At 51.1% G+C, this 115,343-nt stretch carries 97 protein-coding genes (2 of these 97 cut by a window edge); 59 read left to right on the top strand and 38 right to left on the bottom strand.

Features of this window, described 5'->3' with window-relative positions; all coding sequences use genetic code 11:
- A protein-coding gene (locus LC431_RS00745) for an ABC transporter permease (protein ID WP_013576952.1) crosses the window boundary here: on the top strand, positions 1–269 show its 3' end. 502 nt of this gene lie to the left of the window's left edge; the window shows 269 of its 771 coding nt (coding positions 503–771); the start codon falls outside the window, past its left edge; the stop codon is at positions 267–269.
- 143 nt (positions 270–412) lie between these two features.
- Here the strand turns inward: LC431_RS00745 and panD are convergent, their stop codons facing one another.
- The 3 genes from panD to panB all read right to left on the bottom strand — a co-directional run bounded on the left by panD (position 413) and on the right by panB (position 2,565).
- Positions 413–793, bottom strand: a complete 381-nt coding sequence (panD, locus tag LC431_RS00740; RefSeq protein ID WP_013576951.1) for an aspartate 1-decarboxylase — start codon at positions 791–793, stop codon at positions 413–415.
- A gap of 108 nt (positions 794–901) precedes the next feature.
- Positions 902–1,756, bottom strand: coding sequence for a pantoate--beta-alanine ligase (panC, locus tag LC431_RS00735; RefSeq protein WP_112150944.1), 855 nt, complete (start codon positions 1,754–1,756; stop codon positions 902–904).
- A gap of 14 nt (positions 1,757–1,770) precedes the next feature.
- A complete protein-coding gene (gene panB, locus LC431_RS00730; RefSeq protein WP_013576949.1) occupies positions 1,771–2,565 on the bottom strand; it encodes a 3-methyl-2-oxobutanoate hydroxymethyltransferase in 795 nt (264 codons plus the stop codon).
- Positions 2,566–2,723: 158 nt separating this feature from the next.
- Between panB and qseB the strand changes: the two genes are divergently transcribed.
- Complete coding sequence (gene qseB, locus LC431_RS00725) at positions 2,724–3,410, top strand: quorum sensing response regulator transcription factor QseB (RefSeq protein WP_112150943.1); 687 nt, start codon at positions 2,724–2,726, stop codon at positions 3,408–3,410.
- A gap of 23 nt (positions 3,411–3,433) precedes the next feature.
- Entirely contained in the window at positions 3,434–4,792 is a 1,359-nt protein-coding gene (gene qseC, locus LC431_RS00720) for a quorum sensing histidine kinase QseC (protein WP_173362117.1), read from the top strand.
- A gap of 5 nt (positions 4,793–4,797) precedes the next feature.
- On the opposite strand, the gene folK is transcribed toward qseC, so the two are convergent.
- From folK to thpR, 6 genes are all read right to left on the bottom strand, one after another.
- Complete coding sequence (folK, locus tag LC431_RS00715; RefSeq protein WP_013576946.1) at positions 4,798–5,277, bottom strand: 2-amino-4-hydroxy-6-hydroxymethyldihydropteridine diphosphokinase; 480 nt, start codon at positions 5,275–5,277, stop codon at positions 4,798–4,800.
- Positions 5,274–6,599 carry a polynucleotide adenylyltransferase PcnB gene (gene pcnB, locus LC431_RS00710; protein WP_037033568.1) on the bottom strand — a complete coding sequence of 442 codons (1,326 nt, stop codon included), beginning with the start codon at positions 6,597–6,599 and terminating at the stop codon, positions 5,274–5,276. Before pcnB ends, folK begins: the two co-directional genes overlap by 4 nt.
- Before the next feature lie 513 nt (positions 6,600–7,112).
- Positions 7,113–7,988: a tRNA glutamyl-Q(34) synthetase GluQRS gene (gene gluQRS, locus LC431_RS00705; protein WP_112197467.1), complete on the bottom strand. Its 876-nt coding sequence runs from the start codon at positions 7,986–7,988 to the stop codon at positions 7,113–7,115.
- 62 nt (positions 7,989–8,050) lie between these two features.
- Positions 8,051–8,506: an RNA polymerase-binding protein DksA gene (gene dksA / locus LC431_RS00700; protein ID WP_013576943.1), complete on the bottom strand. Its 456-nt coding sequence runs from the start codon at positions 8,504–8,506 to the stop codon at positions 8,051–8,053.
- Between the two features lie 230 nt (positions 8,507–8,736).
- Positions 8,737–9,471 (bottom strand): DNA/RNA nuclease SfsA, encoded by a 735-nt coding sequence (sfsA, locus tag LC431_RS00695; protein WP_013576942.1) that lies wholly within the window; start codon positions 9,469–9,471, stop codon positions 8,737–8,739.
- A gap of 48 nt (positions 9,472–9,519) precedes the next feature.
- Entirely contained in the window at positions 9,520–10,062 is a 543-nt protein-coding gene (thpR, locus tag LC431_RS00690) for an RNA 2',3'-cyclic phosphodiesterase (RefSeq protein WP_223509136.1), read from the bottom strand.
- 96 nt (positions 10,063–10,158) lie between these two features.
- Here thpR and hrpB point away from each other — a divergent pair, with 96 nt between their 5' ends.
- From hrpB to fhuB, 6 genes are all read left to right on the top strand, one after another.
- On the top strand, positions 10,159–12,603 hold the full coding sequence (gene hrpB, locus LC431_RS00685) for an ATP-dependent helicase HrpB (RefSeq protein WP_013576940.1): 2,445 nt from the start codon (positions 10,159–10,161) through the stop codon (positions 12,601–12,603).
- Between the two features lie 190 nt (positions 12,604–12,793).
- On the top strand, positions 12,794–15,427 hold the full coding sequence (gene mrcB / locus LC431_RS00680; RefSeq protein ID WP_112197469.1) for a bifunctional glycosyl transferase/transpeptidase: 2,634 nt from the start codon (positions 12,794–12,796) through the stop codon (positions 15,425–15,427).
- A gap of 296 nt (positions 15,428–15,723) precedes the next feature.
- Positions 15,724–17,946 (top strand): ferrichrome porin FhuA, encoded by a 2,223-nt coding sequence (gene fhuA / locus LC431_RS00675; RefSeq protein ID WP_126125134.1) that lies wholly within the window; start codon positions 15,724–15,726, stop codon positions 17,944–17,946.
- A 95-nt stretch (positions 17,947–18,041) separates the two neighbouring features.
- Positions 18,042–18,854: a Fe3+-hydroxamate ABC transporter ATP-binding protein FhuC gene (gene fhuC / locus LC431_RS00670; RefSeq protein WP_112150937.1), complete on the top strand. Its 813-nt coding sequence runs from the start codon at positions 18,042–18,044 to the stop codon at positions 18,852–18,854.
- A 1-nt stretch (position 18,855) separates the two neighbouring features.
- Positions 18,856–19,758 carry a Fe(3+)-hydroxamate ABC transporter substrate-binding protein FhuD gene (gene fhuD / locus LC431_RS00665; protein ID WP_037033375.1) on the top strand — a complete coding sequence of 301 codons (903 nt, stop codon included), beginning with the start codon at positions 18,856–18,858 and terminating at the stop codon, positions 19,756–19,758.
- Positions 19,755–21,743: a Fe(3+)-hydroxamate ABC transporter permease FhuB gene (fhuB, locus tag LC431_RS00660; RefSeq protein ID WP_223509134.1), complete on the top strand. Its 1,989-nt coding sequence runs from the start codon at positions 19,755–19,757 to the stop codon at positions 21,741–21,743. The genes fhuD and fhuB overlap by 4 nt, the downstream gene beginning before the upstream one ends.
- Positions 21,744–21,790: 47 nt before the next feature.
- On the opposite strand, the gene LC431_RS00655 is transcribed toward fhuB, so the two are convergent.
- Positions 21,791–24,406, bottom strand: a complete 2,616-nt coding sequence (locus tag LC431_RS00655) for an autotransporter outer membrane beta-barrel domain-containing protein (RefSeq protein WP_223509132.1) — start codon at positions 24,404–24,406, stop codon at positions 21,791–21,793.
- Between the two features lie 325 nt (positions 24,407–24,731).
- The gene (gene hemL, locus LC431_RS00650) at positions 24,732–26,012 is read right to left on the bottom strand and encodes a glutamate-1-semialdehyde 2,1-aminomutase (RefSeq protein ID WP_112150934.1); all 1,281 of its coding nucleotides are present in this window, start codon (positions 26,010–26,012) and stop codon (positions 24,732–24,734) included.
- A gap of 186 nt (positions 26,013–26,198) precedes the next feature.
- On the opposite strand from hemL, the gene clcA reads away from it, so the two are divergent.
- Entirely contained in the window at positions 26,199–27,662 is a 1,464-nt protein-coding gene (clcA, locus tag LC431_RS00645) for a H(+)/Cl(-) exchange transporter ClcA (RefSeq protein ID WP_013576933.1), read from the top strand.
- A gap of 88 nt (positions 27,663–27,750) precedes the next feature.
- Positions 27,751–28,110: an iron-sulfur cluster insertion protein ErpA gene (gene erpA, locus LC431_RS00640; RefSeq protein ID WP_013576932.1), complete on the top strand. Its 360-nt coding sequence runs from the start codon at positions 27,751–27,753 to the stop codon at positions 28,108–28,110.
- 107 nt (positions 28,111–28,217) lie between these two features.
- Here erpA and LC431_RS00635 read toward each other — a convergent pair whose 3' ends face one another.
- From LC431_RS00635 to mtnN, 3 genes are all read right to left on the bottom strand, one after another.
- Complete coding sequence (locus LC431_RS00635) at positions 28,218–28,463, bottom strand: hypothetical protein (RefSeq protein WP_223509131.1); 246 nt, start codon at positions 28,461–28,463, stop codon at positions 28,218–28,220.
- Positions 28,464–28,788: 325 nt separating this feature from the next.
- On the bottom strand, positions 28,789–29,601 hold the full coding sequence (btuF, locus tag LC431_RS00630; protein WP_223509130.1) for a vitamin B12 ABC transporter substrate-binding protein BtuF: 813 nt from the start codon (positions 29,599–29,601) through the stop codon (positions 28,789–28,791).
- Complete coding sequence (gene mtnN / locus LC431_RS00625; RefSeq protein ID WP_013576929.1) at positions 29,601–30,305, bottom strand: 5'-methylthioadenosine/S-adenosylhomocysteine nucleosidase; 705 nt, start codon at positions 30,303–30,305, stop codon at positions 29,601–29,603. The genes btuF and mtnN overlap by 1 nt, the downstream gene beginning before the upstream one ends.
- Positions 30,306–30,488: 183 nt before the next feature.
- Between mtnN and dgt the strand changes: the two genes are divergently transcribed.
- From dgt to gudD, 6 genes are all read left to right on the top strand, one after another.
- Positions 30,489–32,003 (top strand): dGTPase, encoded by a 1,515-nt coding sequence (gene dgt, locus LC431_RS00620; RefSeq protein ID WP_013576928.1) that lies wholly within the window; start codon positions 30,489–30,491, stop codon positions 32,001–32,003.
- Positions 32,004–32,210: 207 nt separating this feature from the next.
- A complete protein-coding gene (degP, locus tag LC431_RS00615) occupies positions 32,211–33,662 on the top strand; it encodes a serine endoprotease DegP (RefSeq protein ID WP_013576927.1) in 1,452 nt (483 codons plus the stop codon).
- A 237-nt stretch (positions 33,663–33,899) separates the two neighbouring features.
- Positions 33,900–35,060, top strand: a complete 1,161-nt coding sequence (locus LC431_RS00610) for a CdaR family transcriptional regulator (protein WP_013576926.1) — start codon at positions 33,900–33,902, stop codon at positions 35,058–35,060.
- Between the two features lie 226 nt (positions 35,061–35,286).
- The gene (locus LC431_RS00605) at positions 35,287–36,660 is read left to right on the top strand and encodes an MFS transporter (protein WP_013576925.1); all 1,374 of its coding nucleotides are present in this window, start codon (positions 35,287–35,289) and stop codon (positions 36,658–36,660) included.
- Complete coding sequence (locus tag LC431_RS00600; RefSeq protein ID WP_013576924.1) at positions 36,657–38,000, top strand: enolase C-terminal domain-like protein; 1,344 nt, start codon at positions 36,657–36,659, stop codon at positions 37,998–38,000. Before LC431_RS00605 ends, LC431_RS00600 begins: the two co-directional genes overlap by 4 nt.
- Positions 38,001–38,028: 28 nt before the next feature.
- Positions 38,029–39,366 carry a glucarate dehydratase gene (gene gudD, locus LC431_RS00595; protein ID WP_013576923.1) on the top strand — a complete coding sequence of 446 codons (1,338 nt, stop codon included), beginning with the start codon at positions 38,029–38,031 and terminating at the stop codon, positions 39,364–39,366.
- A gap of 61 nt (positions 39,367–39,427) precedes the next feature.
- Here the strand turns inward: gudD and LC431_RS00590 are convergent, their stop codons facing one another.
- Positions 39,428–40,246, bottom strand: coding sequence for a shikimate 5-dehydrogenase (locus LC431_RS00590; protein ID WP_223509129.1), 819 nt, complete (start codon positions 40,244–40,246; stop codon positions 39,428–39,430).
- A 137-nt stretch (positions 40,247–40,383) separates the two neighbouring features.
- Here LC431_RS00590 and alkB point away from each other — a divergent pair, with 137 nt between their 5' ends.
- Both alkB and LC431_RS00580 read left to right on the top strand, forming a co-directional pair.
- Positions 40,384–41,037: a DNA oxidative demethylase AlkB gene (gene alkB, locus LC431_RS00585; RefSeq protein WP_037033358.1), complete on the top strand. Its 654-nt coding sequence runs from the start codon at positions 40,384–40,386 to the stop codon at positions 41,035–41,037.
- Between the two features lie 109 nt (positions 41,038–41,146).
- Complete coding sequence (locus LC431_RS00580; RefSeq protein ID WP_013576920.1) at positions 41,147–41,626, top strand: cold-shock protein; 480 nt, start codon at positions 41,147–41,149, stop codon at positions 41,624–41,626.
- Positions 41,627–41,682: 56 nt separating this feature from the next.
- Here LC431_RS00580 and LC431_RS00575 read toward each other — a convergent pair whose 3' ends face one another.
- The 7 genes from LC431_RS00575 to LC431_RS00545 form a co-directional block, all read right to left on the bottom strand.
- Positions 41,683–42,651, bottom strand: coding sequence for a spore coat protein U domain-containing protein (locus LC431_RS00575; protein WP_013576919.1), 969 nt, complete (start codon positions 42,649–42,651; stop codon positions 41,683–41,685).
- Positions 42,648–45,095 carry a fimbria/pilus outer membrane usher protein gene (locus LC431_RS00570; RefSeq protein WP_223509128.1) on the bottom strand — a complete coding sequence of 816 codons (2,448 nt, stop codon included), beginning with the start codon at positions 45,093–45,095 and terminating at the stop codon, positions 42,648–42,650. The genes LC431_RS00575 and LC431_RS00570 overlap by 4 nt, the downstream gene beginning before the upstream one ends.
- Before the next feature lie 18 nt (positions 45,096–45,113).
- The gene (locus LC431_RS00565; RefSeq protein WP_112150930.1) at positions 45,114–45,911 is read right to left on the bottom strand and encodes a molecular chaperone; all 798 of its coding nucleotides are present in this window, start codon (positions 45,909–45,911) and stop codon (positions 45,114–45,116) included.
- A 19-nt stretch (positions 45,912–45,930) separates the two neighbouring features.
- Entirely contained in the window at positions 45,931–46,476 is a 546-nt protein-coding gene (locus LC431_RS00560) for a spore coat U domain-containing protein (RefSeq protein WP_112151094.1), read from the bottom strand.
- Between the two features lie 8 nt (positions 46,477–46,484).
- Entirely contained in the window at positions 46,485–47,003 is a 519-nt protein-coding gene (locus tag LC431_RS00555) for a spore coat U domain-containing protein (RefSeq protein WP_112150929.1), read from the bottom strand.
- 62 nt (positions 47,004–47,065) lie between these two features.
- Positions 47,066–47,611, bottom strand: a complete 546-nt coding sequence (locus tag LC431_RS00550; protein WP_013576914.1) for a spore coat protein U domain-containing protein — start codon at positions 47,609–47,611, stop codon at positions 47,066–47,068.
- 414 nt (positions 47,612–48,025) lie between these two features.
- Positions 48,026–49,522, bottom strand: a complete 1,497-nt coding sequence (locus tag LC431_RS00545) for an MFS transporter (protein ID WP_015690393.1) — start codon at positions 49,520–49,522, stop codon at positions 48,026–48,028.
- Positions 49,523–49,639: 117 nt separating this feature from the next.
- On the opposite strand from LC431_RS00545, the gene LC431_RS00540 reads away from it, so the two are divergent.
- Positions 49,640–50,536, top strand: coding sequence for a LysR substrate-binding domain-containing protein (locus LC431_RS00540; RefSeq protein ID WP_112150928.1), 897 nt, complete (start codon positions 49,640–49,642; stop codon positions 50,534–50,536).
- A 62-nt stretch (positions 50,537–50,598) separates the two neighbouring features.
- On the opposite strand, the gene LC431_RS00535 is transcribed toward LC431_RS00540, so the two are convergent.
- Positions 50,599–52,668 carry a glycosyl hydrolase family 18 protein gene (locus tag LC431_RS00535; protein ID WP_223509127.1) on the bottom strand — a complete coding sequence of 690 codons (2,070 nt, stop codon included), beginning with the start codon at positions 52,666–52,668 and terminating at the stop codon, positions 50,599–50,601.
- A 447-nt stretch (positions 52,669–53,115) separates the two neighbouring features.
- Here LC431_RS00535 and LC431_RS00530 point away from each other — a divergent pair, with 447 nt between their 5' ends.
- The 5 genes from LC431_RS00530 (at position 53,116) to LC431_RS00510 (ending at position 57,817) form a co-directional block, all read left to right on the top strand.
- Positions 53,116–53,562 carry a transcriptional regulator gene (locus LC431_RS00530; RefSeq protein WP_223509126.1) on the top strand — a complete coding sequence of 149 codons (447 nt, stop codon included), beginning with the start codon at positions 53,116–53,118 and terminating at the stop codon, positions 53,560–53,562.
- A 22-nt stretch (positions 53,563–53,584) separates the two neighbouring features.
- Positions 53,585–54,127 (top strand): glycoside hydrolase family 108 protein, encoded by a 543-nt coding sequence (locus tag LC431_RS00525; protein ID WP_015690389.1) that lies wholly within the window; start codon positions 53,585–53,587, stop codon positions 54,125–54,127.
- Positions 54,128–54,269: 142 nt separating this feature from the next.
- Positions 54,270–55,211, top strand: coding sequence for a LysR family transcriptional regulator (locus LC431_RS00520; RefSeq protein ID WP_013576908.1), 942 nt, complete (start codon positions 54,270–54,272; stop codon positions 55,209–55,211).
- A 198-nt stretch (positions 55,212–55,409) separates the two neighbouring features.
- Positions 55,410–55,742: a phage holin family protein gene (locus LC431_RS00515; RefSeq protein WP_015690388.1), complete on the top strand. Its 333-nt coding sequence runs from the start codon at positions 55,410–55,412 to the stop codon at positions 55,740–55,742.
- Positions 55,743–56,032: 290 nt separating this feature from the next.
- A complete protein-coding gene (locus tag LC431_RS00510; protein WP_013576906.1) occupies positions 56,033–57,817 on the top strand; it encodes a chitinase in 1,785 nt (594 codons plus the stop codon).
- A gap of 88 nt (positions 57,818–57,905) precedes the next feature.
- Here LC431_RS00510 and LC431_RS00505 read toward each other — a convergent pair whose 3' ends face one another.
- The 4 genes from LC431_RS00505 to LC431_RS00490 all read right to left on the bottom strand — a co-directional run bounded on the left by LC431_RS00505 (position 57,906) and on the right by LC431_RS00490 (position 61,549).
- Positions 57,906–59,048 carry an aminotransferase class I/II-fold pyridoxal phosphate-dependent enzyme gene (locus LC431_RS00505; protein ID WP_112197483.1) on the bottom strand — a complete coding sequence of 381 codons (1,143 nt, stop codon included), beginning with the start codon at positions 59,046–59,048 and terminating at the stop codon, positions 57,906–57,908.
- A 44-nt stretch (positions 59,049–59,092) separates the two neighbouring features.
- Positions 59,093–59,917: an amino acid ABC transporter permease gene (locus tag LC431_RS00500; protein ID WP_037033345.1), complete on the bottom strand. Its 825-nt coding sequence runs from the start codon at positions 59,915–59,917 to the stop codon at positions 59,093–59,095.
- Positions 59,917–60,735 (bottom strand): transporter substrate-binding domain-containing protein, encoded by an 819-nt coding sequence (locus tag LC431_RS00495; RefSeq protein WP_126125126.1) that lies wholly within the window; start codon positions 60,733–60,735, stop codon positions 59,917–59,919. Before LC431_RS00495 ends, LC431_RS00500 begins: the two co-directional genes overlap by 1 nt.
- A gap of 154 nt (positions 60,736–60,889) precedes the next feature.
- Positions 60,890–61,549 carry a DUF1345 domain-containing protein gene (locus tag LC431_RS00490; RefSeq protein WP_013576902.1) on the bottom strand — a complete coding sequence of 220 codons (660 nt, stop codon included), beginning with the start codon at positions 61,547–61,549 and terminating at the stop codon, positions 60,890–60,892.
- A 155-nt stretch (positions 61,550–61,704) separates the two neighbouring features.
- On the opposite strand from LC431_RS00490, the gene LC431_RS00485 reads away from it, so the two are divergent.
- Positions 61,705–62,997 (top strand): hypothetical protein, encoded by a 1,293-nt coding sequence (locus LC431_RS00485; protein WP_013576901.1) that lies wholly within the window; start codon positions 61,705–61,707, stop codon positions 62,995–62,997.
- The gene (locus LC431_RS00480) at positions 62,994–63,632 is read left to right on the top strand and encodes a LysE family translocator (protein WP_013576900.1); all 639 of its coding nucleotides are present in this window, start codon (positions 62,994–62,996) and stop codon (positions 63,630–63,632) included. Before LC431_RS00485 ends, LC431_RS00480 begins: the two co-directional genes overlap by 4 nt.
- Here LC431_RS00480 and LC431_RS00475 read toward each other — a convergent pair.
- Positions 63,619–64,425 (bottom strand): AraC family transcriptional regulator, encoded by an 807-nt coding sequence (locus LC431_RS00475; protein ID WP_013576899.1) that lies wholly within the window; start codon positions 64,423–64,425, stop codon positions 63,619–63,621. The genes LC431_RS00480 and LC431_RS00475 overlap by 14 nt on opposite strands.
- A 607-nt stretch (positions 64,426–65,032) precedes the next feature.
- On the opposite strand from LC431_RS00475, the gene LC431_RS00470 reads away from it, so the two are divergent.
- Complete coding sequence (locus tag LC431_RS00470; protein ID WP_015690381.1) at positions 65,033–66,394, top strand: APC family permease; 1,362 nt, start codon at positions 65,033–65,035, stop codon at positions 66,392–66,394.
- A 50-nt stretch (positions 66,395–66,444) separates the two neighbouring features.
- Here the strand turns inward: LC431_RS00470 and LC431_RS00465 are convergent, their stop codons facing one another.
- Both LC431_RS00465 and LC431_RS00460 read right to left on the bottom strand, forming a co-directional pair.
- Entirely contained in the window at positions 66,445–66,768 is a 324-nt protein-coding gene (locus tag LC431_RS00465; protein ID WP_013576897.1) for an AzlD domain-containing protein, read from the bottom strand.
- Positions 66,765–67,433 carry an AzlC family ABC transporter permease gene (locus LC431_RS00460; RefSeq protein WP_013576896.1) on the bottom strand — a complete coding sequence of 223 codons (669 nt, stop codon included), beginning with the start codon at positions 67,431–67,433 and terminating at the stop codon, positions 66,765–66,767. The genes LC431_RS00465 and LC431_RS00460 overlap by 4 nt, the downstream gene beginning before the upstream one ends.
- A 98-nt stretch (positions 67,434–67,531) precedes the next feature.
- Between LC431_RS00460 and LC431_RS00455 the strand changes: the two genes are divergently transcribed.
- From LC431_RS00455 to LC431_RS00445, 3 genes are all read left to right on the top strand, one after another.
- Positions 67,532–68,080, top strand: coding sequence for a helix-turn-helix domain-containing protein (locus LC431_RS00455; protein ID WP_013576895.1), 549 nt, complete (start codon positions 67,532–67,534; stop codon positions 68,078–68,080).
- A 130-nt stretch (positions 68,081–68,210) separates the two neighbouring features.
- Complete coding sequence (locus tag LC431_RS00450; RefSeq protein ID WP_015690380.1) at positions 68,211–68,867, top strand: hypothetical protein; 657 nt, start codon at positions 68,211–68,213, stop codon at positions 68,865–68,867.
- A gap of 349 nt (positions 68,868–69,216) precedes the next feature.
- Entirely contained in the window at positions 69,217–69,471 is a 255-nt protein-coding gene (locus LC431_RS00445; RefSeq protein ID WP_223509125.1) for a hypothetical protein, read from the top strand.
- Positions 69,472–69,535: 64 nt separating this feature from the next.
- Here LC431_RS00445 and LC431_RS00440 read toward each other — a convergent pair whose 3' ends face one another.
- The 3 genes from LC431_RS00440 to LC431_RS00430 are packed head-to-tail and all read right to left on the bottom strand — an operon-like array spanning position 69,536 to position 74,648.
- Positions 69,536–70,501: an acyltransferase gene (locus LC431_RS00440; protein ID WP_013576891.1), complete on the bottom strand. Its 966-nt coding sequence runs from the start codon at positions 70,499–70,501 to the stop codon at positions 69,536–69,538.
- Positions 70,498–73,563, bottom strand: coding sequence for an efflux RND transporter permease subunit (locus LC431_RS00435; protein WP_223509124.1), 3,066 nt, complete (start codon positions 73,561–73,563; stop codon positions 70,498–70,500). Before LC431_RS00435 ends, LC431_RS00440 begins: the two co-directional genes overlap by 4 nt.
- Complete coding sequence (locus tag LC431_RS00430; RefSeq protein ID WP_013576889.1) at positions 73,563–74,648, bottom strand: efflux RND transporter periplasmic adaptor subunit; 1,086 nt, start codon at positions 74,646–74,648, stop codon at positions 73,563–73,565. The genes LC431_RS00435 and LC431_RS00430 overlap by 1 nt, the downstream gene beginning before the upstream one ends.
- Positions 74,649–74,938: 290 nt before the next feature.
- On the opposite strand from LC431_RS00430, the gene LC431_RS00425 reads away from it, so the two are divergent.
- The 23 genes from LC431_RS00425 to LC431_RS00315 all read left to right on the top strand — a co-directional run bounded on the left by LC431_RS00425 (position 74,939) and on the right by LC431_RS00315 (position 104,403).
- A complete protein-coding gene (locus LC431_RS00425) occupies positions 74,939–77,650 on the top strand; it encodes a cation-transporting P-type ATPase (RefSeq protein ID WP_223509123.1) in 2,712 nt (903 codons plus the stop codon).
- 1,110 nt (positions 77,651–78,760) lie between these two features.
- Complete coding sequence (locus tag LC431_RS00420; RefSeq protein ID WP_223509121.1) at positions 78,761–79,234, top strand: helix-turn-helix transcriptional regulator; 474 nt, start codon at positions 78,761–78,763, stop codon at positions 79,232–79,234.
- Positions 79,235–79,308: 74 nt separating this feature from the next.
- Entirely contained in the window at positions 79,309–79,995 is a 687-nt protein-coding gene (locus LC431_RS00415) for an EAL domain-containing protein (protein WP_037033328.1), read from the top strand.
- A 288-nt stretch (positions 79,996–80,283) separates the two neighbouring features.
- Complete coding sequence (locus LC431_RS00410; protein WP_013576884.1) at positions 80,284–80,499, top strand: hypothetical protein; 216 nt, start codon at positions 80,284–80,286, stop codon at positions 80,497–80,499.
- Between the two features lie 74 nt (positions 80,500–80,573).
- Positions 80,574–81,230, top strand: coding sequence for a YjbF family lipoprotein (locus LC431_RS00405; RefSeq protein ID WP_119262073.1), 657 nt, complete (start codon positions 80,574–80,576; stop codon positions 81,228–81,230).
- Positions 81,227–81,970, top strand: coding sequence for a capsule biosynthesis GfcC family protein (locus tag LC431_RS00400; RefSeq protein WP_112150916.1), 744 nt, complete (start codon positions 81,227–81,229; stop codon positions 81,968–81,970). The genes LC431_RS00405 and LC431_RS00400 overlap by 4 nt, the downstream gene beginning before the upstream one ends.
- Positions 81,970–84,060 carry a YjbH domain-containing protein gene (locus tag LC431_RS00395; RefSeq protein ID WP_200227231.1) on the top strand — a complete coding sequence of 697 codons (2,091 nt, stop codon included), beginning with the start codon at positions 81,970–81,972 and terminating at the stop codon, positions 84,058–84,060. The genes LC431_RS00400 and LC431_RS00395 overlap by 1 nt, the downstream gene beginning before the upstream one ends.
- Positions 84,061–84,230: 170 nt before the next feature.
- Positions 84,231–85,661 (top strand): undecaprenyl-phosphate galactose phosphotransferase WbaP, encoded by a 1,431-nt coding sequence (wbaP, locus tag LC431_RS00390; RefSeq protein ID WP_223509119.1) that lies wholly within the window; start codon positions 84,231–84,233, stop codon positions 85,659–85,661.
- Positions 85,662–85,758: 97 nt separating this feature from the next.
- A complete protein-coding gene (locus tag LC431_RS00385) occupies positions 85,759–86,892 on the top strand; it encodes a polysaccharide export protein (protein ID WP_112150915.1) in 1,134 nt (377 codons plus the stop codon).
- Positions 86,893–86,894: 2 nt separating this feature from the next.
- Positions 86,895–87,329, top strand: a complete 435-nt coding sequence (locus LC431_RS00380) for a protein tyrosine phosphatase (protein WP_112150914.1) — start codon at positions 86,895–86,897, stop codon at positions 87,327–87,329.
- Between the two features lie 18 nt (positions 87,330–87,347).
- Positions 87,348–89,519 carry a polysaccharide biosynthesis tyrosine autokinase gene (locus tag LC431_RS00375; protein WP_112150913.1) on the top strand — a complete coding sequence of 724 codons (2,172 nt, stop codon included), beginning with the start codon at positions 87,348–87,350 and terminating at the stop codon, positions 89,517–89,519.
- Positions 89,520–89,610: 91 nt separating this feature from the next.
- Entirely contained in the window at positions 89,611–90,768 is a 1,158-nt protein-coding gene (locus LC431_RS00370; protein ID WP_223509117.1) for a glycosyltransferase, read from the top strand.
- Positions 90,769–90,783: 15 nt separating this feature from the next.
- Positions 90,784–91,773 carry a glycosyltransferase family 1 protein gene (locus tag LC431_RS00365; protein ID WP_223509115.1) on the top strand — a complete coding sequence of 330 codons (990 nt, stop codon included), beginning with the start codon at positions 90,784–90,786 and terminating at the stop codon, positions 91,771–91,773.
- Between the two features lie 156 nt (positions 91,774–91,929).
- Positions 91,930–93,126 (top strand): O-antigen ligase family protein, encoded by a 1,197-nt coding sequence (locus LC431_RS00360; RefSeq protein WP_112197490.1) that lies wholly within the window; start codon positions 91,930–91,932, stop codon positions 93,124–93,126.
- A gap of 80 nt (positions 93,127–93,206) precedes the next feature.
- Positions 93,207–94,232 carry a cellulase family glycosylhydrolase gene (locus LC431_RS00355; protein ID WP_112150909.1) on the top strand — a complete coding sequence of 342 codons (1,026 nt, stop codon included), beginning with the start codon at positions 93,207–93,209 and terminating at the stop codon, positions 94,230–94,232.
- A 48-nt stretch (positions 94,233–94,280) separates the two neighbouring features.
- Positions 94,281–95,519 carry a glycosyltransferase gene (locus tag LC431_RS00350; protein WP_223509113.1) on the top strand — a complete coding sequence of 413 codons (1,239 nt, stop codon included), beginning with the start codon at positions 94,281–94,283 and terminating at the stop codon, positions 95,517–95,519.
- A 4-nt stretch (positions 95,520–95,523) separates the two neighbouring features.
- The gene (locus LC431_RS00345; RefSeq protein WP_223509111.1) at positions 95,524–96,540 is read left to right on the top strand and encodes a polysaccharide pyruvyl transferase family protein; all 1,017 of its coding nucleotides are present in this window, start codon (positions 95,524–95,526) and stop codon (positions 96,538–96,540) included.
- Positions 96,541–96,558: 18 nt separating this feature from the next.
- Positions 96,559–98,022 (top strand): lipopolysaccharide biosynthesis protein, encoded by a 1,464-nt coding sequence (locus LC431_RS00340; RefSeq protein ID WP_037033313.1) that lies wholly within the window; start codon positions 96,559–96,561, stop codon positions 98,020–98,022.
- Between the two features lie 8 nt (positions 98,023–98,030).
- Positions 98,031–99,020, top strand: coding sequence for a glycosyltransferase family 2 protein (locus tag LC431_RS00335; protein ID WP_112197494.1), 990 nt, complete (start codon positions 98,031–98,033; stop codon positions 99,018–99,020).
- A 118-nt stretch (positions 99,021–99,138) separates the two neighbouring features.
- On the top strand, positions 99,139–100,560 hold the full coding sequence (locus LC431_RS00330; RefSeq protein ID WP_015690363.1) for a mannose-1-phosphate guanylyltransferase/mannose-6-phosphate isomerase: 1,422 nt from the start codon (positions 99,139–99,141) through the stop codon (positions 100,558–100,560).
- Positions 100,561–100,574: 14 nt separating this feature from the next.
- Positions 100,575–101,954: a phosphomannomutase CpsG gene (gene cpsG / locus LC431_RS00325; protein ID WP_121019733.1), complete on the top strand. Its 1,380-nt coding sequence runs from the start codon at positions 100,575–100,577 to the stop codon at positions 101,952–101,954.
- Between the two features lie 85 nt (positions 101,955–102,039).
- On the top strand, positions 102,040–103,194 hold the full coding sequence (locus LC431_RS00320; protein ID WP_223509109.1) for a glycosyltransferase family 4 protein: 1,155 nt from the start codon (positions 102,040–102,042) through the stop codon (positions 103,192–103,194).
- 138 nt (positions 103,195–103,332) lie between these two features.
- Positions 103,333–104,403 (top strand): GDP-mannose 4,6-dehydratase, encoded by a 1,071-nt coding sequence (locus LC431_RS00315; protein WP_015690360.1) that lies wholly within the window; start codon positions 103,333–103,335, stop codon positions 104,401–104,403.
- Positions 104,404–104,490: 87 nt separating this feature from the next.
- On the opposite strand, the gene LC431_RS00310 is transcribed toward LC431_RS00315, so the two are convergent.
- A complete protein-coding gene (locus LC431_RS00310; protein WP_037033306.1) occupies positions 104,491–105,504 on the bottom strand; it encodes a substrate-binding domain-containing protein in 1,014 nt (337 codons plus the stop codon).
- A 9-nt stretch (positions 105,505–105,513) separates the two neighbouring features.
- Positions 105,514–107,121 carry a methyl-accepting chemotaxis protein gene (locus LC431_RS00305; protein ID WP_013576863.1) on the bottom strand — a complete coding sequence of 536 codons (1,608 nt, stop codon included), beginning with the start codon at positions 107,119–107,121 and terminating at the stop codon, positions 105,514–105,516.
- Between the two features lie 543 nt (positions 107,122–107,664).
- On the opposite strand from LC431_RS00305, the gene LC431_RS00300 reads away from it, so the two are divergent.
- Positions 107,665–108,969, top strand: a complete 1,305-nt coding sequence (locus LC431_RS00300) for an Nramp family divalent metal transporter (protein ID WP_013576862.1) — start codon at positions 107,665–107,667, stop codon at positions 108,967–108,969.
- Between the two features lie 11 nt (positions 108,970–108,980).
- Here the strand turns inward: LC431_RS00300 and LC431_RS00295 are convergent, their stop codons facing one another.
- From LC431_RS00295 to LC431_RS00285, 3 genes are read right to left on the bottom strand one after another with little or no spacing between them, the layout of a single operon-like run.
- Entirely contained in the window at positions 108,981–109,943 is a 963-nt protein-coding gene (locus tag LC431_RS00295) for a YbhN family protein (RefSeq protein ID WP_015690358.1), read from the bottom strand.
- Positions 109,943–111,190, bottom strand: coding sequence for a cardiolipin synthase ClsB (gene clsB / locus LC431_RS00290; RefSeq protein ID WP_015690357.1), 1,248 nt, complete (start codon positions 111,188–111,190; stop codon positions 109,943–109,945). Before clsB ends, LC431_RS00295 begins: the two co-directional genes overlap by 1 nt.
- Entirely contained in the window at positions 111,187–111,948 is a 762-nt protein-coding gene (locus LC431_RS00285) for an endonuclease/exonuclease/phosphatase family protein (RefSeq protein WP_013576859.1), read from the bottom strand. Before LC431_RS00285 ends, clsB begins: the two co-directional genes overlap by 4 nt.
- A gap of 285 nt (positions 111,949–112,233) precedes the next feature.
- Between LC431_RS00285 and rbsK the strand changes: the two genes are divergently transcribed.
- The 4 genes from rbsK to LC431_RS00265 all read left to right on the top strand — a co-directional run.
- Positions 112,234–113,448: a ribokinase gene (rbsK, locus tag LC431_RS00280; protein WP_013576858.1), complete on the top strand. Its 1,215-nt coding sequence runs from the start codon at positions 112,234–112,236 to the stop codon at positions 113,446–113,448.
- 94 nt (positions 113,449–113,542) lie between these two features.
- The gene (locus LC431_RS00275) at positions 113,543–114,472 is read left to right on the top strand and encodes a dihydrodipicolinate synthase family protein (RefSeq protein ID WP_223509107.1); all 930 of its coding nucleotides are present in this window, start codon (positions 113,543–113,545) and stop codon (positions 114,470–114,472) included.
- A 168-nt stretch (positions 114,473–114,640) separates the two neighbouring features.
- Positions 114,641–115,138, top strand: coding sequence for a YhcH/YjgK/YiaL family protein (locus tag LC431_RS00270; protein WP_041673240.1), 498 nt, complete (start codon positions 114,641–114,643; stop codon positions 115,136–115,138).
- A 15-nt stretch (positions 115,139–115,153) separates the two neighbouring features.
- On the top strand, positions 115,154–115,343 hold the start of the coding sequence (locus LC431_RS00265) for an MFS transporter (RefSeq protein ID WP_173362116.1). Its footprint extends 1,124 nt past the window's final position; the window shows 190 of its 1,314 coding nt (coding positions 1–190); its start codon is at positions 115,154–115,156; the stop codon falls past the right edge of the window.

Raw genomic sequence — 115,343 nt, 5'->3', positions numbered from 1 at the left:
ACGATATCAGCCTGATCCCGACCTTTGTGCTGACCCCGCTGACTTATCTGGGTGGCGTGTTTTACTCGCTTTCCCTGTTGCCGCCAATCTGGCAGGCGATCTCTAAGCTGAACCCGATCGTCTACATGATCAGCGGTTTCCGCTACGGTTTCCTGGGGATTTCAGACGTGCCGCTGGTGTTTACCATGAGCGTGCTGGTGGCATTTATCGCGGTGTTTTATTGGCTGGCGTGGTACTTGATCGAGCGCGGGCGTGGTCTGAGAAGTTGATTTTTCTGTGCTCCCTCCCCTGCGAAGGGGAGGGCTGGGGTGGGGTATCAAGGTCAAAAACTAAATTCAAAGTGTGCTTTAACTCATTGCTTTGTATTTAAAACCCCCTCCCATCCTCCCCCTTCGCAGGGGAAGGCGTTTTATCAAGCCACCTGAACAGGCACGGCTTTGGCGGTGCGTTTCAGTTGGTTTTCACCTTCGAAATAGGCCACTTTCGGTTTGTGCTGGCGGGCTTGTTCATCTGACATCTGCACGTAAGAACAGATGATCAGCAGATCGCCGACACAGGCACAACGCGCTGCCGCGCCGTTGACTGAAATAATACGCGAACCGCGTTCTGCCGCGATGGCGTATGTCGAGAAACGCTGACCGTTATCAACGTTATAAATATCAATTGCTTCGTATTCCAGAATGCCTGAGGCATCGAGAAAGTCCTGATCGATGGCGCAGGAGCCTTCGTAATGCAAATCTGCCTGAGTCACGTGAACCCGGTGCAGTTTGCCTTGCAGCATTGTACGTACCATTGCGTGTGTACCTTCGTGCGTAAATAGTCTGGGAACCCGCCGGTCTGACATAGCCAAATACTGATGTTTTCCGGCGGCCAACATAGTTGCCGATTTGACCTGCGCTGTCTACTGCGTCAGATCAACCTCCTGATTATCAATCAGTCTGGCTTTGCCCAGCCAGGCCGCCATCAGGATCACCGCAGATGTGCTGTCGACGGACAACTCCTGCAAGGTTTTCGCATCACGGATAAACAGTTCGTCCGGCGTGAAACCCGCTTCGCGAAGCTGCTGCGCGGTTTCCTGCAACATTTCATCGACATGGCGCTCGCCCTGGCTCAGCCGTTCAGCCAGCGCATTCATGATTTTGTTAAGCTGGGGCGCGAGTTTACGTTCCTCGGCAGTCAGATAGCCGTTGCGTGAACTCAGTGCCAGACCGTCTTTAGCGCGCACAATTGGCACGCCCACTATCTCAATATCGTAGCCCATGTCTTCCACCATGGTGCGCAGCAGCGCCAGTTGCTGGAAGTCTTTTTGCCCGAAACAGGCCACCTGCGGCTGCACCAGATTGAACAGTTTGCTGACGATGGTGGAGACGCCACGGAAATGCCCCGGGCGGCTCGCGCCTTCCAGAATGGTGGAAATCACCGGCACATCAACCTGTGTTTGGGTTGCCAGACCTTTCGGATAGACTTCTGCCGGTGACGGTGCAAATACCAGATCCACGCCGCGTTTGTTCAGCTTCTCGCAGTCTTCCTGCAAGGTGCGCGGATAACGCTCGAGGTCATCCGGGCGCTCGAACTGCATCGGGTTGACGAAAATACTCACCACGACCACATCGCCGCGGGCTTTGGCTTCTTCCACCAGCGTCATATGGCCTTCGTGCAGATTGCCCATGGTCGGCACCAGCGCGATACGTTTGTTATTCTTACGAAAATCCCGGATTTCGCGACGCAGCAGCGCCACGCTGTCAATTATCAACACCAGCCTTCTCCCGATTATTTAAAGGAATGTTCTTCACCCGGATACACGCCTTGCGCGACCTGATCAACATACAAACGCACCGCGCCACGAATATCGCCCGCTTCGCTGAGGAAGTCTTTGGCGAATTTTGGCGTATGGCCGCCGGTAATGCCGAATGCGTCGTGCATCACCAGAATCTGGCCGTCGGTCACATTGCCTGCGCCGATGCCGATAACCGGAATACTGAGTTCTTCGGTGACGCGGCGTGCCAGATCGACCGGCACACATTCCAGCACCAGCAGTTGCGCACCCGCTTCTTCGAGCATCATCGCATCTTTGATCAGCTGATTGGCGGCGACTTCATCGCGACCCTGAACTTTGTAGCCGCCGAAAATATTCACCGACTGTGGCGTCAGCCCCAGATGGCCACACACCGGCACTGCGCGTTCGGTCAGCATTCTGACCGTATCACACAGCCAGCTTCCGCCTTCGAGTTTGACCATATTGCCGCCCGCGCGCATCAGCACGGCGGCGCTTTCAAACGCCTGCTCCGGCGTGGCGTAACTCATGAACGGCAGGTCAGCGAGCAATAACGCGTGAGGTGCGCCGCGACGCACACAACGCGTATGGTAAGCAATTTCTTCTACCGTCACTGGCAGGGTGGAATCCTGACCCTGAACGACCATGCCCAGAGAATCGCCAATCAGCATGACGCTGATCCCTTGTTCCGCAAACAGCTGCGCAAAACTGGCGTCATACGCGGTAATGGTCGCAAATTTATGTTTTTCCTGCTTCCATTGGCGAAGCTGGCTCAGCGTGGTTGGTTTCATGAACACGTTCCTTTGAATAATTCATCGGATGAATACGATGCCAGTATTCTACTGTATGAGCCGAAAGTCAGACAGCTTGTTTGATAACGGGCAGGATGATCTGTGTCTTAAGAAGTGATTAAGAAGCCTCGGCTATAATGGCAAAAACGGAGGGAACCATGCGAATTCTATTGATTGAAGACGACAAGATGATTGGCGACGGCATCAAAGCCGGGCTGGCGAAACTGGGTTTTACGCTCGACTGGTTTACCGACGGGCTGACCGGCAAGGCCGCGCTTGACAGTGCGCCGTACGATGCCGTGATCCTCGATTTAAGCCTGCCGGGTATGGATGGTATGCAGCTTTTGCGTGAATGGCGAAAGGCTGGCCGGGATACGCCAGTGCTTATCCTCACCGCGCGCGATGCGCTGGAGCAGCGCGTCGGCGGGTTGCAGGCCGGTGCCGATGATTATCTGTGTAAGCCGTTTGCGCTGGTGGAAGTCGCAGCACGGTTGCAGGCGCTGATCCGCCGTCGCCACGGCGTGATAACGCCGAAGGTCACCCATGGCGCAGTGGAATTTGATCCCGCAGCCCGCAGTGTGACGCTCAGCGGAGAAGCCGTGACGCTGACCCCGCGTGAAGTGACTGTGCTGGAGTTGTTTCTTCGCAACAAAGGTCGTGTGCTGGCGCGTACGCTTATTCAGGAAAAGCTCTACAGCTGGGAAGATGAGGTCAGCAGTAACGCGGTGGAAGTCCATATTCACCATCTGCGCAGTAAACTTGGCAAAGGCTTTATTCGCACCGTGCATGGCGTGGGGTACACGCTCGGGGATGAGATAAAACCGGGTGAAGGAGGGGAATCGTGAGGCGGCTGAAGAAACTGCAAAAGCTGAACAATCTGAGTCTGCGCCTGCGCCTTATCCTGCTTTTTTCCCTGCTGGCGCTGCTGACCTGGCTGATTGCCAGCGGTGTGGCGTGGCATCAGACCCGCAAACATATCAACGAAGTTTTCGATACCCAGCAGATGCTGTTCGCCAAACGTCTGGCTGCCACCGGCTTAGGCGACCGGCTCAATCTGCAAAAAGACACTGAGCTGCCGGACACTAAAAAAATGGTCCGCAAGGGCTCACGCGGCCATACCGATGACGACGCGCTGACGTTTGCCATCTTCAATCGTCACGGGCAGATGCTGCTCAATGATGGCGAGAACGGCAAACGCATCCGTTTTGACGGTGACACGCAGGGGTTTAACGATGTTGAGCTGAGAGGGGACAGCGATGTCTGGCGTATGGTCTGGCTGACTTCGCCGGACGGACAATATCGCGTCGCGGTCGGGCAGGAACAGGATTACCGCAATGATATGGCCTGGAGCCTGGTGAGTGGCCAGCTGACGCCGTGGCTAGCTTCGTTGCCCATTTTGTTACTGGCGCTGATTGTGATGGTGACGCTTGAATTGCGGCCGCTGCGCCGCGTGGCGGAAGGCTTGCGTCAGCGCTCGCCGGAAGATGCCGCGCCCATCGAGACTCATCAGTTACCCGGCGAGGTGTTGCCGCTGGCAAATGCGCTCAATTCTCTGTTTGACCGTACGAGTGAGATGCTGGTGCGTGAACGGCGGTTTACGTCTGATGCCGCTCACGAGCTGCGCAGTCCGCTGGCGGCTTTACGTGTGCAAACCGAAGTCGTACAGCTTTCCGGCGATGACGCTGAAATGCGCGACCATGCGCTGGAAAATCTGACGATCAGTATCGATCGCGCTACGCGGCTGGTGGATCAACTGCTGACACTTTCTCGGCTGGAAAGTTTTTCCACGCCTGAAGAGCTGGAACGTATCGACTGGCCTTCGCTGGTCACTCAAAGTCTGGCGGAACAGGATTACCGCGCGCACGGCAAAGGTATCGAATTACGTTTTGAACAGCAGGGCGTTCCGCCTGAAATGCGTGGTCAGTCGCTGCTGCTTTCGCTGATGGTGCGCAATCTGCTGGATAACGCGATCCGTTATTCGCCAGCCGGAACCTGCGTGACGGTGCGACTGAAACCGTGGGGAATGACGGTTGAAGATCAGGGGCCGGGCATCAGCAATGAACATCTGGCAAGGCTCGGTGAGCGTTTTTACCGGCCACCAGGACAGGAACAAACGGGCAGCGGATTGGGGATTTCGATCGTACAAAGGATCGCGCAGTTACATCATCTGAACGTGGTTTATCAAAATAGAGCAGAAGGTGGGTTGGAAGTGCGGGTAAGTCGCTGAGCGACTTACCATTTGGTCAGACCGTTAAGCGGCACGCGGGCGAGCAGAGTTTGCAAGGTTTCGCCGTCAGGGAACACCAGTTCTGGTGCCAGATCGGCCAGCGGATACAGCATGAATTCGCGGTTTTTCATGTCGTAATGCGGCACCGTTAAACGCTCGGTGTTGATCACCTGATCGCCATAAATCAGCATATCAAGATCTAACGTCCGCGGCCCCCAGCGTTCGGCTTTGCGGACGCGTCCCTGATTTTGCTCGATCCCTTGTGTGCAATCGAGCAACTCTTCCGGCGGCAGCAGCGTATCGAGCGCCACCACAGCATTCAGATAATCAGGTTGATCCTGTGGCCCCAGCGGTTTACTGCGGTAAAACGGGGATGCGGCCACAAAGCGGGTGCGCGGCAAATGTGCCAGCGCCTCCAGCGCACAGTTTACCTGGTCAAGCGGACGGGCAAGATTACTGCCCAGAGCCAGGTAAACGCGGATCATTGACCGCCATCCTTGCGCGGCGCCCGTTTACGCGGACGGCGGGTACGTGCACGGCGTGCCGGTACAGCGTCGTCACCCAACGTACCGAGCATGCTTTTCTGCGATGCCGGTGTCGCTTCCTGGAACTCGCCCCACCACTGCGCCAGACTCTGCAATTCGCGGTGCTGTTCGACTTCAGCGCGCAGTACCAGTAAATCATACGCCGCGCGGAACTTAGGATGCTCCATCAGCTTGTGCGCACGTTTGCCCTGACGACGTGACAGGCGCAGTTGCAGCGCCCAGATATCACGTACCAGCGTGGTAATACGTTTTGGAATGGCCAGCGTACGGCATTGCTCGTCGAGCACATCGTTCATTGCCAGCGCGAAGGCGTCGTAATAGGTCAGACCGCCTTCCTGCGCCAGCTTCTGTGCATGCTCGATCACCGGATACCACAGCATAGCGGCGAACAGGAACGCCGGATTGACGCGCTGATCGTTATGCAGACGGTGGTCGGTATTTTTCAGCACCTGAATCAGAATGTGTTCCATCGGGCTGTCGCCTTGCTCAGTAAACTGGCGGGCAATCAGCGGAAACAACGGCTGGAACAGCTGGTATTCACAAAGCTTTTTATACGTCTCGTAACCGTAACCGGCCTGCAACAGCTTCAGGGATTCTTCGAACAGACGCGCTGGCGGGATTTCCTGTAACAGCGTTGCCAGACGTGGGATCGGTTCGGCCGTTTCCGGGCTGATTTTCATGTCCAGTTTGGCTGCGAAACGAACTGCGCGCAGCATACGCACCGGATCTTCACGATAACGGGTTTCAGGATCACCGATCAGACGGATGATGCCGTTTTCCAGGTCGCGCAGACCACCGGTGTAATCACGTACGGTGAAGTCCGCGACGCCGTAATACAGGCTGTTAATGGTGAAGTCACGGCGCTGGGCGTCGTCTTCAATGGTGCCGAAAATGTTGTCGCGCAGCAGCATGCCGTTCACAGCCTGCTGGGATACGTTTTTATCTTCGGTTTCTTCGTGCTGTTCATGGTGACCGCGGAACGTCGCCACTTCGATGATTTCCGGCCCAAACATCACGTGAGCCAGACGAAAACGACGACCAACCAGACGGCAGTTACGGAACAGCTTGCGTACCTGATCCGGCGTTGCGTTGGTGGTGATGTCGAAATCTTTTGGTTTTTTATCCAGCAGCAAATCACGCACACCGCCGCCGACCAGGAAGGCTTCAAAGCCAGACTTGTTCAGGCGGTACAAGACTTTCAGGGCGTTTTCGCTGATATCACGACGAGAAATATTGTGCTCATCGCGGGGAATAATGGTCATCGCACGGGTTTCACCGGCGTAATCGAATGAGGGGCGCGGTTTCTGTACATGTTCGACAGAAGGGCGCGGAGCGCGCTGTACGTTGCGGTCGGCGCGCGGCTCGTTATTACGATCACCACGGTTATCGCTGCGTTCACCACGCGGCGGATAAGATGAAGAAGAGCGGCGGCTGTTGTTATTGCGGCGTTCGCCTCTGTTCGCGTTGTCTTCCCGACGGCCGCGATTTTCACGACGTTCAGGATTGTTTGCCTTCACATTGCCTTCGGCCACAGGAGACGGATCACGACGGGAATTCTCCTCGCGATTAGGTTCTCCATGAAGCGCGGCTTCGTCATGAACAGCCTTTTCTTCACGAACGACTTTATCTTCACGAACTAGCACCTTACGGCAAAAATTGGCTACTCGGGTAAAAATGGTACACCTCGATAGTGACTGAAAAAATTGACGTGACGCAAAAACAGCGGCTAATCATAGCTCACGACAGGCGCTTTGAGAATGCCGAAGTCACATCTGCTACGCATTAGCGCTCTGACGTGGTATCGCTGATGGTGTCCAGTGCGTTGTCGCCCAGCGTAATAATAAAGGCAAAGTGTAATCCTGCCAGTTTTCCGGCAACGTTTGCCCTAAAAATTTCAGCGCCTTAATGATAACCGGTCGCGGATCGCCTGCGGGCAGTGCCGGCGCGTGATTCTGCTTGGAAAGCTTGTTGCCTTCTTCATTGACGGCCAGTGGCAAATGCAGATATCCCGGCTGCGGATAACTCAGATGCCGGTACAGCGAAATCTGGCGCACGGTCGGTTCAATCAGATCCGCGCCGCGCACAATGTGATTCACGCCCTGAAAATGGTCATCGATCACTACTGCCAGATTATAGGCAAACAGCCCGTCGCGGCGACGGATAATAAAATCTTCTTCGGCCAGTTTAGGACTGGCCTGTAAATGCCCCTGAAAATCATCGTCAAAACCGTACACCGGCAACGTCTGATGCAGACGTATGGCCGCATTTTTCGGGCTGAGTTGCAGGCTGCGGCAGTGGCCGTCATAGGTGCCACCGATTTGCGCAATACGCTGGCGGGTACAGGTGCAGTAATAACTTTTTTGCTGCTGATACAGCCAGTCCAGCACGTCGCGGTAAGCGCCGTGACGTTTTGACTGCCAGAGCACATCGCCATCCCATTCCAGCCCGTAACGCTCCAGCGTTCTCAGGATACGGTCAGCAGAACCGGGGATTTCACGCGGCGGATCGATATCGTCAATGCGCACTAACCAGATGCCATTTTGTGAGCGGGCGTGCAGATAACTGCCGAGAGCGGCGATCAGGGAACCAAAATGAAGGTCACCGGAAGGTGAGGGGGCGAAACGGCCTGTGTAGTGTTGTTCTTGCGGCATACGAATGGGGACAGCGTTAAAAGGGAACGCGGTGCATGACGCACCGCGTGGAACCCGGGGACTTAGCCAGCCATCTGCTTTTCGCGGATTTCTGCCAGAGTCTTACAGTCGATACACAAATCAGCGGTAGGACGGGCTTCAAGACGGCGGATGCCAATCTCAACACCACAGGAATCGCAATAGCCGAAATCCTCGTCTTCCACTTTTTTCAGTGTTTTTTCAATCTTTTTGATCAGCTTACGTTCACGGTCACGGTTACGCAGTTCGAGGCTGAATTCTTCTTCCTGAGCGGCACGGTCTACCGGATCAGGGAAGTTTGCGGCTTCATCCTGCATGTGTGAAACGGTACGATCGACTTCATCCCTGAGCTGATTGCGCCATGCTTCAAGAATCTTTTTGAAGTGAGCCAGCTGAGCGTCGTTCATATACTCTTCGCCCGGCTTCTCTTGATACGGCTGCACCCCAGCGATAGCGAGAATGCTCAAGGACGACGTCTTACGGGTTTGGCCTTCTTGCATGATGCTTCTCCTACATAACACGCACTATGTTCATCCACTTTTCCCGTTCCGGCATAGCCGCAACGTACAGGCTTCGAACATTTCGATCCCCAACGGGGGAAAAAATCAGGCCGCTATAAATAACAGAAGGCAACGAGGTTGGCAATTATTCATCGCAGGTGCTTGACAAGCCTGTGAGGAAAAGCGTATTCGCGACCTGTTTTTTATGCCGCCGACAGGTTATTACAGGGTTATCCGAACTCTTTATGTTCACTGGCTGATATTGCCAGCAGCGGTAACCTTTTTGTGAGGCGCATACCCTCAGCAGAAAGTTCAGCACTGTAGCACATCACTTCGACACCCTTGTTTTGGACATACTTCAGTAAATCGGTATAACGCGGATCAATATGGTGTGCAGCGGATACGCTTTCAATACCTGAATGTAAAACAGCGAAGAAAAGTACCGCCCGCTGCCCCTGCTCTGCCATCGACTGTAACTCGCGTAAATGCTTCTGACCGCGCAGTGTGACTGCGTCGGGGAAGAATCCCAACCCCTCCTGCAGCAACGTGACAGACTTCACTTCAATATAGCAGTCCGGTTGATTTTCTGCCTGTAACATCAAGTCTATACGGCTGTTTTCGGCGCCGTATTTTACTTCTGTTGTTAATTTACTGTAACCGGATAATTCCGGTATTTGCTGTTCATTGATTGCCTCACGGACCAGTTGATTGGCCCGCAGCGTATTGACGCAAATCCAGTGTTTTTGTTGGGTTTCGGTCAGTTCCCAGCTGTGTGGATATTTACGTTTGAGATTGTCCGAGGTGGAATACCAGACGGTGTCGCCGGGAGTCGCGCAACCGGTCATCGCGCCGGTGTTGGCGCAGTGCAAGGTCAGTTCCGTGCCGTCCGGCGTAATCACGTCAGCGAGAAACCGTTTGTAACGTTTGATCAGCGTAGCCGATTGAAGCGCAGGCTCGAAGTGCATGAAAGTTTCCGTGTGAAATGTTCTTGTTAAAAAGAGGGCTAAAAGAGATCAGGTTGCCTGCGTATCGCCCAGCGGCCAGGTTTGCAGACAGTGATAACGGGTGCGCCCCCGCTCAAACAGGGATTCGTACAAACTGAATTCTGTGGCGTCCAGTTGCCAGCCAGGTGTGGCCGGAGGAACCGCGACCGAACGGGTCGCATTGCGGTACAGCGACACATGCGGATGAAACGGCAGTGTACTCTGATGACAACCGTTGCGCGCAGCGTGAGATCGCAATACGGACGCCAGTTGCAACAAGGCATTGGGCGCGCGTTTTGTGCCAATCCATACCACGCCGGAGCCCGGCCAGTGGCCAATATCATCCAGTACTACGCTGAATTTCTGTCCCTGAATGCGCCCGGCGACGCGGGTCAGCGCGGCCTCTTTGAGGGCGCTGACTTCACCGAGAAACGCCAGCGTAATATGCAGATTAGCGGCTGTGACGGGGCGGCCAGTGTCCGCCGGGAAGTGGTCCGCGCGCCACTTAATCACCTGCTTTTGCATTTTTGCGGGCAGCGATAAGGCGAAAAACAGGCGGCGTTCGGCAGACATAGAGATTCCTGTGAAGACAAATCACGGCAACATGCCGGATGTGGGGCTAAATGCTACAATGCCCGCCGTTTAAAGTTAACTCTCATGGAGCATTCATTGTCTTCTTTGCCGGTCAGCGCCGTACTCGAACCGCTTTTAGCTGCACTGCAACAGGCTCAGCAGGTGCTGTTGCTTGCGCCAACCGGTGCCGGTAAATCCACCTGGCTGCCGTTGCAGTTGCTGAAACAGGCCAACCTGTCGGGTAAGATCCTGCTGCTTGAGCCGCGCCGTCTGGCGGCGAAAAATGTCGCTTTCCGTCTGGCGCAGCAACTGAATGAAACGCCGGGGCAGACAGTGGGGTATCGCATGCGTGCAGAAAGCAAAACCAGCGCGGCGACCCGTCTTGAAGTGGTGACCGAAGGCATTCTGACCCGCATGGTACAGGCTGATCCCGAACTGACCGGCGTGTCGATGGTGATCCTCGATGAATTCCATGAGCGCAGTTTGCAGGCCGATCTGGCGCTGGCATTGTTGCTCGATGTGCAGAATGCGCTGCGCGATGATTTAAAAATTCTGATTATGTCGGCCACGCTCGACAACCTGCGCCTGTCTTCTTTACTGCCGGATGCGCCAGTGATTGAATCCGCAGGCCGCAGTTTTCCGGTCGACAGGCAGTATCTTTCTCTCGCGACACACGAACGGCTGGATGAAGGCGTGGCGCGGGTAGTCAGCCGTCTGATGAGTGAAAATCACGGCTCGATGCTGCTGTTTTTACCCGGTGTGGCGGAAATCACCCGTGTACAGAATTTGCTGACCGGCAGACTGACGGACGACGTCGATCTCTGCCCGTTGTACGGTGCGCTGTCGCTGGAACAACAGCAAAAAGCCATTCAGCCCTCACCGGCCGGACGCCGCAAAGTGGTGCTGGCGACGAATATTGCTGAAACCAGTCTGACCATCGAAGGTATCCGTCTGGTGGTCGACAGTGGTCTGGAGCGCAGCGCGCAGTTTGACCCGCGCAGCGGCCTGACGCGGCTGGTAACACAACGTATCAGCCAGGCGTCGATGACCCAACGTGCGGGCCGTGCAGGTCGTCTGGAGCCGGGCTTGTGCTGGCATCTTTTCAGCAAAGAGCAGGCGGAACGCGCCAGTGCTCAGGCGGAAGCCGAAATTCTGCAAAGTGACCTGAGCAGTTTCTGGCTCGAGTTGTTGCAGTGGGGCTGTCAGGATCCGGCGCAACTTCAGTGGCTGGATATGCCGCCCCCCGCTTCGCTGTCTGCCGCAAAAAATCTTTTACAGCGGCTTGGCGCAACCGATGCGCAGGGTAAACTCACCACTGCCGGACAACGCATGGCCCGGCTTGGCTGTGAGCCGCGGCTGGCGGCGATGCTGATTTCTGCCACAGCACAAAGTCCCGATGCGCTGGCAACGTCGGCGCTGCTGGCGGCAATGCTTGAAGAACCGCCACGCGGCGGATTACCGGATATGGATTACTGGTTCAGCCGTCCGCAGGGAAACTGGCAGCGGCGGGCAAAACAACTGGCGCAGCGTACCGGCGCGAAAAGCGGTGAGCCTGATGCTTCGCTCGCGCCGTGGTTACTGGCGCGGGCGTTCAGCGATCGTATTGCCCAGCGTCGCGGCGAAGATGGCCGTTATCTGCTGGCGAACGGACTGGGGGCGTCCTTGCCGCAGGATGACGGATTAACCCGCGCACCGTGGCTGGTCGCGCCGCAGTTATTACAGGGCAACAACAGCCCGGATGCCCGTATTTTGCTGGCGATCACGCTGGATATTTCGCAACTTCCGTCGCGCCTGCCGGATGTCGTCAAAGAACAGACGGCGGTAGAATGGGATGAAGAAAAAGGCACGCTGCGCGCCTGGCGCCGCTGGCAGATCGGGCGTCTGGTGCTGAAAGCCAATCCGCTGGCAAAGCCGGACGACGGAGAGCTGCAACAGGCGCTGATCGACTGGATCCGCACGCAGGGTTTGCAGGCGCTGAACTGGTCGGTCGCCGCGGAGCAATTGCGCGTGCGGCTTCTTTGCGCCGCAAAATGGTTGCCGGAAGCCGACTGGCCTTCGGTTGACGATCAGGCTTTGCTCGACGGTCTGGAACGCTGGTTACAGCCTTCTTTACAGGGTGTTCGTTCGCTGAAATCGTTGCAGCAGGTTGATTTACATGATGCCTTGCTAAGGCTGCTTGACTGGCAACAGCGTCAGCGTCTGGACAGCGCGTTGCCGACTCATTACACCGTGCCGACTGGCAGTCGTCTGCCAATCCGTTATCATGCAGACCAGCCACCGGCGCTCTCGGTGAGAATGCAGGAGATGTTCGGCGAGCAGCGTAGCCCGCAACTGGCGGAAGGGCGTGTTGCTGTGGTGCTGGAACTGCTGTCACCGGCACAGAGGCCGTTGCAGATCACCGCCGATCTGGCGGCATTCTGGCAGGGTTCTTATCGTGAAGTGCAGAAAGAAATGAAAGGGCGCTATCCGAAACATCCGTGGCCGGACAATCCGGCGCAGGCATTGCCGACGCGCCGTACCAAGAAGTCTTCAGCGCCTTGATGAAATGTGCATGGAAAGAACAATTTTTCAGACATTTCTTCTGGGCGAAACATAAAGCGGGGCACAGAGTAAGCGCCTTGCGGCCTGAACTTCAGGCCAGATAGACTATCCATTTGAAATCAAAAATGAAAATGACTCAGCTAAGCAGAATCATTATGACGAACACAGCAGCACGTTGGGAGATTGACTGATGTCTGGCGATGATCGCGAGCCGATTGGCCGTAAAGGTAAACCTGCCGGGCGCAAGCCTGCGCGGGCTCGTCCCGTTCGCCGTAGCCGCCGGGATGACGACTACGAAGAATATGAAGAGGAAATCGATGACGAGTATGAGGATGATGATGACTACGAAGAAGAACGGGAGTCACGCATGAGCCGTAAAGCCCCGCCGCGTAAAGCGAACAAAGGCGGGAAGAAAAGCGCCAGGCGCCGTCTGTTCTGGTTATTAGTCAAACTGTTTGTCGTCTTCCTGATTTTGCTGGGGATTTACGCGGTTTATCTCAACAAGCAAATTCATGACCGCATCGATGGCGGCAAAGTCTGGCAGTTACCTGCGGCGGTGTATGGCCGTCAGGTCAATCTTGAGCCGGACATGCAAATCAGCAAAGCTGAAATGGTCGGATTGCTGGAAGGCACGCAGTATCGCGAAGTGACGCGCATCACCCGTCCGGGCGAGTTTACGGTTCACGCGAATTACATTGATTTGCTGCGCCGTCCGTTTGATTTTCCGGAAGGAAAAGAAGGGCAGGTCAACGCCCGCCTGATGTTTGACGGCAACAGTCTTTCCGAGATTAAAAACCTGGATAACCAGCGTGATTTCGGTCTGTTCCGCCTCGATCCGCGTCTGATCACTATGTTGCAGGCGTCTAACGCCAACGGTGAACAGCGTCTGTTCGTGCCACGTTCCGGCTTCCCTGATTTGCTGGTCGATACGCTGCTGGCCACGGAAGACCGTCATTTCTATGAGCATGACGGTATCAACTTCTATTCCATCGGTCGTGCCGTGGTGGCTAACCTCACCGCCGGTCATGCGGTGCAGGGGGGATCAACGCTGACGCAACAGTTGGTGAAAAACCTGTTCCTGACCAACGAACGTTCGCTGAGCCGTAAAGCGCGTGAAGCGGTGATGGCGATCCTGCTGGATGCAGATTACAGCAAAGACCGCATTCTTGAGCTGTATCTGAACGAAGTGTATCTCGGCCAGAGCGGTTCTGATCAAATCCGCGGTTTCCCGCTGGCAAGCCTGTATTACTTTGGCCGTCCGGTGAACGAACTGAGTCTGGATCAGCAGGCATTGCTGGTGGGTATGGTGAAAGGTGCCTCGCTGTATAACCCGTGGCGTAATCCGCAAATGGCCTTGCAGCGTCGTAATCTGGTGCTGCGTTTGCTGGTTGATCAGAAAGTTATCGATCAGGAACTGTATGACATGCTCAGCGCGCGTCCGCTGGGCGTGCAGCCGAAAGGCGGGGTGATTTCGCCGCAGCCTGCGTTTATGCAGATGGTGCGTCAGGAACTGCAGGCTAAACTGGGCGATAAAGTTCAGGATATGTCCGGGGTGAAAATCTTCACCACGCTGGATCCGATTTCTCAGGATGCGGCGGAAAAAGCGGTCGAGGAAGGCATTCCGTTACTGCGCAAGAAAAGCGGTTTGAATGATATCGAGACGGCGATGGTGGTGGTTGACCGTTATACCGGTGAAGTGCGGGCGATGGTCGGCGGCGCGGAAACGCAGTTCGCGGGCTTCAACCGTGCGATGCAGGCGCGACGTCAGGTCGGCTCGCTGGCGAAACCGGCGACCTATCTGACCGCGTTGTCTCAGCCGGATAAATACCGGCTCAATACCATCCTTGCCGATCAGCCGCTGACGTTGAAACTGGCAAATGGTCAGACATGGTCGCCGAAAAACGATGACCATCAGTTCCGCGGTCAGGTTCTGTTGGTGGATGCCCTGGCGCGCTCGATGAACGTCCCGACAGTCAATCTGGGGATGGCCGTTGGTCTCGACAACATCACCAAAACGCTGATTGATCTGGGGATCCCTAAAGAGTCGCTGAACCAGACGCCATCAATGTTGCTGGGTGCGATTGCGTTAACGCCAATGGAAGTTGCGCAGGAATACCAGACCATTGCCAGTGGCGGCAACAAAGCGCCACTGTCAGCGGTACGCTCAGTGATTGCGGAAGACGGCACCGTGCTCTATCAGAGCTTCCCGCAGGCTGTGCGCGTGATCCCTTCTCAGGCAGCGTATCTGACGTTGTATGCCATGCAGCAGGTAGTGCAGGAAGGGACCTCGCGCGCACTGGCGAACAAGTTCCCGAAACTGCATCTGGCGGCGAAAACCGGTACGTCGAACGAACTGCGTGACAGCTGGTTTGCCGGTATCGATGGCAATCAGGTAGCGATCACCTGGGTAGGCCGCGACAACAACGGCCCGTCCAAACTGTGGGGTTCTACCGGTGCGCTGGTGCTTTACGGACGGTATCTGGAAAACGGCACACCTCAGCCCCTGGATCTGCAAATGCCGGAAGGCATCAGTACGATGAATATTGATGGCAGCGGTAACTTTGTCTGTGGCAACAGCGGTGGCTTGCTGGGCGGCAGTGGCGCGGTGCGTTCAATCCCGGTCTGGACTGATTCGCCGGACGCCATGTGTCAGGCTTCTGTGAGCGCTGTTCAGCAACAGCAACAACAGATCCAGCAGCAACAGCAACAGCAACAACAGCAGCAGCAATCCGGACAGCAGCAACAGCCACAATCTCAGGATGAGAAGAAAGACAGCAACGGCGTGGCGGGCTGGATCAAGGATATGTTTGGTTCAGGCAACTGATAATTAATTGATTCCGTAAACCTAAAAAGGGCGCAATGAAAATTGCGCCCTTTTTTATTTGTCATTCTTAATCCAAATTTACCCACCCCATTTCACATTTCCAGCAAGCAAGTCACATTCATTCCCGTTTAATTTATAAGCGTTTTTACCCACGTTTAACATGAGGATACTTTTTATTCATTCGGAAAAACCATGCATTAAATAGGCTTGCAGCCGCGTAAGCATTGAGCATAATATGCAACGTTCATAATAATAATTATCGTTTACATTCCCATTACTCTTCCAGAGATTATGCAATGGCTTCTCAATGCTCGCTTTCAACTTCAGTCCAAAAAGGTGCATTTAAGCGCCGGACGTTAGCTTTAACCCTCGCCGCTGCGCTCGGCTCTGCCGCGTTTTATGCGAGTGCAGCCACCACCGCCCCGGCAAAAGAAGACACTATAAACGTGACCAGCTCGGCAATGGCCGAAGCGGCGCCCGAATCTGCGTGGGGGCCGGCGGCCACTATCGCGGCAAAACACAGCGCGACCGGCACAAAAACCGACACGCCACTGGTGAAAACGCCACAATCTATTTCCGTGGTGACCCGTGAAGAAATGGACATGAAACAGCCTGCTTCAGTAAAAGAAGCCTTAGGCTACACGCCGGGCGTTTTCGCCAGCCGTGGCAGTTCCTCCACCTATGATGCGATCGCTATCCGCGGTTTCACATCGGTGAACACCAACCAGTATCTCGATGGCATCAAACTTCAGGGTGACAACTATTCTGAAGTGTCGATGGATCCGTACATGCTCGAGCGTGTTGAAGTGCTGCGCGGGCCGTCTTCCGTTCTGTACGGTAAGAGTAATCCGGGCGGTGTAGTCAGCATGGTCAGTAAACGCCCGACCACTGAACCGCTGAAAGAAGTGCAGTTCAAAATGGGTACAGACAACCTGTACCAGACCGGCTTTGATTTCAGCGACGCCATCGACGACGCGGGCGTGTATTCCTACCGTCTGACCGGCGTGGCGCACAGCCAGGATACTCAGCAGGAGATGGCGAAAGAGAAACGCTACGGTATTGCGCCGTCTTTCACCTGGCGTCCTGATGATAAAACCAGCTTCACTTTCCTGAGCAACTTCCAGAACGATCCGGATGCCGGTTTCTACGGCTGGTTACCGCGTCAGGGCACCGTGGTGCCGTATTACGACGCCAACGGAAAAGCACACAAGTTGCCGACCGACTTCAACGAAGGCGAAGAAAGCAACAAGATGTCCCGCAACCAGAAAATGGTCGGTTACAGCTTCGAACACGGCTTTAACGACACCTGGACCGTGCGTCAGAACCTGCGTTACACCAAACTCGATACCCAATACAAAGGCGTTTACGGCACCGGTTATGTCGGGAATGGCGTGATGAGCCGCGCGTACGTTCAGTCAAAAGAGAAACTGGCTAACTTCGATGTGGATACCCAGGCGCAGGCTAAATTTGCCACCGCAGATGTCGATCACACCTTGCTGATGGGTGTGGATTACATGCGTATGCGTAACGACATTGATGCCGATTATGGTTCCGCCAGTAATCTGAACATGAGCAACCCGCAGTACGGCAACAGTAATGTGTCCTTGTACTTCCCGTATGAAGTTCTCAACCGTCAGGAGCAAACCGGTCTGTACGCACAGGATCAGGCGGAATGGAACAAGTGGATCCTGACCGTCGGCGGTCGTTACGATTTCGCAAAAAGCTCGACGTTTACCCGTTCAAGCAACAGCGCTACGCAAATTAATGACCAACAGTTTACCTGGCGCGGCGGTCTGAATTACCTGTTTGATAACGGTATCTCCCCGTACTTCAGCTACAGCGAATCCTTTGAACCGACAGCGGGTTCTAACAAGGATGGGAAGCCGTTTGATCCATCAATCGGTAAACAGTACGAAGCGGGTGTGAAATACATTCCTAACGATCGTCCGATCAGTCTGACGGCGGCCGTATATCAGCTGACGAAAACCAAAAACCTGACCAACGATCCTACCGATCAGACGAATACCTTCAGCGTTCAGTCAGGTGAGATTCGTTCCCGTGGTCTGGAACTGGAAGCGAAAGCCGCACTCAACGCCAACATCAACATGACGGCGTCTTACACCTATACCGATGCGAAGTACACGCACGACCTTGCTTATGAAGGCAAGCGTCCTGCTGAAGTGCCTGCGAACATGGCATCACTGTGGGCGGATTACACCTTCCACGAAACTGCACTGAGCGGCCTGACTGTGGGTTCCGGCGTTCGTTACTTCGGTTCAACCTCCAGCTTCTACACGACGGGCGATAAGACTAACGAAGCCTTTAATGTTGCCGGTTACACACTGGTTGATGCGACGATCAAATACGATCTCGCACGCTTTGGTCTGCCGGGTTCTTCCGTTGGCGTGAACGTCAATAACCTGCTGGATCGTGAGTATGTGGCAAGCTGCTACCGCGATTACGCCTGTTACTGGGGCGCGGAGCGTCAGGTGGTTGCCACCGCAACCTTCCGTTTTTAAGAGTCTTCGAATAGTCAGTATGTAAGCACTAAAATCCGGGCACGCAGGTCGTGCCCGTTTCCTGTTCTCAACCCGATGTCGACGTAGAAAATCTTATGCCTGATAACAACGTACATCCGTCTTCCCCGCTGCCAGACAGCGTCTTCCGCCTGCAGGACGTGAGTTTCAGCGTCCCGGGACGCACGCTTCTCGCGCCATTATCCCTGACCTTTGCGCAGGGGAAAGTGTGTGGCCTGATTGGTCACAACGGGTCAGGAAAGTCGACGTTATTAAAAATGCTCGGGCGGCATCAGTCTGCGACATCTGGAACGATTTACCTCAATGACACGCCGCTGGCGCAGTGGGACAGCAAAGCCTTTGCGCGTCAGGTTGCCTATTTGCCGCAGCAGCTCCCCGCCGCAGAAGGCATGACAGTGCAGGAACTGGTGGCGATTGGCCGCTATCCGTGGCACGGCGCACTGGGTCGTTTCAAACATCAGGATAAAGAAAAGGTCGAAGAAGCCATTGCGCTGGTCGGCCTCAAACCGTTCGCCCGGCGTCTGGTGGACAGCCTCTCCGGCGGCGAACGTCAGCGTGCCTGGCTGGCGATGATGGTGGCGCAGGACAGCCGTTGCCTGCTGCTCGATGAACCGACCTCTGCGCTGGATATCGCCCATCAGAAAGATGTGCTGGCCTTGATCCAGCGTCTGAGCCGTGAGAAGGGCTTAACCGTGATCGCCGTGCTGCATGATCTGAACATGGCTGCCCGCTATTGCGATCAACTGATGGCGCTGCGCGGTGGTGAAATGATTGCCCAGGGCGCGCCGGAAGAGATGATGCGCGGCGAGGTACTGGAACAGATTTATGGCATTCCGATGGGTATTCTGCCGCATCCTGCGGGTGGCGCGCCGGTGAGCTTCGTATACTGATATGTCTGATATTTCAAATTTTTCCGGAATCACCCGTCGTCGTCTGTTGCAGATGATGGCGCTTTCTCCGTTGCTGACCTCGGTGCCTGCGCTGTCGGCATCGCGTCCCGATCTCAGCCGCATTATTGCTCTCGAATGGTTACCGGCTGAACTGCTGATCGCACTCGGCGTGATGCCGCTGGCGATTGCCGATATCCGTAATTACAACACCTGGGTGGTTGAACCACCGCTGGCACCGGGCGTGATTGATGTCGGTCAGCGTACCGAACCCAATATGGAACTTATCCAGCAGCTAAAACCTTCGCTGCTGCTGATCACCGCCGGTTATGGTCCGACGACCAGTCAGCTCGAATCCATCGCGCCGGTTCTGGGTGTCAAAGCCAATGACGGTTCGGCAAAACCGCTCAATCTGGCCATCAGTTCCCTGCATAAACTGGCGGATCGTCTCGGTTTACAGGATCGCGCCGAAACGCATTTGCAGCTGTACCGTGACACGCTGCTGCAAACCCGCGAACAGCTGAAGCCGGTCGCGCAGCAGCCGCTGCTGTTAATCACCTTTATTGATACGCGCCACGTTCTGGTGTTTGGCATGGGCAGCATGTTCCATGAAGTGATGGGTGAGCTCGGGCTGACCAACGCCTGGGCCGGGGAAGGCAGTTTCTGGGGCAGCGTATCGGTCGGCGTCGAGCGCCTGACCAGTATTAAAAACGCCCGCGTATTGTGTTTCGAACACGACAACGCCGACATGATGGAGGCAGTAGCAAAAACGCCGCTGTGGAAATCCATGCCGTTTGTGCGCGCGAACCAGTTCAGCATCGTGCCCGCCGTCTGGTATTACGGAGCAACCTTCAGCGCGATGAATTTCTGTAAAATTCTCACCAGCACTCTGGGGAAACCGGTATGAACCGCCGTTCACTCAGCGTTTCGCTGACTCTCCTTATACTTCTGGCGCTGGCCGCCGGTGTGCTCAGTCTCTACAACCTGAATCAGCAACTGCCTTATGCACAGTGGCGCGGGGCGTTGTGGCAGCCTGATATCGATAATGTCCAGCAGATGCTTTTCCATTACAGCCTGCTGCCGCGCGTCGCTGTGGCCTTGCTGGCCGGTGCCGGGCTGGGGCTGGTTGGTTTGCTGTTCCAGCAGGTATTACGTAATCCGCTGGCAGAGCCCGCGACGCTGGGTGTTTCGGCAGGCGCGCAGCTCGGCCTGACGGTCGCCACGTTGTGGGCACTGCCGGGCGGGATGATCACCCAGCAGTTTGCCGCCATGGCTGGCGCGGTGGTGATTGGTGCACTGGTGTTCGGCATCGCCTGGGGCAAACGCATGTCACCGGTCACGCTGATCCTCGCCGGTCTGGTGCTGGGCTTGTATTGCGGAGCGGTGAATGGCCTGATTGGCATCTTCAACTACCAGAACCTGCAAAGTCTGTACATGTGGAGCAGCGGGGCGCTGAACCAGCAGGACTGGGATATCGCGAACTTCCTGCTGCCGCGGGTGATTATCGTCTGGCTGCTGGCGTTTCTGTTGCAGCGTCCGATGACGCTCCTGGGGCTGGATGATGGCGTCGCCAAAAATCTTGGCCTCGGCCTGTCAGCGGCGCGTCTTGCTGTGCTGACGCTGGCGATTTTAATGAGTGCGCAACTGGTCAATGCGGTCGGGATCATCGGTTTTATCGGCCTGTTTGCCCCGCTTCTGGCGAAAATGCTCGGTGCACGTCGTCTGGCTGCACGGCTGATCATTGCGCCGGTTATCGGTGCGCTGCTGCTTTGGCTTACCGATCAGGTGATGCAAACCCTCACCACCTTTTGGATGGAGATTCCTACCGGTGCCGCGACAGCGCTGGTGGGCGCGCCGCTGCTGTTATGGCTGCTGCCGCGTTTACGCAATAACATGACACCGCCGCCAATGGATCAGGGCGATCACGTACCGGTTGAACGTCAGCATCTGGTGCGCTGGGTGTCACTGGCGCTCGCCGTGCTGTTACTCGGGCTGATGGTTGCACTGATGGCCGGACGCAATGCCACTGGCTGGAGCTGGTCCACCGGTGCAGATTTACAGGCGCTGCTGCCGTGGCGTTTGCCGCGCGTGATGGCGGCGCTGGCTGCGGGTATTATGCTGGCGTCATCCGGTGTGCTGATCCAAAAACTGACCGGTAATGCGATGGCAAGCCCGGAAGTGCTGGGGATCAGTTCCGGTGCGGCGACCGGCGTGGTGGTGATGATGTTTATCGTCCCGGGCGATGCCTTTGTCTGGCTGCTGCCTGCGGGCAGTGCGGGTGCGGCGCTGACGTTGCTGGTGATTATGGTGGCCTCGGGGCTGCGAAGTTTTTCGGCCGAACGTATGTTACTGACCGGTATCGCGCTCAGTACCGCTTTCACCACGCTGATGACGTTGCTGCTGGCGAGCGGCGATCCGCGAATGGGTGGCCTGCTGACCTGGCTTTCAGGTTCAACCTATTCCGTATCCGCTGAAGCCGCCTGGCGAACGCTGATTCTGGCCGGGGTGCTGATGGTTCTTGTGCCATTCTGCCGCCGCTGGATAAATATTTTACCGCTGGGGAGCGTGACCGCGAAATCAGTCGGACTGGCGCTGACGCCTACCCGCCTGGCGATTTTACTGCTGGCGGCGGTGATGACTGCGGCGGCAACGCTGACTGTCGGGCCGCTGAGTTTTGTCGGGCTGATGGCACCCCATATGGCGCGCATGATGGGCTTTCGCCGGGCGGTTCCGCAGTGGATGGTCGCCAGTATTCTCGGCGGGTTGTTGATGGTCTTTGCGGACTGGTGCGGACGGATGATCATTTTCCCGGATCAGATCCCGGCTGGTCTGCTCGCCACCTTTATCGGTGCGCCGTACTTTATTTATCTGCTGAGAAAGCAGGCGAATTAACAAAAAAGGGCGCTCCGGTGAGCGCCCTTAATATCGTCAGTGTGGACTTAAAAGTTAACTTTCACGCCTACGGCTGCCTGATAATTGGTGTAATCGTTCTCGCCAATATAAGAGCCAGCCTGTCCCCAAATCTGCATATTTTCAGCGGCTTTTCCGGTCAGGCCGACACGTAACCCGTAGCGATTTTCCGGCATATCATTACTCACGGCATCACCGTTAAAGTTCAGGGAGTCAACGTACTGACCGTTTTCCCAATTCGCTTCAACGTAAGGGATCAGGGCATTGTTATCCGTGATATTCCGGTTTGATAAGCGAACCCCAGTCCGGCTTAGCAATGAATCGTCAGTGCCACCAGCGATTCGGCTGCCATTGGTTTCGGTATGATTTTCACTGTCATAGCGGTTATAGATGACCTGCACCTGAGGCTCAACCGTCCATTCACGGGATGAGGACTGGCCGAAAGCCAACAGATATCCTGTTTCCACTGAAGCCTGTACACCCTGGCTGCTGTAGTTTTCCGGGTCCAGACCGTTGCCTTGTACGCTATTGTCATACCAGGCATATTGCGCCCAACTGTCGACATACCAGCCTTTCTGATATTTCGCATCCTGATACCAGGTGGCGTAGGCGCCGAGGCTGTAACCGTTGACCTTACCGGTTGCTCTGTAATGACTACCGTCAGCATTAGATTTGGTTCTGCTGTCCCCTATACCCGCCATAATACCTAACTGGTACTGGCCACCCTGTATTGTATCCTCAGTCAGGAGGCTGGTTCCCAATTGCAGGGTTGTAATGTTGGTATCCAGTGACAAATCACCGTCCGCAGCATTGAGACTGGTGGCGTCATTATGAATCAGTAGCCATGCACGTTCATCGCTGCTCTTTTGTGCGGTGCCCCGGTCATGCAACTGCAAAGTGAACATACGCTGTGCCGCCAGCTGGTTACCGAGATAAGCGCCGGTTTCAGGACGATAAAGCGATGGTTCAGGAACCGGAACCGGATCGGGAATTGGGTCAGGGGTCGGAACCGGATCGGGAATTGGGTCAGGAGTCGGTTCGGGAGCAGGATCAGGGACAGGATCCGGTTCAGGCGTTGGGTCTGGGGCGGGTGTCGGATCCGGCGTTGCTGCTGACATCAGATACCAACTCCCATCGTTTTCATTTTGAAATAAATTGTATTCATAAGCCCCGGCAACCGCACGATTTCCCAGCGAGAACTGCCCGGCAGAAGTGCCACCGACACTGATCACTTCCATACCTTGCAGGGTTTCCGACCCCATTCCGCCGATATTATTGACGGTCAGGGAGGATTGCCCGTAGCTATTACCCTGAATCACCAGTTTATCGGTAAGAGATTCATCGCCGCCAAGCTCACTGTTGATAACAACAGCGCCGTTATCACCTGTATAGTCGCCAGCAATGATATAGGTATTTCCGGTCTGCCCCCCGCCCAGCAACAATGTGCCGGCGTTATTCATATTCCCTTGTAACGTTGTCGTACCTGCTGCTGCCGATTCATTGCCGGCCAGGGCGTTATAGGCCATAACGGTACCGCTGTTATGAATGTCGCCCGTGACCGTACCCGTTGAAGCAAACCAGGCACTTTCCGCGATATTAATTTCTGGTGTCGTCAGGGAACCCGTTGTATCAACCAACATTCCTCCACCGCTATTAATCAGGGTCTTACCTGCCGAGGTGACATTGCCGCTCAGGGTCAGCACGCCGCTGTTAACAAGCAATGTGGATTCATCGCTGCCGGTGAGATTGATATCACCGGACAGCGTCCAGGCATTGCCATCCATCGTCAGTGTTTTGAACCCCGTGCTGGCAGAAGAGCCGGTAAAGTTGGCATCTTCAGTACCCGTTTCATAAAGCATCAGGGTGTTAGTGTCGGCGGTGCTGCTGATAACGTCGCCATTGAGCATGGATCCGGTACTCAGTGTCAGTGAGTTGCTGCCTGTGCCTGAGAAACGAATAGCGGCTTCTTGTCCGGTGATAGTTCCGTAATTAGTAATGTCGAAACTTGCGGTATCCGAAATTGCAATGCCTGAACCCTGCTCAGAGCTTATTATTCCCCCGGCCTGATTGATAATTGCCCCTTCGGCATTTCCCCTGCCGACAACGCCATTTACCCTGCCGGTGATAATTCCTGAATTCAGCAGCTGGCTTTGCGGATCTCCGGCTGTTTTGGCGTTGAAAACCACGCCATAGCCTGTGCTTTCTACCTGACCAACTTCACTGTTGTTAAAGTCTCCTCCGCTATTAAAATAGACAGCCGTGCGTGTACTGTCAGGGTTCGATGCGGTTATTGTGCCGTGGTTGTTGACGGTTGAGAATTTCGCGAGATAAATAGCGTCGGATTGAGAATCAATATTGCCCGAGTTATTGACTACCCCGGTGCCTTTCATATTTACAGCCGCATCGACACCGCCGAGTTCGGTTCCGGTCACTGTAATATCGACATTATTAATCAGGGTTGAATCGTTTCCATTAAATACAATCCCGCTCTTTCCTGTTACGTCAGTAGAGTAGAGAAATACGCCCTCTTCATAGGGGCGCATGTCTAACGTATTCCCATCACCGTTAACAACTATCGCAGCACCCGTGAGGTCGGTGTAGCTTTCGGTAGGCCTGAAGTATTCGTTAGTACCATTGTATGACATCGTTGTCAGGCCTGTTCCTGCGGGGGGCGATTGTACGGACGGTGAGGATGCCATCGCTGAAGAAAGACTTTGTGTTAAGAAAATTGGAAGTGCGGTATACAGTGCGATGCTGAGTAAGCAAAGCCTGGAGTTAACAGGTAAATTAACCGTTGTTGGAGAAATTAAATATTTTTTATAGTCCATATAAATATAATTCCTTTATGGTATTCATTTTACGAATGAATATTATGAATGGCTGGAATTATATTTTTTAAAATTTTTTAAATGAACTTAATAATATATTAACCAGGGGAGATCTCCCCCTGGTTATTTTTAAAACTTAAAGTTACAGCTTAGCGAAACAACGACGAGCGGCATCGATGGTGCGCTGAATATCTTCCGGCGTATGCGCGAGAGACATAAAGCCTGCTTCGAAGGCGGAAGGGGCCAGGTAAACGCCTTCTTCCAGCATCAGATGGAAGAACTTTTTGAAACGCTCAACGTCGCATTTCATCACGTCCTGATAGCAGGTCACGGTTTCTGTATCGGTGAAGAACAGCCCGAACATGCCGCCGACGTGGTTCACCACGAACGGAATATTTTCTTTTTGTGCCGCGTCCAGCAAGCCTTCGGCCAGTTGGGTGGTGCGTTCGGTCAGGGTCTGATGTACGCCCGGTTGCGCGACCTGCGTCAGGCAGGCAATACCGGCCGCCATGGCAATCGGGTTACCGGAAAGCGTGCCTGCCTGATAAACCGGACCGGTCGGTGCCAGCGCTTCCATCACGTCGCGGCGTCCGCCAAATGCGCCCACCGGCATGCCGCCGCCGATGATTTTACCCAGACAGGTCAGGTCAGGCATCACATCGTAATACTCCTGAGCACCACCCAGTGCGACGCGGAAACCGGTCATCACTTCGTCGATGATCAACAGTGCGCCAAATTCATCACAAATTGCGCGCAGACCCGGCAGGAATTCCGGTAATGGCGGCACGCAGTTCATGTTGCCTGCGACCGGCTCCACGATGATGCAGGCGATGTCGTCAGGGAATTGCTCGAATGCAGCACGGACGGAATCGAGATCGTTATAGGTACAGGTCAGCGTATGTTTGGCGAAATCAGCCGGGACACCCGGCGAGTTCGGCTGGCCGAGGGTCAGCGCGCCGGAACCGGCTTTCACCAGCAGGCAGTCGGCGTGGCCGTGATAGCAGCCTTCGAATTTAACGATTTTATCGCGATGGGTGAAACCACGCGCCAGACGGATCGCGCTCATCGTCGCTTCGGTGCCGGAGTTCACCATACGCACCATGTCCATGCTAGGCACCAGGCCGGTCACCAGTTCGGCCATTTTCACTTCCATCTCGGTCGGTGCACCAAAGCTCAGGCCGCGCTCAGCCGCCTCAATCACCGCATTGCGGATTTCGGCGTTGTTATGGCCAAGCACCATCGGCCCCCATGAACCCACGTAGTCAATGTAGGCTTTACCATCGGCATCAAACAGGAAAGCGCCGTCAGCGCGCGCGATGAATAAGGGGACGCCGCCAACGCCGGAGAAGGCACGTACCGGCGAGTTAACACCGCCCGGGATTAGCGCTTGCGCCTGCGTGAACAGACTTTCTGACTTACTCATTATTCGGCTCCTGAATTGCTGGGTTCAATATGTCACGGAAAGATTAATGCGCCCATTCTAGTGAACTGAGCGGCGTTATCAAACCGCTAACCGTGCGGCATTTTGTTGCAGATCCTGTCAGGACGCCAATTTGTATGATTAAATCCATCCATCTTCCATAACATTTTTTATATTTCCCTTTCTGAGATGAATGAATCAGACACTGAAATTTTAGCGGATGCGCCCGTGCGCGGCCCGCGCAAACGCAGCGAAATCCTGCGCCTTTTGCTGCGTCGTGATAAAACGCCGGTCACCATTTTGCTGGTCGCCGCAGTGGTCGGTACGGTTGCCGGCTTACTCGGCGTGGCTTTTGAGAAAGCAGTGAACTGGGTGATGGCGGTCCGGCTTGCCGGGCTGGGCGTCTTCAATGATTACTGGATCCTGCTGTGGCCGCTGACATTTGTGTTTTCTGCCGCGCTGGCGATGGTCGGCTATTATCTGGTCCGGTGTTATGCGCCTGAAGCGGGCGGTTCGGGGATCCCTGAAATCGAAGGCGCACTGGAGGAATTACGGCCGGTGCGCTGGTGGCGGGTGATCCCGGTGAAATTCTTTGGCGGCATGGGCACGCTGGGTGCGGGTATGGTGCTGGGAAGGGAAGGGCCAACCGTGCAGATGGGCGCGAATGTCGGGAAAATGATGGTCGATATTTTCCGGCTGCGCAGCGCGGAGGCGCGGCATTCGTTGCTGGCTACCGGCGCGGCGGCCGGGCTTTCTGCGGCATTTAACGCACCGCTCGCCGGTATCCTGTTCATTCTCGAAGAGATGCGCCTGCAGTTCCGTTACAGCCTGATCTCGATAAAAGCGGTGTTTATCGGCGTGATCATGTCGAGTATCGTTTTCCGTATTTTTAACGGCGACGGCGCGGTGATTGAAGTCGGCAGGCTGGCGAGTGCGCCGCTCAATACGCTGTGGTTGTATCTGGTGCTGGGCATGGTCTTTGGTGTGGTCGGCGTCAGTTTCAATGCGCTGATTTTCCGCACACAGGATATGTTTGCCCGTGTGCATGGCGGAAATCTGCGAAAAATCCTGATCATCGGCGGCATGTTGGGCGGATTCTGCGGCCTGCTCGGGCTGGTGCATCAGGAAGTCACCGGTGGCGGATTTGCGTTGATCCCGCTGGCGGCGGCAGGAAAATACAGCCTGATGATGTTGCTGGTGATCTTTGTTGTCCGGGTGGTGACTACGCTGCTGTGCTTTGCCTCGGGCGCACCGGGCGGGATTTTCGCTCCGATGCTGGCGCTGGGCACTTTGCTCGGCACCGCATTCGGCACCGCCGCGCTGGCGTGGTTTCCGCAATATGGTATTCAGCCTGCCACCTTTGCCATCGCCGGGATGGGCGCGTTATTTGCCGCCAGCGTGCGTGCACCGCTGACGGGTATCGTGCTGGTACTGGAGATGACCGATAATTATCAGCTGATTTTACCGATGATCATTACCTGCCTGGGCGCGACCCTGCTGGCGCAGTTTCTGGGGGGTAAGCCCTTGTATTCCGCCATATTGACCCGCACCTTACAGAGGCAGGAACGTGAGAACGCGGAAAAAGCGCAGGGTGAGATCGCCGCTGAAGGCATCAATAAGCAGGACAGCGCAGCCAAAAATGCCCATACTTGAAGCATTAACTCAGGTATAAGATAATGAGTATATTATTCAGACAGTCAATCCGGCGGCCTGAACAAATGCGGATTGGGAGTGAGAAATTATGAGTGAAGCATTGTTGAATGAAACAACCGCGTTGCCGTTACAGTTTACTGAGGCCGCGGCGCGTAAGGTGAAAAACCTGATTTCCGACGAAGAAAACCCGAACCTGAAACTGCGCGTGTACATCACCGGCGGCGGTTGCAGCGGATTCCAGTACGGTTTCACCTTTGATGACAAAATTAATGACGGCGACATGACCATCGAAAAAGCCGGTGTGGCGCTGGTGGTTGACCCGATGAGCCTGCAATATCTGGTTGGCGGTTCGGTGGATTATACCGAAGGTCTGGAAGGTTCACGTTTTGTGGTGACCAACCCGAATGCAAAAACGACATGCGGTTGCGGTTCTTCCTTTAGTATCTAAATATCCGTCTTAAAGAAAAAGCCCGTTTGCTATGCAGACGGGCTTTTTTTATGTTGAAACCGTGGGTGTGAACAGGGTTCTCAGGTAAGTGAGCATTCACAAGGGGGTTACCATTCGACAGTCACCAGCTTCGAACCGATGCTAATTCCCGGCACGGCATTAAGCATGATTTCGCTGATATGCGGTTGCATCATCGTGCGGCTGGCGCAGATGACGGAAGTGCCTGTGCGCGCAGCATCAATCTTGCAACCCGGCAGGATGGTCAGGCTGACGCCAATCTGGCCGCCCGCCATGCCCGCAACAGCAGACAGCGGGTTCAGTGCGAGCAGCGCACTGAGTAAAAGAGCTTTCATTATTGTTATTCCTGCTGGTGTAGTTCAACAAAATCAGCCTGGCTGAAAAGGTTATCGGTCTAAATTTTACGGCCTTTAATCCAGATTTCTTATGATCGGGAAATAAGTCACGTTTTTATCGTGTATCGCGCCGTTATTCTTATTATTTCGCTTGTAATACAAAGAGATAATCTTAAGTCGAGGGCTGGCAACGTACGTAGGATTTTACGCCGGACATGTTACCAGATGACAGGGCAGAATTATTGATTTCGGTTAATAAACCAACAATTCGGAAAAGCGCCATGCCGGTATTTCGCGGGGGCATGGCTAAATAGTTAGTGAGCATTCACCTCTCAGGCAAGGCTGCAAGCTGAGGGCAAAGTTGTTGTGCGGCAAGAAGAATACGTGGCCCGGCGCGGCTGAACCAGTCAGGATCCAGTGCGATAACCTGCGCGCTGAGCATGGAACGCCAGTAATCCTCGATCACCTGTTTTTGTGATTTTCCGCCCGATATAACAATAACCTGAGGATGACGGCTTAAAACCTGTTCCCGGCTGACCTGAGGCCAGGGCACACGACTGTCGGCGAAAATATTTTTTGCACCACAGACGTTAAGCACTTCACTTTGCATTGTGGTCGCGGCGGCAGTAAACAGCGGCTGGGTGCCGAACTGAATAAAGGCAGAAACCGGCTTTTGGCGATGATATTTCAGCTTCAGCGTCTGCCATTGCTGGCGAAAATCAGCAGCGGCGCGTTTTGCGCTTTCCGGAGAAGGGCTGTACGCCGCAAGTTGTTCCAGCGCTTGTGCCACCTGTTCCGCATTTTGCGGATCAAGATAGATAACGTGGATACCCAGCGAAATCAGCTGATCCAGCGGACGTTGCGGGTTACCGCCACGCCAGGCGAGGACTACATCAGGTTTCAGCGTCACAATACGTTCGACGTTAATTCCCTGCCAGTTCGCCACCTGCTCAAGCTTGCTGGCCTGTGGCGGATAATCGGAGTAAGCACTAACTCCGATTACCCGGTCGCCCAGACCGGCGGCAAATGCCAGTTCTGTCAGATTGGGTGCTAGACTGATCACCCGTTGGGCCGGCGCCGCAGTTGCTGCCACAGGCAGCAGCAGGCAACTCAGTATGAGGCCGAACCGGCGCATCATTATTCTTCGCCAGCCGCCAGCGCTGTCAGCATCGCATCTACCATCAGGGTGGATTGCTGTGCGGCAACCACCAGGAATTCTTCAAAGCTCAGGTGGGATTCACCATCAGCAACATCAGAAATTGCGCGAACGACCACGAACGGGGTACCGAACAGGTGGCAAACGTGACCGATAGCCGCGGCTTCCATTTCGACAGCAGCAACATTCGGGAAGGTTGCGCGGATACGTGCCAGAGGCGCTGCGCCATTGATGAACGCATCGCCACTGCAAACCAGACCGCGTACGGCGTTCAGGTTGAGTTCACGGATACAGTTTTCTGCCAGTTCAATCAGCGCCGGATCAGCAGTGAACGCAGGCGGGCAACCGGCCATCTGGCCCGGTTCATAGCCAAACGCGGTGACGTCAGCATCGTGATAACGCACTTCATCAGACACGACGATATCACCGACTTTCAGGGTTTTCGCCAGCCCGCCTGCGGAACCGGTATTGATCACCACGTCAGGACGGCAATGTTCCAGCAGCAATGTGGTGCCCATGGCGGCAGACACTTTACCAATGCCGGATTTAAGCAGCGCCACGTCCACACCGTTTAACTGGCCAGTATAGATTTCGCAGCCTGCGCGTTCGATAGTCTGACGGTTGATAATCTTGTCGCGCAGCAGGGTCACTTCCTGCTCCATTGCACCGATAATGCCTACTTTCATATGAATACTCGCAGATGTGGTTGGAATGAGCCGCAGCGTGTGCGGAATTGACGGTTTAATCACGAAAACAATGTGCGATAGTCTATCATGGCTAAAGGTAAGAAATAATCCGTTTGGGGTGCAGGTTGTTACTGCAAAAAGCGCGTCGGTTTGATGTGTGAGTGGCTGAAAAGGTGGGAAATCATGTCCGGGATCGATTTTAAAACGAAATTCAATTTTCAGCGTCCTTTCAGCGCCCCGATCGAGGCACGCGATGACTATGATGTCGTCCGTCAGTTCGAAAGCGATCGCGGGCGCATTATCAACTCGGCTGCCATCCGCCGTCTGCAACAAAAGACTCAGGTTTTTCCGCTGGAGAAAAATGCTGCCGTCCGCAGTCGTCTGACCCATTCCCTTGAAGTTCAGCAGGTTGGTCGTCACATCGCCAAAGAGATCCTCCACCGTTTGCGCAGGCAGAACAAGCTTGAGGCTTACGGGCTGGACGAGGTGACCGATCCCTTTGAAAGCGTGGTAGAAATGGCGTGCCTGATGCACGACATCGGTAATCCGCCATTTGGCCATTTTGGTGAATCCGCCATTAACAACTGGTTTGCTAAGCGGATGGACACCGCCGGTTGCGGCGAAACACCACAGGAAACGGATGCCTGTCTGGTGACGTGTTTGCGCCTGACGCCAGACGATGCTGAACTGAACCAGCTGCGCAGTAAAATCCGCTACGACCTGTCTAATTTTGAAGGCAATGCGCAGGCCATCCGGCTGGTCTTCACCTTGCTGAAACTCAATCTGACTTACAGCCAGACCGCCTGCATTCTGAAATATACCCGCCCTGCGTATTCAATGACTAAACTTCCTTCACATGATTACCTGATGAAAAAACCGGGTTTTTATCTGGCGGAAGAGCCGTTCATCAAAAAACTGCGCAGTGAACTCGGGCTGGGTGAATTTAACCGCTTTCCGCTTACCTACATTATGGAAGCGGCCGATGATATTTCTTACTGCATTGCCGATCTGGAAGATGCGGTTGAGAAAAGTATTTTCAGCGTGGAACAGCTTTATAATTATCTGTGCCGTGAGTGGGGCGCGATAGAGAAAAATGACTTCTTCGATAAAGTGGTTCGCACTGCTTACGAGAAAATGGATAAAGCGAAAACGTTCCGTAATCCGGTGGATTACTTCTTTATGGAGCTGCGCGTTCAGACAGTGAAACAACTGGTGCCGCATGCTGCCCGCCGGTTCATTGATAATATAGAAGATATTTATCAGGGCACCTTTAATCATGCGTTGCTGGAAGATGACAGCCAGGCCAACCGGTTGTTAGAGATTTATAAAGCGGTGGCCTTCAAACAGGTATTCAATCATCACGAAGTGGAGGAGCTGGAATTACAAGGCTATCGGGTGATCAGCGGATTACTTGATATTTATAGCCCGTTGCTGGATATGCCATTGACCGATTTTAACCAGCTAGTTCAGGAGGATACGCACAGGAAATATCCGATTGAAACCCGTCTGCTGCATAAGATTTCAGCCAAACATCGTCTGGCTTACAACAATGCCGTGGCGGCGCTGGAAGGATTACCGGTCGCGGAACATGCCGCGCAGGAGTTTTATTACCGTGCGCGAATGATTCAGGATTATATCAGCGGAATGACTGACCTTTATGCATACGATGAATACAGAAGACTCATGGCGGCTGAGTAATTTGTTTTAAAAAGACAAATTGAACTCTCTTTAATTTTCTTTACGGAACTGTTTGAAAAAACGCCATTTGTAAATGCTGACAATAATTTTTTACCATTGTCATTTCGACCCTGATGAACTTCACGCTATTAATACCATCTCAGTATCACGACTACCAAGCAATGCGACTATTTTGGTTGCCACAATAATTTTAAGAGATCCTGAAAAATGAAAAAATCGAGTTTATTCCTCAGCGCATTAGCGTTAAGCATCGGTATGGCAATGGCCCCGGTTTCTTCTGCACTGGCTGCTGAAACTGCGTCTTCCAGCACCAGCACCACTCAGCTTCCTAGCCTGGCACCTATGCTTGAAAAAGTGATGCCATCGGTGGTGAGCGTCAACGTTGAAGGCAGTGCGCCGGTAAAAACACCACGCATGGGTCAGCAGTTCCAGCAATTCTTTGGTCAGAATTCGCCGCTGTGCCAGGACGGTTCGCCGTTCCAGGGTTCTCCGGTGTGTCAGGGCGGCGGTCAGGGGCCTGACGGTCAGCCTGCGCCTGAACAGAAAGAAGATTTCCGCGCGCTGGGTTCCGGCGTCATCATTGATGCCGACAAAGGTTATGTGGTCACCAACAACCACGTCGTTGATAACGCAACCAAAATCAGCGTACAGCTGAACGATGGCCGTAAGTTCGACGCCAAAGTCATCGGCAAGGACCCGCGTTCTGATATCGCGGTGATTCAGTTACAGAATGCGAAAAACCTGACGGCCATTAAGATGGCGGATTCCGAACAACTGCGTGTGGGCGATTACACCGTGGCTATCGGTAACCCGTATGGTCTGGGCGAAACCGTGACTTCCGGTATCGTTTCTGCACTGGGTCGTTCCGGCCTGAATATTGAGAACTACGAAAACTTCATCCAGACGGATGCCGCGATCAACCGCGGTAACTCCGGTGGTGCGCTGGTGAACCTGAATGGTGAACTGATTGGCCTTAACACGGCGATCCTGGCACCGGACGGCGGCAACATCGGTATCGGTTTTGCGATCCCAAGTAACATGGTGAAAAACCTGTCCAAACAAATGATCGAATTCGGTCAGGTGAAACGCGGCGAACTGGGCATTATGGGGACCGAGCTGAACTCTGAACTGGCGAAAGCCATGAAAGTTGACGCACAGCGCGGTGCATTCATCAGTCAGGTCATGCCGAAATCTGCCGCAGAGAAAGCAGGCATTAAAGCCGGTGACGTGATCCTGAGCATGAACGGTAAACCGATCAGCAGCTTCGCCTCGTTCCGTGCTGATATCGGCACCCTGCCAATCGGCACCAAAGTGACGCTCGGCCTGCTGCGTGAAGGCAAACCGATGAACGTTGACGTGACCATTGAGCAAAGCACTCAGACATCGAAAATCGAATCCGGCAACATTTATACCGGCATCGAAGGGGCTGAACTGAGTAACGGTGCGGCAGGTGATCAGAAAGGTGTGAAAGTCGATGAAGTGAAGCCGGGTTCAACGGCGGCGCGCATCGGCCTGAAAAAAGGCGACGTCATTTTGGGTGTGAACCAGCAGAAAGTGACCAATCTGGGCGAGCTGCGTAAAATTCTCGACACCAAACCAAACGTTCTGGCGCTGGATATTCAGCGTGGTGATACCTCAATTTACCTGCTGGCGCAGTAATTTCCGCCTGCTATACCTCACACAAAGCACGCTCCGGCGTGCTTTTTTTTGCCTGTCTTTCAGGGACTCTCATCAATCATGTGGATTTTGCCGGGCCGGTTGGGCATTTGCTTAAAAATGTGATATTCCCCGCAACTTCAATAGGTGCTTTCGCTCTTTGGGCATTTGCATAATGTATGGGCATCGCGGCCTGAGTATGCTGTTTTAACAACGATAAAACAGCAAGGCAGGGGTTCCATGTCGGCATATCATCTCGATGCAAAGCTGGCGCAACAAATTGTTGCCCGCACAATGCAAATTATTGATAGTAATGTGAATGTCATGGATGGTCGCGGACGGATTATCGGCAGCGGCGATGATCAGCGTCTTGGTGAATTGCACGAAGGCGCACTGCTGGCGATTTCGCAGGAGCGCATTGTCGACATCGACGAGGGCGTTGCACGGCATTTGCACGGTGTACGTCCGGGCATCAACCTGCCGTTGCGTATCGACGGTCAGATCGTGGGCGTTATCGGCCTGACGGGCAATCCGTCCCAGTTGCGTCAGTATGGCGAGCTGGTGTGTATGACCGCCGAAATGATGCTCGAACAGGCGCGTCTGCTGCACATGCTGGCGCAGGACAGCCGTCTGCGGGAAGAACTGGTGCTTAACCTGATTCGTGTGGATGAACTCTCTCCGGCGCTGATGGAGTGGGCGCAGCGTCTGGGCATCGACCTCAACCGGCCACGTGTCGCGGCGGTGGTGGAAGTCGACAGCGGACAGCTCGGTGTGGACTCTGCCATGGCAGAACTGCAACAACTGCAAACTTTACTGACCACGCCGGAGCGTGACAACCTGATCGCTATCGTTTCCCTCACCGAAATGGTGGTGCTGAAACCGGCCCTGAACAGCTACGATCGCTGGGATCCGGAGGGCCACCGCCAGCGCATTGATCATCTGCTGTCGCGCATGACCGAAACTGGTCGTCTGCGCGTGCGCATTTCCCTTGGCAACTTTTTTACCGGCCCTGGCAGCATCGCCCGTTCTTATCGCACCGCACGTACCACCATGAGTGTGGGCAAACAGCGGATGCCGGAACAGCGGTGTTACTTCTATCAGGATCTGATCTTACCCGTGCTGCTCGACAGCCTGCGTGGCGGCTGGCAGGCCGATGAACTGGTGCGTCCGCTGGCGCGTCTGAAAGCGACGGATGGCAACGGATTACTGCGCCGCACACTGACGTCGTGGTTCCACCATAATGTTCAGCCGACCGCTACGTCTAAGGCACTGTATATTCATCGTAATACGCTGGAATATCGCCTCAACCGTATCTCGGAATTAACCGGCCTGGATCTGGGGAACTTCGACGATCGTTTATTGCTGTACGTGGCCCTGCAATTAGATAACAACCATCTGTGACCGCCATCACAGCCGTTTCATTTTTTGTGAAACAACTCGCACGTCGCTGGGCATTTGCCTCAGGATAAATGCAAAGGGCTATTTATGCTTGGTTGATTGCCCAATGAGTAAAGGGAATGTTGTTCATATACTGGCTGCGTTCCTTCCTCTCTGAACCCTACAGTTCTGTGAATGGAATGACTTTTATCTCTGTTTAGAGGCGTTGTCATTAATTCCGGAGAACACCATGGAAACTACCGTTTCAGCAGCCAGTGCCGTCAAAAAAAGAACTAACGCGCGCTACTGGATAGTGGTGATGTTATTTATTGTCACCTCATTTAATTACGGCGATCGTGCCACGTTATCCATTGCCGGTTCGGCGATGGCCAAAGATATCGGGCTGGATTCCGTCGGGATGGGTTATATCTTCTCGGCATTTTCCTGGGCGTATGTCATCGGGCAAATACCCGGTGGCTGGCTGCTCGATAAATTCGGTTCGAAAAAAGTTTATTTCTACAGCATTTTCATCTGGTCGTTATTCACCCTGCTGCAAGGCTTTGTCGATGTCTTCAGCGGCTTCGGCATTGTGGTATCGCTGTTTGCTTTACGTTTTCTGGTTGGCCTGGCCGAAGCGCCGTCCTTCCCCGGCAACAGCCGTATCGTCGCAGCCTGGTTCCCGGCTCAGGAACGTGGCACCGCAGTCTCTATTTTTAACTCAGCGCAGTACTTCGCCACGGTTATTTTCGCCCCGATCATGGGCTGGCTGACGCACGAAGTGGGCTGGTCACACGTCTTCTTCTTCATGGGCGGTCTGGGGATCGTGCTGAGTTTCATCTGGCTGAAAGTGATCCACGATCCGAAAGATCATCCGGGCGTAAATCAGGCCGAACTTGATTACATGGAAGCCGGTGGTGCGCTGATCAATATGGATCAGAAAATCACCAAAAAAGCCGTCGTAAAAGGCGAAAAAACCTTCCAGATGAAACAGTTACTGAAATCCCGCATGATGATTGGCATTTACATCGGCCAGTACTGCATCAACGCGCTGACCTATTTCTTCATCACCTGGTTCCCGGTGTATCTGGTTCAGGCGCGCGGTATGTCGATACTTAAAGCGGGCATGGTGGCCTCAGTACCGGCGATTTGCGGATTCCTCGGCGGCGTACTGGGTGGAATTATCTCCGACTGGCTGATGCGCAGAACCAGCAACCTGACACTGTCGCGCAAGGCTCCGATTGTGATCGGTATGCTGTTGTCGATGTCGATGATTTTCTGCAACTACGTCGATACCGAATGGATGGTGGTTGGCATTATGGCATTCGCCTTCTTCGGTAAAGGTCTGGGTGCGCTGGGCTGGGCGGTAATGGCCGATACCGCACCGAAAGAAATCAGCGGGCTGAGCGGCGGATTGTTCAACATGTTCGGTAACGTCTCCGGCATCATCACGCCGATCGCTATCGGCTACATTATCGGGACCACCGGTTCCTTCAACGGCGCGCTGATTTATGTCGGCATCCACGCACTGCTCGCCGTTGTCAGTTACGTGTTTATTGTCGGAAAAATCGAACGTATTCAGCTTCGCCCGTACCACGGTACAGGCACAGTAAAAGGGGAAAGATGATGAGTACGCAATCCTCACCGGTTATCACGGATATGCAGGTCATTCCTGTGGCAGGGCATGACAGCATGCTGATGAATATTGGTGGCGCGCACGGTGCTTACTTCACCCGCAATATCGTTATCCTCAAGGACAGCGCCGGGAACACCGGTGTCGGCGAAGCGCCGGGCGGGGAGGTGATTTACAACACGCTGGTGGAGGCCATTGCTCAGGTGAAAGGCCAGGAAGTGGCGCGCATGAACCGGCTGGTGCATCAGATCCACGTCGGCAATCAGTCATCGGATTTTGACTCTTTCGGTAAAGGTGCATGGACGTTCGAACTGCGCGTCAACGCCGTCGCCGCACTGGAAGCCGCGCTGCTGGATCTGATGGGCAAATTCCTCGGCGTGCCGGTGTGTGAACTGCTCGGGCCGGGCAAACAGCGGGACGAAGTCACGGTGCTCGGTTATCTGTTTTATATCGGTGACCGGCAGAAAACCGATTTGCCGTATCAGGAAGGGGAACGCAGCCATCACGACTGGTATCACCTGCGTCATCAGGAAGCGATGAACAGTGAGGCGGTAGTGCGGCTGGCCGAAGCGGCGCAGGATCGCTATGGCTTCAAAGATTTCAAACTCAAAGGCGGCGTGCTGCCGGGCGAGCAGGAGATCGAGGCGGTTAAAGCACTGGCAAAACGCTTCCCGGATGCGCGGATCACGGTTGATCCGAACGGCGCGTGGCTGCTGGATGAAGCAATCGACCTGTGCAAAGACCTGCACGGTATCCTCAGCTATGCCGAAGATCCGTGCGGTGCGGAGCAGGGTTTTTCCGGCCGCGAAGTGATGGCGGAATTCCGCCGTGCCACCGGTTTGCCGGTCGCCACAAACATGATTGCCACTAACTGGCGCGAGATGCAGCACGCGGTGATGTTGCAGTCGGTGGATATTCCGCTGGCGGATCCGCATTTCTGGACCATGCATGGCGCGGTGCGGGTCGCACAACTTTGTGATGAGTGGGGCCTGACGTGGGGCTGCCATTCGAATAACCATTTCGACATTTCGCTGGCGATGTTTACCCATGTCGGTGCAGCCGTACCGGGTAAACCGACAGCGATAGATACGCACTGGATCTGGCAGGAAGGCAACCAGCGCCTGACCAAAGAGCCGCTGCAAATTGTGAACGGGAAAATCAAAGTGCCTGAAAAACCGGGGCTGGGCGTGGAGATCGATATGGATCAAATCCATCGCGCCCACGAGCTGCACCGGAAACTGCCGACCGGTGCGCGCAACGATGCCGCCGCGATGCAGTATCTGATCCCCGGCTGGACATTCGATCGCAAGCGCCCGGCACTGGGGCGTGGTTAACGGAATCTGAATTCACTAAGGAGTAAGCATGACCTCTTCATCTACACCTAAAATTGTCTCCATGCAGGTGATCCCGGTGGCCGGGCACGACAGCATGTTGCTTAATCTCAGCGGCGCACATGCCCCTTTCTTCACCCGCAACATCCTGATCCTCAAGGACAGCAGCGGTAACACCGGCGTCGGTGAAGTGCCGGGCGGCGAGAAAATTCGTCAGACGCTGGATGATTCCGCGTTGCTGGTGATTGGCAAAACGCTGGGTGAATACAAAAATGTGATGACCGCCGTGCGGGAAAAATTCGCCGACCGTGATGCCTCTGGCCGCGGTTTGCAGACTTTTGATTTGCGTACCACTATCCACGTCGTGACGGCGATCGAAGCCGCGATGCTGGACTTGCTCGGCAAACATCTGGGCGTCACCGTGGCATCATTGCTGGGCGACGGGCAGCAACGTGATGAAGTCGAAATGCTCGGCTATCTGTTCTACGTCGGCGACCGCAACAAAACCTCACTGGGCTATCAGAGCCAGCCGGGCGACAGTTGCGACTGGTATCGCCTGCGCCATGAAGAGGCGCTGACACCGGCGGCGGTGGTGCGTCTGGCGGAAGCGGCGTATGAAAAATACGGCTTTAATGATTTCAAACTGAAAGGCGGCGTACTGGCTGGCAGCGAAGAGGCCGAAGCCGTGACGGCGCTGGCGCAACGCTTCCCGCAGGCGCGGATCACACTTGATCCTAACGGTGCCTGGTCGCTGAATGAAGCGATTGCGCTCGGCAAACAACTGCGCGGTGTGCTGGCGTATGCGGAAGATCCATGCGGTGCAGAGCAGGGCTTCTCCGGGCGCGAAGTGATGGCCGAATTCCGTCAGGCAACCGGCCTGCCGACGGCCACCAATATGATCGCCACCGACTGGCGTCAGATGGGGCATACCATCCAGCTGAAATCCGTGGATATTCCGCTGGCGGATCCGCACTTCTGGACGATGCAGGGGTCAGTTCGCGTCGCGCAGATGTGCCACGAATGGGGGCTGACCTGGGGTTCGCACTCTAACAATCACTTTGATATTTCACTGGCGATGTTTACCCAGGTGGCCGCCGCTGCGCCGGGTAAAATCACTGCCATCGATACGCACTGGATCTGGCAGGAAGGCAATCAGCGCCTGACCAAAGAACCGTTGCAGATCAAAGGCGGTAAGGTGCGCGTGCCGGAACAACCGGGTCTGGGCGTTGAGCTGGATATGGATCAGGTGATGAAGGCGCACGAGCTGTACAAAGGCATGGGGCTGGGTGCCCGTGACGATGCGCAGGGCATGCAGTTCCTGGTACCGGACTGGAAGTTTGATCCGAAAAAACCGTGTCTGGTGCGGTAAGTGATATGCAACTATAAAAAAGCCTCTCCGGTGAGAGGCTTTTTACGTTCTGACAGGAAACTCAGCCCCGTGCGTGTGCCGCGGCCTTTTCTATCTGTTCATCCGAAGGGCGTACACCGGTATACAGCACGAACTGCTCGACGGCCTGAAGTGTGGCGACTTCCGCACCGGTAATCACTTTCTTGCCGTGTTCGCGGCCGTAGCGGATCAGCAGGGTTTCTACCGGCAGCGCGACGACGTCAAAGACGATGCTGGCGCGGTCAATCACCGCCGGTTCAAAGGCCAGTGAATCCACTTCCGGCCCGCCCGCCATGCCGATTGGCGTGACATTCACCACCATATCCACGGCAACATCGCCGACTTCTGCTTTCCATTCATAACCATATTCTTCCGCCAGCGCACGGCCGTTAGCTTCGTTGCGGGCAATGATGTAGCCCTTTTTGAAACCGGCATCACGAATGGCCGCGACCACGGCTTTGCCCATGCCGCCGCTGCCGCGCAGGGCGAAAACGGCATCACGCGGCACCTGATGGCTGTCGAGCAGTTTGGCGACCGCGATGTAATCCGTGTTGTAGGCGCGCAGGAAGCCGTCGTCATTGACGATGGTATTCACCGACTGAATGGCTGTCGCGGAAGGATCCAACTCATCGAGGAAAGGAATGCAGGCTTCCTTGAACGGCATCGAGACCGCGCAGCCGCGAATACCCAGTGCGCGTACGCCTTTCACCGCGGCTTCGATGTCTTGGGTGGAAAATGCTTTGTAGACGAAGTTCAGGTCTAATGCCTGATAAAGGCTGTTATGAAAACGGGTACCGAAATTGCCCGGACGACCGGAAAGGGACATACACAACTGCGTGTCTTTGTTAATTTCCCGACTCATTTCATTCTCCTTTTAAGATGTTCTTTATGACCTTACGGCCTCTTAATGAACCTTAGCTGAAACGATCCGCCCCGACAATCTGCCTCTGTCTCAAATCGGCTGTTATACTTAACAGATGCGTGAACACGGAGGCTGATATGAATTTGGACTTGTTTGATCACCCCGATTTTCACCCCAACTGGCGCGAAGAACTGTGCCCGGGCGCGGTGGTATTGCGCGGTGCGGCGCTGGCAGAGGATGTCGCATTGCTGGCGGAAATCGACCGGATCGCCGGGCTGGTGCCTTTTCAGTATCGCGCCACGCCGGGCGGTTATGCGATGTCGGTGGCAATGACCAATTGCGGTGATGTCGGTTGGGTGACGGACAGGGCGGGTTATCGCTACCAGGCCACCTCGCCGGAAAGTCATCAGCAATGGCCGCCGATGCCGGAATTGTTTCGTTCGCTTGCCGTGAGCGCGGCGGAACAGGCGGGTTTTGCAGGCTTTGAGCCGGATGCCTGTCTGATCAACCGCTATCAGCCGGGGGCGAAAATGAGCCTGCATCAGGACAAAGACGAGCACGATTTCGGCCAGCCGATTGTCTCTGTCTCTCTGGGCTTACCGGCGGTTTTCCAGTTTGGCGGCATGGAGCGCAGTGATAAAACCCAGCGTGTGCCGCTGATGCATGGCGATATTGTGGTGTGGGGCGGCCCGTCGCGGCTGCGTTATCACGGCGTATTGCCACTGAAAGCGGGCGAGCATCCGCTGACCGGATCCTACCGGTTTAATCTTACGTTCCGTAAAGCGACGTAATTCCGTGGGGATCAGGCCGTAAAGCACAGGACTTTGTCCGCATTCTGCTTTACACTGCCGCCCTGCAAAAAATGACATGTTGAATAAATAATTACTTAGGCGGTAAGCGATGAACGGCGTAATCACAACCTGGTTTGAAGATAAAGGTTTCGGTTTTATCAAAGATGAAAACGGCGATAACCGTTATTTCCACGTGATTAAAGTTGCAAACCCTGAGCTGATTAAAAAAGATGCGGCAGTCACCTTTGAGCCGACCACCAACAACAAAGGCCTTTCCGCCTTTGCGGTGAAAGTCGAGCCGGAGAGCAAATACATCTTTATTGCCGGTGAGCGTATCAAAATCACCAGCATCAAATCCTTCCTGGCGTTTAACGAAGAGGTTCCTGCTGAAACCAAAATCGACAAAGAAAACGCTGTGCTTTCCGTCGGATTGTTGATGAACCGTATCCGCCCGCAGGAAGAAGAAAAAAAAGCGGAGATGCGCACCATGAAAAAGTTGCTGATCACCACTTTCCAGAACAGCACCTATGTGTTCACTGAAGATGAAATTGACGTGGATGCCACCGTCAAGACGCTGAAAGCGCTGTAACATCCCTTCTCAAACCGGTGCACATCCGTGGCACCGGTTCTGCTTTCCCTTCTTTCTTAATACGTCACCGTGACCGTCACCATATCGCTGTAGTTACCTGCGGGCTGATTGCTTTGCGCCAGATTTACGGATGCGGTATACGGAAACGATTGTGAAGTGCCGGTGCCGGTCGCGCTGCTGTCGGTGGAAGCCGTCCATACCGTGCTGTCACCTTTAAATATCTGATATTGCAGATAACGAGTGGTGCCGCCGACGGTGGAGGCCATCTGCCGGTATTGTCCGGACACCGGCACGCTGCTGGTCAGGTTGACGGAATAGCTGGCGTTCAGGGTGCAGCGTACGCTGATAGTATTTGCCACCACTGTGGTCAGGCCGGAAGGCAGTGCAGCACTGCCGAAACCCACATTGGGCGCGCTGTCGATATAACAGAAATTGGTGACATTGAGCGTCAGGGCGACATTGCCCGACACGTTACCGGAGTCTGCGAGACACAGTAAGGTGCCGATAGCCACTGAACACATATTCCATGTCCATGAGATGGGAATGACATCGGTATAAGTGCCTGCGGCCAGATTGGAAATGGCGACCGGCCGGACGTAGAGAGGTAAGGTGCTGTTGGGGCCGGAAAACAAGCCGAGTAATCCCAGCGCCGTGGTGCTGCTCCAGCTGATGGTATCGCCCTGATTATAAACGGCACTGCAGCTGGCATCCTTGCACAGGCTGTAGGGTAAATACTGCCCCGTTGTCCCGCTGTAAAGTCTGGGCTGCGAATTGCTGGGATGCTGAGTCACGCCGATAAACGCGGTGATGGTATTGGTGCCTGCGATGTTAAGCAGCCCGCCAGTACAACTTAATCCGCTGCCCCCTGAGGTGATCAGCGGCGATGAACTGACTGCAAACGAGTTTTGTGTGCCCAGCGTAATGCTCCCGGGCGCCGTCGTGCATCCCGCTTTTGCCCACCACGTTGTACCCAGCAACAGCATCAGCAATAATCCGCGATGCATCTGCTGCCTGAAAATCCTCATGATTTATCTCCTGCCGTTGTTTTCGCTGTGCCGCCGGGGCATGTCAGCGGGCCGACCTGCTCAATGCTGTGACGGGCAGGGTTCAGGGTGAAACTGACCCGGCATAGCGAATGATCTTCCGTCTGGATATTCAGCACGTTGTTTTCCTGTAAGTGCGAGAAGTACACCAGCCCGTCGTAACCGGTGACGGTGGTCTGTTCTGTGTTTTGTTCCGTGACCAGCGTGCCGGGTTTCAGCGGCTGTCCGGCGGCGTCATGCAGGGTGATATTGGCGGACAGCACTTTCTCGACGCTGAATTTCACCACCACGCCGCTGCCTTGTTTCACCGCGATGCGGTCATTGACGTTATTGGTGACCACGTCGGCGGGCAGCGGCAGGGTGTCGATTTCCACTTTGGCCGGATAATACGAACTGACGGTCGGGATCAGCAGGTGGCCGTTTTTATCGGTTTTGCCCATTTTCTGATTCTCGAACAGCACGGGAACATCCGCGTAATGATCGGTATCCACCACGATAAAGGCATCATTGATCTTATCCGACAGGAACCAGTCGTTCGCCATAAACACCACGGATCCGCTCAGATCTGCCCAGTGGGTGTAATCGCCCCGATTGCCGTAGAACCCACCCTGCAGGGTCGCGTAGCGGGATTTCCAGGTGGCGTCGGCCTGCTGATACGGATTGTTGCCGCCGCTGTAAGCCAGATTCCAGCCCAGACCGCCGTCGGTGGGCGTCGCCTTGCTGGCGCCAATTTGCTCCTGATAATTACCCGCACTGTCGCGCTGTACGCCCGCATTCATATTGATGTTGGTGCCAATCGGAATGATGAACTGCAACTGCGCGCTGTAGCCGGTATCGCCCAGCGTTTTATTGAGGGATAAAAACATGCTGCTTTGTCCCCACAGCGAGCGGCTGTAAGAAAAATTCACCAGCCGCGTATGCGAATTGTCATAGGCTTCGACATCGTAATACCCGATGCCCATCGTGCCGTTAGCGTTCCCGAACGGCGACGTGCTGAACGTCACCTGATCTGCCTGACGGCTTAACCGCGTGTCGCTGGTGTAAGACGTGATGTCCTGATAACCCGCCGTGCGTTTTGAGCGCAGAGCAGACAGGCTGAATACCGTCGAATAGTAGGAATAGCCCAGCGTGTATTGGCTGCCGTCTTTTTTATCGGTCACGTTCTCGCCCCGCGGACGGTCGGCTTTACTCTGGCTGCCTGAAACACTCAGTGTGCCCCAGGTGCTGACCGCGATATCGGTGCCCAATCCGCCCAGCGCCAGACCCTGTACGGTTTCGGAATGGCCGGACAGCGTCAGGTAATCGCTCAGCCCGTATCGGTAAATCCCGCTGAATGCGGTATCTGAGTAGTCGCCGTTGGTGACGCCATAATTGTTACGTACAGCCCCGAGCGAGAAATCGAAATCGCTGAGGCTTTTGCGCAGCAACGTGTTGGAAACGTAAAAGGGCACGCTGGTCGAGACCTGACGTCCGACCGCATCGGTGGTCACGATCGTCGCTTCACCGGCGCCATTGATATACGGCACGTTGGTCAGGGTAAAAGGCCCGGAATTGAGGTTATTACTGCTGGCCTTGTAGCCGTTCAGAAACAAATCAACCGTGGTCGGTACCGCCGCCGTGCCGCTGTATTGCAGCAACGGGTAGGTCACCAGATCCGGACGCACGCCAAAGTTACGGCTGATACGCAGGCCGCCCATCCGCGCCGAGTTACTCCACGTCAGGGAATCGCTGACGAAATCCCCGACCTGATAGCTGATCAGATTTTTCTCGTCGGTGAAACGCCAGAAGGTGTCGTAACGCAGATAACCGTCCTGCGTGGTCTGGCCGCCGTTGCTGTTGTCGGCGTTATCAATGTTGTAGCGGTAAGTGCCGGTATTGGTGACCAGTCCGAGGCTGCTGAATAACCGTTGCTCCATCCAGGTGGCGACAGACTTCGCACCGCCGGGTGGATCGGTGTAGTACGAATCATAGTTAAACAACAGGCCGGTGCTGCTTTGCGACGGCGTGTAATTCATCAGCGGATCGCCGCTGACATTCTGGTTCGGCAGCCAGGCATCTGGCACCGTTAACACCAGTTGCTGGGTGGCCGAATCGTATCTGGCTTTTACGTCCGGCAATTCACCGACATTGATCAGCCCCTGCCGGCCATTAATGTGGATGTGATTCTTCGCCAGAACACCGGCTTCGACGAAGTAGGCGTTATTGCGATACGTCACCGGCACGACCTGATTATCCGTCTGACCGTTGACCACAACCGACAGATAAAACATGGCGTCCGTGACCACCGGTGCCGCACGCGGGGCATCAGGCAGTGAAGAATATTCCTGCGCCTGTGCACTGAACGTACTCAGGCATATCAGGCACAGGCTTCTCCGGAAATAAAGCGGTCGCTGATGACCTTCCCGGAGAAGACGTCTGATCGTCATTCGTTGCGGCTCCTGCTGTTACTGGCCGCGTGGAATGACAATCGGTTGGGTGTTATCGGCAATCTGCGCATTGAGTTGCGCCCCTGGCGTCACACCTGCGGGCACTGGCCAGCGCATTTGTTGTCCCGGCAATACATAACCCATAAAGCCGCCCACCATGGTTTTTACGCCTTGTTTCTGGTTACCCGTCGCCGACCAGAAAACGTTACTCAGGCGTGCGTGGACGAGGCCGGTATTACCCACCTGCAAATAGGTTTTCCCGCCCTCGGACACCGTACGCCAGTTGAGGATCGGACGCGTCGCCGTGGAAGGGTCGCGTTTGATATCCGCGCGATCGTTGGTCCACAAATTGCCGCCATCCATAAACAGCGGCAGTAAATAACGCATCTGCAATTGCAGACCGACGACCGCTTTGTCTTTGCCCTCACCGGCGCTGTTCAGCGGCGACGGGATTTCATCAATGATAATGCGGTACGCCTGCTCGGTATTGGCCGGCACCGGCGTGTTGCGGATAAGCCTGATCAACTGACGCTGCCCCGGTGGCACGGTAGCAAATGGCGGGCTGGCGACCACGTTGGTCTGATCGGCATACTTCTCGTTAAAATTCTCCTGCTTCCAGGCCAGTACGCGCACCTGCAAGGACACCGGTTCTGCGCCACGGTTTTCCAGCCACAGGGCAGATCCGTTCTGATCAGATTCAATAATCTGATAGACCGGCCAGACCAGCACCGAACTGGCAGCCTGTGCGTTCACGCAAGACAGAAAGGCACCGAGCAATGCGGCGGTAGTGAAAAGGCGTAGAAACAGTGTCTTCATATTTTTATATCCTGATGATTCAATAAGTTAACGTGACAGTGACGGTGTCGGTATACGTCCCGGCGGAAGGCAGAGGGGTCACAGCGTATAAACGTGCATAAACCGGGTAGGTTTGCGAGGTATCCGGAAAACTGGGGATGGACATCACCAGCGCGCCATTGCCCCAGACCAGACTGCGGGCGGCATCGCGGAAAAGCTGGTAGCCCAGCAGATCGGTATTGGTGGTGTTTTGCATATAGCGACGTGTGGCGGTGCCGCCGTGAGTGCCGTAATCCATGGCAATGCTGACGGAGGTACCCGGCGTGCAGGTGACGACCACGGAACCTGCGCCCGTGCTGCTGACAATATCGACGTTGCTGGCGATGTCCGACAGGGAACCGAAGTTGAGGGTGCCGAGACTGGAGATCGGGCTGGCAAGCGAGCTGCCAAATACGCAGCCATTGGTGAGGGTCGCCGAAACGGTAAACGTCGTGGTTGCCGTGGCGGCACGCGCTGAACTGCACAATATCAGCAGCAATAACATCATCGGTAATAACACGGGCGGAAAACGCAGGCTGGCAGGCATCGTCACCTCTACCAGGATACGGTGACATTCACCGTATCCTGATAAACACCGGCGGCAGGGGTGGTCTGTGCCGGAACGCGGCCATAGACCGTGCTCCACTGATCCGCGCCGTTACCGGTGCCGCTGACGCCGGTGGTGTTGTCCCACACGGTGGTGCGTGCCGCCGAGGTGTAAAGGTTGTACTGCAGCGTCGCGGCGCTGTTGGTGGTATTGACCATTCTGCGGGCGGTAACCATACCGCTGCTGCCGCCATCCATGACAATTTTGTAGGTCAGCCCGCTCACACATTTTACGCGGATCGAACCCGCCAGTTGTGCGCTGGTAGCATTCACCGCGCTGGTGAGCGACGCATAATTGCCAAAATTCAGCGTACCGAAACGGGTGCTGCCGGACGTCGTGGTTCCCGCTTCACAGGCGGGCAGCAACGTGGCACTGATGCCTATCGTTGCCGCCTGACTCAGCGGAATGTGCAACTGCACCGACACCAGCAGGGTGGCAGGCAGTAGCCGCAGTACCTTGATGTCCATGATTTTTCCTTCCTTGAACCGAAAGCCAGTCAGAGCCGGACCCGGCGCTGAGGGAAAAACGCTTACCAGGAAAGAGTGGCAACAACGGTATCGTTATAGGTTCCTGCAGCCGGCGTGGTGCTGGTCTGGTCAGCAGGCAGCACACGACCGTAAATCGGGATATTTTGCGCCGTGGTCCCTGTGGTGAGCGTAATTGGCGTATTAATCGCGATTTCGGTGGTACGTGCGGTATCGGAATAGAGGCGGTAAGGAATACTGTTGCCGCTGGATGTCATGGAACGCAGCCCGCCGGTTGCCGCCAGTCCGCCGTTCAGTGACAGCGTCGGGGTCAGTCCTGTGCTACAGGCGATGGTGACGGCACCGGTGCCGTCAGCGCCGAATACGGTCCCGTTAATAACGCTGGTCAGATCCGCGTAGTTACCAAAATTCAGCGTACCCCACTGGTTGGTTCCCCCCGTTGATGTGCCGTTACCGACAGTACAACCTGTGCTGATGGTGAGCTGAACGCCTACCTGGCCTGTTAAGGTACCGGCGGCCTGTGCACCTGCGACTAAAGTCAGCGTCGCCGCAGAAAGCACGGCCAGTAATAATGATTTTTTTTCGCCCATGATGACTCCCAAAATAACTTACACGGATGTGTATTCATGCAACGGCGTTGCATGTGGAAATCCTCTGGTGGTTAATAGTTAACGCAAAAAAACGGCAAGAAAAGCCGGTAATAAACAGCGTGCAGGCCGGGTATTATGTTTTCCCTTCACAACGGAGCGGAGCCCTGACCTTATGTGCATGATGAAAAACGCAGTCATGGTTAAATATAAGTTAATAAATTTACCTTAAGGGACTCTTTTCATTATTTTTGTCAATAAGGATAAAAATTCTATAAATTACAAATTATAAAATTTTAATCCTGTTTATATTGATTTTTATTGGTTAATTATTGTGTTACCTAAACAAAAAGATGAAGGTGTTTAACATTTACTTTTGTATGGACATGGGTTTCTTTCCGCGATTGGTTAACAGTGCTACTGATGTTTACCGCGCAGCGCCAGCAACACCAGCAGCGCAGAGAACAGCGTAATCGCCATCAGACACAACAGTAAGGGATGCAATGAGACGGCATAAAGCTGCTGAAGCTGTGCCGTACTGGCTTGTGTAATAAGCTGCTGTGCCACGGTAAGATTACCGGTCGCCAGCCGTTGCGCCGCCTGGCTGATGGCCTCCGGACTGATCGCATCGCCGGTAAAGCGGGCCGCCAGTGCGTTGTGCGTTAACATCGACAGAATAGCGCCGACAATCGCCAGCGAGATGCCTTCTCCGGCCACGCGTGTGGTGCTGAAAATGCCGGTTGCCATGCCCGCCCGTTCTTTCGGCACGACGCTCACCGACAGTCCATCCATCAGCCCCCATGGCAAACCGGTACCGATGCCGACAACCACCATCGGCGCAATCATGCCTGTGACATCCTGCGCCAGCACCGCCTGACTGAGCCAGCCCAAACCGGCGGCGGCAATCACCAAACCTGATGTGCACAACACGCCTGCCGAAATCCAGCGCGTCAGCCACGCGGCCAGCAGTGGCACAATCAGCATCGGGACAGAAAGTGCCATCATCATCAGCCCGGCGCGTTCTTCGCTCAGTCCGGAGACCCCGATAAACAGCATCGGCAACACCACCAGCAGCACCACGAAACAGAAACCCGTCGCCAGCGGAAGTGCCTGCACACCGATAAAACGGATATAACGGAACAGGGATAAATCCAGCATCGGGTTTTTCACCCGCAGCTCAACAACCACAAATACCGCCAGCAACAGCGCCGCGCCTCCCAGCAGGGAAAGTACCCGTGTACTGTGCAGACCAGACTGTGGAATTTCCATCAGCGCCCAGGTCAGCAATGCCAGCATGGCGGTAAAGGACAGCGTCCCCGGCCAGTCGATGCCGGATGCCTGCGGATTCCGCGTTTCACGCATTTTTCCGGCGCCCGTTATCAGGGAAAGAACGGCAATCACCGTCGCGGAGAAAAACACCGAACGCCAGCCGAAGTTTGCGATAAGCACGCCCGCGAGAAAGGGGCCGAAGGCCAGTCCGACGCCAAAACTGCTGCCCATCAGGCTGAAAGCCCGGGTACGCGCTGCGCCATCGAATTCCTGCGCCAAAGCAGCCGCACCACCGGCCAGCGCACCGGCAGCAGCAATACCCTGCGCGGCGCGCAGTAAATCAATCCACAGCAAACTGCTGCTGAAAGCCTGGAGTAACGACAACAGCGCAAACAGAGAAACGCCGCTGACGAACACTTTTTTGCGCCCCAGTTCATCGGCCAGCGCCCCGGCCGCCATCAGAAAACAGCCGAATGTGAGCATGAACGAATTGGTGATCCAGCTCAGTGCCTGCGCGCTGCCGCCGAGTTCACGGGCAATGGCGGGTGTTGCCACCGCACCGCTGACAAAATTGAGCGGCAAAATTACCGCCGCCAGACACACGGTAAATAGCACCTGCAGGCTGCCTGATGAAGATGAGGTCATTGTTCGCTTTCCTGATATTGGGGTATAACAGTGATGATAAATTGTCTTGAATATGGCGGAAACAGGCTGTAAGTCCGAGGATTGCGGACTAAATCGCTCGAATAAACAGGAGTGAAAATGGAAAATCTCAACGGCCTGCTGGCCTTTGTTCGCGCTGCCCAAAGTCAGAGTTTTGCCGCAGCAGCGGAGCGCATGGGCATTTCGGCCTCGGCGGTGGGGAAAAGCGTGGCGCGCCTTGAGGAAAAACTCAGTGTGCGACTCTTCAACCGCAGTACGCGGCGTATCAGCCTGACCGATGAGGGCCAGCTATTTTTTGAACGCTGCCAGCATATTGTTTCGCAACTGGAAGAGGCAGAACAGGAACTGGTACGGATCTCCGCTGTGCCGCGCGGCAAATTACGCATCACCGCGCCGGCTATCGGCTATCGCATACTGCTGCCGCATTTGCCGGAATTCCGTCAGCGTTATCCCGATGTTGAGCTGGATCTGGATTTCAGTGATCGCATGGTGGATGTCATTGATGAAGGATTTGATATCGCCATCCGCAGCGGCGAACTGAACAGTTCGCAGATGATGTCGCGCCGCCTCGGGCCGTTTCGTTTTGCGATTGTCGGCGCGCCACATTATTTCGCCAGGCATCCTGCGCCGCTTACGCCTGACGACCTTTATCAGCACGCTTGTCTGCGCTACCGCTTTCCGGGCAACGGACAATGGCAGGAATGGGAGATGACCAGCGTGACGCCGCCGGAACTGCCGCTGGCACTGAGCAGTAATAATCTGGAGTCGATTTTACAGGCGACGATACAGGGACTGGGACTGGCGTATGTGCCGGAATTCATCGTGCGGCCATATCTTGAATCCGGTGAGCTTATTTCGGTACTGCCTGCGTATTTAAAAGAAGGCGGGAAGTTTTCGGTGGTCTGGCCAAGCAGCCGCCATATGCTGCCAAAAGTGCGGGTGTTTATTGATTTTCTGACCGAAAAACAGGTCCTGGGAGATATCACATCCGCATAAAAAAACGGGGCACAAGGCCCCGTGAGATGTTTTAACGCGCATCAGAACATGTCACCAAGAGATCAGATTTGCTTCCACTGTGACCATTCGCCGGTAAATTCGGCTTTGCCCGGCTGATTGCCCTGCGTCCAGTAGTTGGCCTGGTAGTCTTTACCGTTCAGGCTGACTTTGTCGCCGGTGTTGTACACTTTGCTGGCATCCCAGGTGGCATATTTGCCCGCCGGAGAAGGCGTTGGTGTAGGTTCTGGCGTTGGCACAGGCGTTGGTTCCGGGGTCGGCTCCGGTGTCGGTTCCGGTGTTGGCTCTGGCTCAACGGCTGTGTTACCCAGCACTGTTACCACGATGCTTTTCGATACCGATTTTTCACCGTGTTCATCGGTGACTACCAGTGTGAAGTTGAAGTCAGATTTACTGACCAGCTCTGGTGCGGTGAAGTCTGCGGAGACCGCATCGTACGAGGACAGTGCGATGGCGGCTGGTGCAGTCCATTTGTAGGTGAGTTTATCGTTGTCTTTATCGGCAGAACCTGCCGCGCTCAGACGCACTTTGGCACCGCTGAACACCTGCAGGGCAATATCACCGGTAGGCGCAGTATTGGTTTCTGAAGGGACTTCATCTTCCGGAACCTGACCGTCGATATTGACACCTTCAAAGTAGAAAGGCGCCATATCGATAACCTGATTCTGGATAGTACAACCCAGACCTTCGCGTGCCGCATTGACCAGCAGACCGTTGTCCTGATCGATAGTCCAGGTGAACAGTGCGCCCAGTCCTTTTTCAACCACATAACGGCCTTTTTCACGCACGGTACGTGGGGTATCAATGGACATGAAAATGCCGGTGTCTTTGTTATAAAGATAATCAGCATCAGCGACCTGATCGGTATACACCTGGAAGCCATTGCGTCCTGACTGATTTTCCAGATCCAGGTAGTTATTCACCATGTCGTACCATTCGGTGGTACCGCTTTCGAATGTACCGACGGTGGTTTTACCTTCAACAGGAGTATAGGTACCTTCTAAAGGAGAATAGCTTTCCAGTACCGCATTTTGCGCGTTACGGGAATAGGCCGCATAGCCGACATTCATGCGGTCAGCCGGGAACCCTTTCGACAGCAGATAGTTAATGATGGTGTCAATGCCCCAGCCGCCTTCAACCAATGCATGTAAATTGGTGTGATGCGACAATTTTTCTGCCCACGGCGTACCGAAAAAGTCATAGGTCATCAGGTTAACGCCGTACAGACCGGCTTCAAGCAGGGCCGGAACGTTGGATTTTTCCAAAATAGTGACCACGGCGGAGCTGGCAATACTGATTTTTACATCAGAACGTTTGATGGCGGCCATCTGTTTGGTGATTTCAGCAATCAGCAGCGCATAGTTCGCGCCATCATTATCATCATACGGGTTGTTATTCCCGGTGTTTCCCGGGTATTCCCAGTCGATATCCACTTCGCTGAACATCGGGAAACGGGTGAACAGACTGGCAATACTTTTCGCGAAGATGGTACGACCTTCTGCGGTTTTTGCCATATTGTGGAAGCCGTTACTTAACGTCCAGCCACCAATACTCATCGAAAGCACCAGATCATGACCCACTGCTTTGGCGCGTTTTTGCAGGTCACGTAAGCCACCGACCAGACCTTTTACATTGGCTTGCGTCGCGGTGGCCGGAGAAAGTTCCACCCAGCCCGGATTGTCCAGGTTGTTATTGACGGAGGAGCCAAAGTCACCCCACGGATCCAGGAACGTCGCCTGATGGGTGGTTTTACCCAGTTGTTGTGCGGCATTGGCCACGGTATTGGCTTTTTCACCCTGGTCGCCAACAATCCCAACGAAACCAAAGATGATTTTGTCGTAAGCAGTCGGTGGAATGTTTGCGAGGTCAAAACCACGGCCGCGGGCTTCTTTGCCTGCCTGCGAATTCTGCAGACGGCCATCATATTGTGACCAGTCGGTGTAATAGCCAAATACTTTTGGCTTATTCGCCGTATTGTATTTGTTATAAACCGGTTTCGTCACACGTGCCGACGTATAGCTGTAATTTTCAGTTTCTGTGGCTGGATTAAAACCGTCCAGAGTATATGAGGACTGGGTTAACTCGTCGGTCTTAATGATTTTGCTGGTAGACATAGTATTTTCCTAAATTTTGAATGAGTACATAAACAGCCGGTTGCTGCTGGTGGATATATTCGATCCGGAAATAAAAACCGACAAATCATATTGAGATATAAATAAAATTGACTAATATAAAATTTATGGTTGTTTTTTGAACGGCGAAATTTAGCGGGTTTTATCGTCATCAATAATCACGTTGATGATAAAAAGACATATCACAAATTAATCATAAAAAGCATTGATTTTCAGCTTGTTGAATGCTTTCTGCATGTTGAGTGAGAATTAAGTGGTTTTTGAGTTTTACTTAATATTCCCCCGTTTTTTTTGATTCAGTCACATCTTAACTAAAATACTTAATATTAATCCTATTGCCTGTGGTGAAAATAATAAAAACAGATACGCTTAATCATCAGCAAAGATTAAGGGGTAGGTACAAATGGCTGAAATAATGGAGGAGAGAGGATGATGGCTGTATATCTTATAAATGGCGAATATGTCTTTAATGAAAAAACCAAGGAGTTTAAAAAGCTTCACAGTGATGTGAATATTAAACTGACTTCAATGAGATCACGTTGCCTGAGTTATATTATTGAACATGCAAAAGATGAAGTGATCGAAAAAGAGGCCATCTCTGTCGCGTTATGGGGAAGCCGCAGTAAATTCACCAGCGATGCCAGTTTGACCCAGACCCTTTATTTAATCCGCCGCGATCTTAAATTTGCCGGGCTGGATGAATTCTTCATTACTGTGCCGAAATCAGGCATTCGTGTCAGTACCTCGGCCACTGTCGAAGTCATGGAAGAGAAGGTATCACCGGTTAAGAACCTCAGACCGTGGATACTGATGTTTGGTTTTTTGGTGTCGGTACTGTTGCTCGGTACCGCGTTGTTTCTGACGTTTCAACTTTAACTGTTGTCCGGAGGAAGACCTTATGTTTACTAACCCTGTGATTAATTCCGTACTGAAAAACGAAGGTGGCTATGTAGACCACCCGAATGATACCGGTGGCCCGACGCATTGGGGTATCACCGAAAAAACGGCCCGCAGTTATGGCTATACCGGAAAAATGACCGATTTCACGAAAGAAGATGCTTATCTGATCCTTGAAAAGAATTACTGGTATCAGCCGGGATTCGACAAAGTGTATGCCATTGCGCCAGGTCTGGCGCTGGAACTGTGCGACACCGGCACCAACATGGGACCGGCAGTGGGTATCCGATGGTTGCAGCGCTGGCTGAATGTATTTAATCACGGTGAAGCATATTATGGTGATATCGTCGTGGACGGCAAAATCGGCCCCGGTACGCTAAAGGCGTTAACACAGTTCATTGAGAAGCGTGGCACCGAGGGAGCGGGCGTGTTAATCACTTCTATTAATTGCAGTCAGGGGCAACGTTACCTGGAGTTGGCAGAAGGGCGTAGTGCGAATGAGTCGTTTGTTTACGGCTGGATGAAGGGGCGGATAACGCTTTAAATATGCTCGGGATATGTGATTAATACGTACGCAACTCAAAACGCTTCACAATATTAAAGGTGGATTTTTATGAAAACTGAATGCATAAAGAGCTGTATTATTTATTTCGAAGCAAACGCCCCCTTTATCTGGAGAGTAAATAATGAACGAGTCAAGTACAATTAACTTTGATTACAATCTTATCAAGATAATGAATGAAGTGATTGTTTCTGGGAATATTTCAAAAGCAGCAGAAAATCTGAATCTTACACCTTCTGCAGTAAGCTTATCGATAAATAAGCTCAGACGACATCTGGGTGAAGAACTGTTTTACCGCACGGCCACGGGTCTGAAACCCACCGCCACTGCGCTGGATATCCATGATTCTTTTGTCAACGCCATTACGATTATTGAAGATGTTTTACAGTCCTCAAGAACCGAAGGGCCATCGGGTGCCATATTGCGGGTAATGTGTCCGGATGTTCTGGAGGACTATTATTTTAACCGGATGTATAAGAACGAAAGTGGAAAGTCAGTAAAGGTCGAATTTTCTAATTCAACGAATATTAAGAGTGATGAAATGGTAAGGAGTTTGTTACAGGCAAATATCGATGTTGTTATTTCGCATCATGCTCTGAATCATGAGAAAATCACCTCAATAAAAATTGATGCCATGGATGAGTTTGTTATCCTGTGCGGTGCCAGCAGTTTATTGTCCAACCAGAGAGAACTGGCGTTAATGCATTACTACGCATTACCTCACGCTGTCTATAACGACGGTATTTATAATGATTTTACCGGTCTTCTCGGCACGACGTTGACGATTAATGCACCTTACGCGGGTCTGGTTAAAGTCATTTACCGCTCTTCTTCCATCAACGGTATCATCAGCGCGCTCGAACGCAGTGATATGCTCACTGTGTTACCCAGGGTGCTGGCGGATTACTTTATCAGGGAGCGGCATTGCAAGTTAAAGTGCTTTGATCTACCTAAAGAAATTTCAATAAAGGACTCTCCGGTCTACATGAATTACCTTTCAAACAGCAGTAAGCGACGCTATGTTCATCTGGTGATGTCACAGCTGAAAAGCGCGGAATCAATATGAAGGATGTGGCAAGAAATGCGGTTAACGTGATTTAAGAGAGTGTTTGTTTATTTTTTAATGATTTTTTTTTAATAAAAAATCAGCGCCGGATTATCAAAATTAATTATTGATCTGAAGTGATTATGGCTTTGATGATGGCCGGATTATCATTGTCGCAGTTATCTCAATCTTTATTAATTAATCTATGAGGTTTTCGTCATGATCAGTCTTCATGCTAAAGAAGTTGTGTTTATAGAATTTGAGTTATTAGTTTCTATATTAGTTATGTCATCCTGGGGTGGCCTGGTGCGATTTATCATGCGCTGCAAAAGTAAGCCCACTGTGGAGGATGTTTATAAATGTTTTGCGCAAATCGTTGTGTCGTGTTTCACAGGTTTCCTGCTAAGCATCGTTTTCATCGAAAGGGATATGGGTTTTAATATGATCCTGATGACCTCCGGTATAGGCGGTGTGTTAGGCGGGCCACTATTAATTCTGGCAGGGGACCGGGTGAAGAAATTGGCGGGAACTTTTACACTGGCCCAACGGTAAACAACTTTATTCACTAAGTATTCAAAGTTTGTTCATAAGTATGTGGACTGATTCCGGGTGATCAGTCCGCATTTTTTATTGTTCTTCGAATAAATTTATAAGTGGTTTTTGATAAATATCATCCGTTTTTTATGATGTTTATGGCTTTGTTTTTATTAGCCTGTATGCGCTTATGCGATTAGCCTTTTAACTGACAGGGCAGGGGGTAGTACAGAAACTCTGACCGGTTAATGTTATGCAGAAAATAACTTTCAGCATTTAACTTCGACTATTTATATAAGGTTGTCCTTATGCGCAGAACTAAAGATAAATACCTTTTGAATCTTATTACACTTTCCTGTCTGATGGCCTGTGTTGCTCCGGCAATGGCAGCCGATACGTCGGACCCCTATGTCATCAAAGAAAGTGATCTGATTAAAAAAGAAAACAGCCTGACTCAAAACCCGCTGATGCAGGAGGTTAAGGCGTCTATCCGCACACTGGATAATGCTTCCGTCGATAAAATCGCCCCCGGCCGCAGCGATAACCCGGCTAACGTGAAGCGGGTGGACAGCATTCTGGGCAGTGATAAGTGGGAACACATTTTCCCGCTGCGTGACCCGAGCTATACCTACACCAAATTCCTGCAGGCCATCGGCAAGTTCCCGGCCGTGTGCGGAACGTATACCGACGGACGTGATTCGGATGCCATTTGCCGTAAAGGCCTTGCCACCATGTTTGCACACTTCGCACAGGAAACCGGCGGCCACGAGAGCTGGCGCCCGGAAGCCGAATGGCGTCAGGGGCTGGTCTATCTGCGAGAAATGGGCTGGAAAGAAGGGCAGAAAGGCGGCTATAACGGCGAATGTAATCCGAATGTCTGGCAGGGACAAACCTGGCCTTGCGGCAAAGATGCCGACGGCGATTTTGTCAGCTACTTCGGTCGCGGTGCCAAACAACTTTCTTATAACTATAACTACGGCCCGTTCTCCGATGCGATGTTCGGCACGGTCAGAACCCTGCTGGATAAACCGGAACTGGTGGCGGATACCTGGCTGAACCTTGCCAGTGCGGTGTTCTTCTACGTCACGCCGCAGGCACCGAAGCCGAGTATGCTGCATGTGATCGACGGCACCTGGCAGCCGAACGATCGTGACAAAGCCAACGGTCTGGTGCCGGGATTCGGCGTGACTATTCAGATCATCAATGGCGGTGTTGAGTGCGGTGGCTCGCAGGAAATCGCGCAGGGCCTGAACCGTATCTCCTACTACAAAAGCGAAGCGGAATACCTGAAAGTGCCGGTTCCGGCTAATGAAGTGCTGGGCTGTAAAAACATGAAACAGTTTGATGAAGGTGGAGCCGGTGCGCTGCCGCAGTACTGGGAACAGGACTGGGGATGGTCATCAGAAACGCCAACTGGCCTGACGTATTCCTGTCAGCTGGTCGGTTATCAGACACCGTTCTCCGCGTTCAAAGAGGGCGATTACAAACGCTGCGTCCAGCACTTCTTTAACGTGAAAGTGGTCGATGATGCCGGTAAAGAAGAAGCGGTGACACCTGCTCCTGAACCGACGCCAGCACCAACACCGGAACCGACACCAGCCCCGGCTGACGGTAATTCAGCGCCGGTGGCAAAACTCTCCGGTCCGATTGGTGATGTGGAAAGCCAGGCGAATGTGACGCTCAATGCAGCAGAATCTACCGACGCTGACGGCGATAAACTGACCTACAGCTGGTTGCTGCCGAACGGGTCCACCCTCGCCGGTAACGATCGTGAATCGCTGAGTTTTGTCGCACCCGTGGTCACCGCTAAGCAAAGCTTCAACTTTACCCTCACCGTGTCCGACGGGAAGAAAAGCAGTGTGGCCACCTACGTGCTGACGGTCACACCGAAGGTATTGCCGATCCCTGATGAAGGCACCAGCACCGGCTGCGCTGACAACTGGGATGCCGGTAAAGTGTATAACGGCGGAGAAAGTGTTAACTGGAAAGGTAAGGAGTATCTCGCGAATTACTGGACTCAGAACAATGAGCCAGGTAACCCGTCGTTCACTGGCGAATGGTCACAGTGGAAAGAGATCAAAGCCTGTAAGTAACGTGTAAGTCATTAACAAATCAATGGCAAGTCCGGTTTCCGTTCATCGGGGAAAACTAAAATGGGTGCGATTTCCGCGCCCATTTTTTTCATCCCTGCTGGCCGCGTTTGTCCAGCCATCTCCCCGTTTCACCCAGTGCTTCATCAAGATTTTCGCGACCAAAACCGATACGCAGAAAATCTTCCGACACCCTGTTCAGTTCTGATGCGTAGGCGACAGAAGGGATCACCATCACACCGGCCTCTTCCACCAGTTGTGTGGCAAAGGCTTCTGCGCCTTGCTCACCGGTAAAACGTGGGAACGCCAGCACACCGGCTTTCGGTACGCTGAGCCTGAACAGGTGCGGGTATTGCGCCAGAAATTGAGTCAGTGTTACGAGCTGGCGGCGCGAGCGTTCCATCACCCGTTCAAGGATCGGTGCGCGGGCATTGAGTGCCACCGTGGTGAGAAACTCGCCGGGCATGGAATTACAGATCGACAGATACTGCTTCATGCGCTCGAGTTCCCGCATCCACGCTTTATCCTGACAGGCCACCCAGCCGATGCGCAGCCCCGGTAATCCGTAAGCTTTGGAGGTCACGTTCAGCGAAATGCCACGTTCGTAAATATCCGCCAGTTGCGGCAGCCGGTCTGCCGGATCAAACTCTGTCAGCCGGTACACTTCGTCCGAGAAAATCCAGATCCCGCGATCGCGGCATAACCCGACCAGTTCGTCGAGTTGCTGACGGCTAATCAGCGCGCCGGTCGGATTGTGCGGAAAGTTAATCACCAGCACTTTGGTATTGGCGCGCAGCGCGTCGCGGACTTTGCCGGTATCCAGCGCCCAGTCGTTATTTTCATCAAGCGCCACGCCGGTGACGTCACACAGCGATAACGGCACGCTTTCCAGCGACTGATAATTTGGGGTGATCACCACGGCGTGATCGCCGGATTTGAGCAACATCTGAAAACTGGCGTAAATCGCTTCGTCGGCACCGGCAAAACTGATGACGTCCTGCGCGGTGACATTTTTATAGGTCGAGGCGATGGCGTCGAGCAGTTCCGGCGTTCCGCGCAGTGGCGGATAATCCAGCATGGTCTGCATGAACGGCGCGCGGTGTTCTTTCCCTGCCAGTTCAAATAACGTATCCAGGCTCATCGATTCAGGATAGGAAGAGGACAGCGGAAAACGTACAGCGTGTTCGAGGCGCGAGAGATAGCTGATTAAACGGAAATCTTCAGGAAAAGCCATGATATACCTGCGATAAGAAGTCAGAGCATTTGAAAATAAAAAGTTTAGCGGCGGTGGCCTTGCGCAAAGCGGCGCTCAAGGCGGCTTTGCAGCAGTTCCAGCACGATCGACATAATCCAGTATATTGCCGCCGCAGTCGCCAGCATTTCCATATAACGATAGGTGCTGCGCCCGTAGGATTGCGCCAGAAAATTCAGCTCCCACAGACCCATCAGTGACACCAGAGACGAATCTTTCAGCATCGAAATAAACATCGACCCGGCGGGCGGGATAATGATGCGCAATGCCTGCGGCGCGGTGACGTGAACGGCCACCGTCCAGCGTGACACGCCGAGCGCCAGCGCGGCTTCCTGCTGACCGCGCGGCACCGAGAGCACGCCGCTGCGGATAGTTTCCGCCAGATACGCGCCGTAGTTCATCGACAGAGCGATAATGCCCGAGCTGAGCGCCCCGAGCACAATTCCCACCTGCGGCAGCGCCAGATAGATAATCAGCACCTGCACCAGCAGCGGCGTGCCGCGAAACAGCGAGGCGTAAAACGTCGCACAACCAAACGCCAGCGCATTTTCAGACATCCGGCCGAGCGCGGTAATCAGGCCAATCAGCAGACAGAAAAACATCGAGCAGGCGGTGATCATTATGGTCAGCGCCGCGCCCTGAATAAAGCCGTCCGGCGACAGGCGCAGGCCAAGCAGGAACGGCAATTTCTGCCCAATCAGGCTCCAGTCCAGCCCCATTTTGCTGAACGCGCCGAGCAGCAGGCTGAGCAAAATCAGCCACGTCAGCCCGGTTTTAAATTTAAACGCATGTGCGTGGTGCCAGCGTTCCGGCGTTTCCACTTTCGGCTGGCTGTCCGGGATTTGTGGCATTACGGTACCTCGTGGGTAATATCTTCACCCAGCCAGTGCTGAGAGATTTTCGCCAGCGTGCCATCGTCGCGCAGCGATTTGATGGTATCGGCCACTTTCTTGTCCCATTCGGCGTCACCTTTGTCGGTGGCTACCCAGTTCGGTTCTGCATAAAGCTCGGTGACAATTTTAAACACCGGCGCACGTTTGATGCGGGCATTCGCGGTGGCTAAATCTGACACCACGCCGTCGAGGCGCACACCCGGCCCGAGCGCCAGATTCTGGAACGCCACTTCTTCGTCGCTAGGGATCACGTGTACGTTATTGAACGGGAATGTGATGGGTTTGCTGCCCGGGATCACCAGCGTTTTTTGCAGATAGGTTTCGTAGGTTGAACCAATGCCGACGCCAATCTTTTTATTGCTCAGATCGGCCGCCGATTTAATGCGGTCGTCTTTCTTATTGACCACTAAGACCGCCGGAGAGTTGTAATACGGCGTCGGAAAATCCAGTACTTTGGCGCGCTCGGTGTTTGGCGTCATCGAGCAGATACAGGTATCCCAGCGACCCTGCCATTTGCCGCCGACAATCGTTTCCCAGCCCGGTGCGATGATTTCAAGTTTTACGCCCATGCGCTGCGCCACCGCTTTCGCCACATCCACGTCAAAACCGGCCAGCTGGTTATTATCATCAATAAAACCAAACGGCGGGTAATCGTTAACGATCGCATTGCGCAGCACACCGGTTTGGGTCACGCGATCCAGCGTCGCACCGGCAAATGAGGCGGCAGAAAACAGTGTGGCGGCAAGGAGAGTCACAGCTACAAACGGAGTGCGCATAAATGGAGTTCCTTAAACGTAACCAGAATGGGAATTTATTGTGAAAACCTACACTAACTTTTAGACGTATAGAAGTCTAAATTAAACCTTTTCTGACTTACAGTGAACTCTGCGGGAAATCCTCCCAATGACAGCGCATTACTTCAACCCGGGGTTAACTCAGTAATCCCGCCCCGACGTTAATGGACAACCCTAAAATCGCCAGATTAAAGACAAAGGAAATGACCGACTGCAACAGGGCAATCTGGCGCATATCGGTGGTGCCGGTCGCGACGTCGGCGGTTTGTGAGGCGACGGCGATGGTGAAGGAGAAATAGAGAAAATCCCAGTAGCCGGGCTGCTCAGGCTTTTCCGGGAAGATCATCGGCGTGATGTCTTTTGTCTGCCGCAGATAGTGATGATGGGCGTAATGCATGGCGAAAGAGGTCGGCAGCAGCGCCCACGAGGCAATCAGCGTAGTCGCGGTCAGCAAGATATGCAGGGTTTTTGCGCTTCCCGTCAGCGCTTTAAGGGAGCCGAGTTCCATCAGGATCGCCAGAATGCTCACCAGGCAGGTGAGCGTGACCAGCGTCAGCACCAGACTGGCGCTTTCATCCTGCGTCTTAGCGATGTGCGGGATATCCTTCGCTTCGGTGCGAAGCATGCGAAACCACAGGAAAAACAGATACATCCATGCCAGCACATTCCAGCCAATCATCAGCCGCTGCAAAATTCCCAGATGCGGGGGAAGCGCGAAGAAGCAAATCAGACCAGCAACAATAGAAATCAGTAAACGGCCACGAACGTGCAGATAATGGCGCAGAGAGAAACTCATGATGTCAGGCACCTGGTAAAAGAAACGGGGATAGATTAACTGTAGTCGCCGGGGGCAATATCCGGCGTGCAGACTTATGCGCAATTTCTTCCAATACCCCGCCGCAGGGGAGTGTTTAAGTAGTTTCTCTCCATTGCGCTCAAGGGTTTGAAACTATGTTTACGACATCATTTTGGCCAGCCGCCCCGGCATATCAGGTATCCATGATGGATCTGGATGCCCCGGAAAATTTAAGTCCTAAAGCTTTGCAAACGATTCATTATTGCCTGCGTCTGACCGAAGCCATCAACCAGCTGGAAGCGGCCTGTGAAAGCCGTTTGCTGGATGCCCTGCGTGAAGAGATGTCGATTCAGTGTTTCCGTTTAGCGCCGCTGTTTGATGATCCCGATACCCGGCGCGGACTGTTTTTACGGGCGGAAATGCTGGCAGATGACAGTTGCGGAAAAACGGTATTACCGCAAATTGCTGGCCTGAAGGAACAGCAACTGGTGCTGGGCATCGGTAACACGTCCACCTGGGTGGGAAAATCCAAACAGAGTTTTTATTCGTCGTGGTTTGGTGAACCTGCCCCGGTTTTGCAGGAAGTTTCCGACGTGATGGACAGCCTGTTTCCGGAAAGCTTACTGTATCTGCAAAAGGAAATCGCCGCCGATTTACTGGCGATGCCGGGCTGCGCATACAAAATTATCAACCTCTTTGGCATTGCCGGTGAAGCCAATACCTATCCCAAACATTTTGCCTATTTCTTCCCGGAAGACGAGGGGCTGAAGTATTCGCCGGTCAAACGCACGGTGGTGTTTGCCAATACGTATCAGCAATTGTTCGAGCTGTTTTCACGTACCGAAGCCGCCAAAATGGGCTGGGCCGAAGACATGCTGCCAGACAGTGATGTGTGCCAGCGTTATCTGATTGCCTGGTTCCGCGGGCACGACCTCGGGCATTCTCTGGTGCGTAACGAGAACGTCTTTCCGAAACTCAGCAAAATTGATCGCTGGGGATCAATGATAGTGCAGGAAGCGCTGGCCGATCAGTTTGGTTTGCTGATGTGCCTCACGCCGCAGGTGGCCACCGGTTTGCAGCTCGACCGGACCGTGCTGGCGCGGATCTATTTCCTCGAAATGTTGCGCTATCTGCGCCGCGGCCCGTCAAGTTATCCGGATGCTGGCGCGGCCTGGATCCAGTTCAACTATCTGCGCGAACACGGTTGCATTGAGCTGTCGGCGGAGACGCTTGATTTCCATCCGGCGCTGTTTTACCCGCAAATGGCCGATCTGACCCGCCTGATGAGCGAAGCGCTGCTGGGGGGCGATGCGGAGCGTGCGCAGGCGTTCATGCTGCAACATTGTCCGCACACTAATCCGGAAGATGTCGAAATCCTGATGGCGCGCCTCGGTACAACCAATGACATGATTGAATACAACCAGTTAATTAAGAGAGTCCCGTTATGATGCCGTTTTCAAATGGATTTTTACTCAGCCTGTCGCTGTGTCTGGACATTGGGATTGCTAATATCGCCATGATGACGCTGGCGATGCAGCGGGGGTATTTTCATGGATTCTGGCTGGGCATCGGCACCTGCATCGGCGACTTAATTTACGCGGTGCTGGCGCTGGCCGGGATGACCATTTTGCTGCAATACCAGAGTGTGCGCTGGGTGCTGTGGGTCGGTGGTTCACTGATGCTGATGTGGTTTACCTACAAAATGATCCGCGCCGCACTCGCGCCTGCGGAGGATCTGAGCGCCGGTGACAGCGCGCAGCCACGTTCTGTTATTCGGAATTTTGGTCGCGGCATCGTACTGGCGATGTCTTCACCCACCGCTATTTTGTGGTTTGCCGCCGTCGGCGGGGCACTGATCTCCCGCATGGGGCAGGGAAGCACGGCGAATGCCTCGTGGTTCCTGGGCGGCTTCTTTATTGCAGGTGTGTTCTGGACGATGGTGATCTGTTCCGTCGGCAGCCTTGGCGGAAAAATGCTGGGCACCAAAATGCTGAAATATTCGTATGTAGCCTCAGCGGCGATCTTCTCTTACTTTGCGCTGTATGTGGTGATCAGCGGTTATCGGGAGTTCATCTTGGTATAAGTACCTGCGACGCGTGAAGTGACTGCGAATAAAGATGGGGAGTGATCCCCATCATCTTACGGAACGTATTGATGAAATGGCTTTGATCATAAAAGCCCAGCCCTATCGCCACATCCAGCGCATTATTATTTTTACGCAGCTGATTTCTGGCCTCGAGCAAACGCAGTTGCATATGGTATTGCAGCGGCGGCATGCCGATGTGCTGACGGAACAGGCGGACAAAGTGAAACTTGCTCAGTCCGCTGATTTGCGCCAGCGTATCGAGATGGATTTTGCGGGTCAGATGGTCACGCATAAAATCGAGCGCCAGCGTAATCGGCCGCAAAGACTGTTCCTGCTCTCTGGCGGGTTCTTCCAGCAATGCCCCCAGCAGCCACAACAAATTTTGTTCCTGATCGTCGTCATTCAGCGTGCGTTTGTAATGGCACAGTGCCGAAAACAGCGCGGGATTACTCAGCACGCCTTCGGTTAACACCGGCGCGCAGTGATCGGAACGCAGATTGTGATCGACCGACACCTGACGCAGTAAAGCCTGCGGAATATGCACGCTGAGAAATTCGACCTTGTCGTTACCGAACAGCGACGACTGAACGGTGGCCGGGTTGTAAATCGTGATATCGCCGCCGCGCACAAGTTCGGTTTTGCCGTGCAGCCAGATTTCTTCCGTACCAGTCAGATTGGCACTGATGACATATTCGTCGTGAGTATGACGCGGAAATGAAGAATTGCTCGCTGTCAGGTGCGAGCATTCAATCTCATTAGCCATCGTCCATTCAGAAATAGAAAGAGACACGTTGCACTCCGAAAATCTTTGCTGTGCGGAAAAGAGGCTACATTGGTTTTTCTTATATGAAATTTATAGCACAAATTGTTAACCACAAAAGCGAGGAAAATTCATCTCTCATCGCAACAGGCCAAATTTTCAGATTTTGCCCATTCGCCAATCCGGGCAGCGGGACCCGGCGGAATGTTGTATGAATGTTGATTAATAGCCGCAGTCGTTATTTTCACCCACGCGCTGCCGATATTTGATAACGGCAATAACGGGGAATTCATTTTTGTTTTACAGGATAAAAACAATTAGCAAAACCACCGGCAAACGACTTTGACAATACGTGCTCGTTTTGACTGCCTGTTTTATTTATTGACCGTGTTTATTCTTATCCGGCTTGTAAATTCAATACTTAATAAGGCAAAATATGCGCCCCGCAAAACGGGGATGACTCATTTTTCGTTCATTGAACTACGCATTTTTCATTAAGCAAACCTTCAAATACCAGAGGCCGGGCTAAGTACCGGATAGATATTTACTTTCAGATACCGACAGTCTTGTCGCAAGGAATCATAAATGGTGCAGCACTCTTTATATGCAGCGTTCTCCGTCATGGGAAATCAACATCATGTCGGATAACCTCGTCACAGGGTCCCCTTCCCGCGTGGAATTACGTAAAAGCCTTACGCTGATTCCGGTTGTCATGATAGGTCTGGCCTATATGCAACCCATGACACTGTTCGATACGTTCGGTATTGTCTCCGGCCTCACGGACGGCCATGTGCCGACGGCGTATGCTTTTGCGCTGATCGCCGTGCTGTTCACCGCGCTGAGTTACGGCAAGCTGGTGCGCCGCTATCCTTCCGCCGGTTCTGCGTATACCTACGCGCAAAAAGCCATTCATCCTGTGGTCGGTTTTATGGTCGGCTGGTCGTCGCTGCTTGATTACTTATTCGCGCCAATGATCAATATTCTGCTGGCAAAAATCTATTTTGAAGCGCTGGTGCCGTCGGTGCCGTCGTGGATATTTGTCATCGTACTGGTCAGCTTTATGACGCTGTCGAATTTGCGCAGTATCAAAACGGTCGCCAACATTAATACGCTGGTTGTTGTCTTGCAGATTGTGCTGATCACGGTGATCACCGGCATGGTGATTTATGGCGTAAATCACGGCACCGGCTATGGCACGCTCGCCAGCACCCAACCGTTCTGGGGTGAAAATGCGCATACCGTGCCGATGATTACCGGCGCGACCATTTTGTGTTTCTCCTTCACCGGTTTTGACGGCATCAGTAATTTGTCGGAAGAAACCAAAGACGCAGAACGGGTGATCCCGCGGGCGATATTCCTGACCGCTTTAATTGGTGGCGTGATCTTTATTGCGGCGACCTATTTCCTGCAACTCTATTTCCCGGATATCTCCAGCTTTAAAGACCCGGACGCCTCACAGCCGGAAATCATGCTGCAGGTGGCAGGCCGGGCGTTCCAGTTTGGCGCGCTGATTTTCTCCAGCATCACCGTGCTGGCCTCCGGTATGGCAGCGCACGCGGGCGTTTCCCGCCTGATGTATGTGATGGGCCGTGATGGCGTGTTCCCGAAACGCTTCTTCGGCTATATCCATCCGACATGGCGCACCCCGTCTTTCAACGTGCTGCTGGTCGGCGCCATTGCCTTGCTGGCGATTAATTTCGATCTGGTCACCGCCACGGCGCTGATTAACTTTGGTGCGCTGGTGGCATTCACGTTTGTGAACCTGTCGGTGATTTCGCAATTCTGGATCCGCGAGCAGCGCAACAAAACCGTTGTGGATCATATTCAGTATTTGCTGTTGCCGCTGTGCGGTGCGCTGACCGTCGGTGCGTTGTGGGTGAATCTGGAAGAAGGCTCGATGGTGCTCGGCCTGATCTGGGGCGCAATCGGCTTTATCTATCTGGCCTGCATGACCAAAAGCTTCCGCAATCCGGTACCGCAATACGAAGACGTAGCGTAACTCATCACTGGTGTGAAAATGGCTCCTGCGGGAGCCATTCTTGTTTCTGCCTACTGAATGCCGAACCCGCGCAGCAGCGCTGTCACTGCTGCTGCCGCAATAATAATCACCATCAGCGGCGCTTTTCTCCAGGCTAAAAACAACGCCACGCTGACGCCGGTGACCCGCGCGTATCCGGCGAAATGCTGACCTTCGAACAGCGCCGACGTAGCGGCCACCGCCAGCAATAAGGTGGTCGCCGCATCCGATAACATTGTCTGAGTTGCAGGGGAGAAATTCAGGCGTGAACCCAGCCGGTAACCGGCCACGCGCATCAGAAATGTTCCGGCGGCGAGCACCGCAATTCCCGCGATCATCAGGCTGTGTGAGGTCATTTTCGGTTCCTCCACGCCAGCAATCCGAGCAGGGAAAACAGCACCGGCATACCGGCCGGAACGAAAGGCACCGCAGCCAGCGAAATCAGCGCACCGGAGGTAGCGGGTATGCGCGTTCTGCGGCTGCGCAGCGCCGGGAAAATCAACCCCAGCAAAATGGCCGGGAACACGGCATCAAGGCCGATGGCTTTGATATCCGGAATGAACTGGCCGATGTACGCCCCGGCCATCACACTGACCGGCCAGAATAAGGCGATACCTGCACCGCATAACCAGTAGGCGGTTTTGCGTTTTTCATGGGTAGATTGCGAGATGCCAAACACCACGCTTTCATCGTTCATGATGTGACAACCCAGCCAGCTCATGGCTTTGCTGCCGACCAGATCCTTCACCGCAATCCCGAACGGTAAATGGCGCGCATTGACCAGCAATCCGGCCGCCGCCGCCGCAAACGGGCTGCCACCCCCGCCGACGATGGCGATAAATAGAAACTCCGACGCCCCTGCCAGCACCAGCAGCGAAAGCATCAGCGGCACCCACAGCGGGAAACCGCCTGCGACCGCCAGCGAGCCATAAGAAATGCCGACCAGACCATCGGCCAGACACACCAGAAAGATGGCTTTAAGCACATCATTCCCCAATGGTGAAAAGAAACGCGCAGACATAATTTCATCCCATAACGAACAAGTATCCATTATAATGAACGTATCTGCATCGTTCTTCAAGTCGAACGATCGTTCGTTATACTGATCATGAGGCGGTTATGTCACAACCTATTAGCGTTATTTCGAAGGGACTGGTTCGTGAACGCCAGCGGGCTGGCCTGTCACTGGCGGAAGTCGCCCGCCGTGCCGGTATCGCCAAATCGACGCTTTCCCAGCTTGAAGCGGGCAACGGGAATCCGAGTCTGGAAACCCTGTGGGCGCTGTGTGTGGCGCTGAACATTCCTTTTGCGCGACTGATGGAGCCGGAAGTGAATAAAATGCAGGTGATCCGCCGGGGTGAAGGTCCGGCGGTAGTGGCGGAACTGGCGGATTATAAAGCGGTATTACTCGCGACCTGTCCGCCCGCTGCGCGCCGGGATATTTATCTGCTGACCACGCAACCGGGCGCTGACCGTATCTCCAGCCCGCATCCGCAGGGCTCGGTCGAGCACATCATCATCACCCAGGGACGCGCCCTCGTCGGCCTGGTTGACTCACCGGTGGAACTGAATGCCGGAGATTACATTTCCTATCCTGCCGACGTCGAACATATCTTTCGCGCGCTGGAACCGGACACCATGGCGGTGCTGGTATCGGAGCAGAGTTAAGGTTTTGTGTTAATGATCAATCTGTGATCCCGGAGGTACTGCGCGGCAGATATATACAATAAAGAGTCTGGTTGCTGAGTTATTAATGCCCTACAATTTGCGCGGGAATTATTAATGGCTAAGGGATGACATGGCTGACATTGATGATATTGCAACGCGCATTGCCGGGATTATTCTTTCCCCTGATTCTGTATATGGCCTGATAAACGGTGCACTGACCGTTCCGGTTGATTTTGGATACATGGTGTATGGGATATTTGATACCGGTTCACGTTACATACATGAAACGATGCGAATACGTATGGCGGATGCCATCAGAAACGATATTCTGAATCATCACCATATCTCTGAAGCCGTTAAGCTGGTTTTTACCGAGTTTAATAAATATGTTTCAGAAACTGAGCAAGACAAAATTTACAGGGCGGTTTTTACTTCATTCATTGGACGAATGGGAACCAACATAATAATTGCGCTGATAACTGCCTCAGTATTAGAACGAGTCTCTTTCATCTCTGCCAGTTTTCGCTATCAGCCGATATCTGCATTAACCGGCGTTTTGCTAATAGGAGGCATGACAGAGCGTTCAATACGAACATCAGAAGCTCTTGAAACTGAGGATCCTGAAGTCTATAAACTCCTCAGACCGAGGGATTACGACCTTCTATATTTTTTGTTTAAGCCTTCAGTACAACCCTTTGTCGATGCGATACATGTCAGGGTGACACAGGGGGAATCCGCATTCAGAAAGATAATGGACACGGTGAGGAGGAAACTCAATGCCGCATAATAACCCATTTATACAATTTATCCGGTCCCTGCTCTACATCGCTTATAAGATAATTACCTTCACAATAAGTCATAGTCTCGAAGCACTTATTGGCCCACTGATCGTTATTGGCTCAATACTTTGCATTATGTTTATCGAACCCTGGCCGGTGAAGTTTGTCAGCATCGGAGTATGGCTGGTGTTTCTCTATTTTCTGTCTAAGGCGATTGATAAAATCACTGGCAGAGATAAACGTGATAATTAACTTGATAAGGACATGATATGGCGGTTCCTATTCCCATTGGCATTATATCTATCAAGGGCATATGTAGGGATCATGCATTCAGGGAAACAATGAGGCGTAAAATAAATGTCAACCAATAGCCGCTTATTGGAATTTATTAATTTTCTGATTATCAAAGTAAAAAACATGGTGGCTTTTATAGTCTATCATTCGTTTGGCTTTGCATTTGCCCCGTTAGTTATTTTTGGCCCAATACTTTGCATTATGTTTGTCGAACCCTGGCCGATGAAGTTTGTCAGTATCGGAGTATGGCTGGTGTTCCTCTATTTTCTGTCAAAGGTGATTGATAAAATCACTGGCAGAGATAAATGTGATAATTAATTATCCTTGATAAGGCCCCTCCATTTGCAGGGCTCATATTTGATCCCTGCCTCAGACCGCCTTCTCAAAACGTAATCAGCTTCTTCGTCACGCTATTCTTCAGCAGCAGCATTGAAGACAACACTGAAAGCAGGAAAGTCAGCAGGATGACGAACAGTTTGGCGGTCAGGGAGTTGATCGGGATCCACTGGATTAATAAATTGAAAAAGGTGTAGTGGAGAATATAAACGCCGGTCATGGTTTTCCCCAGCGAACTGACCATTTCACTGACCGGCAACCGCGTGGCGTCCTGTTTCACGCCATTGGCCGCGATAATGATCAATACCACCAGAATATAGACCTGCGATCCGGTCAGAATAAAGCTGTTGCGCTCCAGGTTGAAGATGGAAAAGAAGAAGTGTTTTTCATAATACCAGGTGAAAATATAGACAAAAGGAATGGCGATGGCGGCGATTTTCGCCACCCGCGGGCGACCGTACAGGGCGGAAACCACCGGGTCATATAACAACTGGCCGGTCAGATAATAAAGTACCCAGGTCCAGATGCGGAACTGCGCGGGGGTTGAAAAAGATTTATGGTCAGTGAAATAGATCGCCAGCAGATCATACGCAAAGGAAAAAATCAGCAGGCTGGCGACCAGTGCCGCAAGAATGACCCGTCTTTTAGCCAGCCATTCCACCAGCGGATGAAAGGTGTAAATAATCACCAGCGTAAAGATAAACCACGGCTGAATCAGATAACCTTTCTGGTAAGGCTCCCATAAATAATAAATCGAAAACCAGAAAATGAAGAGGGTTAAGATGCTGCGTATTTTCTTCAGTTGCCATTCTGCCGTGTGCTGTGAACCGGCATCCATATAACCGGTGACCACAAAAAACAGCGGTGTGGCAATGGTGGAAATAAAGGTCAGGAAAGCCAGAATAGTGTCGTAGTTATAATTGTAATTGTCGTAAGTGTTATAAACGGTGAAAAAGGTCACGGCGGTCAGGCAGCCGAGCGTTTTAATAATATTCAGTCCCGTGGTGTTCATTGTGTACGTCGTTGTCCTTCACGATGGAAACAGTTGTAAATCACCGGCAGCGCCAGCAGCGTCAGCACGGTGGCAAATCCCAGCCCGAACATGATAACAACCGCCATGCTCTGGAAAAAGACATCAAGCAACAACGGCGCGAGGCCGAGCACGGTGGTAAACGCCGTCAGCAGGATCGGGCGCAGACGCGAAGTGGCCGCGTAGATAATCGCGTCGGTCTGGTTTTTCTCTTTTTTCTGCTGACCAATTTCTTCCACCAGCACGATGCCGTTACGGATTAACATCCCGCTCAGGCTGAGCAGGCCGATCAGCGCCATAAAGCCAAACGGAATACCGGTCAGCAGGAAGCCAAAGGTGACGCCAATCAGGGCCAGCGGCACGGTCAGCCAGATGGCGATGGCGTTTTTAACCGAGCTGAACATCAGGACGGTAATGATAAACATCATCAGGAAACCAACCGGCAGGGTGGTAAACAGCCCCTGCTGCGCCTCGGCGGAGTTTTCCGCGTCGCCACCCCATTCGATGCTGTAACCGTGCGGTAATTTCAGCGCCTCAACCTGCGGTTTAATACGCGCCAGCATATCGCCGGAGGTTTCACCGCTGGCCGGATCCGGATCGGTCTGTACGGTGAGCACCCGCGAGCGGTCGCGCCGCATGATCAGCGGATCTTCCCATTCAACTTTAAAATCACTGACCACGTTACTCAGCGGAATAAATTGCTGACGTGTCTGGCTCCAGACCATGATATTGGCCATATGATCGACATCCAGTCGTTCCGATGATGGCGGGCGTAAAACAATCGGCATCAGCGTCGAGCCATCGCGGAAAATCCCCACGGTGCTGCCGCTGAAATTCATCTGTAATGCGCTGTCGGTTTCGCCTTTGTCCACGCCGAGTTCACGTCCCAGATACGGCGAAAATACCGGGCGAACCATTTTGCTGCGATCCTGCCAGTCGTTACGCACCCCGTCGGCCGCGCCGTCATCGAGGATAATCTTATCCACCTGACTGGCGATATTACGCAACTGGTCGGGATCGGAACCTTTGATTCGCACTTCAATCGCACTGTCACCGGACGGCCCGAACATGATGCGTTTCAGGCTGGCGTTGACTTCAGGATAATGATTGCGGATGTTCTGTTCGGTGCTGTGGGCCAGCGCGGCGATTTTCCGCTGGTCATCCATGCGCACCATAATTTGCGCATAGTTGGAATATTGCCGCTGGCCGTTGTAGGTGAGGATAAAACGCATCCCGCCCTGACCGACGGTGGTGACAGTGTTTTCCACGCCTTCCTGCTTGTTAATATCTTTTTCGATTTCACCGGCGATGCGCGCGGTGTAATTAATGTCCGTGCCGTAGGGCAGCCACAAATCGACGAAGAAAATCGGTGTATTAGAGGAAGGGAAAAAGTTCTGCCGCACGGCACCGAAACCCCATACCGAAGCCACCAGCAGCGCAGCCAGCACGCTGAGCGTGAGAGCCTGGTGTGCAAGCAGTGCGGAAAGCATCCGCCGGTAGACGCGAAATATCCTGCCACCGTAAGGGTCAATCTGTTCGTCCGGTTTTTTATCCGCCACTTTCATATTGGCGAAGGCCCATTTCACCAGGACCGGCGTCAGCGTCAGCGCGGTCACCCAACTGAGCATCAGCGAAATCAGCAGCACCTGGAACAGCGATTTACAGTATTCACCGGTCGAATCTTGTGACAGCCCGATGGGCGCAAACGCCAGAATGGCAATCACCGTCGCGCCGAGCAGTGGCAGCGCGGAACGCTTAATGATTTGCGAGATGGCGTTCATCAGCGGGTTACCCTGCTGGCGCGAAATCAGCACGCCTTCCACCACCACAATCGCGTTATCCACCAGCATACTGAGCGCGATTATCAGCGCCCCGAGCGAAATGCGCTGCAGTTCGATGCCGGACAAATACATGATCAGCAGCGTGCCGAGCACGTTCAACGCCAGCGACACGGCAATAATAATCCCGCTGCGTAATCCCATGAAAATCAGCAACACGCCGACCACAATTGCCAGCGCCATCAGGAAGTTAATGATGAAACCATCGACAGATTTCTTCACTTCGGCGGCCTGATCGTAAAACACTTTCAGTTGGATCCCGGCCGGTTTATCGGCTTCAAGCTGATGCATTCTGGCTTCTATCGCCCGGCCAATGTTCATGACATTCACGCCGGGAATATAAGAGACACCAATGGTCAGCGCATTACGGCCATTGGCGTGATAAATATTGCCCGGATGATCGGTGATCCCCTGCGAGATGGTGGCGATATCACGCAGATAAATGCTGTGCGTCGAACCGGCGGGGCTGATCAGCACATTATTCAGCTCGTCAATATTTTCAAAGCCACCGGTCGGATGCAAACGGATCGACTCGCTGCCGACCGTCATGCTGCCCGCATCTGACACCATATTCTGGCGATTCAGCACGTCGGCAAGGCGCGGCAACGTGACGCCATAAGCAGCCATTTTTGCCCGTGAAATCTCAATGTTGACCTGTTCAGGAAGGATTCCGCCAATCGCGACTTTACCCACGCCGGGCACCAGCACCAGTTCACGGCGCAGTTGTTCGGCATATTTACGCAGTTCCGGGTTGCTAAAGTTGTCGCCATAAATCGAGAAAAAATAGCCGTATACATCACCGAAATCATCGTTCACAAACGGCGGGCTGACACCGGGCGGAAACTGCAACGTGGCGTCGTTGACGCGGCGGCGCAGTTCATCCCAGATTTGCGGCAGTTCGGAGGAGTGATAACGGGAATCGATATTGACGGTGATTTGCGATAAGCCGACGGCAGAAATCGAGGAAATATTATCGACGTAAGGCAGGCGTTGCAGGGCATTTTCCAGCGGCAGCGTGACTTCTTCCTCAACCTGCTGGGATGACGCGCCGGGATATTGCACTGCAACCACCGCGGTTTTAATGGTAAACGCCGGGTCTTCCAGCCTCCCGATATTGAACAACGCAATCAGCCCGCCCACGCCGAGCAGCAGGATCACCAGCCAGATGCGCGTCGGATTATTAATGAAGCTTTCGTTAATTCCCATCACAGACCCCGCTCTCTGGTCCAGATGCGAACCGGCTGCTGAGCGTGTAATTCCCCGACGCCCGCCGCCACCACTCTGTCGCCTTTTTGCAGTCCGGCGGTGATTTCAATGCCCTGAGACGTCAGCTCACCGACGGTGACTTTACGGTCTTCGACGTGCAGGGTATCGCCTTCACCGGCCACTACCCAGACGTGCGCGTCATTACGCTGGCTGCTGTCCGGATTAAAAACGGCTTCGACCGGGATAACCAGCGTACTGACCGGCGTTGCCGTGGCGAGATTGGCCGGATTAACCGTGACGGTGCCGCTTAATCCGGCCACCGCGGGGAAGTTTTCCGGACGCGGCATGACCAGCGTCACCTGCCAGGTCAGCGTATTGGCTTCGCTGCTGGCGGTGTGTTCTTTATAGGTTGCGGTGAATTCCCGGTCGGGAAGGTTGTTGATACGCACCCGCGGGCGGTAATCGACATTGCGTACATCCAGGCTGGTAAACAGATTTTCCGGCACGCTGAACACCACATCCAGCACGTCGGAACGGCTTATGGTTGCCACCGGCTGACCGGCGGCAACAACCTGATGATTGCGCACAGACAGCCGGGCAATGACGCCGCTGAACGGTGCTGTGAGGTTCAGATCGTTAAGTTCTTCCTGCGCAATTTTCAGTGCGGCAGCGGCGGAATCCCGGCTGGCTTTATGCACCTCGAGTTCGGCCTGCGACACCACGTTGCGCCGTGCCAGCGTCTGATAACGTTCAAACTGGCGCTGCGCCAGCGTGGCGGCGCTCTGACGATCGTTAAGGCGCTGACGGGCATCGTTGTTGGTCAGCCGGGCGAGAATTTGTCCTTGTTTTACCGCTTCGCCTTCGCGGACGTCCAGCGTTTGCAACTGACCTGCACGTTTGAAAGCAATGTCGGTGTTATCACCGGCTAAAATGCGCGCCGGAAAAACGCGGGTGCTGAGCGGGCTGGCGGCTTCTGCCGTCGCAATTTTAACCTGTCGGGGCGGGGAGGGGGGATCCGGGGCTTTCTGGTCACAGGCGCTTATCAGAAATAGGATGAGCAGAGCGGGAGAGAAACGAATGTCCATAATACTTCCCCTCATAAACAACACACGAAATAATAAATTAAGACAGAATATATAAGGACATTTAATGTGCTGTGCCAATATATTATATCTCTGACCTATTCTTATTGAGACTCAGGTTATCTGTTGTTTTTGTTAATCTAATTGTTTTTTCAAAGCCGGGAATTAACACTATTTAACACGGTATATTATAGTTTATACAGCTTTACGTATCTTGCCAGAAATTAACATCACAATTCTTGCATTACCCGCATCATTCATGAACCCTTTCAGGGATCAAGGAGTCAGGCATCATGAATAATCCAGCGCCATATTCCGTGAATAAAACAACAGAAACACTGTGGTATCAGCAAAGCGTAGAAGAAAGCCTTACCGGACTTCAGTCCGGGCCTGACGGGCTCTCACCCGAAGACGCGAAAAATAAACTCCACCATTACGGTCCTAACGTCCTGCCGCAAAAAGAAGGTAAATCTCTGTTTATTAAGTTTATCTCGCACTTTAAAGATATTCTTATCTATATATTATTAGCGGCCGCTGTCGTCACGGCCATTATGGGGCACTGGGTTGATACACTGGTGATATTAGGTGTGGCGGTTATTAATGCTTTAATTGGTTTCATCCAGGAAAATAATGCTGAGAAATCATTGAAAAGCATTCAGAATATGCTTTCCAGTGAAGCGCTGGTATTACGCGGCGGACAACAGGTCACCGTCGGTACTGATGAAATCGTGCCGGGAGATATTGTTCTGCTGCGCCCCGGTGACAAAATCCCTGCCGATTTACGTCTGATTGACGTGCATAACTTACGTGTCGAAGAAGCCATTCTGACCGGCGAATCGACCGTGGTTTCGAAAAAGACCGGGGCGCTGGAAGGTGAGAAATCCATCGGTGATCGCAAAAATCTGGCGTTTTCAGGCACCACCGTCAGTTCCGGTACCGCCAGCGGCGTGGTGTTTGCGACCGGCGGCCAGACGGAACTCGGTCACATCAATGAAATGCTTTCTTCTATAGAAGACAACAAAACGCCGCTATTGGTGCAGATAGATAAACTGGGGAAATCCATTTTTGTCATCATTCTGTTCATGATGGTGGCATTGCTGATTTTTGGTTATCTGCTGCGCGATATTCCGTTTGGCGAACTGCTGCTGTCGGTTATCAGTCTGGCGGTGGCGGCGGTGCCGGAAGGGTTACCGGCGATCATTTCTATTATTCTCTCCCTCGGCGTGCAGGCCATGGCGCGCTCGAAAGCCATTATCCGCAAACTGCCGACCGTGGAAACGCTGGGCGCGATGTCAGTGATTTGTTCGGATAAGACCGGCACGCTGACCATGAATGAGATGACCGTGAAAGCGGTCATTCTGGCGGATAATGTCTGGACGGTAGAAGGCAACAGCTACGAACCGATGGGCAGCTTTACCCCCGCCGGTGCGGCGACACCGCAGCCTGCGGATTCGTCACCGCTGCTGACTCAGTTTCTGCGTACCGTGGATATTTGTAACGACAGTACGCTGAAGCAGGACGCGCAGGGTCACTGGGGCATTACCGGCGGTCCGACCGAAGGGGCGCTGAAAGTGCTGGCCGCCAAGGCGCATCTGCCGGAACTGGCGTTTGGCCTCAGCAGTAAAATCCCGTTCGATTCGCTCTACAAATATATGGCAGTGGCTGGCGAGAAAAACGGCCAGTCGCAGATCATGCTGACCGGCGCGCCGGACGTGCTGCTCAAACTCTGTCAGTTTCAGCAGACACCGGAAGGCGCGGTGCCACTGGATCATGCCTATTGGGAATCGGCGATCACCCAATATGCCAGCGAAGGGCTGCGCATGGTGGCGGCGGCCTGGAAGCCGGTCGATCAGCCGGTTACCGCGCTGGACCATCCGGAACTCAGTCACGGCATGGTGCTGATTGGTATTGCGGGCATGATGGATCCGCCGCGTCCGGAAGCGATTGTGGCGATTGGCGAATGCCAGCAGGCCGGGATCCGCGTCAAGATGATCACCGGTGACCATCAGGAAACCGCGATGGCCATCGGTAAAATGCTCGGCATCGGCAACAGCGAAAACTCCATCACCGGCTATGAGCTGGAGCATATGGATGACGCGCAACTGAGAACCGCCGCCGTGCAGTTCGATATTTTTGCCCGTACCAGTCCGGAACATAAATTACGTCTGGTGAAAGCCCTGCAGGATACCGGCGAAATTGTCGGCATGACCGGCGACGGCGTGAACGATGCCCCGGCGCTGAAACAGGCCAACGTCGGTATCGCCATGGGGATCAAAGGCACGGAAGTGACGAAAGAATCTGCCGATATGATCCTGGTGGATGACAACTTTGCCACCATCGCCAACGCGGTCAGGGAAGGGCGGCGGGTTTACGACAACCTGAAAAAAACCATCCTGTTTATTATGCCGACCAACCTGGCGCAGGGGCTGCTGATCATCATCGCCATTCTGATGGGCAATCTGCTGCCGCTGACCCCCGTGCAGATCTTATGGATGAACATGGCGACCTCCGCGACGCTCTCCTTCGGGCTGGCATTTGAGAAAGCCGAAAGCCGCGTGATGCGTCGTCCGCCGCGTAACGTCAGCGCGCACGTCATGGATAAATACGCCATCTGGCGTGTGGCCTTTGTGGGCCTGCTGATTTCCATCAGCGCCTTCATGCTGGAAGCCTGGCTGCAGCCGCGCGGTTATGAACCTGAATTCATCCGCACCGTGCTGTTGCAGACGCTGGTTACCGCGCAGTGGGTGTACATGATCAACTGCCGCGATTCGGATAACTTCTCGCTCAGCCGCGGTCTGCTGCACAATAAAGGCATCTGGATTGTCACCCTGGTGCTGTTTGCGTTGCAGGCGATCATTATCTATGTGCCGCTGATGAACACGCTGTTCGGTACGCGTCCGCTGCCGTTCATCTATTGGATCATCGGCCTGATGATCGGTGTGGCGCTGTTTGTGATTGTTGAAATAGAAAAAGTGCTGACCCGCCGCTGGCGCAAAGCGAGTTAAGGCAAGCCCCTGGGATATTTTCCTCTCAGGGGCCTGTATATTACCGCAGAGAAAATACTCACCCGCTCACCTTCCCGCGCTTCAGCAGCCCGCATAAAAAACATCAACCAGCCGAAAGGCTGGTTTTTTATTGCGCATTCACCTCTCTTAATTGTCTGTAAATTCAACATATTGAAAAATTTACTTTTTAATATTTATCCGAGTTATCTGATAGCCACAATGATTTAAATGCTAATTACCCTGATTTATCTGCACGAATTTACGTTAAAAAGGCATTTTTATAAGAATAGTCTTGGTATTAACAGGCATGGATAATCAAATAATTATTATCATTTGCATGAAAATAAAGAATTAATTCTGTTTACCCTATGAGTTAAGAATGTTCTTGGGTAAATTAGGGTTTACTGGCCTGGTTAATCGCTATGCATAAATGTGTATAAAAGAGCAATAGGTTAGTTTTTTTGAGCGGTTTTTCAGATAATGACTCAATAATGAAATTTGAATGTTTAGTTTTCGTAAAAAGCAAAATCTGAAATCACACTTAAAAAAGTGAAAAATCCTGTTTTAAAACAAAAATACAGATGGTTAAGTGTGTTAATGGAGTTGTTTAAATGAGAGAGATTCTTACTGAGATAGTTCTTAGATTTTGGGGGCGCTTAACCTTAAAAGCGTCGTATACGTCACATTTTGATTACTAATTAGGAATAATTGTAAGAATGCGCCTAGAAAACAGGCATGCATTTAACGATAAGAAAGTGTAAATCGATCGGTCAAACCTATTGTTAGGTCTTATTATGAGCGAGAAAAACGATTTGAAGAGTTTCGGCTGCGTATTACTCTACGTACAGATACTGAAAAGTTTTAAATATGATTTAGAGCGGCTCTAAACATTCTTTTTTCTTATCTCTTTCTGAGAGTGCTTTATTCTTCCCCGGATTAACGAGGCAGAATTTGAGCGTTTTTAAAACCACATAATTAGGCGGCCCAATGCCTCGGGTAATAATCTGGAGTGAGTGCCAATTTACTAAATTGGCGTTGAAAGAAATAATCTCCAAGAAGCTGCCTTACGTAGACAATGTCATCCCATTTGATCAGAACGAAGGGATGAACTTGTTTGCGAAAGATTACTTGATCATCGATCCGTCAGGCGGTGGCTTCCACAGGTGTTATGAGTTTTTAAGAGAAAATCTGAATATATTGGATCCGGAGAGAATTCTGATTGTGTCATCAGCTGTTGATATGTTAATGCTCGAGCTTTTACTGAAAAAGGAGTTCAAGTTCCTTAAGAAGAAGAGTGATCTGGTTGATGTCGAGAGATCAGTTGAGCAATTTATCCGGCTTCAGGGCAGCGCGATTAACAAGGAAGAATTCAATTATAATATTACCAAAATGGAAGAAAAAGTTTTGGTGATGATGATGTCTGGTCTGTCTGTCACCAGCATTTCAAATATTCTAAAGCTCAGTGTTAAAACGATTAGTGTTCATAAATGCAACTCATTAAGAAAAATAGGCGTTGATGCCAGCAGCAGTTCAGCTTTGTTCTTTTTGCACAAACACGCCGTGGGTAACAGAATTGTCAGATAACAAAAAAACTTTTTAAGCTGACCTTGCACAGTGCAGGTCCGCGACAGACGTTGCTATTTTTTCAGGGGTATGAAATGCGATCACTCAAAAGAAGTCATCCTGGCTTCCTGTATGAACCCATTGTGTCCGTCTCGGGAGTGATACTTGGTTTTGAGCTGGTTAAGAAAAAGAATACAAAGGAAAGCAACGAGTATTCAGAGGATTACGCATTACCTCTTTCTGCTGAAGAGAAGGTGAAGGACTTCTTCGAGCAGGTCACCACAGCGTGTGTGAATGAAAGTATCTTTGTCGCCAACGGCTTTTTATTGTCGATCAATATTGACTATGAGATTGCGGTGCATATTGCCAGCAATCAGGCGATACAAAAGGTTTTGCAGCAGCACAAATATATAAGACTGGAGGTGAGTGAGGATTTTCACGAATTCAATGCCGGGCAGGAACGTCCTGTGCTTCAGTCTTTAGCTGCATGCTGCCCTTTATGGCTGGATAATTTTGGCGCAGGTAACACCAGTCTTACGCTGGTGATGAGCGAAAAGTTTGAATATATAAAAATCAGTAAGACCTTTTTTTGGCAACACCAGGGAACTCAATCTCTAAGAAAAGTGATCGCCCATCTCAGGCCCTATTGCCGTGGCATTATTATCAATGGTGTCGAGAATTCGCAGCATATTGAGTACTTAAGCGGCAGTGATATTCTTGCTATGCAAGGTGCGTTATGGCTGCCTTATAGTCAGGATGAATTAATACAGTCATTTTTTTGAAAAAATTGACTTTTAAAATAACGCTGTAATAAGCACGAATAGCTAATTACTGCGGTTATTTTAAATGTACGGGAACCTATCGCCTGACCTATTTTTGGCGAGGGGAACCTGTGCGAATTATTACCGGAATTATCGTTTGGCAAATTGGTGGCCGTAAACCAGGGGCGGTAGCATAGCTAAAATATATACCGGTCTTAAATTGTACAATAATTATTTTCTATTGATATACTCAAAGGGCCCATTGGTTATTGGGTGAACAATTCGTTTGTCAATTGAAGAGGAGTAATTATGAGAAAATTTATGTTTTCTGTTATTGCCCTGATGCTGCTGCCGCTATATTCGCAGACAACATCTGCTGCTGAACTCAGCTCAGGGGAAACAGTGGCGGCAGTGGTCGGTACCAGCGGCGCAATATTAGCCGCAGGTCTGATTGCTGTAGGTAACGATGATAGCGATGGTAACAGCAACACCAATACCTCAACTACCACCACAACCTCACGCTAATAAGTCACTTAATTATAACCACACATCCGTGTGGTTATTTTCCCACATGATAATAAAGATATAGGGAATCACTTGTGCGCTATTCCTTATTGTTCCTCTGCCTCTTGTTACAAGCATGTTCCCCTTCGCAAAACAGTCTGGTTGATACTTTTAAGGTTGCCATTAAAGGGCCGCAGGATGTTGTGGTGCCACCCCAAAGAATTGCCGCTATTCCTTACGGCAGCATTTATTTAAAACTGCCTACGTCTGCGCAAATCTTTGTGGTCGGCTATCTCCAGGATGGCTTTGAAAAATGGAGTACCGGCGACCAGGTCGTATTTATTACCCAAAATGGTCGCCTGGTCCGTTCGACCGGTTATTCGCAAGGGGATCTGCTGGAAGTCACCAATCTGCAACAAGACCCGCTGTTGCATGCAGCAAATTTGCGTGAAGGGGCAGGCTGGACACGTCTGATGCGCTGGACGGAGAACCGGCAGCCATTGTCATCCGTTGTAACATCCCGTTTCAGCCGTGAGGACGACGAAACCCTGACACTTCCCGGAAGAGTCGTTGCCTGTCAGGTGTGGCGCGAGGATGTGACGCTTGAGGCCACGGGTGACCGCTGGCAAAACACTTTCTGGGTAGATCCGCACAGCGGATTGGTGCTCAAGAGCAATCAGAGGTTGGGAGCAGATATGCCGGTGAGTATGACGTTGCTCAAACCTGCCAATGCGGGGATCCCACCAGCATGAAAATAAAAACGCTTTTATTCATTTTTAGCGCCTTGCCGGGGATGGCATTTTCCGAGGGCAACGTGGCCGTTTACACCAGCGCCTCTCAGGGGCAGCCTGCCCAGGTACTCAGCCATATTAAAGATATGCGCCAGATGATGGCGGAGTCCGATCTGATCCGCCAATCCTGGTCGCCCGGCACCGTGATTGCTGTGCCTGCCGCTACGCCTGAGGCGCAGCAACAGTATCTGTCCATGCAGAACCAGCTCAAGGCCTGGCGTGCCACGGAGAATGGCGATACGCAGCAGACCATTAACCGTGTCATTCAGCAGTTGCAGGGGTTGCAGGTTACCGGTCGTCAGTTTACCCCGATGGATGCGGATTTGATCCTCAACAACAATGCCGCTAACCGCCAGTTACAGGGGGATTATCGCGTCTATACCGCAACGCGTCCCAACAGCGTGTTGTTGCTGGGTGCGGTGAGTGGTGCGGGAAAACAGCCGTGGGTTGCAGGTCGTACGATTCGTGAATATCTCGCAGACCATCAATTTCTTTCTGGTGCCAATCTGAATGAAGCCGTGGTGATTGATCCCAATGGAACCATCCGGGTCGTGCCGGTCGCGTACTGGAATTATCGCCACGCTGAAGCCCAGCCGGGCAGTATCATTTGGGTCGGTTTTTCTGACTGGACGCTGCCGCGCCAGTTTAAAAACCTTAATCAGCACATCGTCTCTGTTTTGGCGCACCGGATCCCTGAATGATGAAACCAAAATATCTTCTCAGCCTGCTTGCTGTGTCCGTGGTTTACGCTAATTCCGTCCGGGCGCAAACGTATGATGAACCCCTTGGTCCTTCACAGTCCGATTTCGGCGGCGCGGGACTTTTACAAACACCGACGGCGCGGGTCCCGAAAGAAGGGGAGTTCAGTGCCAACTACCGCGATAATGATGCCTACCGTTTTTATTCGGTCTCGATGGCGTTGTTTCCCTGGCTGGAGACCACGTTGCGTTATACCGACGTGCGTGACCGGCTTTACAGTAGTGATCCAAACTTCAGCGGCAATCAAACCTATAAAGACAAGTCTTTCGATGTGAAATTAAGACTGTGGGAAGAGGGCTACTATCTTCCGCAGGTTGCGTTGGGCAAGCGCGATATCGGCGGCACGGGGTTGTTTGACAGTGAATATCTGGTCGCCAGTAAAGCGGCCGGACCGCTAGATTTCACGCTGGGGGTAGGCTGGGGTTATATCGGCAACAGCGGCAATATCACGAACCCTTTCTGCAAAGCCAGCGATAAATATTGTACCCGCGCGCAAAGCCATTCCACCGGCGATATTTCACTCAATGATATGTTCCGCGGCCCTGCGGGGGTATTCGGCGGCGTGGAGTATCAGACCCCCTGGCAGCCGTTGCGCCTGAAGATGGAATACGATGGTAATAACTACCGCGATGATTTTGCCGGGGCACTAAAACAGAACAGTAAGTTTAACTTCGGTGCTGTTTATCGCCTGGCAAGCTGGATGGATGTCAACGCCAGCTACGAGCGTGGCAATACCTTTATGTTCGGGTTTACCCTGCGCAGTAACATGAACGATTGGGTTCCTCATCAGATTGATGACCCGGTTCCTGCCTATCAGCCGCAGCCGCAAAGTGCGGGAATGGTTAATTACAGCGTCGCGACCGGACAACTGGCTCAGCTGAAAGGCAATGCCGGGTTTAGCGAACCGCGTATCGACATCCGTGACGACACCCTCAACGTTACGGGTCAGCAGGATAAATATCGCAATACGTCCAAAGGCGTAGAGCGTGCCAATCTCATCATGCTGAATAATCTGCCGGAGAATGTCGACACCCTGGATGTTACCCAAAACCGCTTTGGTATGCCGATGGTCACCACACGTACCCGCGTGGCGAGCCTGCGTCAGCAGCAACAGGGTTATCCGCTGGGGCAGGAACAGTCCCTGAACCAGCAACGGATTGAACCGGTCACAGACGTCGGTCAGGGATTCTTTATCGGCAAGGACCGGTTTAATTACAGCCTGTCGCCGGTATTAAGACAATCTGTCGGCGGCCCTGAAAACTTTTATATGTATCAGATCGGGGTGCTGGCGGATGCCAACTACTGGCTGACAGATCACCTGCTTGTCGATGGCGGCGTGTTTGGCAACGTTGCCAATAACTACGATAAGTTCCGCTATGACGGCGTCAGTAATGACTCTTCTCTGCCACGCGTACGAACGCATATCCGTGAATACGTTCAGAACGATGTCTATGTGAATAACCTGCAAGCCAACTACTTCCGTTATCTGGGCAACGGTTTCTACGGACAGCTTTATGGCGGTTATCTGGAGATGATGTACGGCGGCGTCGGGGGCGAAGTGCTCTACCGGCCACTGGATTCTGACTGGGCACTGGGTATTGATGCTAACTATGTCAAACAGCGCGACTGGGACGACATGATGCGCTTCACTAACTACAAAGCCGCGACCGGCAACCTGACAGCCTACTGGCGGCCGGCATTTATGGATGATGTGCTGGTGAAAATGAGTGTCGGGCAATATCTGGCTAAAGACAAAGGCGGCACGTTGGATCTCTCCAAACGCTTTGACAGCGGTGTCACCGTGGGAGCCTATGCGACGCTGACGAATGTCTCTAAACAGGAATACGGTGAAGGCTCCTTTACTAAAGGCTTCTACATCTCTGTTCCGCTGGACTTGCTGACGGTCAAACCGACACGCAGTACACCAACCGTCAGCTGGACACCACTGACGCGTGATGGTGGCCAGATGCTGGGCAGACAGTACGGCTTGTACGGTATTACTTCAGACAGAGATACGCCGCAGTTGCCTTAATGAAAGGTTGTGCCTGACTGCAACAGTCAGGCACCTACAAAATGACTTATTTATTATTTTTCTGATATGTCAGCATGTCAGGAGACCGTTAATGAAGTCCATTATTATAAGCCTATTAACCTGATGTCCTCAGGTAATAATTATTTTTTGATACTTGTTGTGAGGGAAGTATGACATTTCTCACCAGAAATTTTTACTCAAGCCTGTTTCTTGCTCTTTCGGATTTCGTCAGTTTTACCCTGTCGATTTATGTCGCTAAAATATTATTGAGCTTCATGCTCAAAGAGTTTGATGACTATATTCCCGCTCAACATGTTACTGCCCTGGTTTTATTACACTGGACGCTGGCATTTTGTTGTGTTGGCTGGTTCTCGATTCGCTTGCGGCATTATTACTACCGCAAAACCTTCTGGTTTGAACTGAAAGAAATTTTACGCACGCTGGTCATTTTTGCCGTTATTGAGATCGCGGTGATGGCTTTCGCGGAGTGGAATTTTTCCCGTTATATGTGGATCCTCACCTGGCTGTTGGTGCTGATATTTGTACCTTGTGCCCGCATGATGACTAAGCGTGTATTAACGGTTCTGGGTATCTGGCAACGCGATGCCATTATTATTGGTACCGGTAAAAATGCTCACGAGGCTTACAAAGCGATTCAAAGCGAAAAGAATCTCGGGCTGAACGTCACCGGATTTATTTCCAGCGAACTGACTGACAAGCCGGGGGACAGCATTGATGGCATTCCGATCATATTCTGCGATGACCTGTGGTTATTAACCCCGTGCGATAAGAAAACCCAGTTTATTGTCGCCGTGGAAGCACACCAGAGCGATATCCGTAACTACTGGCTGCGGGTGTTTATGATCCACGGTTACCGCTATGTCTCAGTGATCCCGACACTGCGCGGCATGCCGCTCGACAGTACGGATATGTCGTTTATTTTCAGTCACGAAGTGATGATCTTACGTGTTCATCAGAACCTGGCGAAATGGTCATCACGCTTCCTGAAACGTGCTTTCGATATTGTGGCTTCACTGGGGATTATTGCCATATTGTCTCCGCTGCTGCTGTATATCAGCTTCAAAGTGAGAAAAGATGGCGGCCCGGCAATTTATGGTCATGAGCGTATTGGTAAAGGCGGCCGTCCTTTCAAATGTCTTAAATTCCGCTCAATGGTAATCAATTCCAAGGAAGTGCTTGAGGAATTGCTGGCAAATAACCCCGAAGCACGCGCTGAGTGGGATGAGACATTTAAGCTGAAAAACGATCCACGTATTACGCGCATCGGACATTTATTGCGTAAAACCAGCATGGATGAATTGCCGCAGTTATTTAATGTATTAAAAGGAGAAATGAGCCTTGTTGGTCCGAGGCCTATTATTAACGCTGAACTGGAGCGTTACAGTGATGAGGTGGATTATTACTTGCTGAGCAAACCGGGAATGACCGGATTATGGCAGGTGAGTGGTCGCAGTGATGTGGATTACGAGACCCGCGTCTATCTTGACGCCTGGTATGTAAAAAACTGGTCGATGTGGAATGACATTGCCATCTTATTTAAAACAGTAAGTGTTGTGCTTAGAAAAGACGGTGCTTATTAACAGTCATTTAAATAATGCATCACCCTCATGTATTGGCTGCTAGTTATTAGCGTCATGGCCAACATCAATTTCTGTTGAACCACATGATATGGATTTTATGAAAAATAAAACGTTTAAGATTTCTGCATTATTCGGGGCTTTGTTACTGAGCGGATGTACGGTTATTCCAGGGCAGTCGTTAAGTACCACGGACAAAGATGTTGTTCAACCTACTGATAGCAATTATGACATTGATAAATTAGTTAACGTGTACCCGATGACGCCAGGTCTGGTGGATCAGCTGCGTCCGATCATTGCTCAGGCACGGCCAAATCCAGAGCTGGATATGCAACTGCAAAACTACCAATACCGCATTGGTTCCGGGGATGTTCTGATGGTTACGGTGTGGGATCATCCTGAACTGACCACCCCGGCAGGCCAGTACCGCAGTGCCAGTGATACGGGTAACTGGGTGAATACCGATGGCACGATATTTTACCCATACATAGGTAAAGTCGCCGTGGCGGGGAAAACTGTCTCTCAGGTTCGTGAGGAGATCAGTAGCCGTCTGGCGACGTATATTGAAAGTCCGCAGGTGGATGTCAGCGTCGCGTCGTTCCGCTCGCAAAAAGTTTATGTCAGTGGCGAGGTTGTGAAATCGAGCCAGCAGCCGATTACCAATATCCCTCTCACTGTTATTGATGCCATCAATGCCGCGGGCGGGCTGGCGCCGGACGCAGACTGGCGTAATGTCGTATTAACTCATAACGGGAAGGATCGTCGCATCTCGCTTGAAGCATTGATGCAGAAAGGGGATTTAACCCAAAATCAGTTGCTCTTTCCGGGCGATATTCTCTACGTACCACGTAATGATGACCTGAAAGTATTCGTCATGGGGGAAGTCGGGAAACAGAGCACGCTTAAAATGGATCGCAGCGGAATGACGCTGGCAGAAGCATTAGGTAATGCAGACGGCGTTTCACAGGTGATGTCGGATGCCTCGGGGATATTTGTTATCCGCCAGATTAAGGATAATAAACAGGGGAAAATCGCCAATATCTATCAGCTGAATGCTAAAGATGCCTCCGCAATGGTGATGAGTACTGAATTCCAGTTACAGCCGTACGATATTGTTTATGTTACCGCCGCACCGGTTGTCCGCTGGAACCGCGTGATATCTCAGCTGGTTCCTACTATTAACGGGGTTAATAGTATGACCGAAACTGCACGATATATTCATAACTGGAATTAGGAATGTTTGATTCATTGCTGATTATCTGCACGGGAAATATTTGCCGCTCTCCAACGGCAGAACGGATATTACGTCAATTATTACCTGATAAAAAAATAGACTCTGCAGGTGTCAAAGCATTAGTGGGATATCCCGCTGACGAAACGGCATTACTGACTGCACAGCACTATGGTGTTGCTCTGGATGGGCATAAAGGCAGGCAATTTACCAAGCAACTTGGGCGTCAGTATGACCTGATACTCGTGATGGAAAAACGCCATATTGAATCTGTCACACGTATGGCTCCGGAGGTTCGTGGTAAGACTTTGCTACTGGGGCACTGGCTGCAGCAAAAAGAAATTCCCGATCCATATCTCCAAAGCCAGGAAGCATTCAACTTTGTTTATCAGCTAATTGACCGGGCTTGCCAGAGTTGGGCAATTAAACTGGGTGGCTAAAAATTAGGAATCTATTGCATGTCATCTGTTATTTCTTTGAAGTCAGAAAGTTCACACTCGGGTGAAATTGAACTGGGTAAGTTAATTGGGCAATTACTTGACCATAGAAAACTTATTATTATCTTAACCGCAATATTTGCGGTGTTGGCGGTAGTATATGCTTTATTTGCCACTCCGATATATCAGGCTGATGCTCTGATTCAGGTTGAACAAAAGCAAGGCAATGCCCTCATTAATAGCATCAGCCAGATGTTACCAGACAGTCAGCCTGATTCAGCGCCGGAAGTCGCACTTTTACAGTCCAGAATGATATTGGGTAAAACAGTCCAGGATCTGAATCTACAGGCAAATGTTGAACAGGATTACTTCCCAATTTTTGGAAGGGGTTGGGCTCGTCTGACTGGACAGCCGAAAGGTAAGTTAACCGTGAGTCGACTTTATCTGCAAAATGTCGCCGGTAAAAGTCCTGAAATTACGCTTACGGTGCTTGATAAACATCATTTTAATATCACCGGTAATGATATCGATTTAAAAGGAACCGTCGGTGAGCTTATCGAAAGTAAAGGCATCTCATTACTGGTTAGTCAAATGGATGCACCGCCGGGAACTAGTTTTACAGTAAGCTATCTGACATATCTGGATGCCATTAACAAAGTTCTGGGTTCTTTCTCTGCGGAAGATCAGGGGAAGAATACGGGTATCCTTAATTTGACATTCACAGGCGATGATCCTGAATTAATTAAAGCTGTTTTAAATAGTATCAGCGAGAACTACCTTGCACAAAATATCGCCCGGCAAGCTGCTCAGGATGCGAAAAGCCTCGAATTTCTAAATACACAACTCCCCAAAGTCCGTAGCGATTTAAATATTGCGGAAGATAAGTTAAATACTTACAGGAAACAAAGTGATTCTGTTGACCTGTCACTGGAAGCAAAGTCGGCTTTAGACCAGATTGTAAATGTTGATAATCAATTAAATGAGCTTACTTTCCGTGAGGCTGAAATTTCTCAGCTTTATACCAAATCGCATCCAACCTATAAGGCGCTTATGGAAAAACGCCAGACATTGGAGGAAGAAAAAGAGAAGCTCAATAAGCGCGTCTCCGGAATGCCAGCAACCCAACAAGAAGTGTTGCGATTGAGTCGTGACGTAGAATCCGGTCAGGCAATCTATATGCAATTGCTGAACCGGCAGCAGGAATTGAGCATTGCAGAATCAAGTGCTATTGGTAATGTAAGAATAATTGATAGCGCGGTGACTGAGCCTAAACCTGTAAAACCCCGAAAGCTTTTGGTTATATTTATAGGGATTGTTTTAGGGGGAATATTCTCATTATCTATTGTCCTGTTAAGAATTTTCCTGCACAGAGGTATCGAGTCACCTGAACAGTTAGAAGAATTGGGCATTAATGTGTATGCAAGCGTTCCTCTGTCTGAATGGATTGTTAAAGAATCAGTATCAAAAAAAGGAAAAAAACAAAAGAACAAAGACAACTTTTTATTTTTAGCGCAAGAAAATCCTGCCGACCTGGCAATAGAGGCAATTCGTGGGCTGCGTACCAGTTTGCACTTTGCCATGATGGAAGCTAAAAATAATGTCTTAATGATCTCCAGTGCAAGCCCGAATGCCGGTAAAACATTTATAAGCAGCAACATGGCTGCATTGTTAGCCATGGGAAATCAGCGCGTACTGTTTATAGATGCTGACCTGCGCAAAGGTTATGTGCATAAACTGTTCAAGGGTAGTCTGGAGCATGGTCTGTCTGATATTCTTGCTGGGAAATCCACTATCGAACAGGGTGTTAAAACCTTGCCAGGTGTCGGGTTTGATTATATTACGCGCGGTAAGGTACCCCCGAATCCTGTCGAGTTATTAATGCATTCGCGCTTTAATAAGTTAATCGAATGGGCTGCTGAGAATTACAATATTGTTGTCATTGATACTGCCCCTATTCTTGCGGTCACTGATGCCGCTGTCATTGGACGCTATGCTGGCACATCGTTGCTGGTGGCACGATTTGAGGTCAATACTCCAAAAGAAATGGAAGTGAGTATCAGACGTTTCGCACAAAGTGGCGTTGAAATTAAAGGATGTATACTTAACGGGGTTGTAAAAAAAGCCAGTAGTTATTACGGCTACGGATACAATCATTATGGCTATGAATATTCGGATAAAAAATCTGACGAATAGTATGCATGTTTATGTCAGATCGATACTTTAATTGATGAATGCGGGTTGTTTGTCTTAAAACATTAACGCATAAAGAAATTCAGGCCAAAAAATGAAAAAAATTCTTGTTGCTTGTCGTGGTTATTATCCTGATGTCGCCGGGGGTGGCGAAATTTCAACTAAGTTGTTGACTGAACAATTGTCAAGTTTAGGCTATGAAGTTGAAGTACTTGCTGTCAGTGATGCTGATTATAAAGATCAGGTTAATAGCATAGATGTTAACAGGGTTAAGTATTCTAATTTGTATTGGTCCATGAAAAACAAAGAAGTATCTAAAGTTAAGAAGCTAATCTGGCATATTGTGGATTCTAATAACATTGCATTTGCAAATAAGATTGGTGCGATTTTAGAAAAAGTAAAACCAGACATTTTTATTACCAGTACGATAGAGGATATATCTTCACTGGCCTGGAAAATTGCAAAGGAAAAAGGAATACGGACTATCCATATCTTAAGGAGTTATACATTATTATGTGTAAACGCAAATATGTATAAGGAAGATAATTGCGGTAGTCGATGTGGATTGTGCAAGAGCATGACTATTCTTAAAAAATCCAACTCAAAGTATGTGGATGATGTAGTTGGTATCAGTCGTTTTGTCTTGGATGAACATATAAGAAGCGGTTATTTCAAGAACGCACAACAACATGTTATTTATAATATTTGTTTGGAAGATGTTTTAAAAGAAAGGCAATATAATGGTTTTAATGGAAAAATAATAAATTTTGGTTATTTAGGGCGCGTTCATAAAACAAAGGGAATAGATTTGATATTTTCAGCGCTTAGTAAGCTCCCTGACAGTATAACCAAAAATATTAGTTTGAAAATAGCAGGTGATGGAGATAAAGATTACATACGCCATCTTTCTGATGAAGCCAGGAAAAGTAAGTTGAACGTTGAGTTTCTGGGTAATGTGCCTGCAAATGACTTTCTTGATTGCCTGGACCTTTTAATTGTGCCATCAAAATGGAATGAACCATTTGGCAGGGTGATCATTGAGAGTATGGCAAGAAAGGTTCCTGTCGCAGCGAAGAAAGTCGGTGGGATTCCTGAATTACTGTCAGATAACCAAGGCTTTTTATTTGATAATGAAGAGCAACTTACTTTATTAATCCGGAACTATTTAGAAAGTAACCTGCATTTTAAATTTATATTGAACAACTTTGAAACAAAAAATATTGTCAATAAATGGAATGATTTATTGTCTTAATTACAAGGGGGGGGGATGAAAAAAATAATATTCGATAAAAGATGGGAAGGCGGCCATGGGATTGGAAGATTTTCATCAGAAATCACGAAGCGTGTCAACTTCGACGGGTACATAAAACTAAATATAAAGCCCACCAGTCCTTTAGATATCTTAGTCACTCCATGGTATCTGTTTTCTAATAAATCAATATATTTCACCCCCGGATTTAATGCCCCCTGGTTATTTGTCAATCGTAGTATTATTACTATCCATGATTTAAATCATATTGATATCAGCGGAAATGATAGTCGTCTAAAAACTATTTATTATGACTTTGTTTTAAAGCGGGCTTGCAAGAAATCGTTGTTAATATTTACCGTGTCTGAATTCTCCAGAAGGAGGATAGCTGAATGGGCAGGCGTCTCTCCCGAAAAAATTGTGGTAGTTGGAAATGGTGTATCTAAAGATTTTAGACCTGAGGGAGATGTTTTTAAGCCCGGATACAAATACTTTTTATGTGTAAGTAACAGGAAACTACATAAAAATGAAGAAAGGTTAATAAAGGCTTACTCCACGATTGAAGACAAATGTGGAATCAAACTTCTTTTGACAGGAAAAGAAACGCCTGAGTTAAAAGAATATATTGCTTCTCTGGATTTGTCAGATGATATTTATTTTACCGGTTATATCGATGAAGAAAAGTTGCCATCTTATTATCGTGGTGCTAGTGCATTGCTAATGCCTTCGTTATACGAAGGTTTTGGTTTACCTGTCATTGAAGCAATGGCTTGTGGTGTACCTACGTTGGCCTCGAACACGACAGCACTTAAAGAAATCGCTGAAGGTTATTCAGTTCTGGTTGATCCTGAATCTGTCGAGGACATAGCAAGAGGAATAAATTCTCTGATAAATAATAAGGTTTTGGTTAATGACCTACAGATTAAGGGCCTGCATCGTGCCAGGCAATTCACCTGGGATAAAACTGTAAGTTTAATTAATCATTCGCTTACGAAATTAAGAAAATAGAAAGTGAAATCTGTACTACTACAAACTGACATAATCTATTTTTTACTAAGTGGTTAGGATATAAATCTTTCCTGTATAAAGTTATGGGGTGAGTTAACTGCTTGACGAAAAAATAAGCTAATAATCGGCCTGCGAGATCAAAAAAAGTGATGGGTTATGAAGTTTAATAAAATAGAACTTACGTCATTTGCATTTTCATTATGTACGAGTGTTGACCTGTTAAGTTTTATGGGGTTCAGGGTATCACTTATTCCGATGGTCATATATGGAGTTGCATTAATCATTAAGAATAAATCCATTGACAAAAATATTTTCTTTGTTTTGGTTTTCTTTTTATGTTGTGCTCCTTCGGTTATGTTTAGTTATGCTTTCGGTAAGTCCGCTGGATATTTAATATGGATAATTTTTAATTTCTTTTTTATTTCATATATATTCAAACATCTTGCTCAGAATGATTATTCTGCTACCTTGAAAGGGTTATTTAACTCTTATCGCTTTCAAATTGTTTGTGGTGCAATTTTTTATTTCGCACATTTGCAAGACAGAGCGCACTTTCTCTATTATGAACCTTCTTACTTCGCCATCGCTTTAATACCATATGTTGTGATCGTTTTATGTAATTTTTTCCAAAAAGACAACAAAATACAAATACCCAAAGCACAGTTTTTTGATATTTTTTTATGTATCGTTGCAATTTATACAACCAAAAGTGCTAATTTACTTTTAGTTTTCCTAATTGGTACCTGCGTCATATCGTTACATGGAAAGAACAAGATGTTAAAAATATCAATTTCTTTGCTTATAATGTTTATTGGTTTCGTGGGTCTTTATTTTTATGCTAAAACAAACAATGATTTGATTGCTATTACCTTTAGAAATGTTTTTATGTCGGGTGATGTTTTAGAAGGTCTGAAAGACCGTGTGGGTAACAGATGGTACAGAGTTGAAATGGCTTATCATGTTGCCTTAGAACATTTTTGGGGGGTTGGGATTGGTGCTTATACCGAGTACACATTAAGTAATAAAAGTGCCTATCCATTTTACAATTCCCTGCCGTGGTATTTAAATCCCTTCGGGCTTCCAGCGATCAATCTTTACGTCGAAATGGCGGCTACATGTGGTTGGATGGCACTGATTGTATGGTTGATATGGCATCATAGGTTGTTGTTTGCTCGTGAAGCCGTGTTGTTTAAAGGAACTGTTATTTACTTCTCGTTACTTATATCAATGATAATTCTTATAATTGAATCTAGTTTTATGAGACCTTATTACTGGGTGTTAATTGGAATTTGTATGTCGCATAATCGATTTACTTTTAAAAGAATATTTACCAATGAAAACACCCTTAAATAAATATATGATTCATTTTGAGCTATGATTATAGCTAAATTTAATGTATTACAATTGCCAAAGTTTAAAAAGAGGTGGGCGCGATGATTAATAAGGTAATGAGATGGGGCGTGAATGTCACTCTAATTGTACCTTTTGTTCTTCTATCAATAAACCAAGCTTTGGCGTTTAATGTCGGTGTGGGTGTACACCCCGATGGTTTCTATGGTACCCCTGAGGAATTTATTTCATTAATGAAGAAGTATGATATAAATTCCTTAAGAACAGATTATAAATGGGATTCTGTGGAAAAGGTAAAAGGACAATATTCTGCACCGAATAGTAAAACTGAAAAAGTGCTCGACATAGCTTACCAAAACGGAATTAATCCTGTTGTTATACTAGATTATGGAAACGAATTATATGGAAAAGGAAAGCCAATAACTGACGAGCAAGTTTCTGCTTTCTCTAACTATGCAGCATGGACTGTTAAGCATTTCAAAGGTAAGGCTTCTGTCTTTGAAATATGGAATGAATGGTCCAACAGGGTAGAACCTGGAGCTAATAATGATGAGTCTGCCAAAAACTACGTCAAGTTAGTGGAAGTTGTTTCAAAAGTTATTAAAAAAGAAAATCCGCAGGCGACTGTCATCGCCGGTTCTTTCAACCCTATGGATTATATTGATCTTCGATGGGGGAAAGAAATCGTCAAGCTGGGCATCCTGGATTATATTGATGGCCTGTCAGTGCATCCTTATACGTGGGGAAGTAAAAGAGCCTCAATCCCCGAATTCAATATAAAAATGCTTGATAAGACTCAACAGGACCTGATGGTGTTGGCAAAACGAACTTCACCTATACCTTTGTATATAACTGAGATGGGTTTCCCAACTTCTGATAAAAAGCCTGTTCTCACACAGCAAGAAATTGCTGACTATGCCTATAAGTATATCCTCCTGGCTAAAACTAAACCTTATATTAAAGGTGTGTGGTGGTACGATTTTATTAATGATGGGAATAATAAAAATTATCGTGAACATAATTTCGGTATTCTTAATAGAGATTTGAGTGAAAAATCTACAGCAGATGCTATAAAAAATGCTTCTAAAAGTATATCAATAGAAAAGTAACAGTCATTGTTTAGTATTGTTGCAGCTGTTTTTTAAAGGACGTTATTTATGAAGGTTGCATTTTTTGTCTACAAATTCCCAGTGGCATCAGAGACATTTATTATTAATCAAATTGCGTATTTTATAAAAAAAGGGATCGATGTTGAAGTCGTGTCAGTTTTCCCTGGTGATTTCAACATTAAACACAAGTCACTTACCCAGTATTGCATATTAGATAAAGTAAGATTTCTTCTGGATAAAGAACCAGACAGTAAGGGACAAAAACTCATTACCAGAGTTATTGCTGCTACCGGTGCACTTACAAATAAAAAAGCATTTGAAAGCTTGAATTTCAAAAAATATGGATATTACGCAAAAACTCTAATTTTATCCCAAATTTTATCTAGGAATAGCAGGAAAATAAAATCCGACATAAATATTGCACATTTTGGAACTACAGCAGCGTTGTTAAACCAACTAAAAAGATTGGGTTTTGTTGATGGGAAAATAGCTGCTGTTTTTCACGGTAATGATATTTCTCAAAAAAGAATTTTGAATTTATTTCATTCCGATTATGAACAGCTATTCAATGATGCAAATTATATTTTTCCGGTGAGTGAGTTGTGGGCGAGTAAGATAGCCTTAACACCTGCAATAAAAAATAAAACACACGTGATAAGAATGGGCGTGAATGTTAGTAAATTCATTTATAAAGAACGGATTACTATCAGTCATCCAATAAAACTGCTCTCTATCGCCCGACTCACAGAGAAAAAAGGCATCTCAGTCGCTATAAATGCCTGCCTGTTATTGAAACAGCAAAACGTTGACTTTGATTACACCATTATCGGGGACGGGCCTCTGCGAAAAGAACTTGAATCTCAGGTCGCCAATCTTGGGCTGGGTGACAAAATTGCCTTTTTAGGTGCGCAGACGCAAGAAACTGTCTCTGAATATTTAAATAACTCGGATGTGTTTTTACTACCTTCTGTCACGGCGTCAGATGGCGATATGGAAGGGATCCCGGTTGCACTGATGGAAGCAATGGCAATCGGTATACCTGTGATATCGACGTTTCACAGTGGCATCCCTGAGCTTATTGAAGATCGCGTGTCTGGTTTTCTGGTCAATGAAAATGATGCCGCCAGCATTGCAGGTGTCATCTCTGAAATAATCGATAATCCCGGTGTGTTGCCGGATATTTGTCGTAATGCGAAACAAAAAATTGATAACGAATTTGATCAGGATAAATCCTATTCCAGGATGTTAAATATTCTACTCGGCCAGCCTTTACATATTAACCGGTGATAAATTGAAAATTTACTATTATAAATCTGCGCATGGAAATTTTGGGGATGATCTTAACGCATGGATTTGGGATGCACTACTTCCTGGCTTTTTTGATGACAATGAGAACGTCAGGGTATCCGGTATTGGCACTATTATTACTTCCGCTATGCCGCCTGCTAAAAAGTGGTATGTCTTCTCCAGCGGTGTGGGTTATGGCTATCCACCGGCTAACTTTGGTGACAGCTCCTGGGAAACGTTGTGTGTCAGGGGGCCGCTCAGTGCTGAAATTTTGGGATTGCCGAAAGACAAGTTTATTACCGATGGCGCCGCGCTGTTAAACACGCTCGCCGAGTTTAAACCCCTCTCAGAAGCTGAACGTAAGGGGGTGATTTTTGTTCCTCATCACCATGCGCTCGTCACGGGGCAGTGGGAAAAGGTTTGTCAGCAGGCCGGGGTTGAGTTTGTGAATCCACAGTCGGATGCGAAGACCGTTATTCAAAAAATCCGAAATGCCAAACTGGTGCTGGCGGATGCCATGCATGCTGCGATTATTGCAGATGCAATGCGTGTACCTTGGGTTCCTTTGATTACTTCTTCACAGATCAATACATTCAAATGGTTAGACTGGACTCAGACAATAAGCCTTCCTTACAGGCCAACTGTTCTGGGTAGCAGTTCATTGCGTGAGTGTATGCGTGATAAGGGTTTATATGTTTATGGCGAGAAATACCATTTACCTGATGCTGACGTTGAGTATGCCGTGAGTTATTTTAAAAAACAGCGTGAACTGAAGAATAAAAAATGGTGGCCTCACTATCATGACCTGACACGTCTTGCCTTATACCGGATCCCTAATAAAGGTATTCAAATTATTGAAAAAACCGCTAAATTAAATCTTGATAATCGCTTTATCGATAATGCAGCCAATATCCTCTTAGCTGCCAGAAAACAGCCTGGTTTTTTGAGTGAGGATAATCAGTTTAATAATAATGTAGAACGTCTGCTGGCTGGTATTGATATACTTTCAAAATGCAAGTGATATGTAAAGGATGTAACCTTGAAATCTCAAGAAAACGCCCGCAGGCCCAGTATTCTTTCTGGTGCAATCTGGTCTATTCTGGATAATACTGCGTCTCAGGTCATTACGTTTGTCATATTTATTGTACTTGCTAAGATTTTAACGCCCAGTATATATGGCATGTTAAGTGTTTCTTTATTAGTGACTCAATTTTTCAAAAGCGTTCTCTTTGATAGTATTGCGACTTCAATTGTCAGGAAAAAATCACCTTCTGAAGTCGATTATAACTCTGCCCTTTTTTTGTGTTTTTCTTTATCTGTTCCCGCTTTTCTGATTGTTTTTTTCGCCGCTCCTTTTATTGAGGCGTATATGAACGTGCCGCAGTTAGCCAATGTGATCCGCGGCACTGGCGTTATTATCCTGGTGAGTGGTCTGAGTCGTACTCATGAAGCCTGGCTGTCGCATAATATGATGTTTCGCCCGTTAGCGATACGTTCTATGACGTCGATTTCTATCGGCGGTATTGTCGGGGTAGTAATGGCCTACAATGGCTTCGCCGTCGCCAGTTTAGTTGTGCAGCAAGTTGTGACGTCTTTGATTTCACTGGTAGCTCTGTGGGTGGCGACACCCTGGAAACCCAGAATGAAAATTTCCAGAGAATCAATGAAGGAATCATTGGGATTTTCAAAGCATGTCGCGTTGAGCAATGTCACTAACTTTGCAAATCAGAATAGCGATGTTTTCTTTATAACTTATTTCCTGGGAAGTGCAGCAGCGGGGATTTACTCTGCCGGCAAGCGTATTGTTAATACATTGAATCTGGTTCTGGCATCGGCCTTAATGCGTGTTTCACTGCCTGCATTCAGCCGTTATAAAAATGATATCAACGAGTTTGGTAAGAAGTATTTGCAGGCGACATATTTAACGGTGTTAGTCACTGCGCCTGCTTTTGTGGGGCTTGCAACATTGTCCCATGATATTACTTTTTTACTTTTAGGGCATAAGTGGATGAATTCTGTCCCTGTTATGCAAATTGTCAGTGCTGTCGGTTTTGTCACTTCAATTGGCTATTATAACCATTCAGTGATGTTTGCCAGAGATAAGCCTGAATGGCAGGCACGACTGACATTGGTTTACGCTATTACCAATGTGGTGGCTTTTTATTTCTTTGTAAGATTTGGACTTATCGCTACCGCTCTCGTCTTCTCAATCCGAACCGTGTTGCTTTACCCTATTTCAGCATGGTGTGCCCTGACTCTGTTGAATTTAACTTTCAAACAATACGTAAAAGAGTTGATTACGCCCGTTATTTGTTCAGTTCTGATGTGCATGATACTCGTGGCGGTACAACAATACGCTGTCCTGAGCGAGTCCTGGTTTGGATTAATGATAAAAATAGGTATTGGTGCAGTGTGTTATTTTGCTTTGATTTTTACTTTCTCCTCAGTGAGTAAGAGAACAATGATTTTTTCTCTTGCAAGAAAAATTCTTCAGAGAGGATAAATGATCTCATGGAAAAAAACTCATCCTTAGTGAGTATCTTAATACCCGTCTATAATTCAGAAAAATTCCTCAGGAAAGCGCTTCAGTCAGTTGCAGATCAGACATATTCAAACGTGGAAATAGTTATCGTGGATGATTGTTCGAAAGACTCATCGCGAAAAATTGTCACCACTTTTTTTGAAGAATATGAACACATCCAGCACAAAGTCATCAATAATAAAATCAATCAAGGGGTCTCTTTTGGGAGAAATACTCTGGTTGATAATGCTTCAGGAGAGTTTATCTGTTTCTTAGATTCAGATGATTATCTTGAACCTGATTTTGTCAGTTACCTGCTCGGAGTTCTGACGAAAAATAATACCAGTATGGGGCAGTGCCTGTATTTTTCTGAGGAACCCTCGGGAGTCTCCGTTGGCAAAACGAATGATTTTGCATCAGATACTACCTTACAGGGTAAAAATGCTGTTTTTTCCATGCTGGAGGGTAAGGTAACGGGATATTTGTGGCATAAAATCTTTAAACGCGACTTGTTTGATGGCATTCGGTTTGATACTACATTGACCGTTTTTGAAGACTATGAAGTGATTATGAAAATGTTTGTTAACGGAGCAAGTATCGCTTTCGGTAATGAGCGTAAATATCATTACATCCAGCACGCGTCGTCATTAACTAAACAATCTTACCTTAAAATATTAAACCGACTGGAATACCTTAACAGGACGAAGTCACTTGTATCGCCACTTATTATCTCTGAAACCGATAAAGAAAAATGGGCTAAACATAGTTATCTGGTCATTTTAATGGTGTTTATCAATGCCGTCAGATATGGGGCGCCGTTAAAGGATGTTATTGGCATCAGGCGCTCTATTGATCTCTCGTATGTTGCGAAATTATCTAAATCGGTCAGTTTAAAGAAACTCTCCGCCATTTCATTAATTAAAGTTTCCCCCTATTTGTTTTATTTTATGCTTAAGACTGCTTTTAAAATAAAAGCATAGTGTTTTTCATATCCCTTTGTACCCTGCTGAATTATTAGTAAGTTATTCCTCTGCACACTGAGTGGTTGTATTCGGTGGTTTAATCTTATTTAACTCTTTTATTTTTGAGACGAAAACTATGATCCTTCCAGTAATCATGGCTGGCGGCACCGGTAGCCGTTTGTGGCCAATGTCTCGTGAGCTTTATCCAAAACAATTTCTTCGTCTGCATGGCGATAATTCCATGTTGCAGGAAACGGTCACCCGTTTAAAAGGGCTGGACGTTTCTGCACCGCTGGTTATTTGTAATGAAGAGCATCGTTTTCTTGTTGCCGAACAATTACGACAAATAGACCAGCTCTCCGACAATATTATTCTTGAGCCTGTCGGGCGCAATACGGCGCCTGCTATTACGCTGGCTGCGCTCAGTGCCATCGACAACGGTTCTGATCCGTTACTGTTGGTGCTTGCAGCCGACCATGTGATCGAGTCTCCGGATGCCTTCCATCAGGCCGTGCAGAATGCTATTCCGTTCGCTGAGCAGGGGAAACTGGTCACGTTCGGTATCGTGCCAACAGGCCCTGAAACCGGTTACGGTTATATCCAGCGGGGAACAGAATTCAGCAGTGATGCCGATCCTGTTTTTCGGGTGCAGCGTTTTGTCGAGAAACCGAATCTTGAGACTGCATTGCAATATCTGGAAAGCGGCGAGTATTACTGGAACAGCGGTATGTTTTTGTTCCGCGCCAGACGTTTTCTTGAAGAGATGGCGAAATTCAGGCCGGACATACTCGAAGCCTGTCAGAAAGCGATTGAGACTTCGCATACTGATGAGCAGCAAGATTTTATTCGTGTAGATAAAGCGGCATTTATTTCCTGCCCGGATGAATCGGTTGATTATGCCGTAATGGAAAAAACCACGGATGCGATTGTTGTTCCGTTAGATGCGGGCTGGAATGATGTGGGTTCCTGGTCGGCGCTTTGGGAAGTGAATGATAAAAACGCTGAAGGGAATGCCATCAATGGCGATGTATTTACCCATAATGCGAACAATTGTTATATCAACACCGATGAGAAATTGGTGGCCGCCATTGGTGTGGATAATCTGGTCATCGTAAATACGAAAGATGCCGTTTTAGTGATTGATAAAAACCAGGTGCAGGACGTTAAAAAAGTCGTCGAATATTTAAAAAATAATAAACGACGGGAATATCGTTTGCACCGCGAATCCTATCGCCCGTGGGGCCGTAACGATAATGTCGTGACTGCACCCCGTTATCATGTGAACCGCATCACCGTTAAACCGGGCGGACAGTTCTCATTACAAATGCACCATCACCGCGCGGAGCACTGGGTTATTCTGTCGGGCACCGCCAGAGTTATTCTCGAAGATAAAAATTATCTGCTCAGTGAAAATGAATCAACGTTTATCCCTATTGGGGCTCAGCATATGTTAGAGAACCCGGGAAAAATTCCTCTGGAACTTCTGGAAATACAGTCGGGATCCTATCTGGAAGATGACGATATTATCCGTATAAAAGATCACTATGGTCGCTGTTAATTTGGGGATGAAATATGTCAGGTACATTAACTTGCTTTAAAGCTTACGATATCCGCGGTGAATTAGGCGTTGAATTAAATGAAGATATTGCCTATCGCATAGGGCGTGCTTACGGGGAATATTTAAAACCTAATAAAATGGTATTGGGAGGCGATGTCCGCTTAACCAGCGAAGCATTAAAACTTGCGCTGGCGAAAGGTTTGCAGGATGCGGGAACCGACGTTGTTGATATCGGCGTGACCGGTACAGAAGAAATCTATTTTGCGACGTCTTATTTGTGCCTTGATGGCGGCATTGAAGTGACGGCCAGCCACAATCCGATGAACTACAACGGCATGAAACTGGTGCGTGAAGATTCCCGTCCGATCAGCGGCGATACCGGCTTACGTGATATTCAGGCGCTGGCGGAAGCTAATAATTTTCCACCGGTCGACCAGGCTAAGCGCGGCAGTTACGAGAAAGCCTCCGTGCTGGATGAGTATGTTGATAAGCTGCTCAGCTTTATCAATGTAGAGAACTTTACCCGCCCTTTAAAACTGGTGTTTAACTCCGGTAATGGGGCAGCGGGCCATGTTGTTGATGCCATCGAACAGCGGTTTATTGCAGCCGGTGTGCCGGTTGAATTTATCAAAGTTCACCATGAGGCAGACGGCACATTCCCGAACGGTATTCCTAACCCGTTATTGCCGGAGTGCCGTCAGGACACGACGGATGCCATCATTAAGCACAAAGCAGATATGGGGATCGCTTTTGACGGTGATTTTGACAGATGTTTTCTCTTTGATGATGCCGGTAATTTTATCGAAGGGTATTACATCGTCGGTCTGCTTGCCGATGCCTTCCTCGAAAAATATCCTAACTCAAGAATTATCCATGACCCGCGTCTGAGCTGGAATACCATTGATATTGTCACCGGTGCGGGCGGCGTGCCTGTTATGTCGAAAACCGGCCATGCTTTTATTAAAGAACGTATGCGTCAGGAAGATGCGGTCTATGGTGGTGAGATGAGCGCCCATCATTACTTCCGCGATTTCTATTATTGCGACAGTGGGATGATCCCCTGGCTGCTGGTCGCTGAATTATTGCATCTGAAAGGCAAGTCTCTGCGGCAACTGATTAATGACCGGATCACGGCCTATCCTGCGTCCGGGGAAATTAACAGCTATTTGCAGCAGCCTAAAGAATCCATTGCCCGTGTATTAGCCATGTATGAAGGTGAGGCGGTTAACGTCGATCATACTGACGGGATCAGTCTTGAGTTTGACGAATGGCGTTTCAATCTCCGCAGTTCTAATACAGAACCTGTTGTAAGGTTGAATGTTGAATCCCGCGCAAATACAAAACTCATGCAGGAACAAACCAGAAGAATTCTTTCTATCCTCCGCAGTATGTAATTATTAAAAATATCTTATTTAAGTGAGTAATGATAACTCGCTGTGGGTTTGTATTACTCACTTTTCATTTTATAAGGTTTAAATTATGTCACATGATGTGAGTGTTGGGATTGTTGCTGACTGGTTGGTGACATTTGCAGGGTCAGAAAAAGTTATTGCAGAGTTTATTAAATTATACCCAAATGCTGATATTTATTCTGTTGTCGATTTTCTTTCTGATGAATCCCGGAAGAAATTCTATGGAAAAGAAGCGACGACCTCTTTTATACAGCGGTTACCTTTTGCGAAGAAGAAATATCAGCAGTATCTGCCTTTAATGCCGCTGGCTATCGAGCAGCTTGATGTGACGGAGCATGACATTGTGCTTTCCAGCAGTCATGCGGTGGCTAAAGGCGTATTGACCGGCCCTGATCAGTTGCACATCAGTTATGTGCATTCGCCGATCCGCTATGCCTGGGATTTTCAGCACCAGTATTTGCGTGAGGCGGGGCTGAACAAAGGCCTGAAAGGGAAACTGGCCCGCTGGTTCCTGCATAAAATCAGGATTTGGGATTACCGGACAGCCAATGGCGTGGATCACTTTATCGCTAATTCCCAGTTTATTGCCCGGCGAATTAAGAAGGTCTATGGCCGGGATGCGGATGTTATTTATCCTCCTGTCGATGTAGAACGTTTTACTTTGCAGGAGAATAAAGAAGACTTCTATTTTACCGCCTCCCGCATGGTGCCTTATAAGCGTATCGACCTGATTGTTGAAGCATTCAGTCAGATGCCGGATAAGAAACTGGTGGTGATCGGTGACGGTTCTGAAATGGCGAAAATAAAATCCCGGGCTGGCAGCAATATCGAAATTCTGGGTTATCAGCCTGACGATGTGATGCAAGATTACATGCGGCGCACCCGGGCGTTTGTTTTTGCTGCTGAAGAAGATTTTGGCATTACGCCGGTCGAAGCACAGGCCAGCGGGACGCCGGTTATTGCCTTTGGCAAAGGCGGTGTTCTGGAGACCATCAGACCTTATGGCGAAAGTAATGCCACCGGGGTATTTTTCTCAGAGCAAACGGCGGAATCACTGATTAACGCCGTGCGTCACTTTGATACGATTAAAGACTCTATCCTGCCCAAGGACTGCCGCGAAAACGCTTTAAAGTTCTCTGCACAAAGATTTCATGATGAGCTGGATGAGTATATCAAAACAAAATGGCATGACTTCAATGAACGTAAACGCATCGTTTATTAATTTTTATCCTTTTTAATATTGTTCTTTTTTCTGTCGTTGACTGTTTATTCTGCGATTCATCTTACTCAACATAACCTTGCAATTATAATCGTGCATCTGTCCGGATGCGTTTTTTAAATTGTAATCTAAGGGTTTACTATGTCTAAGGTCGCTCTTATTACCAATATCTCCGGGCAGGACGGGTCTTATCTGACTGAGCTTTTGCTTAAAAAAGGCTATACAGTCCATGGGATTATCCTGCACAGCCCGGTACCCGATACTGAATTTGTCACTGATGATTTACATGCAAACAATCCTGATTTCCATATTCATCACTATGGCTGGGGTGAAATCTTAGATCTGAGGAGTTTGCTGGCGTTAATTCGCCCGGATGAAATTTATAATCTGGATATCACCAGTGAAACTACCGCGCATTCTACATTTCCTGTCACCGGGATCAGTGCGCTGAGAATGCTGGAGGCTATCCGTTCTGAGGGGCTGGAGCGCACAACCCGTTATTATCATGCCTCATCTTCCGCGTTGTGCGGGCTGGTTAACGGCATGACCATCAATGAAATGGTGACGTTTAATCTTCCGCCTTCGGAGACCGTCGCCAGAGTCAGTGATTTCTGGACCGCCGTGAATTACCGGGAAACATTCGGTATGTATGCCTGTAACGGCATTCTGTTTAACCATGAGTCGCCGCGGCGCAGCGAAAGTTTTGTCACGCGTAAAATCACACGCGGGCTGGCGAACATTACTCAGGGGCTGGAGAAGTGCCTTTATCTGGGCAATCTGAATGCCTTACGTGACTGGGGGCATGCCAGAGATTACGTCAAAATGCAGTGGCTGATGCTGCAGCAGGACAAACCGGAGGACTTCGTCATTGCAACGGGCGTGCAGTTTACGGTGCGTCAGTTCGTGACTTTTGCGGCCCTTGAACTGGGGATCAAACTGCGGTTTGTCGGCAAAGGCGTGGAGGAAAAAGGCGTGATTGCGGCGATTATCAGCCCGGTCGCGGCAGCGCTGAAAGTCGGAGATGTGATTGTCGCCGTCGATCCGCGTTATATGCGCCCGTCGGAGGTCAGCAAGGTTTCGGTTAATCCGTCAAAAGCACGGCGTCAGTTAGGCTGGGCACCTGAAACCTCATTACAGGATCTGGTGATTGAGATGGTGCAGGCGGATCTGGCCTTCGCCAAAAAGGCGGCGCGTCTGAAGCTGTACGGCTAACGCCAGTCGCTGTTTCTGACGATGTACGAAAAAAGCCGGAGAATGCGCTGACATTCTCCGGCTTTTTTTTGTCTTCAGGAAAGCTGTTTATTTAGCGCCAAAACAGGCATCCAGCCCTGCCTGAGTATCTTTGCTTGCCAGACCTGGCATAGGTTTATCGGCGATAAGCGTGACGCCGGTATCCACATACCCGGAAACTTTTTTGCCGTGTCTGGCATAGGCAACGGCAGCATCAACACCCATCGCCGCCATCGTTAAAGGATACTGCTGGGCCGTGGCGGCAATCTTGCCTTCACGTACGTAATTTACCCCCGCACACCCGCCATCAACAGAGAGAATCATGGCATTCTTTTGTTTACCTGCTTCCTGCAAGGCTTTGTAGGCTCCGGCTGCGGCCGGTTCATTGACGGTGTAAACCAGATTAATGTCCGGATGGGCTTTCAGGCAATTTGTCATGACCTCGTAGCCTTGTTTCTCAGCCCCTTCGCTATAGCCTGCACACACAATTTCGGGTGCGGCGGACAGTTCACTGGATTCGGCACCTGCCGCAGTTAACCCCAATCCTTTCATAAACCCGTTGTGTCTTCTTGCCCCTACCAGATGTCCTGGCGATAAATCCAGCATCGCTATTTTGAGGGGTTGTCCCGCGAACGTCAGCGGCATGGCCGCCTGAGCATACTGGCCAATCAATTCGCCAGCTTTATAGTTATCGGTGGCGAAGAGGGCATCGACGGCACTGATCGGATCCGTCGGGGAATCGAGGGCGATAACCTGCACGCCTTTCGCCCGGACCTCATCGAGTGCGGGCACAATGGCCTTAGCATCGCTCGGCGTAATGAGCAACGTGGTCGCACCAGAGGCCACCATGGACTGAATCGCGATGATCTGTGAAGGATAATCGCTGTCTTCTTTACCGGCTGCGGTAAGCAGTTTGACCCCGTGTACGGTGGCCCCCAGCATGGCACCTTCTTTCATTTTCAAAAAGAACGGGTTGGTGTCTGTTTTAGTAATCAGGCCTATCGTGATGTTCTCATTGCTGCTGGCAAGAGCTGCCGATGTCAGCAGGGTCGTCGCCACGGCAAAAACGCAGGAAATTTTCATGTAAATACCTTAGCGGGTGGCTGTTGCAGTGACATTAAGATTTCCCGCACGTGAAATATCAAATGCAGAAATCCCCTCCAGCAAGATATGAGCCTGTTGTTTTAAACTGTCCGCTGCTGCCGCACTTTGTTCTACTAACGCGGCATTCTGCTGCGTCGCCTCGTCCATGTTGACCACGGCTTTATTGACCTGATCGATGCCAGTATGTTGTTCGCTTGAGGCAAGGGTAATCTCAGCCATCAGGCTGTTGACGCCTTTGACCGCATTCACCACTTCCATCATGGTGGTGCCCGCTTCATCCACCAGCTTAGAACCGACGTTAATCCTTTCAACAGACTCGCTAATCAGGTTTTTAATTTCCTTGGCGGCATTGGCGCTGCGCTGTGCCAGCGTTCGCACTTCACCGGCAACCACCGCAAAACCACGTCCTTGCTCACCGGCACGGGCTGCTTCAACGGCGGCGTTAAGCGCCAGAATATTGGTCTGGAAAGCAATGCCTTCAATGACCGTGATGATTTGTGTCACTTTGCCTGAGCTTTCGGCGATTTCATGCATGGTACTGACGACGCGTTCAACGACGTTGCCGCCGCGTTGCGCCACTTGTGACGCACTTGTGGCCATCAGATTCCCCTGATGGGCATTGTCGGCGTTGTGTTTCACTGTCGCGGTCAGTTCCTCCATGCTTGCTGATGTCTGTTCCAGCGAGGAAGCCTGGGCTTCGGTCCGGCGACTCAGATCCTCATTGCCCAACGTAATTTCGGTGGATGCACTGACAATGCTTTCAGCGGAATTAGCCACCTGGTTGATTAACTGATGCAGTTTCGCCTGCATTCCGCCAAGCTCTGCCAGAACGCTGTTTTGTGGTGCGTTTTCCGCGCCTTTCACTTCACTGAGATCACCCGCAGCAATACGTTGTACCACCTGACCTAAAACAAGCGGTTCTTCACCCAGTGCACGGAACAGGGAACGGATAATAATGCCCCCCAGAATAACCGCCAGACTCAGTGCGACCAGGCTGATAACGATGAAAATGAGGCGGGTTTGTTGATACGCATCTTGTGCGGTATTCAGGCTCTCTTTAGCCCGTACGTTACTGTACTGGAGATAGTCATTGGTCGTATTCAGCAGCAGCGCCAACTGAGGTCGTAGCTCGCGATTCATGCGGTCAATCGCTTCAGCTTTCTTCTCTTCAAGGGCCAGATCAACAATATGTTTAGCCACCGGACGGTATCCTTCTTCCGCATTAGAAATCGCGGTCACGAATTGCCGATCCTTATCTGTGACGTCAGAGTGTTCTTTGATTGCCGCCTGAAGCCGGTTCAGCGCGGCTGCGGTTTTCTCTTCTGCAGCAGCGACTTGTCTTTTACCTGCTTCGATATCAGCAGCCTCACTGACCAGCACCAGCCCGTAAATATTCAATGAACTGTCTTTTACGCCGCTGAGAATTAAATTCACAGCTGCCTCACGGGCGGAAACCTGCTGTACGTGAGTTTTGAATCTGTTGTTGGCCTGGCTTAACGCGTTGATAGAGAGCAGGACTACTGCGAGAACAATGACGACTAAAACGCCAAATCCCAGCGTAAGCTGGGTGCGTACAGTAGTGTGTTTAAAAGACATAGTGGTAACTCCCTGAAATTGCGATTAAAAAGGTGCGGGCACCTTAAGTTATGACAACATTTCAATCAGTCTCGTGCGTAAAATGTCGTTACCGGAGTAGCCTGTCAGGAAACACAGGATAGAAATCTGTCGGGAAGAAACTGAAGTTGGTCACGTGAACCGAATGAGTTTTAGTGATTAAGTTAACGGCACACTGGCGAGGAAACTTGATAGCAGGGGGCGGACAGCCGGTTTGTTTGTCAGAAAAGTGTGATGTCTGTCAGATTTTTATGCCGGCCAATTTTGGCACGCGCTGTTGCGCATAACCTCTGAACGAAAGGCGCGGGCACAGGGCCGTCAGTGTGGCCGTCACGCCGGTTTCATCATCAGAAAAATCATTCCATTTTTATAATCTCAGGCAATGATTCAAGTTTCATATTTTGAAACATAAAGCTCTTAATAACCCTCAAACTAAGCTTGCACTATAGAGTATAGCCGGTGCTATATTCGTCTTTGCCGGATAAAATTCACACAAAAATAACAAGCAAGAACAGGGCGGGCAGTATGCGTGGAACAGGCCAGACTTCTTCTCTAACCGACAGAACCAATGCGGCGATTGCTAACGCCATGTCCGGCCGCAAACGCGGCCTGATGACACCGCTGTTGTTTGCGGGGCCTGCGGTGATCGCCTCGATCGCCTATATGGATCCGGGTAATTTTGCGACCAATATTCAGGCTGGCTCGCGCTATGGCTACGCGCTCCTGTGGGTGGTTGTTATGGCCAATATGATCGCCATGCTGTTTCAGGCGCTCTCCGCCAGACTGGGGATCGTCACCAACAGAAATCTGGCGGAAATGTGTCGCGACCAGTTCTCCAGACCCGTGGTTTGGGGGATGTGGGTGGGCAGCGAAATCGCCGCAATGGCGACCGATCTGGCCGAATTCCTCGGGGGGGCTTTAGCCCTGTCGTTACTGTTCCATATGCCGTTACTGGCCGGGATGGGTATCACGGCGCTGGTTACCTACGGCCTTTTGATGGTGGAAAAGCGTGGTTTCCGCCCTGTTGAGCTGATGATCGGCGGGTTAGTGGCGGTGATTGCACTGTGTTATCTGGTCGAAATGTTTATCGCGCAGGTTGACTGGGCCGCAGCCGGTCTGGGCATGGTGACACCGCAACTGCCCGACGCGCAGGCGCTGACCATTGCCGTGGGGATCATCGGAGCCACCGTGATGCCACATGCGATCTTCCTGCACTCGGGGCTGACTCAGCACCGTACCCATGCCAGGAATCCGGGCGAACGTCGTACACTGCTGCGTTTTTCCAATATTGAAGTGGTGATCGCGCTGACCCTCGCCGGATTGGTGAATATCGCGATGGTGATTATGGCCGCCAGTGCCTTCCATGCCGGCCACAGCGATGTGGCGGAAATCGAAACGGCTTACCATACCCTGACTCCGCTGTTGGGGGCGGGGGCGGCAGGTTTCTTCCTGCTGTCATTGATTGCTTCCGGTATTTCCAGTTCAGTGGTAGGCACTATGGCAGGCCAGATGATCATGCAGGGCTTCGTCGGTTTTCGCATTCCCGTCTGGTTGCGCCGTCTGGTCACCATGATCCCTGCGTTTATCGTGGTAGCGATGGGCGTTAATGCCACCGACGCGCTGGTATACAGCCAGGTGGTGCTCAGCCTGGCGTTGCCTGCGCCGATGATTGCATTGGTGATATTCACCAGCCGTCGCGACATCATGGGGGAGTTTGTTAACAGCCGCCTGACTGTCGTGACTTCCATCATCGGCACCGTGGTGATTGTGGCGCTCAATATCATCCTGCTGCTGCAAACATTTGGCGTGAATATCCCCGGTCTGGAATAATGCCAGAAGGCTTACTTCGCCATCGCCTTCTGGTTCTTCGCCCGCAATTTCTTCGCCCGGCTCTCCAGCATCAAATAGCACACCAGCGCCAGCAGCAGCGGCAGGAAGTAGTAGAGCATACGGTAGGCCAGCAGGGCGGCGATAATCGTGCCCTGCGACGTATGTTCTCCGGCCAGCAGGGCGATAAACACCGCTTCCAGCACGCCGATCCCCGCCGGAATATGCACAATCACCCCGGCGATACTGCTGACTAACAGCACGCCCAGCACAAAGAAATAGTTCACATCCTCGCCTAACAGCAGCCAGATAATCGCCCCCATGGCCATCCAGTTGGCGCTGGAAATTACCATCTGCGCCACGGCAAATTTAAACGACGGTAGCACCAGTTTTTGCCCTTTCACCGTCATATGGCGGCGTTTAGCATAGGCGCAGAACCAGACGTAAGTGGCCACCATCGCCAGCAGCACAATGCCCATAATGCGCAGTGTGCCTTCGTCGATGTACCAGTGCGAAGGCAGCTCCACGACGCCGAAGGTGAAGATAATTCCGCCGAGCAAAATATAGCCAAGCCAGTTGGTGGTAATGCTCAGTGAGAAAATGCGGGTGATCGTGGCGCCGGGCAGACCCAGGCGGGAGTAGAGCCGGTAACGCATGCCGATGCCGCCAACCCAGGTGCTGAGCGTGAGGTTAAAGGCGTAGCAGATAAATGACACCAGCATCACCTGACGGGCCGCGAGTTTGTGCCCGCAATAAGCGCGCGCCAGCAGATCGTAACAGCCGTACAGCAGATAGCTGATGATCACCAGCACCACTGATATCAGCAGTGGCGTGCGGTTGTAATTGCGAATGACCTTCCACACGTCTTCCCAGTTGACCGTGCGGGCGTAAACCACCAGCAGCACAGCCACGGCGATAAAGAAAATCCAGGTGAGTATTTTTTTCGCCAGACGCCACTTCGGATGTGATGCAGACATTATGATTTCACCTCTGAATTCTCTGACGTCACCCGATCCTGCGTTTCAATTTCGGGTTGTACGGGCGGCTTTACCTGGGCAAGCCTTGGCGTGTGCGCCGGTAGCCAGCCGACCATGGCCGGAAATTTACGCAGGAAGTGAAACGCCACCACGCTTTTCGCCAGGTTCCACCAGGTGCGTTTCGGGGCCATAGTTTGATCTACGCGCTGGCAGTCTCTGGCGATAATACCGTGCAGGTTCTCGCGCAGCGTCTGGTTAAACGTCCGGTCGTGGATAATCAGATTGGCTTCAAGATTGAGCGACAGGCTCAGCGGATCGAGATTACTGGAGCCGATCGTCGCCCAGTGAGCATCCATCAGCGCGACCTTGCCGTGCAGCGGACGACGGCGATATTCATACACCTGCACACCGCCTTTCAGCAGATAGTTGTACAGCAGCTCTGCACCGACTTTTACAATCGGCATATCCGGCTCGCCCTGCACGATGAGTTTTACCTGCACGCCGCGGCGGGCTGCATTGCGCATGGCGTGAAGCAGACGGTAACCAGGAAAGAAATAGGCGTTGGCGATAATCACTTCGCGCCTGGCGCTGGCCAGCATTTTCAGATAGTGACGCTCAATATCATCCCGGTGATCGTCATTATCGCGCCAGACAAACAGCGCCTGCGCCTCGCCGGGATTGCGATTTTCCGCCGCATGATAGCGGCGACGTTGCTGCCACCATCGGTGGGTATGCGCATGATCAGGCAGATTTTCCAGCTCAAACTGCAAAATATCATCCACCACCGGACCTTCCACCCGTACGGCGTAGTCCTGCTTGGCCTCGGGACCGTAATCGGACATGTGCTCGGCGGAGTAATTAATCCCGCCGACAAACGCCACTGTATTGTCGATGACAACAATTTTACGGTGCATACGGCGGAAGAGATTGGTTCGCATACCGAACAGCGGCGGGCGCGGGTCGTAATAGCGAAACACCACGCCTGCTGAAGTCAGTTCGCCGACGAAATCATCGCTCAAATCAGGCGATCCGTAGCCGTCGAGCAGCACTTCAACCCCGATACCGCGCTGTGCGGCACGCAGGAGCACCGCGTGTAACTGGCGACCCACGTCATCTTCAAACCAGATAAAAGTTTCGAGAATCACTTTACGCTGAGCGTTATCGATAGCGTCAAATACCGCCGGGTAATATTCGTCGCCATTTTCCAGAAGCTGGATGCGGTTGCCTTCCCGCCATGCGGTTTTCATAGATGGATCTCCGCGCTTAACGGGGCATGATCGGACAGATGACGCCAGTTACGCAGCGGCAGCACCGCAGGCGCGCTGGCATTGGCATTTTTCACATAGATCCTGTCAAGACGCAGAAGCGGCATCCTGACCGGGAAAGTGCGCGCCGGGCGGCCTTTTGCGCGGGTGAAAATCTCATCGAGTCCCGCCTGTACTTTAAGCGGGCGATTGGCTTTTTGCCGCCAGTCGTTGAAATCGCCCGCCACCAGCACCGGTTCTCCCTGCGGGAAAGCGTTAACCCAGTCGGCCAGCATCTTGAGCTGCGCCTGGCGGTGCGCTTCGCGCAGACCCAGATGTACGCAAATCACGTGGACAGGAGACCCAAGCTGCGGGGGCACGATACGGCAGTACAACAGGCCGCGATTCTCGCTACCCGCGACCGACACGTCGCGATTCTCGTAATGTTCAATGGGATAGCGTGAAAGGACGGCATTGCCGTGATGACCTTCCGGGTAGACCGCGTTGCGCCCGTAGGCGAAGTCGCTCCACATGGTGTCAGCAAGAAACTCGTAATGGGGGGTGTCCGGCCAGCTTTCCACATGCAACGAATGCACATCATGTGCGCCCGTCACTTCCTGCAGGCAGACGATATCGGCACCGACGGTGCGTACCGCGTCGCGCAGCTCGGGTAAAATGAAACGTTTATTAAACGCGGTGAAGCCCTTGTGAGTATTAATCGTCAGTACTTTCAATGAAAATTGCGGTCTTTGTTGGGTCATTCTTTATCCTGCCAGCGTCACTATCCTGATGAAAATAAAGTATAGTTTCTGTTACGAAAAGAGGCGGCGTCATGTGTGTCCGGGTGAAACGAGCACCGGGGTAATGCGCGCCCTTTTTTGACAGCCCCTCACTTTCGATGGCTCTTTTCTGCTCCTTTCTTCTCACTTCGCCAAATCAAAAATTCCCATTTTTGTTTACTTCCGTTTTGCTGGTTAAGCTATGAGCATCATCACTCTTTAATCAGTTTCGTGCACTTATTCTGAATACAGAGAAGGCGGGTGGATATGTTTCTTGAAGAACGTCGGCAGCAAATCCTGGAATATCTGGATAAAAACGAGCGGGTAAAAGTGGAGGTTTTGGCGTCCCTGTTTGCGGTGACCAGAGAGACCATTCGCAGTGATCTGAATGCTCTGGCGGCTGAAAAATTGGTTCAGCGATGTCATGGCGGTGCAATGGTGATACGGCGGAGTTTGCAGTCAAAGCTAATTGCTGACACCGGTGGCAACTTTGAAGTGTTGCTGCAACGGCTGCAGAGTCAGAAAAGAAAGCAGAGCGTACAACAGGGGAAAGGAAAGAACATGAAAGGTAAGGTTTGCATTCTGGGTTCATTTAACGTCGATATCGTGGCGAAGGTTGAACGTTTTCCAAAAGGCGGAGAATCCCTGTTGGCGTTGGGCAGCACGCTCGGCCCGGGCGGCAAAGGGGCGAATCAGGCCACGGCGGTCAGTCGTGCGGGTGCCAGAGTGCATTTCGTTTCCAAGGTGGGTAAGGATCAGTTCAGCCAGTTTGCTTATGATCACCTGACCTCCTCGGAGATCCACTCCTTTACCCTTTATCAGTCGGACACTGAGCCGACCGGCAACGCCATCATTTATGTCTCGCAGGAAAACGGCGAGAACATGATTGCCATTTATTCCGGTGCCAATAAAACCATCAGCGAAGACGAAGTGGCAGCGATCGCCCCCGAACTGGAAGATTCGGACGTGCTGCTCGTACAGCTCGAAAACAATTTTGCCGCTACCCTGAGCGCGATGAAATTGGCCAAAGCGCTGGGCGTGAAGGTGATACTCAACCCGGCCCCTTTCTCGAGCCATGCGCTTGAGTGTCTGGAATATGTTGACGTTATTACACCTAATGAAACTGAGGCATCGCAGCTTTCCGGCATTGACGTGAAGGATTTAGCCAGCGCCAAAGAGGCTGCACAGCGTATCGTCAGCCAGGGGGCGAGGCGGGTGATTATTACCATGGGATCGCGCGGCGCGTTGCTGTTTGACGGTAATCAGTTCCAGCACATTCCGGCCTTCCCGGCGCTGAGCGTTGATACCACCGGTGCAGGCGATGCTTTCAACGGCGCGCTGGCCTCAAGTATTGCCAATGGACAAAGTCTGGTTCAGGCGGCGACCTATGCCGCGGCGTTTGCCTCGCTGGCCGTCGAGCGTGAAGGTGCATCAAACATGCCTGATAAGGCTCAGGTTTCAGCACGTCTGGCGCAGCGATAAATGCTGCGGTAATTCTTTAGTTTCTTGTGACGGTCGCTGCCTTGATGCATTGAGTTTAGCGGCCACGTAATCGATTCCGTCTTAAGGAGCAGTCATGACTAAAAGTATTGAAGGCATCGTGCCGGTGATGTTGACCCCTTTCACCGAAGACAACCAGATTGACTATCCGGGCCTGACCCGTTTGATCGACTGGTATCTTGAGAAAGGTGTGGATGCGTTGTTCGCCGTGTGTCAGTCGAGCGAAATGCAGTTTCTGACCCTCGAAGAGCGCGTTGCGCTGGCCGGGTTTGTGGTGAAGCACGTTGCGGGGCGCGTGCCGGTGATTGCCTCGGGCCATATCAGTGATGATATCAATGACCAAATCAGTGAGCTGAGTGCGATGGCGAAAACCGGAGCCGACGCACTGGTGCTGGTCACCAACCATCTCGATCCGAAAAATCAGGGCAGTGAGACCTTCTTTGCCACGCTGGATAAGTTGCTGAGTGCCTTGCCTGAATCCATGCCGCTGGGTTTGTATGAGTGTCCTGCACCGTATCGCCGTCTGCTGACCGACGAAGAGCTCACTTACTGCGCCAACACCGGCCGCTTCGTTGTACTGAAAGACGTGAGCTGTGACCTGGCAACCGTTACCCGCCGCGTGAAGCTGGTGGCAAATACGCCGTTGAACATCATTAATGCTAATGCCGCGATTGCTTATCCGGCGATGCAGGCGGGGTCTAAAGGATTCAGCGGCGTGTTCACCAATTTCCACCCCGAGCTTTACAGCTGGCTGTATCACAAGGCGGCAAGCCAGCCGCAACTCGCCGACGAGTTAGCCATTTTCCTGTCGCTGGGCGCGGTGACTGAAACACTGGGGTATCCGAAGAATGCCAAGATTTATCATCAGCGACTGGGCACTTTCGACAGCGAGTTATGCCGTGTGAATAAAGACAATGTGCTGGAAAAGTTCTGGGGGCTGACCGTATTGCTGGATCAAATTCACAGCGGCACGGCGCTGTGGCAGAAAAAAATCGCCGCCGTATAAGGTGAGATAGCCATGAGTGATGCGGATGGGCTGACATCTTATCCGCTGATTAATGGCCTGGTCGGATATTCAATGCACATGATGATGCTGCCAGGCCGTCAGTTTCAAATCTATAACCTTTTTAGCCGTAATCCGACCCTGAATATAAATATAAAAGGATTATTCAACATGATCGTATGTTGCCTGAGAGACTGGGAACGTGAAAAATTCGCTTTCCATCCGATTATTAATAAAGGTATTGAGTATATTACTCAAACCGATTTTACCACGCTGACACCAGGGAAATTCGATATTATTCCGGACAAGATGTTTTGCCTTCTCCAGGAAATGAATACCGTTCCTGCTCATGAAATGCGGGCTGAGTCACATTTCAGGTTTGCAGATATTCAATTTCTCTTGCAGGGAGAAGAAACCATCGGTGTGGCGCGCGGTGCGGCGGAGCACGAGGTGGCAGAAGACCGGGCGGAGAAGCACGACATCGTGTTTTATCAGGAAACGAATAATGAATCGCTGATTCGTTTGGAACCCGGCATGTTTGCCGTTTTCTTTCCGCAAGATTTACATCGCCCTTGCTGTAATACCCGAAGTCAGTCTTTTATTCGTAAAGCTGTGATTAAAATTCACCTGAGTCTGTTCAATGATGACTTATTTATGAATAACCAATAGTGGATAATTAAAATGATGAAAGACGCTACCTCTCCTCCCGATACATCTTTGGTTAAAACGGCTGCTCCTGTTGTTTCACGCTTGCGCTGGGGCATTATTTTTATTTTGTTAATGGCGGCGGTCATTAATTATCTCGACCGTGCCAATTTAAGTATTGCTAATACCACCATTGCGAAAGAGTTTGGTTTCAGCCAGACGGAAATGG

This window comes from Rahnella sp. GSA61A (assembly GCF_019969905.1).
Lineage (GTDB): Bacteria > Pseudomonadota > Gammaproteobacteria > Enterobacterales > Enterobacteriaceae > Rahnella > Rahnella aceris.
This window is presented reverse-complemented; position numbering and strand designations above follow the sequence as displayed.

Bases quoted from the DNA above. Each gene is read 5' to 3' on its own strand.
- LC431_RS00600 (WP_013576924.1), top strand. From the start codon at position 36,657: ATGATGAGTACGCAATCCTCACCGGTTATCACGGATATGCAGGTCATT.
- LC431_RS00605 (WP_013576925.1), top strand. From the start codon at position 35,287: ATGGAAACTACCGTTTCAGCAGCCAGTGCCGTCAAAAAAAGAACTAAC.
- rbsK (WP_013576858.1), top strand. From the start codon at position 112,234: ATGTTTCTTGAAGAACGTCGGCAGCAAATCCTGGAATATCTGGATAAA.
- LC431_RS00570 (WP_223509128.1), bottom strand. From the start codon at position 45,095: ATGACGATCAGACGTCTTCTCCGGGAAGGTCATCAGCGACCGCTTTAT.
- LC431_RS00380 (WP_112150914.1), top strand. From the start codon at position 86,895: ATGTTTGATTCATTGCTGATTATCTGCACGGGAAATATTTGCCGCTCT.
- erpA (WP_013576932.1), top strand. From the start codon at position 27,751: ATGAGTGAAGCATTGTTGAATGAAACAACCGCGTTGCCGTTACAGTTT.
- hemL (WP_112150934.1), bottom strand. From the start codon at position 26,012: ATGAGTAAGTCAGAAAGTCTGTTCACGCAGGCGCAAGCGCTAATCCCG.
- LC431_RS00540 (WP_112150928.1), top strand. From the start codon at position 49,640: ATGGAAAATCTCAACGGCCTGCTGGCCTTTGTTCGCGCTGCCCAAAGT.
- LC431_RS00275 (WP_223509107.1), top strand. From the start codon at position 113,543: ATGACTAAAAGTATTGAAGGCATCGTGCCGGTGATGTTGACCCCTTTC.
- LC431_RS00310 (WP_037033306.1), bottom strand. From the start codon at position 105,504: ATGAAAATTTCCTGCGTTTTTGCCGTGGCGACGACCCTGCTGACATCG.
- sfsA (WP_013576942.1), bottom strand. From the start codon at position 9,471: ATGCACTTCGAGCCTGCGCTTCAATCGGCTACGCTGATCAAACGTTAC.
- LC431_RS00295 (WP_015690358.1), bottom strand. From the start codon at position 109,943: ATGTCTGCATCACATCCGAAGTGGCGTCTGGCGAAAAAAATACTCACC.
- LC431_RS00580 (WP_013576920.1), top strand. From the start codon at position 41,147: ATGAACGGCGTAATCACAACCTGGTTTGAAGATAAAGGTTTCGGTTTT.
- LC431_RS00385 (WP_112150915.1), top strand. From the start codon at position 85,759: ATGAAAAATAAAACGTTTAAGATTTCTGCATTATTCGGGGCTTTGTTA.
- LC431_RS00470 (WP_015690381.1), top strand. From the start codon at position 65,033: ATGTCGGATAACCTCGTCACAGGGTCCCCTTCCCGCGTGGAATTACGT.
- LC431_RS00500 (WP_037033345.1), bottom strand. From the start codon at position 59,917: ATGCCACAAATCCCGGACAGCCAGCCGAAAGTGGAAACGCCGGAACGC.
- LC431_RS00425 (WP_223509123.1), top strand. From the start codon at position 74,939: ATGAATAATCCAGCGCCATATTCCGTGAATAAAACAACAGAAACACTG.
- mrcB (WP_112197469.1), top strand. From the start codon at position 12,794: ATGTCTGGCGATGATCGCGAGCCGATTGGCCGTAAAGGTAAACCTGCC.
- LC431_RS00350 (WP_223509113.1), top strand. From the start codon at position 94,281: ATGAAGGTTGCATTTTTTGTCTACAAATTCCCAGTGGCATCAGAGACA.
- LC431_RS00315 (WP_015690360.1), top strand. From the start codon at position 103,333: ATGTCTAAGGTCGCTCTTATTACCAATATCTCCGGGCAGGACGGGTCT.
- dksA (WP_013576943.1), bottom strand. From the start codon at position 8,506: ATGCAAGAAGGCCAAACCCGTAAGACGTCGTCCTTGAGCATTCTCGCT.
- LC431_RS00375 (WP_112150913.1), top strand. From the start codon at position 87,348: ATGTCATCTGTTATTTCTTTGAAGTCAGAAAGTTCACACTCGGGTGAA.
- LC431_RS00655 (WP_223509132.1), bottom strand. From the start codon at position 24,406: ATGTCATACAATGGTACTAACGAATACTTCAGGCCTACCGAAAGCTAC.
- LC431_RS00300 (WP_013576862.1), top strand. From the start codon at position 107,665: ATGCGTGGAACAGGCCAGACTTCTTCTCTAACCGACAGAACCAATGCG.
- LC431_RS00360 (WP_112197490.1), top strand. From the start codon at position 91,930: ATGAAGTTTAATAAAATAGAACTTACGTCATTTGCATTTTCATTATGT.
- clsB (WP_015690357.1), bottom strand. From the start codon at position 111,190: ATGAAAACCGCATGGCGGGAAGGCAACCGCATCCAGCTTCTGGAAAAT.
- LC431_RS00480 (WP_013576900.1), top strand. From the start codon at position 62,994: ATGATGCCGTTTTCAAATGGATTTTTACTCAGCCTGTCGCTGTGTCTG.
- LC431_RS00565 (WP_112150930.1), bottom strand. From the start codon at position 45,911: ATGAAGACACTGTTTCTACGCCTTTTCACTACCGCCGCATTGCTCGGT.
- LC431_RS00515 (WP_015690388.1), top strand. From the start codon at position 55,410: ATGATCAGTCTTCATGCTAAAGAAGTTGTGTTTATAGAATTTGAGTTA.
- LC431_RS00545 (WP_015690393.1), bottom strand. From the start codon at position 49,522: ATGACCTCATCTTCATCAGGCAGCCTGCAGGTGCTATTTACCGTGTGT.
- LC431_RS00535 (WP_223509127.1), bottom strand. From the start codon at position 52,668: ATGTCTACCAGCAAAATCATTAAGACCGACGAGTTAACCCAGTCCTCA.
- fhuB (WP_223509134.1), top strand. From the start codon at position 19,755: ATGAACCGCCGTTCACTCAGCGTTTCGCTGACTCTCCTTATACTTCTG.
- LC431_RS00270 (WP_041673240.1), top strand. From the start codon at position 114,641: ATGATCGTATGTTGCCTGAGAGACTGGGAACGTGAAAAATTCGCTTTC.
- LC431_RS00590 (WP_223509129.1), bottom strand. From the start codon at position 40,246: ATGAGTCGGGAAATTAACAAAGACACGCAGTTGTGTATGTCCCTTTCC.
- LC431_RS00505 (WP_112197483.1), bottom strand. From the start codon at position 59,048: ATGGCTTTTCCTGAAGATTTCCGTTTAATCAGCTATCTCTCGCGCCTC.
- fhuA (WP_126125134.1), top strand. From the start codon at position 15,724: ATGGCTTCTCAATGCTCGCTTTCAACTTCAGTCCAAAAAGGTGCATTT.
- gudD (WP_013576923.1), top strand. From the start codon at position 38,029: ATGACCTCTTCATCTACACCTAAAATTGTCTCCATGCAGGTGATCCCG.
- qseB (WP_112150943.1), top strand. From the start codon at position 2,724: ATGCGAATTCTATTGATTGAAGACGACAAGATGATTGGCGACGGCATC.
- LC431_RS00510 (WP_013576906.1), top strand. From the start codon at position 56,033: ATGCGCAGAACTAAAGATAAATACCTTTTGAATCTTATTACACTTTCC.
- LC431_RS00610 (WP_013576926.1), top strand. From the start codon at position 33,900: ATGTCGGCATATCATCTCGATGCAAAGCTGGCGCAACAAATTGTTGCC.
- LC431_RS00370 (WP_223509117.1), top strand. From the start codon at position 89,611: ATGAAAAAAATTCTTGTTGCTTGTCGTGGTTATTATCCTGATGTCGCC.
- fhuD (WP_037033375.1), top strand. From the start codon at position 18,856: ATGTCTGATATTTCAAATTTTTCCGGAATCACCCGTCGTCGTCTGTTG.
- gluQRS (WP_112197467.1), bottom strand. From the start codon at position 7,988: ATGCCGCAAGAACAACACTACACAGGCCGTTTCGCCCCCTCACCTTCC.
- cpsG (WP_121019733.1), top strand. From the start codon at position 100,575: ATGTCAGGTACATTAACTTGCTTTAAAGCTTACGATATCCGCGGTGAA.
- LC431_RS00395 (WP_200227231.1), top strand. From the start codon at position 81,970: ATGAAACCAAAATATCTTCTCAGCCTGCTTGCTGTGTCCGTGGTTTAC.
- fhuC (WP_112150937.1), top strand. From the start codon at position 18,042: ATGCCTGATAACAACGTACATCCGTCTTCCCCGCTGCCAGACAGCGTC.
- thpR (WP_223509136.1), bottom strand. From the start codon at position 10,062: ATGTCTGCCGAACGCCGCCTGTTTTTCGCCTTATCGCTGCCCGCAAAA.
- mtnN (WP_013576929.1), bottom strand. From the start codon at position 30,305: ATGAAAGTAGGCATTATCGGTGCAATGGAGCAGGAAGTGACCCTGCTG.
- alkB (WP_037033358.1), top strand. From the start codon at position 40,384: ATGAATTTGGACTTGTTTGATCACCCCGATTTTCACCCCAACTGGCGC.
- pcnB (WP_037033568.1), bottom strand. From the start codon at position 6,599: ATGACCATTATTCCCCGCGATGAGCACAATATTTCTCGTCGTGATATC.
- LC431_RS00365 (WP_223509115.1), top strand. From the start codon at position 90,784: ATGAAAAAAATAATATTCGATAAAAGATGGGAAGGCGGCCATGGGATT.
- LC431_RS00400 (WP_112150916.1), top strand. From the start codon at position 81,227: ATGAAAATAAAAACGCTTTTATTCATTTTTAGCGCCTTGCCGGGGATG.
- LC431_RS00430 (WP_013576889.1), bottom strand. From the start codon at position 74,648: ATGGACATTCGTTTCTCTCCCGCTCTGCTCATCCTATTTCTGATAAGC.
- LC431_RS00285 (WP_013576859.1), bottom strand. From the start codon at position 111,948: ATGACCCAACAAAGACCGCAATTTTCATTGAAAGTACTGACGATTAAT.
- LC431_RS00495 (WP_126125126.1), bottom strand. From the start codon at position 60,735: ATGCGCACTCCGTTTGTAGCTGTGACTCTCCTTGCCGCCACACTGTTT.
- LC431_RS00410 (WP_013576884.1), top strand. From the start codon at position 80,284: ATGAGAAAATTTATGTTTTCTGTTATTGCCCTGATGCTGCTGCCGCTA.
- LC431_RS00355 (WP_112150909.1), top strand. From the start codon at position 93,207: ATGATTAATAAGGTAATGAGATGGGGCGTGAATGTCACTCTAATTGTA.
- panB (WP_013576949.1), bottom strand. From the start codon at position 2,565: ATGAAACCAACCACGCTGAGCCAGCTTCGCCAATGGAAGCAGGAAAAA.
- LC431_RS00520 (WP_013576908.1), top strand. From the start codon at position 54,270: ATGAACGAGTCAAGTACAATTAACTTTGATTACAATCTTATCAAGATA.
- LC431_RS00305 (WP_013576863.1), bottom strand. From the start codon at position 107,121: ATGTCTTTTAAACACACTACTGTACGCACCCAGCTTACGCTGGGATTT.
- LC431_RS00560 (WP_112151094.1), bottom strand. From the start codon at position 46,476: ATGCCTGCCAGCCTGCGTTTTCCGCCCGTGTTATTACCGATGATGTTA.
- LC431_RS00435 (WP_223509124.1), bottom strand. From the start codon at position 73,563: ATGGGAATTAACGAAAGCTTCATTAATAATCCGACGCGCATCTGGCTG.
- folK (WP_013576946.1), bottom strand. From the start codon at position 5,277: ATGATCCGCGTTTACCTGGCTCTGGGCAGTAATCTTGCCCGTCCGCTT.
- LC431_RS00415 (WP_037033328.1), top strand. From the start codon at position 79,309: ATGCGATCACTCAAAAGAAGTCATCCTGGCTTCCTGTATGAACCCATT.
- LC431_RS00445 (WP_223509125.1), top strand. From the start codon at position 69,217: ATGTCAACCAATAGCCGCTTATTGGAATTTATTAATTTTCTGATTATC.
- degP (WP_013576927.1), top strand. From the start codon at position 32,211: ATGAAAAAATCGAGTTTATTCCTCAGCGCATTAGCGTTAAGCATCGGT.
- btuF (WP_223509130.1), bottom strand. From the start codon at position 29,601: ATGATGCGCCGGTTCGGCCTCATACTGAGTTGCCTGCTGCTGCCTGTG.
- LC431_RS00550 (WP_013576914.1), bottom strand. From the start codon at position 47,611: ATGGGCGAAAAAAAATCATTATTACTGGCCGTGCTTTCTGCGGCGACG.
- LC431_RS00330 (WP_015690363.1), top strand. From the start codon at position 99,139: ATGATCCTTCCAGTAATCATGGCTGGCGGCACCGGTAGCCGTTTGTGG.
- LC431_RS00490 (WP_013576902.1), bottom strand. From the start codon at position 61,549: ATGAGTTTCTCTCTGCGCCATTATCTGCACGTTCGTGGCCGTTTACTG.
- LC431_RS00465 (WP_013576897.1), bottom strand. From the start codon at position 66,768: ATGACCTCACACAGCCTGATGATCGCGGGAATTGCGGTGCTCGCCGCC.
- LC431_RS00575 (WP_013576919.1), bottom strand. From the start codon at position 42,651: ATGAGGATTTTCAGGCAGCAGATGCATCGCGGATTATTGCTGATGCTG.
- LC431_RS00460 (WP_013576896.1), bottom strand. From the start codon at position 67,433: ATGTCTGCGCGTTTCTTTTCACCATTGGGGAATGATGTGCTTAAAGCC.
- clcA (WP_013576933.1), top strand. From the start codon at position 26,199: ATGAATGAATCAGACACTGAAATTTTAGCGGATGCGCCCGTGCGCGGC.
- panD (WP_013576951.1), bottom strand. From the start codon at position 793: ATGGTACGTACAATGCTGCAAGGCAAACTGCACCGGGTTCACGTGACT.
- LC431_RS00450 (WP_015690380.1), top strand. From the start codon at position 68,211: ATGGCTGACATTGATGATATTGCAACGCGCATTGCCGGGATTATTCTT.
- LC431_RS00440 (WP_013576891.1), bottom strand. From the start codon at position 70,501: ATGAACACCACGGGACTGAATATTATTAAAACGCTCGGCTGCCTGACC.
- LC431_RS00635 (WP_223509131.1), bottom strand. From the start codon at position 28,463: ATGAAAGCTCTTTTACTCAGTGCGCTGCTCGCACTGAACCCGCTGTCT.
- LC431_RS00525 (WP_015690389.1), top strand. From the start codon at position 53,585: ATGTTTACTAACCCTGTGATTAATTCCGTACTGAAAAACGAAGGTGGC.
- LC431_RS00455 (WP_013576895.1), top strand. From the start codon at position 67,532: ATGTCACAACCTATTAGCGTTATTTCGAAGGGACTGGTTCGTGAACGC.
- LC431_RS00335 (WP_112197494.1), top strand. From the start codon at position 98,031: ATGGAAAAAAACTCATCCTTAGTGAGTATCTTAATACCCGTCTATAAT.
- LC431_RS00320 (WP_223509109.1), top strand. From the start codon at position 102,040: ATGTCACATGATGTGAGTGTTGGGATTGTTGCTGACTGGTTGGTGACA.
- LC431_RS00555 (WP_112150929.1), bottom strand. From the start codon at position 47,003: ATGGACATCAAGGTACTGCGGCTACTGCCTGCCACCCTGCTGGTGTCG.
- wbaP (WP_223509119.1), top strand. From the start codon at position 84,231: ATGACATTTCTCACCAGAAATTTTTACTCAAGCCTGTTTCTTGCTCTT.
- LC431_RS00485 (WP_013576901.1), top strand. From the start codon at position 61,705: ATGTTTACGACATCATTTTGGCCAGCCGCCCCGGCATATCAGGTATCC.
- LC431_RS00530 (WP_223509126.1), top strand. From the start codon at position 53,116: ATGATGGCTGTATATCTTATAAATGGCGAATATGTCTTTAATGAAAAA.
- dgt (WP_013576928.1), top strand. From the start codon at position 30,489: ATGTCCGGGATCGATTTTAAAACGAAATTCAATTTTCAGCGTCCTTTC.